The sequence below is a fragment of the Catenovulum agarivorans YM01 genome, assembly GCF_000281085.1.
Classification (GTDB): domain Bacteria; phylum Pseudomonadota; class Gammaproteobacteria; order Enterobacterales; family Alteromonadaceae; genus Catenovulum; species Catenovulum agarivorans.
The window spans coordinates 96,049-211,391 of record NZ_JH767527.1 but is presented as its reverse complement, the minus strand read 5'-3'; the positions used below and the strand labels follow the sequence as shown (position 1 = coordinate 211,391).

103 protein-coding genes and 2 pseudogenes (2 of these 105 only partly in view) are annotated in these 115,343 nt (G+C 38.6%); 49 read left to right on the top strand and 56 right to left on the bottom strand.

Translation table 11 applies throughout. The features are described from left to right. The 5 genes and pseudogenes from WSC_RS0111075 to WSC_RS25550 form a co-directional block, all read right to left on the bottom strand. Positions 1-1,755: the 5' portion of a GldG family protein gene (locus WSC_RS0111075; RefSeq protein WP_016955994.1), read on the bottom strand. Its footprint begins 84 nt before the window's first position; the window shows 1,755 of its 1,839 coding nt (coding positions 1-1,755); its start codon is at positions 1,753-1,755; its stop codon lies beyond the left edge, outside the window. 16 nt (positions 1,756-1,771) lie between these two features. Further along, positions 1,772-2,506, bottom strand: a complete 735-nt coding sequence (locus tag WSC_RS0111070) for an ABC transporter permease subunit (RefSeq protein ID WP_026016801.1) — start codon at positions 2,504-2,506, stop codon at positions 1,772-1,774. Beyond that, complete coding sequence (locus WSC_RS0111065; RefSeq protein WP_016955992.1) at positions 2,503-3,429, bottom strand: ABC transporter ATP-binding protein; 927 nt, start codon at positions 3,427-3,429, stop codon at positions 2,503-2,505. The genes WSC_RS0111070 and WSC_RS0111065 overlap by 4 nt, the downstream gene beginning before the upstream one ends. Positions 3,430-3,599: 170 nt before the next feature. Next, positions 3,600-4,565 carry a sensor domain-containing diguanylate cyclase gene (locus tag WSC_RS0111060; RefSeq protein WP_016955991.1) on the bottom strand — a complete coding sequence of 322 codons (966 nt, stop codon included), beginning with the start codon at positions 4,563-4,565 and terminating at the stop codon, positions 3,600-3,602. After that, positions 4,565-5,573 (bottom strand): annotated as a pseudogene (locus WSC_RS25550) (response regulator). Before WSC_RS25550 ends, WSC_RS0111060 begins: the two are co-directional and overlap by 1 nt. Positions 5,574-5,790: 217 nt before the next feature. On the opposite strand from WSC_RS25550, the gene WSC_RS0111045 reads away from it, so the two are divergent. From WSC_RS0111045 to WSC_RS22535, 3 genes are all read left to right on the top strand, one after another. Continuing rightward, complete coding sequence (locus tag WSC_RS0111045) at positions 5,791-6,741, top strand: acetylxylan esterase (protein ID WP_016955988.1); 951 nt, start codon at positions 5,791-5,793, stop codon at positions 6,739-6,741. 18 nt (positions 6,742-6,759) lie between these two features. Next, the gene (locus WSC_RS0111040; RefSeq protein ID WP_016955987.1) at positions 6,760-7,488 is read left to right on the top strand and encodes an esterase family protein; all 729 of its coding nucleotides are present in this window, start codon (positions 6,760-6,762) and stop codon (positions 7,486-7,488) included. A 69-nt stretch (positions 7,489-7,557) separates the two neighbouring features. Next, positions 7,558-8,433, top strand: coding sequence for a DUF3014 domain-containing protein (locus WSC_RS22535; protein WP_016955986.1), 876 nt, complete (start codon positions 7,558-7,560; stop codon positions 8,431-8,433). 13 nt (positions 8,434-8,446) lie between these two features. On the opposite strand, the gene WSC_RS0111030 is transcribed toward WSC_RS22535, so the two are convergent. Beyond that, positions 8,447-9,244, bottom strand: coding sequence for a general secretion pathway protein GspB (locus tag WSC_RS0111030; protein ID WP_016955985.1), 798 nt, complete (start codon positions 9,242-9,244; stop codon positions 8,447-8,449). 8 nt (positions 9,245-9,252) lie between these two features. Beyond that, the gene (locus tag WSC_RS22530; protein ID WP_016955984.1) at positions 9,253-10,884 is read right to left on the bottom strand and encodes an ExeA family protein; all 1,632 of its coding nucleotides are present in this window, start codon (positions 10,882-10,884) and stop codon (positions 9,253-9,255) included. 71 nt (positions 10,885-10,955) lie between these two features. On the opposite strand from WSC_RS22530, the gene WSC_RS0111020 reads away from it, so the two are divergent. The 10 genes from WSC_RS0111020 (at position 10,956) to hisIE (ending at position 21,300) form a co-directional block, all read left to right on the top strand. Beyond that, positions 10,956-12,179, top strand: coding sequence for a multifunctional CCA addition/repair protein (locus WSC_RS0111020; RefSeq protein ID WP_026016800.1), 1,224 nt, complete (start codon positions 10,956-10,958; stop codon positions 12,177-12,179). Between the two features lie 74 nt (positions 12,180-12,253). Further along, positions 12,254-13,612, top strand: a complete 1,359-nt coding sequence (locus tag WSC_RS22525) for a PAS domain-containing sensor histidine kinase (protein ID WP_016955982.1) — start codon at positions 12,254-12,256, stop codon at positions 13,610-13,612. Between the two features lie 296 nt (positions 13,613-13,908). Beyond that, positions 13,909-15,096: a hypothetical protein gene (locus WSC_RS0111010; protein WP_016955981.1), complete on the top strand. Its 1,188-nt coding sequence runs from the start codon at positions 13,909-13,911 to the stop codon at positions 15,094-15,096. A 28-nt stretch (positions 15,097-15,124) separates the two neighbouring features. Further along, complete coding sequence (hisD, locus tag WSC_RS0111005; protein WP_016955980.1) at positions 15,125-16,426, top strand: histidinol dehydrogenase; 1,302 nt, start codon at positions 15,125-15,127, stop codon at positions 16,424-16,426. A 39-nt stretch (positions 16,427-16,465) separates the two neighbouring features. Then, entirely contained in the window at positions 16,466-17,527 is a 1,062-nt protein-coding gene (gene hisC, locus WSC_RS0111000; RefSeq protein ID WP_016955979.1) for a histidinol-phosphate transaminase, read from the top strand. A gap of 3 nt (positions 17,528-17,530) precedes the next feature. Continuing rightward, complete coding sequence (hisB, locus tag WSC_RS0110995; RefSeq protein ID WP_016955978.1) at positions 17,531-18,601, top strand: bifunctional histidinol-phosphatase/imidazoleglycerol-phosphate dehydratase HisB; 1,071 nt, start codon at positions 17,531-17,533, stop codon at positions 18,599-18,601. After that, on the top strand, positions 18,601-19,194 hold the full coding sequence (gene hisH / locus WSC_RS0110990; protein WP_016955977.1) for an imidazole glycerol phosphate synthase subunit HisH: 594 nt from the start codon (positions 18,601-18,603) through the stop codon (positions 19,192-19,194). The genes hisB and hisH overlap by 1 nt, the downstream gene beginning before the upstream one ends. After that, positions 19,191-19,928 (top strand): 1-(5-phosphoribosyl)-5-[(5-phosphoribosylamino)methylideneamino]imidazole-4-carboxamide isomerase, encoded by a 738-nt coding sequence (gene hisA, locus WSC_RS0110985; RefSeq protein WP_016955976.1) that lies wholly within the window; start codon positions 19,191-19,193, stop codon positions 19,926-19,928. Before hisH ends, hisA begins: the two co-directional genes overlap by 4 nt. Beyond that, positions 19,910-20,686 (top strand): imidazole glycerol phosphate synthase subunit HisF, encoded by a 777-nt coding sequence (hisF, locus tag WSC_RS0110980; protein WP_016955975.1) that lies wholly within the window; start codon positions 19,910-19,912, stop codon positions 20,684-20,686. The genes hisA and hisF overlap by 19 nt, the downstream gene beginning before the upstream one ends. Continuing rightward, a complete protein-coding gene (gene hisIE / locus WSC_RS0110975; RefSeq protein WP_016955974.1) occupies positions 20,680-21,300 on the top strand; it encodes a bifunctional phosphoribosyl-AMP cyclohydrolase/phosphoribosyl-ATP diphosphatase HisIE in 621 nt (206 codons plus the stop codon). The genes hisF and hisIE overlap by 7 nt, the downstream gene beginning before the upstream one ends. Positions 21,301-21,446: 146 nt before the next feature. Here the strand turns inward: hisIE and WSC_RS0110970 are convergent, their stop codons facing one another. The 3 genes from WSC_RS0110970 to WSC_RS0110960 all read right to left on the bottom strand — a co-directional run bounded on the left by WSC_RS0110970 (position 21,447) and on the right by WSC_RS0110960 (position 26,951). After that, on the bottom strand, positions 21,447-24,566 hold the full coding sequence (locus WSC_RS0110970) for a TonB-dependent receptor (RefSeq protein ID WP_016955973.1): 3,120 nt from the start codon (positions 24,564-24,566) through the stop codon (positions 21,447-21,449). A gap of 342 nt (positions 24,567-24,908) precedes the next feature. Then, a complete protein-coding gene (locus tag WSC_RS0110965; protein ID WP_016955972.1) occupies positions 24,909-26,264 on the bottom strand; it encodes a sensor histidine kinase in 1,356 nt (451 codons plus the stop codon). Further along, positions 26,265-26,951 (bottom strand): response regulator transcription factor, encoded by a 687-nt coding sequence (locus tag WSC_RS0110960; protein WP_016955971.1) that lies wholly within the window; start codon positions 26,949-26,951, stop codon positions 26,265-26,267. It abuts the gene before it with no gap. Between the two features lie 253 nt (positions 26,952-27,204). On the opposite strand from WSC_RS0110960, the gene WSC_RS0110955 reads away from it, so the two are divergent. After that, on the top strand, positions 27,205-27,750 hold the full coding sequence (locus WSC_RS0110955; protein WP_016955970.1) for a hypothetical protein: 546 nt from the start codon (positions 27,205-27,207) through the stop codon (positions 27,748-27,750). Positions 27,751-27,875: 125 nt separating this feature from the next. Then, entirely contained in the window at positions 27,876-28,880 is a 1,005-nt protein-coding gene (locus WSC_RS0110950) for a hypothetical protein (protein ID WP_016955969.1), read from the top strand. 352 nt (positions 28,881-29,232) lie between these two features. Here WSC_RS0110950 and WSC_RS24150 read toward each other — a convergent pair whose 3' ends face one another. The 13 genes from WSC_RS24150 to WSC_RS0110880 form a co-directional block, all read right to left on the bottom strand. Continuing rightward, positions 29,233-29,991 carry a tRNA1(Val) (adenine(37)-N6)-methyltransferase gene (locus WSC_RS24150; protein WP_016955967.1) on the bottom strand — a complete coding sequence of 253 codons (759 nt, stop codon included), beginning with the start codon at positions 29,989-29,991 and terminating at the stop codon, positions 29,233-29,235. Further along, positions 29,978-33,589 carry a hydantoinase B/oxoprolinase family protein gene (locus WSC_RS0110935; protein ID WP_016955966.1) on the bottom strand — a complete coding sequence of 1,204 codons (3,612 nt, stop codon included), beginning with the start codon at positions 33,587-33,589 and terminating at the stop codon, positions 29,978-29,980. The genes WSC_RS24150 and WSC_RS0110935 overlap by 14 nt, the downstream gene beginning before the upstream one ends. A 61-nt stretch (positions 33,590-33,650) precedes the next feature. Next, on the bottom strand, positions 33,651-33,860 hold the full coding sequence (locus WSC_RS0110930) for a DUF3820 family protein (protein WP_016955965.1): 210 nt from the start codon (positions 33,858-33,860) through the stop codon (positions 33,651-33,653). Further along, positions 33,861-34,757 (bottom strand): alpha/beta hydrolase, encoded by an 897-nt coding sequence (locus tag WSC_RS0110925; protein WP_082196157.1) that lies wholly within the window; start codon positions 34,755-34,757, stop codon positions 33,861-33,863. Positions 34,758-34,774: 17 nt separating this feature from the next. Further along, entirely contained in the window at positions 34,775-35,386 is a 612-nt protein-coding gene (locus WSC_RS0110920) for a Slp family lipoprotein (RefSeq protein WP_016955963.1), read from the bottom strand. Positions 35,387-35,432: 46 nt separating this feature from the next. Then, positions 35,433-37,487: an EAL domain-containing protein gene (locus WSC_RS0110915; protein ID WP_016955962.1), complete on the bottom strand. Its 2,055-nt coding sequence runs from the start codon at positions 37,485-37,487 to the stop codon at positions 35,433-35,435. Positions 37,488-37,630: 143 nt separating this feature from the next. Next, the gene (locus tag WSC_RS24145) at positions 37,631-40,369 is read right to left on the bottom strand and encodes a hybrid sensor histidine kinase/response regulator (protein WP_016955961.1); all 2,739 of its coding nucleotides are present in this window, start codon (positions 40,367-40,369) and stop codon (positions 37,631-37,633) included. A gap of 2 nt (positions 40,370-40,371) precedes the next feature. Then, a complete protein-coding gene (locus tag WSC_RS22510; protein ID WP_016955960.1) occupies positions 40,372-40,947 on the bottom strand; it encodes a chemotaxis protein CheB in 576 nt (191 codons plus the stop codon). After that, entirely contained in the window at positions 40,931-41,761 is an 831-nt protein-coding gene (locus tag WSC_RS22505; protein ID WP_016955959.1) for a CheR family methyltransferase, read from the bottom strand. Before WSC_RS22505 ends, WSC_RS22510 begins: the two co-directional genes overlap by 17 nt. Before the next feature lie 11 nt (positions 41,762-41,772). Next, positions 41,773-45,966 carry a response regulator gene (locus WSC_RS0110895; protein WP_016955958.1) on the bottom strand — a complete coding sequence of 1,398 codons (4,194 nt, stop codon included), beginning with the start codon at positions 45,964-45,966 and terminating at the stop codon, positions 41,773-41,775. 24 nt (positions 45,967-45,990) lie between these two features. Next, positions 45,991-48,051, bottom strand: coding sequence for an EAL domain-containing response regulator (locus WSC_RS0110890; RefSeq protein ID WP_016955957.1), 2,061 nt, complete (start codon positions 48,049-48,051; stop codon positions 45,991-45,993). 111 nt (positions 48,052-48,162) lie between these two features. Then, positions 48,163-48,879: a tRNA (adenosine(37)-N6)-threonylcarbamoyltransferase complex dimerization subunit type 1 TsaB gene (tsaB, locus tag WSC_RS0110885; RefSeq protein ID WP_016955956.1), complete on the bottom strand. Its 717-nt coding sequence runs from the start codon at positions 48,877-48,879 to the stop codon at positions 48,163-48,165. 53 nt (positions 48,880-48,932) lie between these two features. Next, positions 48,933-50,843, bottom strand: a complete 1,911-nt coding sequence (locus WSC_RS0110880) for a DNA repair helicase YoaA (protein WP_026016798.1) — start codon at positions 50,841-50,843, stop codon at positions 48,933-48,935. A 146-nt stretch (positions 50,844-50,989) separates the two neighbouring features. On the opposite strand from WSC_RS0110880, the gene WSC_RS0110875 reads away from it, so the two are divergent. Continuing rightward, complete coding sequence (locus WSC_RS0110875; RefSeq protein ID WP_016955954.1) at positions 50,990-51,778, top strand: substrate-binding periplasmic protein; 789 nt, start codon at positions 50,990-50,992, stop codon at positions 51,776-51,778. 32 nt (positions 51,779-51,810) lie between these two features. On the opposite strand, the gene WSC_RS0110870 is transcribed toward WSC_RS0110875, so the two are convergent. Together WSC_RS0110870 and WSC_RS22500 are read right to left on the bottom strand one after the other, a co-directional pair. Beyond that, positions 51,811-52,095, bottom strand: a complete 285-nt coding sequence (locus WSC_RS0110870) for a hypothetical protein (RefSeq protein ID WP_016955953.1) — start codon at positions 52,093-52,095, stop codon at positions 51,811-51,813. Positions 52,096-52,163: 68 nt separating this feature from the next. Next, positions 52,164-52,403, bottom strand: coding sequence for a sulfurtransferase TusA family protein (locus WSC_RS22500; RefSeq protein WP_016955952.1), 240 nt, complete (start codon positions 52,401-52,403; stop codon positions 52,164-52,166). 65 nt (positions 52,404-52,468) lie between these two features. Here WSC_RS22500 and WSC_RS0110860 point away from each other — a divergent pair, with 65 nt between their 5' ends. The 11 genes and pseudogenes from WSC_RS0110860 to WSC_RS25025 all read left to right on the top strand — a co-directional run. Further along, positions 52,469-53,131, top strand: a complete 663-nt coding sequence (locus WSC_RS0110860) for a hypothetical protein (RefSeq protein ID WP_016955951.1) — start codon at positions 52,469-52,471, stop codon at positions 53,129-53,131. Between the two features lie 30 nt (positions 53,132-53,161). Then, positions 53,162-54,625, top strand: a complete 1,464-nt coding sequence (gene bepA / locus WSC_RS0110855) for a beta-barrel assembly-enhancing protease (RefSeq protein WP_016955950.1) — start codon at positions 53,162-53,164, stop codon at positions 54,623-54,625. Between the two features lie 2 nt (positions 54,626-54,627). Further along, a complete protein-coding gene (gene arsC / locus WSC_RS0110850; RefSeq protein WP_016955949.1) occupies positions 54,628-54,984 on the top strand; it encodes an arsenate reductase (glutaredoxin) in 357 nt (118 codons plus the stop codon). Then, complete coding sequence (wrbA, locus tag WSC_RS0110845) at positions 54,977-55,561, top strand: NAD(P)H:quinone oxidoreductase (RefSeq protein WP_016955948.1); 585 nt, start codon at positions 54,977-54,979, stop codon at positions 55,559-55,561. The genes arsC and wrbA overlap by 8 nt, the downstream gene beginning before the upstream one ends. A gap of 35 nt (positions 55,562-55,596) precedes the next feature. Beyond that, positions 55,597-56,031, top strand: coding sequence for a DUF2069 domain-containing protein (locus WSC_RS0110840; RefSeq protein WP_016955947.1), 435 nt, complete (start codon positions 55,597-55,599; stop codon positions 56,029-56,031). Between the two features lie 15 nt (positions 56,032-56,046). Continuing rightward, a complete protein-coding gene (locus WSC_RS0110835) occupies positions 56,047-56,718 on the top strand; it encodes a pseudouridine synthase (protein ID WP_016955946.1) in 672 nt (223 codons plus the stop codon). Between the two features lie 27 nt (positions 56,719-56,745). Beyond that, positions 56,746-57,273: a cyclic nucleotide-binding domain-containing protein gene (locus tag WSC_RS0110830; RefSeq protein WP_082196154.1), complete on the top strand. Its 528-nt coding sequence runs from the start codon at positions 56,746-56,748 to the stop codon at positions 57,271-57,273. A 275-nt stretch (positions 57,274-57,548) separates the two neighbouring features. Beyond that, positions 57,549-59,111 carry a cellulose binding domain-containing protein gene (locus tag WSC_RS24140; protein WP_016955944.1) on the top strand — a complete coding sequence of 521 codons (1,563 nt, stop codon included), beginning with the start codon at positions 57,549-57,551 and terminating at the stop codon, positions 59,109-59,111. 4 nt (positions 59,112-59,115) lie between these two features. Beyond that, positions 59,116-62,331, top strand: coding sequence for a DUF1592 domain-containing protein (locus WSC_RS24135; RefSeq protein ID WP_016955943.1), 3,216 nt, complete (start codon positions 59,116-59,118; stop codon positions 62,329-62,331). Positions 62,332-62,356: 25 nt separating this feature from the next. Further along, entirely contained in the window at positions 62,357-63,583 is a 1,227-nt protein-coding gene (locus tag WSC_RS0110815) for a DUF1552 domain-containing protein (protein WP_016955942.1), read from the top strand. Between the two features lie 72 nt (positions 63,584-63,655). Next, positions 63,656-63,836, top strand: a pseudogene (locus WSC_RS25025) (hypothetical protein); the annotation flags it as partial. A 91-nt stretch (positions 63,837-63,927) separates the two neighbouring features. Here WSC_RS25025 and WSC_RS0110810 read toward each other — a convergent pair. The 3 genes from WSC_RS0110810 to WSC_RS0110800 are packed head-to-tail and all read right to left on the bottom strand — an operon-like array spanning position 63,928 to position 66,336. Further along, positions 63,928-65,235: a DUF6575 domain-containing protein gene (locus WSC_RS0110810; RefSeq protein ID WP_016955941.1), complete on the bottom strand. Its 1,308-nt coding sequence runs from the start codon at positions 65,233-65,235 to the stop codon at positions 63,928-63,930. After that, a complete protein-coding gene (locus tag WSC_RS0110805; protein WP_016955940.1) occupies positions 65,235-65,639 on the bottom strand; it encodes a hypothetical protein in 405 nt (134 codons plus the stop codon). Before WSC_RS0110805 ends, WSC_RS0110810 begins: the two co-directional genes overlap by 1 nt. A gap of 7 nt (positions 65,640-65,646) precedes the next feature. Then, positions 65,647-66,336 (bottom strand): DNA-methyltransferase, encoded by a 690-nt coding sequence (locus WSC_RS0110800; RefSeq protein WP_016955939.1) that lies wholly within the window; start codon positions 66,334-66,336, stop codon positions 65,647-65,649. A gap of 155 nt (positions 66,337-66,491) precedes the next feature. On the opposite strand from WSC_RS0110800, the gene WSC_RS0110795 reads away from it, so the two are divergent. Further along, positions 66,492-67,022 (top strand): hypothetical protein, encoded by a 531-nt coding sequence (locus WSC_RS0110795; protein ID WP_016955938.1) that lies wholly within the window; start codon positions 66,492-66,494, stop codon positions 67,020-67,022. A gap of 277 nt (positions 67,023-67,299) precedes the next feature. Here the strand turns inward: WSC_RS0110795 and WSC_RS0110790 are convergent, their stop codons facing one another. Continuing rightward, a complete protein-coding gene (locus tag WSC_RS0110790) occupies positions 67,300-68,556 on the bottom strand; it encodes a phospholipase effector Tle1 domain-containing protein (protein WP_016955937.1) in 1,257 nt (418 codons plus the stop codon). Between the two features lie 535 nt (positions 68,557-69,091). Between WSC_RS0110790 and sbcB the strand changes: the two genes are divergently transcribed. From sbcB to WSC_RS0110770, 4 genes are all read left to right on the top strand, one after another. Further along, positions 69,092-70,558 carry an exodeoxyribonuclease I gene (sbcB, locus tag WSC_RS0110785; RefSeq protein WP_016955936.1) on the top strand — a complete coding sequence of 489 codons (1,467 nt, stop codon included), beginning with the start codon at positions 69,092-69,094 and terminating at the stop codon, positions 70,556-70,558. Positions 70,559-70,827: 269 nt separating this feature from the next. Further along, entirely contained in the window at positions 70,828-71,319 is a 492-nt protein-coding gene (locus tag WSC_RS0110780) for a hypothetical protein (protein WP_016955935.1), read from the top strand. Between the two features lie 76 nt (positions 71,320-71,395). Beyond that, positions 71,396-71,890: a glutathione peroxidase gene (locus WSC_RS0110775; protein WP_016955934.1), complete on the top strand. Its 495-nt coding sequence runs from the start codon at positions 71,396-71,398 to the stop codon at positions 71,888-71,890. Further along, the gene (locus tag WSC_RS0110770) at positions 71,865-72,857 is read left to right on the top strand and encodes a 2-hydroxyacid dehydrogenase (protein ID WP_016955933.1); all 993 of its coding nucleotides are present in this window, start codon (positions 71,865-71,867) and stop codon (positions 72,855-72,857) included. Before WSC_RS0110775 ends, WSC_RS0110770 begins: the two co-directional genes overlap by 26 nt. Before the next feature lie 3 nt (positions 72,858-72,860). Here WSC_RS0110770 and pyrF read toward each other — a convergent pair whose 3' ends face one another. From pyrF to gyrA, 8 genes are all read right to left on the bottom strand, one after another. Then, on the bottom strand, positions 72,861-73,565 hold the full coding sequence (gene pyrF, locus WSC_RS0110765) for an orotidine-5'-phosphate decarboxylase (protein WP_016955932.1): 705 nt from the start codon (positions 73,563-73,565) through the stop codon (positions 72,861-72,863). 5 nt (positions 73,566-73,570) lie between these two features. Then, positions 73,571-74,719, bottom strand: coding sequence for a hypothetical protein (locus WSC_RS0110760; RefSeq protein ID WP_016955931.1), 1,149 nt, complete (start codon positions 74,717-74,719; stop codon positions 73,571-73,573). Next, positions 74,720-74,950, bottom strand: a complete 231-nt coding sequence (locus WSC_RS25270) for a LapA family protein (protein WP_272942544.1) — start codon at positions 74,948-74,950, stop codon at positions 74,720-74,722. It abuts the gene before it with no gap. Between the two features lie 74 nt (positions 74,951-75,024). Next, entirely contained in the window at positions 75,025-75,315 is a 291-nt protein-coding gene (gene ihfB / locus WSC_RS0110750; protein ID WP_016955929.1) for an integration host factor subunit beta, read from the bottom strand. A gap of 91 nt (positions 75,316-75,406) precedes the next feature. After that, on the bottom strand, positions 75,407-77,083 hold the full coding sequence (gene rpsA, locus WSC_RS0110745) for a 30S ribosomal protein S1 (RefSeq protein ID WP_016955928.1): 1,677 nt from the start codon (positions 77,081-77,083) through the stop codon (positions 75,407-75,409). A gap of 105 nt (positions 77,084-77,188) precedes the next feature. Continuing rightward, entirely contained in the window at positions 77,189-77,875 is a 687-nt protein-coding gene (gene cmk, locus WSC_RS0110740) for a (d)CMP kinase (RefSeq protein ID WP_016955927.1), read from the bottom strand. 21 nt (positions 77,876-77,896) lie between these two features. Then, positions 77,897-78,985: a 3-phosphoserine/phosphohydroxythreonine transaminase gene (gene serC, locus WSC_RS0110735; RefSeq protein ID WP_016955926.1), complete on the bottom strand. Its 1,089-nt coding sequence runs from the start codon at positions 78,983-78,985 to the stop codon at positions 77,897-77,899. A 21-nt stretch (positions 78,986-79,006) separates the two neighbouring features. Then, positions 79,007-81,649, bottom strand: coding sequence for a DNA topoisomerase (ATP-hydrolyzing) subunit A (gene gyrA / locus WSC_RS0110730; RefSeq protein WP_016955925.1), 2,643 nt, complete (start codon positions 81,647-81,649; stop codon positions 79,007-79,009). A gap of 184 nt (positions 81,650-81,833) precedes the next feature. Here gyrA and ubiG point away from each other — a divergent pair, with 184 nt between their 5' ends. From ubiG to rdgC, 6 genes are all read left to right on the top strand, one after another. After that, a complete protein-coding gene (ubiG, locus tag WSC_RS0110725) occupies positions 81,834-82,532 on the top strand; it encodes a bifunctional 2-polyprenyl-6-hydroxyphenol methylase/3-demethylubiquinol 3-O-methyltransferase UbiG (protein WP_016955924.1) in 699 nt (232 codons plus the stop codon). Further along, complete coding sequence (locus tag WSC_RS0110720; protein WP_016955923.1) at positions 82,514-83,185, top strand: HAD family hydrolase; 672 nt, start codon at positions 82,514-82,516, stop codon at positions 83,183-83,185. Before ubiG ends, WSC_RS0110720 begins: the two co-directional genes overlap by 19 nt. Before the next feature lie 391 nt (positions 83,186-83,576). After that, positions 83,577-85,856: a class 1a ribonucleoside-diphosphate reductase subunit alpha gene (gene nrdA, locus WSC_RS0110715; protein WP_016955922.1), complete on the top strand. Its 2,280-nt coding sequence runs from the start codon at positions 83,577-83,579 to the stop codon at positions 85,854-85,856. A gap of 79 nt (positions 85,857-85,935) precedes the next feature. Next, on the top strand, positions 85,936-87,066 hold the full coding sequence (nrdB, locus tag WSC_RS0110710) for a class Ia ribonucleoside-diphosphate reductase subunit beta (RefSeq protein WP_016955921.1): 1,131 nt from the start codon (positions 85,936-85,938) through the stop codon (positions 87,064-87,066). A 15-nt stretch (positions 87,067-87,081) separates the two neighbouring features. Then, on the top strand, positions 87,082-87,345 hold the full coding sequence (yfaE, locus tag WSC_RS0110705; RefSeq protein ID WP_016955920.1) for a class I ribonucleotide reductase maintenance protein YfaE: 264 nt from the start codon (positions 87,082-87,084) through the stop codon (positions 87,343-87,345). Positions 87,346-87,357: 12 nt separating this feature from the next. After that, on the top strand, positions 87,358-88,263 hold the full coding sequence (gene rdgC / locus WSC_RS0110700; RefSeq protein ID WP_016955919.1) for a recombination-associated protein RdgC: 906 nt from the start codon (positions 87,358-87,360) through the stop codon (positions 88,261-88,263). 95 nt (positions 88,264-88,358) lie between these two features. Here rdgC and WSC_RS0110695 read toward each other — a convergent pair whose 3' ends face one another. After that, positions 88,359-89,204 (bottom strand): HDOD domain-containing protein, encoded by an 846-nt coding sequence (locus WSC_RS0110695; RefSeq protein WP_016955918.1) that lies wholly within the window; start codon positions 89,202-89,204, stop codon positions 88,359-88,361. Positions 89,205-89,499: 295 nt separating this feature from the next. Beyond that, positions 89,500-90,423, bottom strand: coding sequence for an oxygen-dependent tRNA uridine(34) hydroxylase TrhO (gene trhO, locus WSC_RS0110690; RefSeq protein WP_016955917.1), 924 nt, complete (start codon positions 90,421-90,423; stop codon positions 89,500-89,502). A gap of 200 nt (positions 90,424-90,623) precedes the next feature. Here trhO and WSC_RS0110685 point away from each other — a divergent pair, with 200 nt between their 5' ends. The 3 genes from WSC_RS0110685 to WSC_RS0110675 are packed head-to-tail and all read left to right on the top strand — an operon-like array spanning position 90,624 to position 92,588. Beyond that, on the top strand, positions 90,624-91,154 hold the full coding sequence (locus WSC_RS0110685; protein WP_016955916.1) for an elongation factor P hydroxylase: 531 nt from the start codon (positions 90,624-90,626) through the stop codon (positions 91,152-91,154). Beyond that, positions 91,147-92,313, top strand: coding sequence for an ATP-NAD kinase family protein (locus tag WSC_RS0110680; protein ID WP_016955915.1), 1,167 nt, complete (start codon positions 91,147-91,149; stop codon positions 92,311-92,313). Before WSC_RS0110685 ends, WSC_RS0110680 begins: the two co-directional genes overlap by 8 nt. Positions 92,314-92,315: 2 nt before the next feature. Continuing rightward, positions 92,316-92,588 carry a YfcL family protein gene (locus WSC_RS0110675; protein ID WP_016955914.1) on the top strand — a complete coding sequence of 91 codons (273 nt, stop codon included), beginning with the start codon at positions 92,316-92,318 and terminating at the stop codon, positions 92,586-92,588. 24 nt (positions 92,589-92,612) lie between these two features. Here WSC_RS0110675 and WSC_RS0110670 read toward each other — a convergent pair whose 3' ends face one another. The 3 genes from WSC_RS0110670 to WSC_RS0110660 all read right to left on the bottom strand — a co-directional run bounded on the left by WSC_RS0110670 (position 92,613) and on the right by WSC_RS0110660 (position 97,792). Then, the gene (locus WSC_RS0110670; protein WP_016955913.1) at positions 92,613-93,212 is read right to left on the bottom strand and encodes a Uma2 family endonuclease; all 600 of its coding nucleotides are present in this window, start codon (positions 93,210-93,212) and stop codon (positions 92,613-92,615) included. A gap of 83 nt (positions 93,213-93,295) precedes the next feature. Then, on the bottom strand, positions 93,296-94,306 hold the full coding sequence (zipA, locus tag WSC_RS0110665; protein ID WP_016955912.1) for a cell division protein ZipA: 1,011 nt from the start codon (positions 94,304-94,306) through the stop codon (positions 93,296-93,298). 15 nt (positions 94,307-94,321) lie between these two features. Further along, a complete protein-coding gene (locus WSC_RS0110660) occupies positions 94,322-97,792 on the bottom strand; it encodes an AAA family ATPase (protein ID WP_016955911.1) in 3,471 nt (1,156 codons plus the stop codon). A gap of 102 nt (positions 97,793-97,894) precedes the next feature. Here WSC_RS0110660 and cysZ point away from each other — a divergent pair, with 102 nt between their 5' ends. Both cysZ and WSC_RS0110650 read left to right on the top strand, forming a co-directional pair. Continuing rightward, positions 97,895-98,617, top strand: coding sequence for a sulfate transporter CysZ (gene cysZ, locus WSC_RS0110655; RefSeq protein WP_016955910.1), 723 nt, complete (start codon positions 97,895-97,897; stop codon positions 98,615-98,617). A 52-nt stretch (positions 98,618-98,669) separates the two neighbouring features. Further along, positions 98,670-99,107, top strand: a complete 438-nt coding sequence (locus tag WSC_RS0110650) for an RrF2 family transcriptional regulator (protein ID WP_016955909.1) — start codon at positions 98,670-98,672, stop codon at positions 99,105-99,107. A 274-nt stretch (positions 99,108-99,381) separates the two neighbouring features. On the opposite strand, the gene tadA is transcribed toward WSC_RS0110650, so the two are convergent. The 4 genes from tadA to dsbC form a co-directional block, all read right to left on the bottom strand. Continuing rightward, positions 99,382-99,918 carry a tRNA adenosine(34) deaminase TadA gene (gene tadA / locus WSC_RS0110645; RefSeq protein WP_016955908.1) on the bottom strand — a complete coding sequence of 179 codons (537 nt, stop codon included), beginning with the start codon at positions 99,916-99,918 and terminating at the stop codon, positions 99,382-99,384. Then, positions 99,905-100,930 (bottom strand): LacI family DNA-binding transcriptional regulator, encoded by a 1,026-nt coding sequence (locus WSC_RS0110640; protein WP_016955907.1) that lies wholly within the window; start codon positions 100,928-100,930, stop codon positions 99,905-99,907. Before WSC_RS0110640 ends, tadA begins: the two co-directional genes overlap by 14 nt. 194 nt (positions 100,931-101,124) lie before the next feature. Beyond that, a complete protein-coding gene (gene recJ, locus WSC_RS0110635; RefSeq protein WP_016955906.1) occupies positions 101,125-102,834 on the bottom strand; it encodes a single-stranded-DNA-specific exonuclease RecJ in 1,710 nt (569 codons plus the stop codon). Next, on the bottom strand, positions 102,834-103,556 hold the full coding sequence (gene dsbC, locus WSC_RS0110630; protein WP_016955905.1) for a bifunctional protein-disulfide isomerase/oxidoreductase DsbC: 723 nt from the start codon (positions 103,554-103,556) through the stop codon (positions 102,834-102,836). The genes recJ and dsbC overlap by 1 nt, the downstream gene beginning before the upstream one ends. A 215-nt stretch (positions 103,557-103,771) precedes the next feature. On the opposite strand from dsbC, the gene WSC_RS0110625 reads away from it, so the two are divergent. Next, positions 103,772-104,116, top strand: a complete 345-nt coding sequence (locus tag WSC_RS0110625) for a hypothetical protein (protein ID WP_016955904.1) — start codon at positions 103,772-103,774, stop codon at positions 104,114-104,116. A 322-nt stretch (positions 104,117-104,438) separates the two neighbouring features. Here WSC_RS0110625 and WSC_RS0110615 read toward each other — a convergent pair whose 3' ends face one another. Genes WSC_RS0110615 through WSC_RS0110605 form a run of 3 tightly spaced genes read right to left on the bottom strand, consistent with a single transcriptional unit; the run spans position 104,439 to position 107,055 of the window. Continuing rightward, the gene (locus WSC_RS0110615) at positions 104,439-104,837 is read right to left on the bottom strand and encodes an MmcQ/YjbR family DNA-binding protein (protein WP_016955902.1); all 399 of its coding nucleotides are present in this window, start codon (positions 104,835-104,837) and stop codon (positions 104,439-104,441) included. A gap of 29 nt (positions 104,838-104,866) precedes the next feature. After that, positions 104,867-106,696 (bottom strand): ABC transporter ATP-binding protein, encoded by a 1,830-nt coding sequence (locus WSC_RS0110610; RefSeq protein ID WP_026016795.1) that lies wholly within the window; start codon positions 106,694-106,696, stop codon positions 104,867-104,869. 5 nt (positions 106,697-106,701) lie between these two features. Continuing rightward, positions 106,702-107,055: a HopJ type III effector protein gene (locus WSC_RS0110605; protein WP_016955900.1), complete on the bottom strand. Its 354-nt coding sequence runs from the start codon at positions 107,053-107,055 to the stop codon at positions 106,702-106,704. 125 nt (positions 107,056-107,180) lie between these two features. Here WSC_RS0110605 and WSC_RS0110600 point away from each other — a divergent pair, with 125 nt between their 5' ends. Next, on the top strand, positions 107,181-107,759 hold the full coding sequence (locus WSC_RS0110600; RefSeq protein ID WP_016955899.1) for a hypothetical protein: 579 nt from the start codon (positions 107,181-107,183) through the stop codon (positions 107,757-107,759). Between the two features lie 32 nt (positions 107,760-107,791). Here the strand turns inward: WSC_RS0110600 and WSC_RS0110595 are convergent, their stop codons facing one another. The 5 genes from WSC_RS0110595 to WSC_RS0110575 form a co-directional block, all read right to left on the bottom strand. After that, positions 107,792-108,409 (bottom strand): GNAT family N-acetyltransferase, encoded by a 618-nt coding sequence (locus tag WSC_RS0110595; RefSeq protein ID WP_157447258.1) that lies wholly within the window; start codon positions 108,407-108,409, stop codon positions 107,792-107,794. Positions 108,410-108,487: 78 nt separating this feature from the next. Further along, positions 108,488-108,931 (bottom strand): DMT family transporter, encoded by a 444-nt coding sequence (locus WSC_RS0110590; RefSeq protein ID WP_016955897.1) that lies wholly within the window; start codon positions 108,929-108,931, stop codon positions 108,488-108,490. 87 nt (positions 108,932-109,018) lie between these two features. Continuing rightward, the gene (locus tag WSC_RS0110585; RefSeq protein ID WP_016955896.1) at positions 109,019-109,600 is read right to left on the bottom strand and encodes a Crp/Fnr family transcriptional regulator; all 582 of its coding nucleotides are present in this window, start codon (positions 109,598-109,600) and stop codon (positions 109,019-109,021) included. Then, a complete protein-coding gene (locus WSC_RS0110580; protein WP_016955895.1) occupies positions 109,593-109,901 on the bottom strand; it encodes a hypothetical protein in 309 nt (102 codons plus the stop codon). Before WSC_RS0110580 ends, WSC_RS0110585 begins: the two co-directional genes overlap by 8 nt. Positions 109,902-109,952: 51 nt before the next feature. After that, positions 109,953-111,137 (bottom strand): BaiN/RdsA family NAD(P)/FAD-dependent oxidoreductase, encoded by a 1,185-nt coding sequence (locus tag WSC_RS0110575; RefSeq protein WP_016955894.1) that lies wholly within the window; start codon positions 111,135-111,137, stop codon positions 109,953-109,955. Positions 111,138-111,267: 130 nt separating this feature from the next. Here WSC_RS0110575 and panB point away from each other — a divergent pair, with 130 nt between their 5' ends. The 4 genes from panB (at position 111,268) to WSC_RS0110555 (ending at position 114,172) form a co-directional block, all read left to right on the top strand. After that, positions 111,268-112,017 (top strand): 3-methyl-2-oxobutanoate hydroxymethyltransferase, encoded by a 750-nt coding sequence (panB, locus tag WSC_RS0110570; protein ID WP_016955893.1) that lies wholly within the window; start codon positions 111,268-111,270, stop codon positions 112,015-112,017. A gap of 26 nt (positions 112,018-112,043) precedes the next feature. Continuing rightward, positions 112,044-112,805 carry a YciK family oxidoreductase gene (locus WSC_RS0110565; RefSeq protein ID WP_016955892.1) on the top strand — a complete coding sequence of 254 codons (762 nt, stop codon included), beginning with the start codon at positions 112,044-112,046 and terminating at the stop codon, positions 112,803-112,805. Between the two features lie 294 nt (positions 112,806-113,099). Next, the gene (locus WSC_RS0110560) at positions 113,100-113,576 is read left to right on the top strand and encodes a sigma-70 family RNA polymerase sigma factor (RefSeq protein ID WP_016955891.1); all 477 of its coding nucleotides are present in this window, start codon (positions 113,100-113,102) and stop codon (positions 113,574-113,576) included. Positions 113,577-113,578: 2 nt separating this feature from the next. After that, the gene (locus WSC_RS0110555) at positions 113,579-114,172 is read left to right on the top strand and encodes a hypothetical protein (protein WP_016955890.1); all 594 of its coding nucleotides are present in this window, start codon (positions 113,579-113,581) and stop codon (positions 114,170-114,172) included. Here WSC_RS0110555 and WSC_RS24130 read toward each other — a convergent pair. Together WSC_RS24130 and ligA are read right to left on the bottom strand one after the other, a co-directional pair. Then, positions 114,169-115,182: a GGDEF domain-containing protein gene (locus tag WSC_RS24130; protein ID WP_016955889.1), complete on the bottom strand. Its 1,014-nt coding sequence runs from the start codon at positions 115,180-115,182 to the stop codon at positions 114,169-114,171. The genes WSC_RS0110555 and WSC_RS24130 overlap by 4 nt on opposite strands. Positions 115,183-115,265: 83 nt before the next feature. Then, positions 115,266-115,343, bottom strand: partial view of an NAD-dependent DNA ligase LigA gene (ligA, locus tag WSC_RS0110545; protein WP_016955888.1) — the 3' end only. It continues 1,956 nt past the right edge of the window; the window shows 78 of its 2,034 coding nt (coding positions 1,957-2,034); its start codon lies beyond the right edge, outside the window; it ends in the stop codon at positions 115,266-115,268.

Genomic DNA, 115,343 nt, shown 5'->3' with positions numbered 1-115,343 from the left:
AAACTTGATTTGTGAACCAAGCAATTCAATATCTTGATTAAGCTGGTGCTGTACATCGCGTAAGGCTTTGCGAATAGATAACTTCTCTTTGATAAAATTATTAATCGCTTGCTCTTGCTCTGCAGTGATCACTAAAGCGCCGCCCTCGCCTTGTTGGCTTTGCAATTGAGTTAACTGAGCTTCAGTTTCTTGCAAACGCGCTTGCAACTGCTGTTCTTTTGATCTGAACTTAGCTTCTGCGGCTACTTCGATTTCTTTAACTTTGATAAACGGACGGGTGAATTTACCACGAGCTCGAATGCTGATTAAATCGTGACTTCCGCCTAAGTTTTCGACCGCATTGGCAACTAAATCACCATTATTGGCAAAAGCTGAAGCAATTGTTTGGCCGAAGAAATTACTTTTTTGCACCCAAAATCTATCTGCTAATAAATCAGTATCAGCAATTACAATTATGTTTGCTTTGCTACTGCGCGACTTATAGCCATTTTGTTGTTTGCTCTCATCATCTTTAAAACGCGAATTAACTTCACCGGTTAAGCGCAGGGCTAAATTGTATTCTTCACCACTTGCTTGGTAATTTTTAAATAGCGCTTTGGGATCTTGCAAACTCGCGTAAATAGCAGCTGTTGTTAAGCCTGCTTCGCTGGTTGACGACATTAATGTTTGAACGTCAGCAGTTGCTTGTTGGTTAACTTTTAACACACCAAAAGATGCACCATTAATGCTTTCTAACTGGTTGGTTACCGCATCGGTTTTATCTATTGTTTGGCTGGATAAACCTAAATAAGCTAAATGTTTACCAACGCCACCTGATGGCATTCTAATTTCAAGTGCTGACATTGCATCTAACACAACGTCTTGCACATTAAATTCGATACCCCAAGCCGTTAAAAACTCAGTTAAAGCTACACCAGAAGCTGCGGCCATTGGGTTTGCTGGTTGTTCTGCATGTGGGTCAACAAAAGCAAGTACACTACCATCGTTTACGACATATTGGTCAATGGCGTAAGCAAGTTTGTCAGAAAGCTCTGCAGGGTTAATTAACATTAATACGTCAGTATCTGTAGGCAAACTGGTTGCATCTGCATTGACCATTTCAACTTGATACATTTGTTGCAACTGCTCATAGAATACCCAAGGCTGCGGCTGTTGTTGCTGCATCATCATAGGGTTCATTGGCATTTGTGGTTCGCCAGCAATTGGCAAATCAGTGACTATGCTGATTTTAATTGAGTTAGGTTCAATTAAATTTTGCAGTAACTTACTGATGTCGTACTCTAAAAACTCTTCTTTATTTGGATCAAAAAAGGCAATAATTTCTTGTGCATCTAATGAATTTCGGCCACCTAAGCCAAAATATAAACTCTCGCCTAATCCACCGACAGGCGCTGCGGTTAAACCAAACTCAGCGGCTTTATCTTCATCTTCTGAAAATGGCTCTGGATCGATGATATGTAGCTTAAGTTTGCCTTTACTATAGAGTTGATATTCTTCTAACAGATTTTTCACCCGCTCTGCATAACTGCGAATTTGGGTTAATCCTTCGGAGGTTTTGTCTGAGAAAAAGAAATATAAATGCACGGGTTCGTCAATTTTATCTAAGATATTTTTTGAACCTTGCGATAAGCTATAAACCTTATTTTCGGTTAAATCTAACCGATAAGGGTTTAAAAAGGTGTTGTTTAAATAGGTAACCGCCACAAATAAAACTAAGATAGCGGTTAAACCAACAGATAAACTCATTTTTTTCATTGGTATTTATCCTTTATTAGTCCGCTTTTTTATATTCAACAATTAAAAAACACGCCGTTAGCCAAGCAAACATGCTAACAACAAAATAAACGATATCAGTTAAGCTCAATACACCTTTGCTGATAGCTTCAAAGTGCAACATAAAGCTAAAAGACGCCACAGTATCCAACACCAAACTAGGTACAAAACCTTTGAGAGCGTTAAGTACAATAGGTGTGCCGCTTAGTACAAATGCGAAACAAACCACTACGGTTAAGATAAAGGCGATAATTTGGTTTTTACTCAGTGCCGACATACAGTGACCAACAGCCAAAAATGCACCTGCTAATAACCAGCCACCCAGATATGCGGCTAATATCGTCCCATTGTCCGGTTGGCCTAAATAATTAACTGTTAGCCATAGTGGAAAGGTTAACAACAGAGCTAAACCTAAGACTAACCATGAAGCTAAAAATTTACCGACAACAGCTTGGCCTGTGGTAATTGGCAGAGTCATCAGCAATTCAATTGAGCCGGATTTACGTTCTTCCGCCCAACTTTTCATCGCCATAGCCGGTACTAAAAACAAATACAACCAAGGTAAAAAATTAAAAAATGGCTGTAAGTCGGCTTGGCCGCGTTCAAATAAGTTACCAAAAAAGAAGGTAAACACACCGCTGAGCATTAAAAACATAAAAATAAATACGTATGCAACTGGTGTTGCAAAAAAGCTTGAAAACTCGCGTTTAAAAATAACACCAACCATAGTTATGCAGCCTCCTCTGTAGTTAAGCTTCTAAATACATCATCTAATTGGCCAACTTCGTTATACATAGCTTTAATGTGCCAACCTTGTAGATGAACCAAATCCATTATTTGTGGGAATAAACTTTCATATGATTCATGACCAATAACTGAAATTGTATGTTGGTCACGTTCAACTATATCTGTCACACCAGGTGCTAGTTTAAGTTGTGAAATATCTGGTTTATCACCTTCAAACTCTATAGTCACTGCATTGTGGAATTTAGAGTTTTCTTGTAATTCTTTTGGCGTACCATCAAATACTTTTTTGCCACTTGCGATAATCACAGCTCTATTACAAACAGCAGTCACCTCTTCTAGGATATGCGTTGAGATGATAACAATTTTATCTTTAGATAAGTTTTGAATAAGTTTGCGAACTTGATGTTTTTGATTTGGATCTAAACCATCGGTTGGTTCGTCTAAAATCAAAATAAGTGGATCATGAATAATAGCTTGGGCTAAGCCAACTCGGCGTTTAAAACCTTTTGATAAGTTTTCAATTGGGCGATTGAGTACATCTTGCAGTTCTACTTTGTCAACCACGTCTTTAATGCGTTGTTTTTTATCCTTACCTTTAAAACCGCGAACTTGGGCAATAAAGTGTAAAAACTGCAGTACTGTCATATCGGCATAAGCTGGCGCACCTTCAGGTAAATAGCCGATTTTCCTTTTAATTTTCAATGGTGCTTTACTTAACGTGTCGCCGTCAATAACGATTTCACCGCTGGTTGGTGGCAAAAAGCCAGTGAGCATTTTCATAGTAGTTGATTTACCCGCACCATTGGGCCCGAGAAACCCGACTATGTCGCCCGGTTTGACTTCCAGCTGTAAGCCGTCCACAGCTACAAAGTCACCAAAACGTTTTATTAGATTTTTAATTTGGATCATAAGCGCTTGCTCTCCATTATGTTTAGAGTTTATTAAACTCAAACAAGATATGAACTCACAAGGCTAATATCAAGGGATTATGTAGAAAAATAACGCGGATATTCAGACATATACCAAAGCGACTTGAATATAACCCAGCTAACTGGGTTATATTCGTGGTTTAGTGGGCGCTAAGATTTTTTGTAAATAGTTACAGTATTGCGGCCACCTTCTTTAGATTCATATAAAGCATGGTCTGCAGCATCAATCCATTCATCGACACTTTTAATATCATCATTTAATTCAGCAATGCCCATACTAACGGTATATTGAAAACTCACATCTTGGTAATGCACTGTTGAAGCAGCTATATGCTCTCGTAATCTATCGGCAAATATTTTGGCGTTTTCCGCCGTGGTGTCTACTAGCAACATAGCATATTCTTCACCACCATAACGCCCTGCTACATCGGTTTCCCGCATATTCATAACAAGTTGGTCAGCGGTGTTTTTAATGGCAGCATCACCTGCAGGGTGACCATATGTATCGTTGACATGTTTAAAGTGATCAATATCAAACATAAGTAACGAGGTTACTCGACCTGTACGTTGTCCTCGTTTAAATTCGCGCTCAGCGCATTCTTGCCAATAACCACGGTTGTACAAACCTGTTAACCTATCAGTACGAGATAATCGTTTTAACTCGTCATTTACTGCTTTTAATTCAATGCGATTAACTGCAACATCGGTTACGTCATAAACGATAATACCAATGCGTTCGACAATACCGACAGATGAATCGAGTGGGATTATCGTAATGTTTTGATACATAAATTCAGCCGACCCCGTAATGGGTCGATAATTTTTGAATTTAAATAAAAAAGGACGTTGTTCCCAAGTGGTAAAGGCTCGAGTATTCAGTTGAAATACACATTCGGCTTTGTGTCTAAACCACTCTTCATTAATTTCTGGAAAAGTTTCAAACAATTGTTTGTCACGAACTTCATATGGATGTAAGCCACTATGGCTTTCCATAAAGTTATTCCACAATTGAATGCGATATTCACGATCGAGTACAACTAGCCCTACGTCTAAGTTTTGTAGCATCGCCATGTAAGAATGGAATTCTTTGAAATTGTCAGACGAATTATCAGCCATCAATCTTCCAGTAAGTAGTTAACTTTTCTATTCAATACTTCTATTGCGTCTTCGGCAAACAAAAGCAACAAATCACAATTAATGTTGTAACCTTCAATTTTATAGTTGATTTCAATCGCCAATGTTTTAGTCCATCGGTAATTATTAGCAGCAACTAAATCATTTAAGTTTACATGCTGCCCCAACACAACCGGGTGTCCTTGGCTAAATCCAACATCGAGTTGTTCACCAACGCCGCGCAAACAAGCGCCGATTAAAATGTTGGCTACATCCATCAATAACTCTAATTCCAGCGATTTATCCGCAACGCCCCCATATTTTAGTAGGTCAGAAATATCATTAAAGCTGGTATCGTTAAATATTAATAAGGCTTCGCCCGATATTCCATTACCTATAAATCCCTGACAAACACCTGAAACCGTTTCTGAATTCTCGATACCACTTAATGCCATACGCAGTTCGTTAACCTCAATCAGGTTAACCACAGGTATAGGTAAAATAACTTTGACACCTAAAAGCCGAGCCAATAAATCAGCAGCTTGCCCCATGGCAACATTGCTAATTTCTTGGTAACAATCTCTTTGGTCTTCTGTTATGGATACATTCGCGGTTTGAGTCACAAATACTTTCTCTATTTTGGGGTTAAATCACACCGAATCGTTTCAGTACTTCTAATACTTTTTCTTTGGAAGCAGGCTTTTTTATAAACTCCATTGCTCCTAATCCCATAACTTCGGTATGCGCTTCTGGTTGAATATCACCAGATACAACAATCACCATAGCATTTAAGTCTTGCTGCTTTATTTGTGCCAGCGTGCCAAAGCCATCAAGTACAGGCATGGTTAAGTCTAAAAAAACTATTTCACCTTTGCCTTCTTTTATTGCTTGGATTGCCTCTTCACCATTACATGCAAAGCTGACTTCTACTTCCCAGCCTTCAGGCAAGGCTCGTGCCATCTGCTTTCGAGCAAAACTTGAGTCATCGCAAATTAAAACCGGTATAGCCATACTTTTGTTTCTTATTTAACTGATGAAAAATGGAAATTTATACAAATAGTGTTGGACACAAACGGCAATTAAGCAACTAAATTTTTACAACTTTTTGTTTAAGCGTATAAAAACTAGGCAAAATCATTATTGCTCCTAGGTTTAAAGTGCAATTGGTGTTTTTTATCCCCTCATAGTGTGTTAGTTTTATTGAATAGTTGCGTTGCGGGAAAGTTTAATGCCACATTTCGATTTTGACCCTTCATATGGTTACACACTTGACCAACTGCTTAGGGTTAAATCACCAGAAACACCGGATGATTACGAATCATTCTGGCGGCACAAACTGAGTGAATCATTAAGTGTCGCGCCTCACCCTGAGTTAATTGACACTGGCATCACAAGAGACAATTTAAGAGTTTTTAAAATTGCTTTTCGTTCAACCGACAATGCAACTGTAAAAGGTTGGTTATGCTTACCAGCGTCAGGGGAAATTAAACGCGGTTTTGTTATTGGCCATGGTTATGGCGGACGCAGCGAGCCAGATTTTCATCTGCCCTTTAATCATGACAGTGCGTTGCTGTTTATATGTCATAGAGGCTTAAGTTTAAGTCATTATCCCGGCGTTTCTTCCCAACCACATTGGCACGTCTTGCATGATATAGATAAACCCAAACAATATATATTTCGAGGTTGTGTTGAAGATATTTGGACCTCAGTAAGTTGTTTACTTAGATTGTTTCCTCATCTTTCTGGCCATATAGGTTTATTAGGTATTAGTTTTTCCGGTGGAATTGGTGCGATGGCATTGGCGTGGGATTCACGCATCAAAAAAGCGCATTTTAACGTACCGAGTTTTGGTAATCACTTACTCAGACTGGCACTCAAAACAACAGGTAGTGGTGCAGCAGTGCAACTATATTGCCGCAAACATCCAGAAGCAGTTTTAACGACTTTGTCATATTACGATGCTGCAATAGCGGCGAGATACATAAATGTGCCTGTACATATTGCCGCCGCTCGTTTTGATCCTATGGTTGCGCCGCCTGGGCAGTTTGCGGTTTACAACGCACTAAATTGTGAAAAACAGCTATATGTTTTGACTGCGGGCCACTATGAGTATCCAGAACAACAGCAAGAATCTAGGCTGCTATTAAACGAGTTAAGTGAATTTTTTGCCGACATCTAGGCTTTAAAGGTAAGGGAAATGAATCGAGAGTACCATAAATGGTGGAGTAAAAACCTTGAGCGAGAAATGGAGTTGCTCGTGTTTGGTCACTCCGGCGAAAAGGTATTGGTATTCCCGACCCGAGGTGGACGTTTTTTTGAATATGAAGATTTGCGCATGCCCGCACAAATCGAAGACAGAATTAATGCAGGTGAGTTACAGTTGTATTGTGTCGACGGTATTGACGGAGAATCTTTTTATTGTTTTTGGGCACATCCATCAGGGCGCATACAACGTTACCTTGCATATGAGCAATACATTCTAAAAGAAGTATTGCCTTTTATGAAAAAGAAAAATAAAAATCCGGTAACTATCTCACATGGTTGCAGCCTTGGTGCTTTTCACGCTGCAAATATTGCATTTAGGCATCCAAATAAGTTTAAAAAATTAGTTGCGTTCAGCGGTCGCTTCGATTTAACGTTAAATGTTGAATATTTTAAAGATTTGTTCGACGGTTATTATAGTGAAGAGGTTTATTTCAACACCCCCACTCACTTTCTACCGAATTTACAATGTAACAAAATTCTCAAGCAACTTAGGTCGATGGATATTACACTGGTAATAGGTGAAGAAGACCCGTTTTATCAAAACAACCGAGATTTAAGTGACATCTTGCGCAATCAAAATATTGAGCATAAGTTGTATGTGTGGGAAGAACGAGCGCATCGAGGGTATTACTGGCGCCGCATGGCGCCGCTTTATTTATAATTAAATTTGAACTTATACTGGTCTGTATTGTTCTTAATTAATTGGAATCTGCATTTTAAGGAGGCAGTTATGTCTGAAGAAGCCAATACGAATTCGTCAAAACCATTTATTTTAATTGGTGTCGGGGTTGCAGTGCTAGCTGTTGGCGTCGGTTACCTGTTGTTTTCAGGTGATGACGCAGAGCCTGTGAAGCCTGAGCCTATAGCTGTTGAAGCGCCTAAACCAACTTATACGCCTCCACCACAGATTGAAACGCCCAAAAATATTGAACCAATAGTACAAAAGCCAGCTGTCAAAGCTCCAGAATCAATGGACATACCTGAACCTGAACCAGCTAAGCCACCTAAACCAGAATTGCCGAGCTTAAATCAAAGTGACACTGTGGTTAAAGCTGATTTATCTTCGGTGTATTCAGGTACTTCCGCGTCGCCTTTGTTTGTTAATCAAGATTTAATCCGCAAATTTGTTGTGTTTGTTGATAACGCTGCTAAAGGCGACTTGATGCAAAAACATGCTCCAGTCACCGCGCCTTCAGAGCCGATGAAAGTTGTTGCTAGTGCAGACAATACCTATACGCTAGATGCAAGTTCGTTTAAACGTTACGACCCCTATGTATCGCTGTTAAGTATGGTTAGTACAGATACCTTGGTCGATAATTTGAAAAAATATCAACCTTTGATGGACGACGCCTACCAAGAGATTGGTTACAACGATCAAGCATTTGTCGACAAACTTATTGACGCAATTGATGTTGCGCTAGCAACACCAGTTATTGAAAAAGAAATTAAGTTAGTTGCACCTTCAGCTATGTATAAATATGCAGATCCTGAATTAGAAGCTTTATCAGATATTCAAAAGCTGTTGATTCGTATGGGACCTAAAAATCAGATGAAAGTGCAAGCACGTTTGGAGCAAATTCGCGCCGAATTGGTTAAAAACTACTGATTGATTTATCCAATTAGAAACGCCAGCTCGTAAGAGCTGGCAAACTAAAATTTTTGCCCTTGTAGGCTAAAATAACTTGCTGCGGTTTTATCTCTTTAACCACTAACCCAGTGGCCACCTCTTGTTCTTCCTTAACAATTTTACCATTGACCTTAACCCAGCGCTGTTTCGCTTCAGACGAATAAATATGTGTTTGAAAATCTAGCTCGGGAATACTTGCTTGAAATGATTCTGGGTAATTCACCAAAGGTTTAGTTTCAGCTGTAGCTTGCGGTATTACTAACTCTCCATCAGTGTTTTGTTCTTCACTCATGGTTTGTGCAACTGCTGCATTAAATTTAGCAAGTAACTTGGGGTCTATATCTAACGCTTGTGCTTGCGCATTTTCAATCGGCCTAATGCGTTTATCAATTTCTTGTGAAGGCGCGGCTGAAATGACTTGTTGCACTTGCTCGGTCTGCTCAACTTGTTCGACTCGGCTCGTTTCCTCAGCAACTTTTTCTGTTTGTTTCTGGCTGTTGGCTAAATTTATGTCACCCAATAAAACTGTATGTTCAACATCTTTTACTGGTAATTTTTTCTGTGCAATTGGTTGAGCGCTAACTTGTTGGGGGTTTTCTGGTTGTTTGTTTGTAGATAATCCCCAAGTTACAAGTGCAAAAGCGACTGAAGCTGCAACCAATACTGACGCATAACCAAGTTTAGTGCGATTTTGCATCGCCATTTCAGAGCTATCTTCATCCGCGTAAACTTGTGTATCGTCTTGTCCTTGAGCTTGTTGTCGCTTCTGTGCTGCTAATAGTATCGACATCTTAGTTCCTAATAAATTCGAGCGACTCGGTTGAGCGTGTTTTGTTGAATTAAAGTTTGCAAGCTAATATCCGCTTTGCTTTTAATGGCTAAACCACTATTGATTTGCATCGCTTTTAGGTTGTTGACTAAAACCTCATCGAAAGATTCAGTTAAACGTCTAGGTTTATTTAGCAGTGCATTGAGTTGGCTGTCCAACCACTGAATTTGTTTCAGTTCACTATCAGCGCTAATTACATCAACTTGGTCAATAAAGGGTGGCTGCCATATATACAAAGCTTGACCACGCCACATATTCTTTAACTCCGCAAAGCTCAGTTCAATACTCTGATTGTCAATTGTCAAAGTTAGCTGACTAGCTTGCCAATCACCTGCGTTTTTATTTGCAGCTGACAACACAGCGTAACGGATACTCTGGTTTGGTAAATAAAGTTCAATAACAGCAGGAATATTCAAGCTTAATAATTGCGCAAACGAGCCTTGCCAGTTTTGACAAGCGAGTTCAAATTTAGCAAAGCTTTGACAGGCATTGGATATTTGCGCGGCGCCTTGGTTTTTACCTGTAACTAGCGCATCTGTTGGCAATTGCCATAAGTTTGCCAGGTAGCTAAATTGCTCTGGTAAAGTGCCTTGCAAACTGGCTAGTTTGTCGACTGCAGTTGGTTTAACTTGTTCAATCATTTGACTAGTCGATTGCTCATTTGGCTGTGCAGCTACCCCATCATTGCTTAATTGTTGAAAAGTGAAAAATGCGGTGACTAAAACAACAATCGCAGCAATATACGCATAATCTCGTTTTAACCAAGTTAATCCAGTAGCGGTTTTAACTTGCTCAAAATCTACAACCTCTTTAGCTGCAGATAAGACTATTGGTTTATCGACCTTTAACTTATTTGCAGCATACGCACCCATCAACGCCCTATCACACAATAAATTTATGACACGCGGAATGCCTTTACTTACTTGGTAAATAGCCGCGACGGCCGCTTTGGTAAACACCGCACTGTCACAACCAGCAACTTTCATTCTATGATTTATGTAATAGGCAATTTGTGATTCGGTTAATGGTAATAAATGATATCTAGCGGTAATACGTTGGGCTAATTGACGCAGTTCTTGGCGTTTTAATAAAGCTTGTAATTCAGGTTGGCCAATTAAGATCACTTGCAGCAATTTTTTGGTATTTGTTTCTAAGTTGGTTAATAACCTTAACTGCTCTAATACTTCAGCTCTTAAGTGTTGCGCTTCATCAATAATTAACAAACACTTGTTATTTAATTCATGTTGCTGTTGTAAAAACAGCTTGATTGCATCTGTTAGTGTTTTGATGCTGGCTTTGTCTGCATCATAACCTATCTTAAATTCATCACAAACAGTGGCCAATAACTCCCACTCTGTTAATGTTGGGTTTAGGATAAAAGCAATTTGGGTATTATCCGGGATTTGTGCTAACAAACAGCGGGAAACTGTAGTTTTGCCAGTTCCTACTTCACCAGTTAATAATACAAACCCGCCTGTTTCATTTAATCCAAATAATAAATGAGCTAACGCCTCTTTATGCCGTTCACTCATGTACAAGTATTCTGGATTAGGTGCAATTGAAAACGGAATTTCCTTGAGCCCAAAAAAAGCTTTATACATAATATCCCAATTAGTTTTAACGCAAGACGCGTTATAGTAGTGGTTGAATGGAAAAATTCCAAGAGGTGTTAATGCAAGTCTATTTAGTTGGTGGTGCAGTCAGAGACAAACTATTGTCTATTCCAGTCAAAGATAAAGACTGGGTAGTGGTTGGTGCAACGCCAGAGCAAATGCTTGAATTAGGTTACCAACAAGTTGGTAAAGATTTTCCGGTATTTCTCCACCCTAAAACAAAACAAGAATATGCATTAGCACGCACCGAACGAAAAACCTCTGCCGGTCATACAGGCTTTGAATGTAAGTTTGATTCAAGCATTACGTTAGAACAAGATCTTATTCGCCGTGATTTAACCATAAATGCGTTAGCTGAAGATGTAAACGGCCAAATCATAGATCCTTATGGCGGTCAACAAGACCTTAACAACAAAACCTTGCGGCATGTCTCTGCTGCTTTTAGTGAAGATCCTTTACGAGTTTTACGTGTAGCCCGTTTTGCTACACGTTACCATAACTTAGGTTTTTCGATTGCAGCTGAAACTTTAACGCTTATGCAATCTATGGTCGAAAACGGCGAAATTAATCACTTACAAGCAGAGCGTGTTTGGTTAGAGACAGAAAAAGCGTTAACAACAAAAGCGCCACAAGTTTATTTTCAAACATTACGTGATATAGGTGCACTCGAAGTATTATTTCCAGAGTTAGATTGTTTATGGGGCGTCCCTAATCCAGAAAAATGGCACCCAGAAATAGATACAGGTGTACATTGCATGATGGTTTTGCAGCAAGCGGCTAAATTGAGTGACTTAGCAGAAGTCAGATTTGCCGCGCTATGCCATGATTTAGGCAAAGGATTAACTCCACAAGAGTTATGGCCTCGGCATCACGGCCATGAAAAAGCAGGGGTCAAACTGGTCGAAGATATGTGTAAAAGACTACGTATCCCCAACCACTATCGCGATCTAGCAAGCATTACTAGCGAGTTTCATTGCCATACGCATAAAGCGTTTGAGTTAAAACCAGTGACTTATTTAAAAATGTTTGACCGAACAGACTTGTGGCGAAAACCCGAGCGATTCAAACAGTTTTTATTATGCTGCTTGGCCGATTTTAAAGGACGCAAAGACTTTGAAACTAGGCAATATCCGCAGTTTGAATTTGTCCAAAAAGTTGCCGATGCTTGCTTACAAGTAACAGCAAAAGAGTTTATTGAGCAAGGTTTTAGCGGGTTAGGGATTAAACAACAGATATACGACAAACGTATAAATGTAATAAAAGCACTCAAAGCACAAATTTAGCTTACAGAAACTTGCGAGATCGCATAGACACTGTCTACACTGTAACATTATGTTAACTTATTAAGACAGCCTCTATGCCTTCATCAACGGTACTGATTTATTCGTTGATCATTGTATTTTTTCTGCTAATTAATTGGCTGTATTGGCTTGTGCGTATAAAACCGTACAAACAGTTTCGAAACCTGACCAAAGGCCTACTTAACACCCTCAAACAAAACCATGAACAAATTTGGTTGCTAAATCTGCAAAACCAGTGGTTGTATTATTATGACCACAATACGTTAAAACTGAAGAAGGTCAGCCAGCTCGATTGGGACAACGACAAACATCTTCGAATGTGGTTGCATATTGATGATATACAGGAAGTAAAACAAAAGTTTAAACACTTCCTCGATGACAAATCACTCGGTTTTTGCGCTGAATTTCGTTTAATGATAGGTCAAGGAAAGTTCCGTTGGGTACAGTTAAGAGGCCAGTGCCTTACAGAAGACGCTGACGATATATACATGTATGGGCTACTGCAAAATATCGAAAAATTAGTAGACACGGAAACCCAACTTAAAAACAGTCAACATGAATTAGCCAAAACTCAATGTGAATTGGACCAAACGGCTAATCTCACCTACGATGCGTTAACCGAAATGGCTCACTACCAAGAAGAACTGTTGCAACACAGACAAATGTCCGATATCGCCGAGCGCGTGCCTGAATTTGCCCACGAGATAAATACACCAATAGGTATTTGTGTCACTGCAACAAGTCATTTAAAAGAAGCGATTGCAACACTCAATGATAAAATTGCCAACAACAAACTATCAAAACAAGCTTTAGAAAAATATCAAAGTGAAATGGATAATACCTTGTCATTAATCGCCAGCAATATTGAGCGAGCAGCTGATTTAATTCAAAGCTTTAAACAAATTACAACAGATCAAACAAGTGAACAACTTAGGTCTTTTAAGTTAGCGACCCTTGTTAAAGATACACTGAATACGCTGCACCCAAAACTAAAGAAAACCCAACACTCTATAGAGGTTGATATTCCAGAACAAGTTGAAATGTTTTCCTACCCAGGTCCATTAAGCCAGGTCTTTATCAACTTGATAAATAACAGTCTTACTCATGGGTTTAAGGCGAAAACTGACGGTAACATTAAAATTAGCGTGTTTGACTATAGGGTAACAGACAAGCACGTCTTAATTGTTTATGCCGACAATGGTTCTGGGGTTGAACAACAAGACTTAGACAAGATATTTACCCCCTATTACACAACAAATAGAGACAATGGCAACACTGGCCTTGGTATGTCTATTTGCAAAAGTATAATATGCGACAAATTAGCCGGAGAAATTGTCGCCAATTCAGACAAAGGATGTGGATTTGAAATGTATATACGCATACCCACTGAATTAAAGAACAATTCTTCAACTTGATTTAACCGAGTTAATCAGTTACTTTAATCGCTATTATCAATTGCACTTTTTTAAGGCTAACATGTTATTTTTTAACCATTCATTACATGGACATCATCATTTAACTTAGCCTTTGGTGTAACCGAAGGCGCGAATTTGCCTTTCGGAACGGAAATATTACCCCCGGAAGGACACTTTCGGGGGTTTTTGCTTTTATAAGCCCGTAGAAATACCTTATAATTAGCCGCCCCAAAATGAGCGCTTAAAATTAAGAGCAATTGCAAGTTTAATAAATTTACCCAAAAGGATACGCGCAGATGTCAATTTACGACGCTGTTATGGCTATACCAAGAAGTGGTCGTACTTTTGAAAATTTTATAAAAAAAATCGGTACTCAAGCGACCGGTTTAGTCGCCCCAAACGAATTGATTAGTGCGGTTAAAGGCGGCAAAAAGCGCAAAGATCCGAACTACGCGCAAGCAAAAACATATTTAGACGAGTTACAAGGTCAACAAATAGCCAATCACTTAGGTTTGTTTATTGACCGTAAACGTGAAGAAAGACCTTACCGTGTTGGTTTTTTAGGCGCAGACATTCAAATGAGTGGTCTAAATGTACGAATTGAAGGTGATGAACCACACAACTGTTCTTCTCTTGTTGGTTTAGGTGAAGCTGATATTGCGGTAGCGGGTTTAGATGAGTTGTTGGCAGTTACACACAATTCACTTAACGCATCGGCCACTAAGTGGGGAATGTATAATTACAACCTTAAGAAAGAACATAAAGTGCGTATAGCAGGTTCGGCGATGCTGACCCGTTATAACGATGTTGTTTCGCGCGACGTGCAAGATATGGTTGGCTTTTTCTTAATTGCCAAACAAAGACCAAAAGACGACCTTGGCACAGGATATCCAAAAGACTATTTACAGCACTTAGAACATCACAAAAACCGCGTGTTTGTAAAAGGTCGTTACGCTGAAAAAGTACATAAGTCTTATCCAAAATTAAATATTGAACCTGTACATGACGTTGAAGATGCAGTAAACGACAGCAACACAGGTGATGTAGGTTTAGAAATAGTACAAACAGGCTCAACCCTGCGTAGAAAAAATTTAGTTTTATTAGGTGCGCCACTGTTTTTGTCGGAAAGTTTGTATGTGGTTGACTACTACAAATACAACAAAAAAAGTGATGAAGGTTTAATTCAACTTCTCGATGAATTAAATCCGGTTGGCTACTTTGAGCAGGAACGTTTATTACAATTTGCTTATTGGTATCACGCACTGCAAGAAAATTTGGGTGATAACTGGATAAACAAACCAGATATTTTAGATATTTTCTGTAGCCAACAAGATGCATTACGCGGTTTACGTCCATACAGTTTAAAAACTCGATATTGGACACCGTCAGACAGCTATAAGCGTGATGATGCATTTAGATTTGTAGAAAATTCACTGGCTGAATTGCAAGAAGTTTACAATCAAGTATTAAATGGCCGCGTATAAGACGCGGTTATATTTTCGGAGTTAGAGCATGAAAACCTTAGTTTGGAACGAATTAAGCCCACAAGAGCAACAACAAGTGTTAGCACGCCCTGCATTGGGTGACAGTGCAAAATTAAAAACACTTGTACATGATATTATTGCTCAGGTTCGTGAACATGGTGATCAAGCTCTATTTGATTTAACCGAAAAATTTGATGGTTTAAAGCTAACTTCATTACGTGTGTCGCAAACGGATATTGATGCATCTGAAAATGAATTATCAGCAGAAGTAAAAACTGCTATTGAATTGGCTCATCAACAAATACACAAATTTCACGTTGCGCAAAAAGCTGAAGTTATCAAAGTTGAAACCACTCCAGGTGTTGTATGTGAACTACATACACAACCTATTGAAGCGGTTGGTTTATATATTCCTGGTGGCACAGCGCCCTTACCTTCTACCGTTTTAATGTTGGCAACACCTGCACGTATTGCTGGTTGTAAACGTTTGGTATTAGCAACCCCACCGGGTAAAGACGGCACTGTTAAAGCTGAAATTCGTTATGCAGCAAAAATCTGTGGAGTTGATGAGTTATATTTAGCGGGTGGCGCACAAGCAATTGCAGCTCTTGCCTATGGCACAGAAAGCATCAAAAAAGTGAACAAAATATTTGGCCCTGGCAATAGTTTTGTGACTGAAGCAAAACAGCAAGTTAGCCAAGATCACTTAGGCGCAGCAATTGATATGCCGGCTGGCCCTAGTGAAGTTTTAGTTATTGCCGATGGCAGCGCCAACCCAGAATTTGTCGCTGCTGATTTATTATCGCAAGCAGAGCATGGTAAAGACTCTCAAGTTATTTTAGTGACTAACTGTGAAAACATGGCCAAAGCTTGTGAAAAAGCTGTATTTAAGCAGCTAGCTGTTTTACCGCGTGAAGAAATTGCAGCTGCAGCGTTATCACACAGCCGCACTATAGTGACAGATTCACTTGAGCAATCTATTCAAGTAAGCAATGAATACGCGCCAGAGCATTTAATTGTGCAAACAAAAGATCCAAGAGGAATTTTGGTTCAATTAGAGAATGCTGGTTCAATTTTCTTAGGTGCGTTTTCACCTGAATCTGCAGGCGATTATGCTAGTGGCACCAACCATGTATTACCAACTTATGGTTATACAAAAACATACAGCAGTTTAAGTTTGGCTGATTTTAGTAAACGCTACACAGTGCAAGAATTAACAGCACAAGGTATTCAAGCAATAGGTCCAGCCATTATGGCACTCGCCGAAGCGGAAAGCCTTGATGCGCATAAAAACGCAGTGGCGGTTCGACTAGAAGCATTAAAACAATAAGCCAAACAAGACAAAATTAATTGATAAGTGAATAAATAAATGAGCTTAGCGGAAAAACTTACAAGACAAAATATTCAAAAGTTGGTGCCTTATGCATCAGCACGTCGCAGTATGTCAGGTGGTAATATTTGGTTAAATGCCAACGAATCTCCATATGCAAACGAGTATGAAATAGACTGTTCGGTATTAAATAGATACCCAGATTTTCAACCAAAAAGTTTAATTAACGCTTATGCAAGCTATGCTGGGGTAAAACCGACACAAGTATTAGCTAGCCGCGGCGCTGATGAAGGCATAGAGTTGTTAATTCGTACTTTTTGTGAAGATAATGAACAAATCTTAATTTGCCCTCCAACTTATGGCATGTATTCAATTAGCGCACAAACTTGCAATATTGATTGCAAAAAAGTGCCTACTAAAGCGGACTTTTCGCTAGATATAGAAGCTATAAAAGCCGCGAAAGATAATGTAAAAGTAGTGTTTATTTGTTCACCAAATAATCCAACGGGCACATTAGTTTCGCATCAGCAAATTGAACAAGTATTAGAAATATTTAAAGACCAAGCCATAGTTGCAGTTGACGAAGCTTATATTGAATATGCGATGGAAACGTCAGTTGTATCTTGGATTGAAAAATACGACAACCTAGCCATATTACGCACCATGTCTAAAGCATTTGGTTTAGCAGGTTTGCGCTGTGGTTATACTCTAGCCAATGAAAATATCATTCAAGCTATGAGTAAAGTAATTGCGCCTTACCCAGTGAGCTGGCCAGTTGCACAAATTGCCACACAAGCATTATCTGAAGCTGGCCTTGCGCGTATGCAGCAACAAAAAGCAGATGTGCTGGTACAAAAGCAGCGAATTATAGAGGCATTGGCAAGCTATGAGTATGTGTACGAGCAAATAGAGAGCCACTCTAATTTTATTATGTTCCGTACTGAGCATAAAAAAGCATTATTTGATACCCTAGTACAAGCAGGTATTTTAATTCGCGATTATTCAAGTCAAATTTTATTAGATAACAGCTTACGTATTTCTGTTGGTTCTAAAGAAGAAACCGACGCACTATTAGCAGTTATGGATGAATTTAAAGGTTAAACAATGAGCAAACAACGTATTTTATTTATCGACCGTGACGGTACTTTAGTCACTGAGCCACCAGTAGATTATCAATTAGACTCATTGGAAAAACTCGTTTTTGAAAAAAATGTAGTACCAGCCTTATTAACCTTACAAGCACATGGTTACCGTTTAGTTATGGTGACTAATCAAGATGGTTTAGGCACTGACAGCTTCCCGCAAGCTGACTTTGATGCGCCACATGAAAAAATGATGCAAGTGTTTACCTCACAAGGTATTAAATTTGACGACGTTTTAATTTGTCCTCACTTCCCGGGTGATGACTGTAGCTGCCGCAAACCAAAATTAGGTTTGGTTGCTGATTACCTACAGCAAGGTAAAGTTGATTTCACTGATTCGTATGTAATTGGTGATCGCGAAACAGATATGCAATTAGCAGCAAACATGGGTATTCGTGGTTTCCAATACGGTCAACCTGGCATTGATTGGGATCACATAGTTGAAACCCTGACGGTTAAAGCCCGCACTGCAACGATTGAGCGCAACACCAGTGAAACTCAAATTAAAGTTAGTGTTAATTTAGACAAACAACAAAAAGCAGACATTCAAACTGGTGTTGGCTTTTTTGACCACATGTTAGATCAAATCTCAACACATGGTGGTTTTTACATGAATATTGCTGTGAATGGTGATTTACATATAGATGACCATCACTCGGTTGAAGACACAGCGCTTGCACTTGGTTTAGCGTTAAAAGAAGCATTAGGTACAAAACGTGGTATCGGTCGCTTTGGTTTTAGCCTACCAATGGATGAATGTTTAGCTCAATGTGTATTAGATATTTCTGGCCGTCCTTTCTGTAAGTTTGATGCAGAATTCACTCACGCCAAAGTTGGCGAGCTAGGTACAGAAATGGTGCCGCACTTCTTTCGTTCATTAGCCGATAGTATGGGCATCACTTTACACTTATCAACTGATGGCGATAACGATCACCACAAAGTGGAAAGCCTATTTAAAGTATTTGGCCGCGCGCTTCGCCAAGCTATTCGTATTGAAGGTACAGAATTACCAAGCAGTAAAGGTGTGTTGTAATGAATGTAGTAATCATAGATACTTCATGTGCAAACCTTTCATCTCTTAAATTTGGTGTTGAAAGATTAGGTTATAAAGTTGCAGTAACCGACAACGCAGAACAAATTAAAAACGCTGATAAAGTATTTTTACCTGGTGTTGGAGCAGCTGGCGCTGCAATGCGAATTATTAAAGAAAAAGGCATACCTGAAATAGTACAAGGTTTACAACAACCTGTTTTAGGTATTTGTTTAGGTATGCAATTAATGACTGAACATTCAGCCGAAGGCAACGTGGATTGCTTAGGATTAATCCCAGGAAATGTTAGACCGATCAAAGCCGATGGTCTACGCTTACCTCACATGGGTTGGAACACCCTAACGGAAATAAAAGATTCCCCATTATTTGAAGGCATTAGTCAGCAAGATTACTTTTATTTTGTGCATAGTTTATGTGTGGCACCTTCAGAATACACGCTGGCGACCTGTGATTATGGTCAAACCTTTTCAGCCAGCATTCACCACAAGAATTTTTACGGCGTGCAATTTCACCCTGAACGCTCAGGCAAATCAGGCGCTCGCGTAATACAAAACTTTTTGGAGATGAAAGCATGATCATCCCTGCAATAGACTTAATCGACGGTAAAGTCGTTCGCTTATATCAAGGCGATTACAATCAAAAAACTGAATATAAATTAGACCCAATTGAAGTATTAACCACTTACGCTAAAGGTGGCGCAAAATGGTTACACATAGTTGATTTAACTGGCGCAAAAGATACAGATAAACGCCAAATTGAATTAATTAAAGCTATGGTTGATACAGGTTTAATGCGTTTCCAAGCTGGTGGCGGCATTCGTCGTAAACGCGATGTTGAACAATTATTAGAAGCTGGCGTAGAGCGTGTCGTTATCGGTTCGCTTGCGGTTAAACAACCAGAGCTAGTTAAAAGCTGGATCGACACTTATGGCCCTAACGCCATAGTATTAGCTTTAGACATCAACATTGACGAAGATGGCAACAAATGTATCGCAACTCATGGCTGGCAAGAAAACTCAGGCGTAAAACTTGAAGATTTATTAGCTGATTACAAATCTGTTGGTGTTAAACACGTATTGTGTACTGACATCAGTAAAGACGGCACATTAGCTGGTTCAAACGTTGACCTATATGCAGAAGTTGTAAAACAGTTCCCGCATATTCATTGGCAAGCATCTGGCGGCATTGGTCAGTTAGACGACATTAAAGCATTAAAACCAACTAAAGTAAGCGGTGTTATTTTAGGTCGTTCTTTATTAGAAGGTAAATTCACCATCGAGGAGGCAATCCAATGCTGGCAAGGCGCATAATCCCTTGTTTGGATGTTCGTGATGGCAAAGTGGTTAAAGGGGTTAAATTCCGTAACCACGAAATTATTGGCGACATAGTCCCATTAGCGGAAAAATACGCTGAAATGGGCGCTGATGAATTAGTGTTTTACGATATTACAGCCTCTAGCGATAGCCGCGTAGTTGATAAAGCTTGGGTTTCGCGCATCGCGGAACAAATTGATATTCCATTTTGTGTCGCGGGTGGCATTAAAACGGTTGAAGATGCACGCATTATTTTAGAAATGGGTGCAGACAAAATTTCAATTAACTCCCCTGCTCTAGCAAACCCACAATTGATCACTGAATTAAATGAAAGATTTGGTCAACAATGTGTCGTGGTTGGTATCGACTCTTATTACAACAAAGAGCATAACCAATACGAAGTTTATCAATTTACCGGTGATGAAAAACGTACTCAAAAAACCAGCTGGACAACATTCGACTGGATTAAAAAAGTGCAAGAAATGGGCGCTGGCGAAATTGTTTTAAATTGTATGAACCAAGACGGCGTTCGCCAAGGTTATGATATTGAACAATTAAAACTTGCACGTGAAGTATGCAATGTACCTTTAATTGCATCTGGTGGTGCAGGCGCAATTGAACACTTTACTGATGTGTTTAAATTGGCCGACGTAGATGGTGCATTAGCTGCAAGTGTATTCCACAAAGCAGTTATCGCAATGGACGAATTAAAACAAACCCTAATCAATGAAAAAGTGGAGATAAGACCTTGTTAGTAACGGCAGACAATATTCAACAACTCGCTTGGGACAAAGCCGAAAGCGGTTTATTGCCGTTAATTGTACAAAATGCTTACTCTGGCAAAATTTTAATGCAAGGTTTTGTAAATCAAGATGCATTAAATAAAACGTTTGAGACAGGCTTTGTCACTTTATATAGTCGTAGCAAGCAGCGTTTATGGACCAAAGGTGAAGTTTCTGGCCACACGTTAAACTTAGTTGAGTTGTCAGTTGATTGCGACAACGACAGTTTAATTGCCTTAGCTAAGCCAAATGGACCAACTTGCCACACAGGTACAGAAACTTGCTGGGATGACAAAGCCCAACCACAAATCGCATTTTTAGCAGATTTAGAGCAAGTGATTGCTAGCCGTAAAGGTGCTGAGCCTGATTCAAGTTACACTGCCCGCTTGTATGCAAAAGGCGTAAAACGCATTGCGCAGAAAGTTGGTGAAGAAGGTGTTGAATGTGCTTTAGCAGCAACTGCTGGTGATAAAGAAGAATTAATTTGTGAATCGGCGGATTTGTTATATCACTTAACCGTGTTACTTCAGTCGATGGATTTAGAAATGAATGACGTAATTAATAAACTTAAAGAACGTCATAAGTAATAAAAACAGATTGGTTTATTAGAATATAAAGCCTTGGGTTTAAAACCTAAGGCTTTTTTATTTGTGACAGGTAACATTTAAGTTATCAAAAAAAGCGGATTACCTAAGTAACCCGCTTCTGATATACAAATAACAAGTGTTAAGTTTTAGAACTTATAACTTACACCCGCTGTAATACGACGATCAGCTAAACCTTGGAAACACAATAATGCGCCTTCATTAACACAAGATTGTTGAATTTCAGATTTAGTTAAGTTTACAGCTTCGATACCTAGGTTTAGATTTTCATTCACGTCGTAAGACACACTCGCGTTAACCTGACCACGATCATGCGTGTATACAGGGAAACCTAAAGTTGAATTACGCGATGCACCTGCTGCAGTATCATCGGTACGGAAAGCTTCACGCCATGTATAACGGACACGAGCAGACAAACCATGTTTCTCATAATATGCGGTAAGGTTATAAGCATTTTCCGAGAAATCTAACAGGCCTTGAACAGCTGTAACTTTAGTAAATTGTTCTTGATCATATACTCCGTTAATTGCATTGAATATGTCAGTACCGCGAGTAGCAGATTCATTTTCAACAGAGCCTCCTTTATACTCTTGAATTGTATAGTTAGCTTGAATACCAAAACCTGATGCCCAACCTAACTCACTTTCAAAGGCAGATAAATCATATTGGAACGCCATTTCAAAACCAGTTTGTGTAACAGTTGCTGGGTCATTTAATGAAGTCTCTATGTCTACACACAAACCAACCGTGTTTGGGTCACCTAAAATATTAGGTTGTACTAGTGGATTGTATACACCACCACTTGGACAGTTTGGATCATTTTCACGCCAGTCTTGGCCATTACCATTTGGGAAGGTTGGTGCACTTTCAGTTCCAGTTACCCATAAATTACTAATGTCCTTTGTAAAGTACCCTAAACTTACTACAGCAGCTTCAGCAAAATACCACTCCACAGAGATATCTTTCGTCGTAGCTTCTTGCGGCAACAAGCCTGGATTACCTATAGCAACAGATGCGTTTTCGTTGGTACCAAATGATGTAGATGTGTTCATGTTACCAAAATCTGGACGAGCAATATCTTTGCCCCATGCAGCACGCACTATTAGGTCGTCGGTCACTTCTGCAATTAAGTTAAGTCTTGGTAAAGTAAAGCTATAGTCGTCGCTAAATACTAACGCAACGGTTTCACCATCAATTTCAGTATAACCAGTTGAAGTTATATCACTTTTAATATGACGAACACCAAAATTACCTCTTAACATCTCATATGAGAAGTTTGCTTGCGCATATAAAGCAGTCGTTTTTTCTTCAACAGAGAAGCCTGTGACGCTTTCAAAATCATCATTTAAATAGTCAAGATCATTTGAGAATGTTATACCCAGAGCTTCCATGTCTTCGCGATGCGTTTCCATGGCGCTATAAAGCTTATCCATTACTTCACCAGGATTATTAAACGCTAACTCTGGATCGACAATTAAATAATTGCGAACTGCTAGCTCACGTCCATCTGCATCACCAAAGTTATCAGGTCCAGCAACCAAGATATCACTGAATAAATTGCCACTTGGACTATCCATCATCTTGCTAAATCCGCCGACACGATCTGATAAGCCAACTGATTCATGTTTAGCAATGTTATAACGCAAACCTGCTTCAATAGAGCTGACAAAACCACTGTCTAAATAGTAGGTTGTATCAACACGGAATGCATCGTCTGAATTTTTTGTATATCCCAAACTATAATCAACTTGGTCTAGAACGACATTTGCAGGGTCTAGTAGTTGTTCTACTGTCGGTGCAAAAGCTGAATCAAAGTTAATACCCCAACTTAATTTATCGCCAGTCAGATCGTATGCAAATGGTACTGCATTATCATTACTACTATCCTTAGTATAGTTCCCATTAGCGTCTAATTTATCAACTGGTGTGTTAGGATTAGGGTTTATAAAATTCAATTGTGTATCTAATTTAGGTGTTGTAGTTTTTGAGCTAGCACTTGAAATTTCAGCTGTAACTTTAAAATTACTCGTAAGCTGCCACTGGCCACCTAATCTGAATAGATCTGTATCTGTTACACGTGCGCCAGTATCACTGTTAAAACGCAAGTTAGGATCATCGTCGTCTTTTGCTAAATCAGGTTCAATTACCCCTTTAGTCGCAACTTGAATACTGCCAAGTTCAGTTCCACCAAGCTTACCAAAATTAACTGTTTCAAAAGCCGATGGTACGCTTTGGTTAAGTAAAACACTTACGCCCGAAGCTTGTACTCGGGTGCTTTCTTGACGAACTTCTTGCCGAGTTAATACAGTATCGAAGAAAAATTTAAGGTCATCGTTTGGTGCGAACTCAAAAGAAGCGGCAACGTTTTTGGTGTCGTATTCAAAGTTTTCAGTTTCTTGATTTAAAAACTGTATACCGACAAAATCAAAGTCTTGAGCTGCTGGTCTATCAGTTGCTGGGTCTTGCCAGCCTGTCGCAACTTTACTCTCATTACCATTTGCATCAGTTACAGTTTCCCATTCGTTTGCAACTTGAGCGTTCTTATTTGCGACTAAGCCACCGTCACGGTCAACGCGTGGGCGGAACGAAGTTGCTTCTTGTTTTGAGTAGCTTGCACTAACAACAAAACCGAAACGACCCTGACTACTTTCCCAATTGTTACCAAAAGCACCAGAAATACGCGGCATGATACCGTCAGTGGTTAAACTACTGTCTTCACCTTGAACACGTACAGTTGCTAAAGTATCAGACAATTGTAACGGACGAATTGTCTTAAGGTTTACTGTGCCGCCTAGAGATCCCTCAGTGTGCTTAGCTGTAGGTGCTTTAACGACTTCAACGCCTGCAATAATGCCAGCTGCCAAATCTTCAAACTTCATACCGGTACGGCCATCACCTGTACCAACTGTCTGCATACCATTAACTTGCACCACATTGTGGGTATTACCACGAATTTGTACACCCGTACCAACACCTGCTGTACGAGTAATTTGAATCCCTGTTATATTTTCTAATACTTCTGCTAGATTTTGATCGGGCAATTTACCAATGTCTTCTGATTGAATAACTTCAATTAAAGCGTTTGAATCACGCTTTTGATTTAACGCACTGGTTAATGACGCTCGAATACCTTGAACTTGAATGACTTCTGTATCTTCAGTTTCTTGTGCTGCGTATGCATTAGCAACCATGCTTAATGCACCTGCGGAAATAACTGAACAAGCAACTTTTGATAATTTAAATTGCATTTGTATAACCCCTTGTTACATATCTTATGTTGGTTAGACCACATGTATGATTTTGTTTAACACCAAAACAACAGGTGTAATACAATACTTACATACAAATGTGTAATGATCAATAAATTTGTAAAACATAGGTTAATTAATTTGCATTTAAAGATAGAGTAATTGTAAGGCAATTAGCGTTAAAGCGAGATTTTATAGGGGGTTAGAGGCATTCGATCAAGAAATAACCATGGCTTTGGGATTTATTGAAATAGCTAATAACGAAATGAGTTTCTCAATACAAAGTGTAAAAAAAAACAATTGTCAGACAGTTATGCGTTAACAAAAGCGAGTCGGCGTAAACTAGCCTTTGTGCTGATCACGTAGCTCTACTACATTTGATTTTTCGTTCACTTGTTTTATATCTTGTTCTGCAAATGTAAGTGTGACCGAACGGCCATTTTCGAGGGTTTCAACCTTGTAGCTAAGATTGATTTTATTAACTATTTTTTCAATTAACACTAAACCTATACCAAAGCCAGGTTCTTTATTCTGTTGGACGAATTTATTTTCAACCGTATTTTGGTTCAAAATAGTAATGCCGTTACGCATAACCGCTATGTGTACTAAACCTTGCAAAGTGTTTTGAAATGCATTTCGCACTAGGTTGTTTAACACAATTTGTAACAATGTTGGATGGGTATAAACACTGAGTGCATCACCACTGACTATCACTCTAACGTTTTTACCTTTGATGATGCTTTGGTTGTCTTCTATCGACTTATCTAACATTTTTGCCGGATCGCACATAGTAAAACCTGTGTCGTTTTGCCCTTCTCGACTTATCCATAACAAGGCTTCGATTTGATATTTCATATCAGCGACAGCAATTTCCATGCGTTGTAATACTCGCCTTTCGTCGGGTGATAAATCTCGCATCATGGCTTCGAGTATTTCCATATTAGTTGATAACACTGCGACTTGTGTCCGCAGCTCATGACTGGTAAATCGAGCAAAAGAATGTTCTTTTTCTAACAATTCAGTGAATTTATTGATGCTGTTATTAACTGTATAAGCTAGAGAAGTTAAACCATCTACTTTCAGCTTAGGAGGGGGATCTACTTTTTTAGAAGCAGATAAGTTGTCTGCCCAATGGGCCAATTGCCTAACAGTTAAATTGACATGATTAATGTAATACAGCTGAACAATAAAGATAATGGCAATAATCACAACAGCGATAAACACCGCGGGTTGCATTCTGCCCGCTAACCTTGCATCTAACTGAGATTGATTTTGTGTGGTAACACGATAATAAGTATACAAAGTGTGCTGTTTAAACTGAATTGGGTACACCAAAATCAACTCTGCAACCGAAAAGACCCCTCGAAAGCTCGAAACTGCGATATTTATCTTGTTTACTTTAAGCTCATCTTGATTAGCAACATTAGGAATACTGTTTTTCAGACTTTCATACGAAGTGACTAGTTGAAGCTCATCACTACCAATTGGGTAATGTGGTGCGGTTAAATATTTATCCGGATTGGTTTTGATTCGAGAAATTGCCCGCTCGGTGTAATCAACAAGAAAATGACTTTGCTGAGTAGCATGCTCAATATGAAATTGAGCCGCAACATAGATCACATAAAACAGCACAAAAACCGCTATAAAAGCGGTTCCAACCAATGTGCTGCGAATTTGTAGAGCGGTATTTTTTATCATTTAGTCATGCAGTTTTTTCTTTAACTCAAAACCAAATCCATGAACTATGTGTAATAGGGGTACTGCATAAGTTTTGTCTAAACTTTGACGTAATCTATGAATATGCACTTTTAATGCGCTACTATCCGGCACATCTTCACCCCAAATGGCATATTCCAAATCTTGTTTGCTTACTGCATTTGGGTAGGCTTTAGCTAATGACTGTAAAATAGACCAACCAGAAGGCGTTAACTTCAACACCTCGCCATCTCGTTTGGCTGTTTTATTTTTCAATTCTAAATTCAAGCCTAATTCTTCAATATTCAAGCATTTAACCATACCACTTTTACGGGTGGACAAAGCTTTTATTCGGGCCAATAATTCACGTAGTTCAAACGGTTTAACTAAATAATCGTCAGCGCCGCTATCAAAACCTGCGAGTTTATCGTCAATATCGTCGAGTGCCGATACCATTAAGATAGGAATTTCTTTACCATCTTCACGTAAGGTATTACACATTTGCAACCCAGACATCATTGGCATGTTTACATCAGTTACCACAACATCATAGCTGTTTTGGCTAACAAGATTAACGCCGTGAATACCGTTACCACAGTGGTCACAATCAATTTGGTTGAGTTCCAAATAATGCATTACTGTAGCAGCCAAATTTTGATCATCTTCAATCAATAAAACACGATTACCCATGAAATCCCCCAATGCATAAATAATCTAACTAGAGTAACCTAAGCTCAATACAGCATCTGGCTGATTTGTAATCTAGAGTTTAGGTTAAGTATATTTAACCTATCAGCAATCAATTTGTTAAATATTTGTTTAATATATACCTAGTGTAATTAGTTGCAATATGCATTCGTATGCAAAGCAAATTTCTTGCTATAAAAAGCGAAAATTTCCACACTAGTGATAGTTAGTTTTTTACATTGGAACGCATTTGAACATGGGTCACATAAAAAAACCATTGATTTTATTATCTTTAACTTTATTTCTTTTCGGGTGTGATAGTTTTTATACATTGGATAAACACAGACCCAAAGTTTTTACCTTAAACGACTTTTATCAAGCGCAAGGTCACCAGCTTAGGTACGATTTATATTTACCCAACTCTTATTTAGGTTGGATACATAACAAACAAACAATTATGACTTTTGACCAACAAACAAATACATATTGGCTGAAAAATATCGATATTACTCAACCTCAAGTAGATGATGTTGGAGGGCGCTTCAAAGTTGCCAGCAATGATTGGCAAAATCAATTTGGGTTTGGGGAATATGATGTGTCACAAGATGAATCTAGTTTTGGGATACCTCAAGAAGGTGCGGTATTACATCTACATTACTCACATAATAGCCGAGACATGTTTATTGAATTTCCCAAAGCAATACATGGAAAGTATTTATCTGTCGGGATTAAAGTCACTGAAAATTCATTGCGCCCATCGGCAATAATGTACGCCCAATTAAGCCAACTACCAATTCCATGAGTGGTTAATGTATGGCAAAAATAATTTACATAGGAAAACATTTACCCTTTTATTTCGATTAAAAAGTGGTTAATCTTAAGCATCTGCGATCATCTTGTTAAAGAACAATAAAAAGGACGCTATTTATGAGCAAGCCTATCGCACTCTACGCGCTTGATGCTAATTTAGACATAGAAGAATGTTGCCAAAACGCTAACTACTGGGGAGCCAACACGCTCATACTGTCACCTGAGTTGTATAACGAGCCAGAACTCCCCTCATTGTTAGACAAATATAATTTATCACTCTGGCTGAATATATCTGTACTCAATAACCCAGAGTATTTGCAGCAAGAACCACAGCGTCAAGCCATAACCAATAGCAAGTTACCAGCTAAAACAGATTGGTGCCATTTTGTCTGCCCAACAGATAGGGTTTATCAAAACTATCTCGAAAATGAAATTCACCATTATTTAGAAGATATTTCGCCGGCAATTATTAGCTTAGACTTTTTGCGTCAGTTTATAAATTGGCAAGGCAAGGCATTTGAACAAATTCAGAATAGCGACTTAGAATACGGCTGCTTCTGTTCTAATTGTTTGCAAAATTTTAGTATTTCGCCTTTTTATACAGAAGCGGCACAAGCTCAAATTGAAGCTGGTGAATTTAGTGTCGATTATGCCAATTGGCGCAGCCAAAAAATTATTGATATAGCCCAGCATTTAACCCGTTTAATCCGAGAGCTATCACCTGATAGCAAACTTGTTTTAAATACCTTGCCTTGGTCTGATGAGGTATTAAATCAGGCGAGTACTTTGCTCGCAGGGCAAAATAAAACAGAATTAGCACTGCTATTTGATGCTATGTGTCCTGTAGCTTTTACCCATTTAATGCCACAAGGTATGGAAGAAAAAGCAGCGTTAATGCAAACCATAAGTGATGAAACACACTTACCGGTTTTTTATGGTTTACAGGTTTCACATTGGCGCGCACAGAACCAAATTTCAAATGGTCAATTTGAGGCTGAACTAAAACAGAACTTAGCTTTAAGTAAACATGGTTTGGTTATTTATAATTACCATGAGTTAACTCGTTCACCGGAAAAAGCGACAATTTTGAAGCGACATTTGAATCCGGAGATCCATTATTAATTGCGTATTAGGAATGGCAGCACATCGATAAAGGTGCGTGAAGATAGATAACTTGAAGCATAATTTTCTAAAAACGCTTTAAACTCAACCTGAGCCGCTCGCATAAAACATCCCTGTTTTACGAAGTTTTAGAAAATTAGCATTCAACTTATCTATCAATGATAGTTCACTGATTGAATTTCGCAGCGCTATCATCGAGTTAAAGTGGGAGAGCAATAATTTAGAGCAAAATTTCTTTTTCATGGATGAAAAAGCGAAGCGTACAGGGATTGTATTCACAGCGGTTTTGTGAAAATTATGTTCTATCGATTTAACGTCACATTAAGCACATCAGCTAAAGCAACTTCAACTACTAAAAATTCAAATAATAAGCCCGACACAAAGCACGATATTGCTCAGTATATTTACTCTGTTCATCATAAATAACCAACTTTTCTACATCGGGCTTCTGAAAATTTGAGCCACAGCTAGTAGATAGTTTAACCCGAATACACACTCGTTTAGCAACGTCATCAGACAATTTGGGGAAAATATGTAACTCAGCAATACAGTTTAAATTATATTCAGCAAAAATAGCTTTGACCTGCGCGAAATCGACAAACGGGAATACCAACTCAGCAATACCTTCTAAAGCCAAACGTTGGCTAATTTGTGTTGCTAGAATCGTCCAATCTAAATTTGTTTGCAAACGAGCAAGCGCTCGGCCTTGTTGAATTGTTTGCCCAGCGCCAAAATAAGGCGGATTACAAATTATGCGCTGATATTTTCTACCCATGGATAAATCTTGTATTGGTGATTTCACCAGTTGAATATTTGCAGCCCAGTTACATTGGCTAAAATTAAACTCAGCATCAATACAAGCACTTTGGTCCATTTCTACCGCAATGAACTTAACCTGATTTGACGATTGAAACTTTTGCGCCAGCATCAAAGTTAATAAGCCAGTGCCACAGCCTATATCTAGCACCCAATGTGAAGAATCAGCCGTTGCATCGGGCTGAATTTCAGCTAACGCCCAACTGCCTAAAATCAGACTATCAGTCCCCACTTTCATGGCACTGTGTTGCTGGCTTACCTCAAATTGTTTACAAACAAAATTACCGCTGGCCAAATCCACCGCCTCCAGGGGTTTCTATTGTCAGAATATCGCCAGCATCAACAGCTACATTTGCATTAAAACTTAGTTCGACTTTATCTTGGGTATCTAACCTAGTTAAATAATTACATCCAACTAACCCATTGCTTCCACCAGCCAAACCTTGTGGCGCATGTAACCTTGAATTTGCCAATATATTAATTTGCATAGGCTGTAAAAATTCGATTGAACGAATTAAACCATTACCACCATTAAATTGCCCTTTCCCACCCGAGTTTGCTCGAATGGCAAATTGCCTCAATTTAACAGGGTATCTTTGTTCGAGTATTTCAGGATCTGTTAAACGTGAATTAGTCATATGGCTATGTACAGCGTCTTGCCCTGCATAAACAACACCTTGAGGCGTAATACCAGCACCAGTCCCACCCGCTAAAGTTTCATAGTACTGATATTCAGCATTGCCAAATGACAGATTATTCATAGTGGTTTGAGAACATGCTTGTTTGCCTAACGCTAAAAACAAACTTGATACGACAGCTTGTGAAACCTCAACATTACCAGCAACCACAGCAGCGGGATATTCAGGGTTCAACATAGACTTTTCCGGTACTACAACAGTTAACGGTCGCATACAGCCAGCATTTAACGGAATGGCATTTTCAACTAAACATCTAAATACGTAAATAACAGCAGCATCTGTAATAGAGCGCGGCGCATTAAAATTCGAATTTTGTTGTTCGCTTGTCCCACTAAAGTCAATAATTGCACTATCACCCGATATTTTAATATCAACACAAATAGTCGCTCCACAATCCATGGTTAATTGTGCAGTTCCTGAGTTTAGGCTTTGTAGCGCGTTTCTAACAGCTAACTCACCGTTGGCTAAAATTGCATTTAAAATTTGATTACAAGCAACTAAACCTTGCGTTTCAACAAACTCAATTAAGGCTTTTTCACCGACTTTATTCGCAGCTAACTGAGCGGATAAATCGGCAATATTTTGTTTAATATTACGTGCCGGATATTCGCCTTGGGCAAAAGCTTGCTGTACATGATCAACTAATAATTTGCCCTGTTCAGCGATTTTTAAACCATCAAACAACAAACCTTCTTGTTGAATATGATTGCTGTCTGCGGGCATTGAACCTGGGGTAATGCCACCAACATCGGCATGATGTGCACGTGAGGCAACATATAAAACAGGGTTGGTAGATTGATAAAATATCGGTGTAACTAAAGTTAAATCAGGTAAATGTGTACCACCTAAAAATGGTGAATTAATTAAATAACTGTCACCTGCTTGCATTGTATACTTGTGCTGCTCTATAACACTTAACACACTATGTGACATAGAGCCTAAATGCACAGGTACATGCGGCGCGTTGGCAATAAGCTCACCGTTCTGATTAAAAATAGCACACGAGAAATCTAGCCTTTCTCTAATATTCACCGAATGAGCAGTTCTTGCCAGCACTTCACCCATTTGCTCAGCAAACGACATAAATAAGTTGTTATAAATTTCGAGTTTAATTGGGCTAATTTCAATTTGAGTGTCGACAGCTGGCGTTTGCGTGAAAGTAGCATTTTCTGTGGCTACCCGCTCTAACAATAATGATTTATCTGCTAGTTGTTTAGCCTGCCATCCGGCTTCAATTACATTACAACCTGTTTTTTCAACAATTAACGCCGGCCCTTGAATAACCTGCGCTGTGCTAAGTTTATCTCGTTGATAAACGTTAAATTCAGCAGATTCAAATAACTGAACTTGATTTGACAGAGGCTCAACTTGAATGTCAGTGTTATTTAAATCAACTTGCGATTGTAAGTGTACTTCCACGACATAAGCATCAATCAAAATGCCGGTGTTGGGCTGTACATAACCAAATTGGTTTTGGTGTTGCTCTGCAAACTTATCTTGGATGGTTTGTATATTATTGGCGTAATCAACTTCAAATCTAACTTCTGCGCCTTGGTACTTAACTAATAATTTAGCTTTAGTGACAAAACTATCATCGGCAATATTTTTAGCCGCTGTTTGTTGTTTTATTTGTTTAATAAATTGCGCCTGTTTAGCTTGGATTTGCCTAGCCAGTGCAATTAAATTTGATTCAGACAACTCTTGCTGTGCACTAAACTCAGCACCAACACCTTGGTCAGACAAACCAATACCAAACGCGGATAACACACCGGCATATGGATGAATAATCACTTTATTCATGCCTAACGCTTGAGCCATCAAACAAGCATGTTGCCCACCTGCACCACCAAAACAACTTAACGCATATTCGGTTAAGTCGTAGCCTCTTTTGGTGGAAATATGTCTAACTGCGTGCGCCATATTATCAACCGCAACTTCAATAAAACCTTGTGCAATTTCAACTAACGACAAGTTTATATTGTCAATTTGCAAAGCCTGCTGCACCTGCATAAGTTTGTTGATGGCCGCTTGTTTATCTAAGGGTAAATCACCATTAATACCAAATACCACAGGAAATAACTCCGCATTTAATTTCCCTAACACTAAATTACAGTCAGTGACTGTAAGCGGCCCACCTTTGCGATAACAGGCTGGCCCAGGGTTAGAGCCGGCTGATTCAGGCCCAACTTGAAAACGCCCGTCGGCGTATTGGCAAACAGACCCCCCACCGGCTGCTACTGTATGTATATTTAACATTGGGGTCGCCAAACGTACACCGGCAACTTCAGTGCAATAGCTAAACTCATATCTATCGGCATAATGCGAAACGTCTGTTGAAGTGCCGCCCATATCAAAACCAATAATTTGATTAAAACCGCTTTGCTGTGCTGTTTTAACTGCTCCAACAATACCACCAGCTGGACCAGATAAAATTGCGTCTTTACCTTTAAACAAATCAGCCTGTGTCAAAGCGCCATTTGATTGCATAAAATATAAATCAACACCATGTAATGCATCGGCAATTTGATTAACATAGTTTTGCATGACTGGCGTTAAATAAGCATCAGCAACGCAGGTATCGCCGCGTGGAATAAGTTTTATGGTTTGACTGGCTTTGTGCGAAAGCGAAATTTGTGTAAAACCGGCCTCTTTAGCCAACAATTCTAGCGCTTGTTCATGCTGAGGATTGATCCAACTGTGCATTAGCACAATCGCAATTGCATCGAAACCTCGTTGTTTTATCTGATTGAATAGTTGACGAGCTTGTTCAAGATTTAACGATTGCTCTATATTTCCCTGCACATCAATGCGTTCAGCTATTTCGAACGCGGCCGCAAACAAAGTATCCGCCAATATAATTTGTTGAGCAAAAATATCTGGGCGATGTTGATAAGCAATTTTTAAACTGTCTTTAAAACCTTTAGTTGTCACTAAGGCTGTTTTTTCACCTTTACGCTCAAGTAGCGCATTGGTAGCGACTGTTGTGCCAACTTTAACACTGTCGATAATTTTATTTGGAATGGCTTGTTCGTAACTTAAATCAAGTAAATCACGAATACCCTGCACTGCAGAGTTTGCATAACGTTCTGGATTTTCAGATAAGAGTTTATGGGTTATCAAAGTGCCATCTGGTTTAACAGCTACTATATCTGTAAATGTACCACCGCGATCTACCCAAAACTGCCAACCCGCCATAAACAATCCTCAAAACCCAGTAAAAATTTGAAGCGGAATTTTAACACATTTGTTTAGCGAATTAGCGTTTTAACGGTTTGATTAAATGAGATAAGTTTTCGATTTTTATCACCATAGTCATAGCCATTAATTCGCCTAGCTCACCTGGCGGAAATCCTTTATTTTGAAACCATAAAAAGTATTCTTCAGGAATGTTTATCAAGTCTATTCCTTTGTATTTACCAAATGGCATTTGTGTATTGGCTATTTTTATTAAAATTTGTGGTTCCATTTAGAACTCCGGTTCCTTTATAACCTGTGTTTTTATATATTCCGCAACTGCTTGGGCTTGTGGCATATGAAAATGATGTGAGCCTAAAAACTCTTTTACAAACGCTTTTTTTGCAAATTGAATATATTGCTCTACCGTTTTCCGAATAACTGTATAACCTTGTTTGGCCAAACACACATGGATTGGACAAAAGATACTGCTTAGTAGCTCTTGTGCTTGATTTGGTGTTAGCCGAATAGGTGATAGTGTTTGCAGCCTTTGGTCGCTGCGCCAACTAAAACAATTGTGTTCAAGGTATAAATTTCTCTCGATCAGTGCTTGGGCAAAATGCGCTTCAAGCTGATTTTTTTCCACTCGCATTTGTATTAATGCCGGAAGTAGATTTAACGGCTTTTTAATCGACGACTTAGTTCGTTTTTCCGCCATTTTTATCCGACTTTCAAAAGCTAAATGAATATTTGTGGCTAATTCACGCTCAGGTTGGGTAAAAGCACCAGGAGATTCCAATAAAACCAGCGACTTAACAAAATCACTCTCGCTCACGGCAAAAATAGTAGACACAGCCCCACCTAACGAATGCCCAATCAAATAAAACGGCGGCAAGTTCAGTTGTTGGCAAAACAACTTTAAATCATAAACCCAGTCTATTAAATGATAGTGCGCATCTAAACTTCTGTGATCACTATGCCCATGACCAATCAATTCAATAATAATCAGTTGATATTCACTAAAATACTCACTCATAGGTAAAAAGCTTTCAGCGTTATCTAACCAGCCATGAATGCACACTATTGTCGGTATATTAGAGTCTATATTTGCGAGATTAAAATTACTCAAATAACAAACAGACTTGCCATGATTTAGAAGGCAAGTCTGCTGGATAAGTGATGTGGGCATTTACCTACCTATACTCATTATTCGCGCGTCGACGATTTTTTCTTTGGCTGACGTTTTTTGTTATCCGTCGGTATGTAATAAGGGTGTAAATAATGATACCTACGCCAATACCAATGACTAGAATATGGCCAAAATGGATCTGCCCATAAATCTGCTCGGCTCTCTATTTCTTTGGCCTCAGGCCAAATATGCACCTCAGCATTATTGAGCACAGGATAGCTTATCTCGTATTCACCAACCTTACCTTGTTCGGGCGGTGCTACTGAACCCAAAGCGCTCACCATACGGCCAGATTTAAAAATGCCCGGTTCTAAAAACTGTTTTACATAAACGCGGAATCGACCTTTTGATTCATCGGTAACTTTTGGTTTACTGCTACTATAAGCTTCGTAATGAACAAGCTCTAACATTGTCTGTTGCTGTAAGTTTTTTACCGCAACAATAACACCGCCCCATCTAGCCTGTTCACCAACAACCTGATTGCCTTGTTTACTGGCATCGTCGAAACTCACTAATTTAACGTTGTCAGCCACTTGCAAATTTTTTGGTACAGTACTGCAAGCCGACAATCCCCATATTAAACCCAAACAAGATAAAACTTGTGCTAAGCGTCTGTTAAATATGTACATAATATTAAATCAACCATAACTACTCTGTTAAATTAAGTATAACAGCTTAGTTGATATATTCATGTGTTATCTGTTGTAACATTGCGTGTTCAAATTCTTTTGCTGGTAAAGGTTTATAAAAATAATAACCTTGAAAACAATTAATTTTTAAACTCTGCAAATAATTCAGTTGAGCTTTGGTCTCGACCCCTTCAGCTATGGTAGATAGGCCGAGTGCTTTAGCTATGTAAGCAATGGCCTCAACGATTGCGCAATCATTTTCGTTGTTTGGTAACTCTTTAATAAACGACATATCTATTTTTAACGTATTCAAAGGTAGCGATTTTAAATAGGCTAAAGATGAATAACCTGTACCAAAATCATCAATGGAGACTTTTATGCCGTTTCTATGGAAGGTATTTAATACAGGCAAAGCAGAATCGAGATTTTCAAGTAACAAAGTTTCTGTTACTTCTAATTCCAATAACTCATTCGGTATATGGCATTGGTGCAAAAGATTTAAGATATCATCTTGTAGGTTTTGATCTATCAGTTGGCGAGCAGATAAGTTAACCGCAACAGGTATTTTTGTTCCCTGCCTGTACCATTTTTGTAGCTGATTGCACACTTTGGTTAACACCAATTTGCCTATTTCAATTATTAACCCCGTTTCTTCGGCTATCGGAATAAAATCCGCTGGTGACACCAAGCCTCTAGTTGGATGGGGCCAGCGCACCAAAGCTTCAGCGCCAATTATTTGGCCGTTTGAGTCTACTTTCGCTTGGTAATAAACGTCAAAAGCCTGCAATTCAACTGCTTTGTGTAAGTCTTCCTCTAACTGAGCTTTATCTTTTAAGCTTGCTTGAAGCTTAGGCTGAAATATCGCAATTTGCTGATTACGTAATAGCCAAGCATCGTTTAAAGCAATGTCAGCATCACGTAAAATGTCGGCAGCGTTTAAGTAACTTTGTGTTTCCGCAACAATTGCGCTTGAAAAGGTTAAATGAATTTCTTTGTCATCAATAAGCAATGGCGTTTTTAGTGCTGGGTTAATTCTTTGTTCAATAATATCAACACAAGCATCTGCACTCGCGGTATTTTGTACTGTTAGCGCAAATTTCTCATCATCCACTCTGGCTAAACTTTCTTGCGGAGGGACGATAGCAGATAAAATACTTGCCACTTCGTATATCAAACGGTCACAAAAGTGATGACCGTAACAATCACGTATGAGTTTGTACCTGTTTAACGAAACCACGATTACATTAAAGTTTTGTATCTGCTCTTCCTTTAAAGCGATAAGCAATAACTCCATTCGGTCGATAAAAGCGGAGCGATTAAGTACATCTGCTATTGGGTCTATAATTTTTCTATTGGTAAAATCCGTCATAGATCCCGCCATTCGGTAGGCTTTACCATTTTTATGGCGGATGGCTGCGCCGCGGATCATCATCCAGCGATATGTCCCATCTGCATGTTGGATACGGCATTCTTGAGTAAAATGTTCTGATATTCCTTCTAAATGATGACGTAAACAGCGATTAAATTCGTATGTGTCATTCGGGTGAATACGCGCGACTAAAGATTCGAACTTATTTGGGAATTCAGTTTCTTCATATCCCAGCATTTTTTTCCAACGCACCGAAAAAAATGCTTCGTCTGAACTAATCAGCCAATCCCACAAACCATCATTAGCTCCCATAGCAGCTAAACTAAATCTTTCATTCGCCTTTTTACAATCGTCATCCAACTTTTTGGTTGTTAATAGGTTTTTTACCCGAGCATGTAAAATTTGTATATCGATTGGCTTAGCTACATAATCATTTGCGCCTAATTTAAAACAAGTGATGATTTGCCGGTTGATCCGGCTGGCGCTAACCATGATGACGGGTAAAGTGATTTGGTTATACTTACTTCTGACTAACTCCAATATACTGACGCCAGAACCATCGGGTAAATTAATATCCAATAAAATTAGATCAAATTCTTGTTGATTAATTTGTGTATAGGCAGCGGTTGCCGTTTCAGCAATCACCAATTTAATGTGCGGTTCTGCACGAAAAGTTTCTTTTACAATTTCCTGCGCGATAGGTTCATCTTCCACCAATAATATATTAGGCATAACATTACTCCCTGTTCGGTAGATGTAACTTAAAAGTTAGCAATAGATTTAAGGGGTAGCAAGGAAATAACGGACAGAATTTAACCTTTGAACACTCGGGCTAACCCAACCTCTTCATCTTTATATCAATTTTACTATAAGATTTATTCTTCCTCCTCGGCAGTCGTTGCTATTGCTGATTTTGCTTGGTCCAAAGTTTGCTGATAAACAGCATTAAGAAGCTTGATTGTGTCGCGGCTGACTGACTGTTGGTTTTCCCCACTCAATTGTAATTGATTTAATAGATGGGCGAGCTGCTCAAAACCTAAATTAGCTGATGATCCTTTAAGCTTATGCGCTATTTGTTTGAGTTGTTGCGAATTGTTAGTTTGAGCTGCACTTTCTAAAGTAGTTAAGCCTTCAATTGTCTGCTGCTCGAACATATCCATTAATTTTTTCCTTAAATCTAACGGAATACCGCTGAAACGTGTCATTTCAACCAATAACAAAGGTGACTCAAGATCATCGTTTAGATTGGTAGCTGTTTTTTGCTCTACATCTTTTGCAAGGTCATTTATTGGTTGTTGTTTTCTTTGCTGAACCTGCATTAATAGTTCAAACAAACGTTTTTCTTCAACTGGTTTGCTAATGTAATTATCCATACCCGCAGCTAAACATTTTTCTTTGTCGCCAGATAAAGCATTGGCTGTCACTGCAATAATGTAAGGAGCTTGCTGATTAAAAATTGATTTAATTTGTTTAGATGCTTGATAACCATCCATCACAGGCATCAGCACATCCATTAAGATTACGTCGAATTCTTTCTTACAGACAGCATCAATAGCCTGCTGCCCATTTGTAACAAAGTCGGCACTACAACCAATTTCCAACAACAAGTAGTTAAGATACTCGCGGTTCACTTCGTTATCTTCTGCAACCAATATACTTAAGGTTTTAAGAGGACTGTGATCAATAGCTGGTTGAGCAATTGTATCTTCTGCCTCTTCAGCTTTCCAACCTTGGTAAAAAAGCTCAATTAGTTGGTCATACAATACCGAAGCTTTAATCGGTTTTAACATCAATCCTGAAAACATCTCAGGAGCACAGTTAACTTCTTCGTTTGACGTACATAACAGTAAGTGCGGACAGCCATCAGCCAGACTTTCAATAAGATAATTGGCAACGTCAATGCCATCATATTGAGGCATACAATAATCCAAAATAATTACATCAATATCGTTTAAATTTATCTTGGCATGTTTTAAATCTTCAAACTTACTGTATTTGTATACTTCCATTCCCCATTCTAATAAATACTGCTCCAATACCATCAAATTCGTTAAGTTGTCGTCCAATACCACAACTTTTTTACCAACCAGTTCAGGCAGTTGTCCTTTGGCATAACGTTTGGGCGACGGCTGAATAGCGACAATTGGAATTTGCACTGTAAACACAGTGCCGACAGCAATTTGGCTTTCTAACGAAATTTTACCGCCCATTAACTCAACCAACTTTTTAGAAATGGCTAAACCTAACCCTGTTCCACCAAATTTTTTTGTTGTTGAGCTCTCAGCTTGAACAAAGGGCGCAAATAATAATATTTGTTTTTCCGCTTCAATCCCAACACCAGTATCCTGCACCTTTACGATTAGACTAGACGATTCGGTGTGATATTCACAATTGATGTGCACACCACCTTGTTCAGTAAACTTAATGGCATTACCGACTAAATTCACTAAAATTTGCCGAAAACGCATTTCGTCTAAAGAACAGGTTATTTTTGCTTGTTGGTTTAATAAGTAAGTGAGCTCTATTTTTTTCTCACTGGCTTTTGTGGCAAATAAACTAACAACGCCTTCAATTAACTCTGAGATGTCAACTTCACATTTATTCAGCAACATCTTACCTGCATTAATTTTTGAATAATCTAAAATGTCATTGATTATGGATAAGAGGTGCTCACCACTAAATTGAATGGTTTTGATAAATTCACGTTGTTTATCATCTAACATAGTGCGGGATAACAACGACGACATGCCTAAAATCCCGTTCAAAGGTGTTCTGATTTCATGACTCATGTTAGCTAAAAATGCACTTTTGGCGTGATTAGCTTCATCTGCCGCCTCTTTCGCTTCAATTATGCTTTGTTTAGCTTTTTGCTCGGCAGTAACATCATCAAAAACAAATAATTGTTTAAAGCCCGTCGGTGTTTCAATCATTTCTGTTGAGACCGAAAAAGTGTATACATTGTTATTCGCAGCAACCTTAACGTCATCACAAATAAAATGAGTACTGCTTTGAGTTTGATCATAGTCTGGATGTTGTTTTATTTTCTCAATCTGTCCATCGATTGAAGCAATATCACAAAAATACGACAAAGCCGCGTTGTTGGCTAAATCAACTTTAGAGGTTTGGTTGTCAACGACCACTATAGCGATAGGCACATTATTAAATATATAAGCAAAATAATCTTTCCAAGTGTCCAAGTGGGCGATTGCTTGTTGCAGTGAAATTTCCTTCTTTTTTAACTCAACAAATACATTCACTTTGCTTATCAAAATGGCTTGATTAATAGGTTTAAAAATAAAGTCTACTGCACCAAACTTGTATGCACGTTCAATATCAATCGAATCTTCATCTTCTGCAGTTAAAAAAATGATGGGAATATGTTTGGTTTGTTCATCTTCTCGCAAAAACTCCGCTACTTCATAGCCATTCATATCTGGCATATTTAAATCTAACAGTATCAAGGCTAAGTTATTATTATGCAGGGTAAATTTTAGCGCATCATTGCCTGACTGCACCGAGTGAATTTGCGCTTGAATCGAAGTTAATAACTTTTTTAACACGTGCAAATTTTCTGCTTTGTCATCAACCAATAAAATATCGATACGTTCGTCCATAATTATACTCCGGTTAAAAAGTTTGCTAACTCAGCTTTACTCATCACCATACTGACCGCCCTATGTTCAATACAGACGTTGATCATATATGGTTGAGAGGCTTCAGTTGCGGCAAGCGTAATTGTATTGCCTCCTTGGCGTAAAATTTCCTGCATACCTGCGCAGCCATCTTGATTAGCGCCAGACAAAATAATTCCGGTACACTTGTGTTTAAAGACAGCAGCAGCGGACGTAAACAATAAATCAATTGACGGACGACAATAATGCAGCAAAGGTGCAACACTTAAACAAAACATACTCTGGCTCTCAACTAAGGTGTGATAACCATCTGGTGCAAAATAAACGGTGTTTGGTTTAATTGTTTGGTTTTGGCCAATTAATACGAAATTCAAGTTGGTTGAAATTGTCCAATTGCAGTCTGTAACAATGGAATAAATCGGTTTGCCGTGAACGACAATAACAATTGATTTTCTTAGTGTGCCATTTAGATGTTTGAGTAAGTAGTAGATCTCTTCAGTAGACCCTGCGGAACCACCGATAACCACTAGACCTTTATTTGTGTTAGGCAATTCGCTCATAGATAGGCACTCCATGTTTCAATTTGCGTAAAGCTTTCACCTCATCCGGTATATATTCTTGTAATCCAATACACAAAAGCCCACCTTTAGGTAAAGCAGCGACTAATTTGTTAACAACCGCAAGATGTTGCTGCGGGGTAAAATACATCATTACATTCCGGCAAAATATAATATCAGCGCCTGTAAAAGCGGGTTCTGCCACAATATCATGTTGAGCAAATTTTACGTCGAAAACCAACTGAGGTAAAAAAACTGCTGAGTCATTTTCTACCACATAATACTTTGAAAATTCGTGACTTCCGCCACTCGCTAGGTAATTTTTAATATAGAGTTTTAAATTGGCTAATTGGTAACTTGAACGTTTGGCTTTTTCTAATGCCATTGGATTGAGATCAGTAGCGTACCTTTTACTTCCTCCCAGTAGATTGAGCTCCTGTAACAAAATAGAGAGTGATATAACTTCTTGACCACTAGAGCAGCCGATGTGCCAAATTTTGACATAGGGCTTAGTTTGATAATACTCAGGCAAATACTCTCGTAGAAACTGGTATAACACAGGATCGCGAAACATTTCAGTTACAGTGACGGTTAAATATGAGATAAGCTCTTTACTGATAGAAGGTGAATGCAGTAAAGGTTTGACAATATCAATAACAGAATCCACTTGATACTCTTTGCAAAAACTCAGTAACCGGCTTTTTAAAGGGGCACGGTTGTAACCACTAAAGTCGTATCCAAACATCTGTTTTAAAGTTGTCATGACAAGCTCAACCTCTAGGTCAACTTTGTCAATCTGCTCAAATGATTTGGTCATAACAACCTCTCTCAACTTAACCAGACTCGACATACACTCAACAATTTCTGAAAATCTATTGGTTTAGACAAATAATCACTTGCGCCGACTTCTATACATTTTTGTCTATCTTCAACCATAGCTTTGGCGGTTAGTGCTATGATAGGTAAGTTTTTATATTTTGCTTGTTGGCGGATTTTTTCAATCGCTTGATACCCATCCATCACAGGCATCATTATGTCCATCAGTACTAAATCAAAATCTTGTTTATCCAACAAATTTAATGCTGTTTGACCATTGTCTGCTTTAGTCACCTTTAAGCCTTTTTCGGTTAAAAGTTTTGCCAATGCAAAAGTGTTGCGCATATCGTCATCTACCAATAACACAGTCCTATTTTGCATGGGCTCTTGTAATAATTGCTCGCGTAATAAGTCTTCCCGAATTTTGACCGGTAAACTCGATTCGACTCTATGCAAAAATAGCAAAGATTCATTAATTACATCCGTATACGATTTTGCCGGTACCACCATCATATTCTGTTTAAAGCTTGTTAACAGAGTTTCTATCTCTTCAACTTCCTTGCTGCAATAAACCGAAATAGGTAAGTTATCCGGCAATTCTTCAACCTGCTTGAGTAACTCTGTTAATGATTCTAGGTCAATGTTATCCGCGTCTAAAATTAAATAATCGAATTTACGTTGTTGAATAAATTCAATCGCTTCACTGGTTAAATGTGTCACTTCTAGCTGAGTGTCACTGCCCTGCATAATAGTTTGCAGCTCAGTCAAAACAGATTCTGTTGGGCTAACAATTAATACGTGATAAGAAGATTTTTGCGCAATTAAACTTAACATCTTAATGCTTTGTTTAATTGCTTCTGCTTGAATTGGTTTTTGTGTAACCCCCAACGCACCTTTTAATTTGGCTGTGAGCTCTTCTGTGTCTTGACCTGTAATTATATGCACTGGAATATGCCTGAGCATGGGGTGTTGTTTTAATCTATCTAATACCTGCCAACCATCCATGTCGGGCAAACCTAAATCCAGCAAAATGCCAATAGGTTGATAAGCTATAGCTTTGGCAATGCACTCCATCCCGCTATACCCACAGATGGTTTTGAATCCAGCTGAACGCACTTGTTTTGCGATAACCTGACACAACTCTTGGTTGTCATCGATAATTAAAATACATTTATTGGTTTGGCCTATTTGACTGACGGATTGCAGATTTTTTTGCTGTGGTTTAACTTGATTGTTCAAAGTGTTTGTCACAACTATATCTGTGGGAGTATCCACTGATAATTCAGCTGTATTTTCAGCCAGATCAACGACTTGTGTTTCATCAACTGCTTTCTTGCCTTGAGGTGCCTCAAGCACTTTGACAACCTCAGCTTTTTTAGCAAATTTAGCCGGTAAAGTTAAAATAAACTCACTTCCCACTTCCTCTTCACTAGACAAAGAGATTTCACCACCTAAAAGCGCGGCAAGTTCTCTCGAAATAGTTAGGCCTAAACCTGTCCCCCCGTATAATCGATTAGTCGAGCCATTGGCTTGCTGGAAGGCTTCAAAGATAACGTTTTGTTTATCCAGTGCGATACCTATGCCTGTGTCTATTACTTTAAATTCGATTTTATCGGCGTCAGATTGCTCAACCTGCAATTTCACACTACCCGTTTGGGTAAATTTAAACGCGTTACTCAACAAGTTTTTAATGATTTGACTTAACCTTTTGATATCGGTTGAAAAATCAACATCTTTGGCATTTATTACAATGTCAAAATCTAATCCCTTATTTTTAGCTATCGCCGCAAAATTGCTGCGCCATTGTTCTGTTAACTCTGGCAAATCAACCGGCTCTATGACTACATCCAATTTACCGGCTTCAATTTTAGACAAATCGAGAATTTCATTTATCAGACTTAATAAGTCACTGCCGCTACGGTAAATAATGTCTGCACTCTCAACTTCTTCGTCATCTAAATGGCCGGTAGTGTTGTCTTTCAGTGATTTGGCTAATAATAATAAGCTGTTGAGTGGAGTGCGTAGTTCATGCGACATATTTGCTAAAAATTCAGATTTATAACGACTGGTTACTTCTAAATCTCGCGCTCGGCTTTCCAATTCGACTTTTAGATTATTTAGCGATACATTCCTTTGCTCAACGGCTATTTTTTGCTCTTCTAGCTCGGCCGTTTTTTGCTCTAAATCTACATTAATTGCTTGGAGTTCTTGTTGTTTTTGCTGCAAATCATTCTCTGAATCTTTTAAAGCATTGGTTTGTTCTTCTAACTCCCGATTGGCAACTTCAAGATCCGCTGACTGTTGCTGAGTAACCTTTAACAGCTCGTCAATTTTTGTCCGTTCATCCGCCATATGAATGGCGATTGCCAGATTTTCTGCAATTATATTTAGCAGTTCTTCAACATCTGCTGAAAACTCGCCAATTAAAGCAATTTCGAGTACAGCTATAGCTTTGTTTTTATAAAATAGCGGTACTATCACTAAGTTTTTTGGTGCTTGGTAGCCTGCCCCAGATTCAATCACTATGTAATCTTCCGCTATATTTTGTAAACAAACTAAATAACCATCGGCAACAGCTTTACCTAACATGCCTTCATTGAGATTAAAATTCGATTTGTGCTGTTTACGCGGACTAAAACCAAGAGTTTTAAATAGTTCGAGTTGCTGCTGTTGATTTACTAAATAAACAATTGCGACTTCACTGCTTATATAATTGCTCACAAATGCAAGTGCTGATTCGCACAAATCTGCCAGTGAGTCTTTTGTTCGAATCTGATCATTAAACTTATTAACACCCGTGCGGATCCAATTTTGTTTTTCTATGTTATTTTTGTATTCAAGCAATGATGCCAACATGCTTTTTAACGCAAAACCCAGCGAGTCTTTGTCACTTCTAGGGTGCACCTCAACCGCAAAATTGCCTTGTGCTATCTCTTTTGCCTGATTTTCAATTTCTTTTAAACTAACTAACAAATTTTTCAGCGCAACCGCCATTTCGTCTTCGTTGCTGCTTTGTAAAATTTCTATCGCTAAATCACCTTGGGACAATGCTTGGGCATTTTCGGCAATACGTTTAAATTTATTCAACATGTTATTGACCGAATGTTTTAGCTGGCCAATTTCATCATGTTCATTAATATCTAAAATTTCATTGTTGAGTCGACCTAAACTAATTTGTACTGCTTTCTCTTTGATTAAGTTGAGATTCCTTACGATATAACGTGACAAGAACAAAGCAACAACGGCAGATGCAACAATTGCAATTGAAATGCTGATAAGGATAGAATCTTTAATGACACTTTCCGCTTGTTCCAGTTGAAGGCGCTTTTTGTAGCGCGTGTCACTAATAGTTAATTGTAACTGCGCTATATTTGCAAAAATATCGTCCACTAATGGGATTGCCTCATTAGACAAAAGATAAACACTTTTATTCCAATCTCTTTGTGTTCTGAGCTCTATGATATGTTTTGCTTGGCTGATAACTTGATTGGATAAATCAACTAGCGAATTCATACGAATTGAATCCAACGCATTTATTTGTGTTAACAGTACTTGTTGTTTTTCGAAATTTTGATTTATCTTAAGCGGGATCAGCTGTTTGCCACCGTAAACAAAATCAACCAATAACAAACTTGTGTTAGCGGCTAACCAACGTAATTCCCCGAGCAAAGTTACTAATTTGGACGTTTGCTCGTCAGACTTTGACAGACTTGCAGCTTGCAGTTGATTAAGTTGTGTAAGATATTGTTGATAACTATCTTGATATGCTTGATCAAAATGAACACGGCTCGGAAAATTTGCTGACGTCCAAGCTAAAGCCTCAATTTCAGCCTGTATCGTTTCAAATTGCTCGAGTTGCTGTGAAACTTCATTAAGTGGTTGACTAAACTGACTATCTAAATCCATTGACTCTAGCCGAGCCATCACTCGTTTTATTGTCCGCCATGATTTCGCTCGATTGGCTAAAAAGTATTTTTGTTCTTCTTGATGATTACCTAATAACAAATAACCTCGTAACATGGCTAAACTGGTTTGCAACTCTTTATCTATCTCAAATAAATCTTGAGAAATTGGTAAAATATTCTCAGTTAACTCAACTCGGGTCTGTTGTAATTGATTACTTTTTTCCGTAATAACAACACCAGCGTAACCCACTACTACCAAAATAATAAAAAATCCTGCAAATAACTTAACCGCGATTTTCATGCGCTATTCCTTGTTTACACTAATTTAAACTGCATCTTTGGCGAATTGTTCTAATAACTTTTGTTCAAATGCACTAACAGGCATTGGTTTGGCAAAGTAGTATCCTTGGAATATTTCTACTCCGAGAGCTGACAGCAGCGAAACTTGAGCAATACTTTCAACCCCCTCAGCCACAATTTTCAGGTTTAGCGCGTTTGCAATATGCACTATAGCTTCAACGATAGCTTTATCGTCCTTGTCATCGGGCAAATTTTCGACAAATGACTTGTCTACCTTTAACGTGGTTATAGGTAAACTTTTTAAATAACCAAGTGACGAATAACCTGTACCAAAATCATCAACCGAAATAGCCATATTTTTTTGGCTAAATTCGGCAAGTATAGGTAAAGCTTGTTCTAAATTTTCCAACAACAAAGATTCGGTAATCTCTAGCTCAAATAAATTTGTCGGTAAATTATAGTTATTGAGTAGTTCAAAAATATCTTGAGGAAGGCTTGGATTAATAAACTGACGCGCTGATAAGTTAACAGCTATGGGAATAACAATTTTATCTTGCGTCCATTTTCCTAACAGTCGGCACACATCCTGAATAACTTGGTAACCGATAGCATTGATTAAACCAGTTTCTTCGGCTAAAGGAATAAACTCCATCGGAGAGACCAATCCACGTCTAGGATGATTCCAACGAACCAAAGCTTCAGCACCAATAATTTTACCTGCACGGTCTGATTTGGGCTGCAAATAAGTTTCAAATTGGCGTTGATCAATCGCGGTGTGCAAATCCTCTTCTAATTCAACTTTATCTTTTAATGATATTTGTAATGTAGATTGAAAAGTAACCACCTGCTGATTACCCATTGCCCAAACATTTTGTAAGGCGATGTCGGCATCACGCAATATGTCTTGAGAATTTAAGTATCCTTCAGTATCAAACACAATGGCGACAGACATGGTTATATGTAATTCTTTGTCATTTATAATAAGGGGTATTTTAAGTGGAGCGGCTAACTCTTGAGTGGCAAATTCTTGTATTTGATCTAAGTTGGGTGGGTTTTGGTAACTCATAGCGAATTTACTACTTTCCACCCGAGCTAAAAATTCAGCTGATGGGGTAACTTTTGACAGATAATTAGCCACTTCTTGAATTATGCGGTCGCCGATATGATGGCCATACGAATCACTAATTAATTTATACCTGTCAATTGAAATCAATAAAATTGCATAACTGTGAATCTGTTTAGCTCTTTTGCTATTTATCAGTAATTCAAGTTGATCTAAAAATGCGGAGCGATTTAGCAAACCGGTTAACGGATCCATCATTTTTCTATTATTGATGTCTGTCATTGAGCCTGCCATTCTATATGCTTTGCCATTTTCATAACGAATGGCGGCGCCGCGGATCATCATCCAACGATAATTGCCTTCCTTGTGTTTAACACGACATTCTTTGACAAAATGTCCAGCTAAGCCCTCTAAATGACTTCTTAATGCTCGATTAAACTCGTTTAGGTCATCTGGATGAATTCGTTCAATAAAAGCTTTAAATTCGTTTGGAAATTGCGACTCTTCATAACCGAGCATTTTTTTCCAGCGCTGAGAAAAATAAATCTCTCCTGTATGGATAAACCAGTCCCATAAACCATCATTTGCGCCATTGGCGGCAAGTGAAAAACGTTCGTTAGCTCGGGTGATATCTTCATCAAGGTGGCGAATAATTAAAAGGTTGCTGACTCTAGCCAACAGTATGTCTAAATCAATTGGTTTGGTAATGTATTCGTTTGCGCCTAATTTAAAACACTCTATGACTCTTTTATTCGTGCGATCACCACTAAGCATGACGATAGGTAACGAGATAGGCGTTTCATTTTCTCTAATTTTTTTTAGTAAGTCTGTCCCCGTGCCATCGGGCAGTCCGATATCTAGCAGAGCGATGTCATATCTAATACTTAAAATTGCTTTGTAAGCGTCTGCAAAATTTGAAAATGCATAAACCTGATAACCACCTGTTACTTTAAGGGTATGCGAAACTAACTCTCGAGTAACACTGTCATCTTCTACCAATAAGACTTTGGTCCGCGAGTTCATAATATATTCCCTTACCTGAGGTAATAATTCTAATCCCCTTAAACATAGTTAACGATTGTGACTAATAAAAGACTAAAACCTAATAACCCCAGATACTTTTAGAACATATAGTTATTTACCCGGCATTTTTTGCCATGTAACCTGGTCGCGAACGTACACAGGTGAAATATCTGATGCACTCTCTAATGTTTGAGTTTTTGCTTGCTCAGCCGCAATAAATGCAATATCTAGTGCGCTCGGAAATGGTTGTTGGTTATAAATATCAGCGACTAATTGGGTCGATAGCTCTTGTTGATACGTTTGCCAGCCAGTGCCAATAGCCGTCCATTTTTGTTGTTGATTTAATTGTTCAAGTGCGCTTTCTGGTGGGCATACTTGTTCGTTAACTAATGTTTCAACTATCCCTTTGCCTGTTACTTTATATGCGGCCATGTAAATTTCGTTCATGCGCGCATCTATTGCAGGTACAACAAAAATATCCCCGCTTAAATTAAATTGGTTGCGGTAAACCCCATGCGCCATCGCCGCTAAAGTAGATACACCCAATGCAGGTTTATTGGCACCAAGCGCTAATCCCTGCACTATACCGGTTGCAATGCGTACACCAGTAAAACTACCTGGACCTTTGCCATAGGCGATTAAATCGACCTCGTCTAAATTAATGCTGGCTTGCTGCAACACTGACTCTGTCATAGCTAAAATGCGTTTGTTATGTTCTCGCGGACATACATCAAATTCAACATATTCAGATGTTTGCCCATTGTCATTTACTAATAAAGCGGCAGAACAAGCTTCTGTTGAGGTGTCTAGGGCTAAAATGTACTTCATATCTATAACTCTATAATTCTTTAACTTATCAGACTTAACTTGAGCGTATCGCTCTAGCGCTGTTTTAAAAATTCACATGCTTTGTCGAGTGAACGACTGCGCTGCATATCCGGTAAACTTTGAATAAAAGTTTCACCATATGGGCGCGATACTAACCTTGGGTCGCAAATAATCAAGACGCCATGGTCAGTTACATCCCTAATCAGTCGCCCTGCACCTTGTTTTAGGGTGATAACAGCTTGTGGAATTTGAATTTTACTAAATGGGTCTTCACCTTTGCGTCGACAGTTTTCAATGCGCGCTTGCATCAAAGGATCATCCGGTGCGGCAAAAGGTAGTTTATCTATTACTACACATTTAAGTGCATCACCGCGCACATCAACCCCTTCCCAAAACGCACCTGTGGCTAACAATACAGGTTTGTCAGCAGCTAGGTATTGTTTTAGCAATTCGCGTTTAGGTACTTCACCTTGAATAAATAACGGATTGGCAATTTTATTTTTTAATCTATCAGCGACCAAATTCATCATGCGATAACTGGTAAACAATAAAAAACAGCTGCCTTGTGCCGCATCGACAATTTTAAGCGACAAATCCACTAACGCATTAAGCACAGCTCTGTCGTTTGGCTCAGGGAAATAGCGCGGAATACACAATAAAGACTGCTTTTTATAATCAAACGGACTATCAAGCTGAATAGAATTAAAATCCTCCAAGCCCAATAAATCAGTGAAATGATTAAAACCACCATCAACAGACAAAGTTGCCGAAGTCATTAACCAAGCTTGTTTTTTCTCTTGGCGTAAATTGGAAAATTTATCGGCGATAGAAAGTGGTGTTAAGTTTAAACTTGCGTGCCTTGGGGTGGTTTCGTACCACAAACTAACATCAGCTTGTTGCCACGTAGTTAATTTGGCAATTTTTTGTTTGGCTTCAAAGATACGCTCAAAACAATTATCCGCTGACTTTGAGCGGCCAACCTGTTCTTTTAACACCTCATAAGCAAAATCAATCGATTTAACTAACGCATCTAACTCACGCTGACACTGTTCGGTTTGACCTTTTTCACGCCAGTTGCCTTTTTCTGGTAACTCAGGGAAAGTTAAGCGGAATTGTCTTGCGTTAGTTATAAGCTTATTTGCAGCTTTGCCGAGTTGCTGTGCATCTTTTAAATCAGTGCGATAGGCAAGCTCCATATCTTTACCTAATTCGACTAATATGCGAGTTGAAATACGGTCGCCAAAATATTCGCACGCAATATCAGGGATCTGATGTGCTTCGTCAAACACCACAACTTGCGAGTCTGGCACTATTTCACCAAAACCCGTATCTTTAACCGCCATATCAGCAAAATATAAATGATGATTTATCACAACTAAATCAGCATCAGCTGCTTTTTTACGTGCTTTAACTAGATAACAATCATTGTAATCAGGGCATTCTTTGCCTAAACAATTGTCAATTGTACTAGTAACCAGTGGAATGGCTTTAGAGTCTTCAGTAATAGTAGTGACTTCACCTATATCACCTGATTCAGTTGAAATAAGCCATTTATCAATGTTTTTTAAGTCTTTTAGCAGCTTTTTATCTTCAAGCATTGGATGCGCTTTGTGTTGTTTGTGCCTGTGTAAACACAAGTAGTTAGCACGCCCTTTTAACAAAGCCGTTTTGCTGCGGCTTTTCAGTGCTTTTTTAACCAAAGGTAAATCGCGGTGAAATAACTGCTCTTGTAAATTTTTAGTACCGGTTGAAATAATTACTTTTTTGTCACTTAACAAAGCGGGAATTAAATAAGCAAAGGTTTTACCCGTGCCCGTGCCGGCCTCTGCGATTAATAAAGCTTTTTCTTGAATAGATTTTTCAAAAGCGAGTGCGAGTTTAACTTGCGGCACACGCGGCTGAAATCCATCAATCGCTTTTGCCAATGCCCCTTCTTTTGAAAAAACTTTCTCAACCTGACTCAAAACTTAACTCGGATAAATTATCTAGAAATAAATTGATGTGGGATTATGCGTGTTTTTACCTAGGATGACTAGCGTGTGTTGCGCTTTGTACTACATTTTATTAGGAGAATGTGGTTAACTATTTACGCTGTCCTAAGGGTAATTGCATGTATTATTGGAAGTTAAATTTGTCTTTAGTATGTAAAAAGTTGGCTTTAAGCTTGATCTTTATCGTGTTTACAATAGATAAAAGCTGTGCGGGAGAATATTTGACTATCGGCTATTTTGACGTACCAGTGCACACTGTATACAAAGATAAACTAGGCCCCAAAAGCGCTTTACTCTCGTATAGCAAACTAATCACCGACCAAATGAATGTGCAAGTCACGTTTAAAAAATACCCTCTGAGTCGCTTGTTTTATATGCTTGAGCAAGGACGTATCGATATGATTTTAATCATGCTAAAAACCCCTGAGCGTGAAAAAAAGTTTGTCTATTCTACGATACCAATTTTAACCATTCAGTCAGCGCTTGCGCTTGGCAATACAACCCCACTAGATACTTTTACCTCATACAGGGCATTAGCCGATCTCAGAATTGACATCTGGAAAGGGGCCATTTATCCTCAAGAATTGGTAGATGCAGGGGTTGCGATTACCAAACTATCAGGAACGAATGTGATAGAAAGAGGTTTTAAGCGGTTGTTGGCTAAGCGTAGTGATGGTTTTTATAGTCCAGATAAATTATCTCTAGAATACATGCAGGCTCAAGCTGAGTTTAATCAACAAATAAAAGTGATATTAATTCCAGATCCCCCAAAACAACTTTATACCGCATTTTCCAAAAGCAGTGCTAACAAATTTCTGTCTAAATATAATTCAGCGCTCCAACAGTTAAAAAAACACAAAAGCTATGAAAACTACTTACATGAGTACCTCACGTTAAGTGCCGATTAATCGGCTTGACTGTTTGGCTGTAATTCTGTGAATCATACCTCTATATCTACATGTTTTTGGCCTTTATCATCAATATATACACCAGATTCAGACTGCCCTTTATCCGTTGATTTTTCTTCGTCTGTCTCGACATCCTCATCTTGATGATAGCGAGTATCGGCAGCATGGTGTGCAAGTCTATTTTTAAGATATCTATCTTGCGGTGCATCCTCGTGCTGTTTAACTGACGCTCTGATCCCTTTGACATTTAACCTAGGCGGTTGCAGTTTGTTTTGTACAATACGTGGCATAAATGGAATTATTAGATCAGTGTTCATTTAATGCCTCCGATAAAATTGATGACGATATATCCTATATATCGGCAATTCGTCGATATAATTTAATTTTAGCTGATCTCGTCGCCATGACACTTGGTTACGCTTAATAAATAATCATTATCAGAAAGTTTAGATAATTTAAAGGGATAAGCTTTTAGTTTAAGCCAAGCTGGGATATCTTTTAAAGATGCGGCATCTTTCAACAAAAGTTGAATTTGGCCCCCCTGCTGAGCTTTTTTTAAGCTAAGCTTTAAAGTAAGTAATGGCATTGGACAACGCATGTCACGACAGTCGATTGGCTTTGGCATAATACAATCTGCTAATTATTGGCTTGTTAGTTTAACAAAACATCGGATAACTTGAGAACCATACAATGAATAGCTCTGGCTTACCGGAAAATCCAACTCTTAAAGATATTAACAAATTCAAGCGCCAACTGAATTGGGGCGACTTACCGCCGTTTTATCATATGATTGCATCATCAGTCAGCGAGCTTGAAAGTATTCAAACCATGGGCTTTGATAACGCGCTAAACAAAATCTGCAAACCAAACAATTGGAATCTGCAATTACTCGGTGGTTATTTTGACGAGCAAAACGTTGTGCATGTCGAAAGAAAACCACGTATCGCAATATACCAATTATTTACCGACCGTGGTTTTGAATTGCACTGTTTTCCGTATGCTAAAAATAAAGAGATAGATCAATATGTACGCGGACACAAACTCATGGAGTTTATAACTTGGGACCCAGGCACAATGAAAGTGTTATGCCGAGTGAATTCACTGCATAAATTTATTGATTATTATTTTCAACGTGGTGATGTTGCCGACCGAGCCATCATATTTTATGCAATGCAATGTGTAGACAAACTCATAAATTATATGAAATCGCACGTTGACGTTATTAAACTCGACGGTGTATCTATCGAGCAGTATTTTAAAGCTCAAGAAAAACGAATTGCGTCTGATGATTATGATGATTTGTTATTAGGTGATCTTAAAGGAAACGATTTGTCAGATTTTGGCTCTAAGTAACATAATTACAAATTTATAAAGGATAAATGTTTGTTCAATAAACTTAAATGTTTTGCGCTCGCAGCTGCTGTTAGCTTAAGCACTATACAGTCTTCAATAGGTTATGCGTCTATTTCGAATAACCATAAATTGCCAAACCTAGGAACAGTGGCGGCAGGCAGTTTAACCATAGAAAAAGAAAAAGTGCTCGGCAAAGTTATTCGTAGGCAATTAAGAGCGACCTCGCCGGTTATTTCTGATCCATTGTTAGACCAATATTTAAATGACTTGGGCAACAGGCTAGTGTCAAAAGCTGCGGATGTACGCTACCCGTTTGACTTTTACCTAATTAAAAATCCACAGATTAATGCGTTTGCTACCTTTGGTGGTGTTGTTGCAATTCATACCCGCACTTTACTGGAGTCAAAAACTGAAAGTGAACTCGCCTCGGTTATCGGCCATGAAATAGCCCACGTTACCCAAAGGCACATCGCCAGAACCATTGAAGAGAACGAACGAAATGCACCTTTAACTATAGCTTCATTGTTGGGTGCTATATTAATTGCCATGGCCGACCCGAGCGCAGGCGCAGCTGCCATTACCACAGCACAAGCGGGTAGCCAGCAAATGGCGTTAAATTATAATAGACAAAATGAAAAAGAAGCTGATCGTATAGGTTTACGTATTTTAATGGATGCGGGTTTTGACCCTAAAGGTGCACGTGACTTTTTTGTAAGGCTTGCCGAGCAAAGCCGTTACTCAAGTAAACTACCGGCTATGTTGTACTCGCATCCTTTGCCAGACAGCCGAGTCAGTGATATTCGCGCCCGCATTGACGGTTTACCACCAGTTTATGCCAAAGAAAGTATCTATTTTAATTTAGCGCAAATACGCACCGCAGTTTTTTATACTCAAGTACCCAGTTATCACGTTGAATATTACCAAACTCAACTCAACGGCATGATGCAAGCAAATAATCCGTTATTAAAATACGGCCTTGCTCTTGCACTAATGAAAGAGGAAAGATTCAGCGAAGCAGAACCCTTGATTAATCAACTACTCGAATTAGATGCCAACAATTTATTTTATTTAGATTTAAAAACCGACATTGCATTAGGCTTAAAACAATATGCGTCTATACTTGAATTGTTGAGCGGCAAACTTGAATTGATGCCAAAAAACCAAGTTTTGCTGCTTAATTACGCAAACGCACTGTTAACGGCAAATCAGGCTCAGAAAGCAGTTGAAATCTTAAAAGATTTTATTATTCTGCACCCCGAGCACTATCTGGCGTGGCAACTGATGGCGCAAGCATATAAACAGCTTGAAAATCGTTCGATGTATCATCAAGCGCAAGCAGAATTATATGCTCTGGTCTTAGCTTATCCTAAGGCGATAGACGAATTGCACACAGCGTTTAACTATATCGAACGGCAGTCTGAAACTGAAAAAAGACGAATTTCTGCCAGAATTAAACAATTGCGTGAAGAACAAGAGAGTATCAAAAGGCTTTAAATATGGCTGAATATATTATTTATCATAATCCACGTTGCAGTAAGAGCCGTGAAACATTAGCACTACTTCAAGAAAACGGTATAGAGCCTGAAGTGGTTGAATATTTAAATACCCCACCAACGGTAGAGCGTTTAGCACAAATTGTAGAAATGTTAGGTTTGGAATCAGCACACCAGTTGATTCGTGATAAAGAGTCTATCTACAAAGAGTTAGATTTAGACGAATTGATGCAAGACGAAGAACTACTTCCTTTAATGAATGAATATCCGAAATTAATTGAGCGCCCTATTGTGATTAAAGGCAATAAAGCAGTATTAGGTCGCCCACCAGAAAATGTATTAGACCTAATTAATGGCTAATATTCTGGTTTTATATTACAGCCGTCATGGAAGCACCAAAAACCTTGCGCATGAAATAGCGCAAGGTATTGAAAAAACTGGGGCTCAAGCAGTTGTAAGAACTGTACCTTCAGTGAGTACAGATACTCATGCAACTTCGACGAGTATTCCAAGCGACGGCGATATTTACGCCACTGAGCAAGATTTAATAAACTGTGATGGTTTAATTATCGGCTCGCCTACTCGCTTTGGTAATATGGCCGCGCCACTAAAATATTTTTTAGACGGTACCAGCAAACTTTGGTTAAAAGGCAGCTTGTCTGGTAAACCAGCCGCTGTGTTTTCATCAACCTCTAGTTTGCACGGCGGGCAAGAAAGCACTTTATTAACCATGATGTTGCCGCTACTGCATCACGGTATGCTAATTGTAGGTTTGCCTTATAGTGAAGCTGATTTGCACACAACCACCACAGGCGGTACGCCCTATGGCGCAACCCATTTAGCAGCAGAACAAAACACCAAACTTTCAGCAGAAGAAAAAAACTTAGCGCAAGCTTTAGGCTATCGAGTTGCTGATATTGCCCAAAGACTCAGGTAAACTATACGCCCTTCGAGTTATTCAGTAGTGGTGTTATGACCCAAGAACAAAAAATTACCCGTGCTAAACATATAGCATTATTCGGTTATTTAGGATTAATTGTATTAGTGCCAGTATGGCATTTATGGTTAGCGCCACCAATGGAAGGTCTGTCGGCGACCTTTTTAGTCACCTTATGGCTCACACCTTTGCTCATACCATTTAAAGGTTTAGTTACTGGTAAACCATATACTTACGCGTGGGCGAACTTTGTTGCTATGTTTTATTTTTTACATAGTTTAACCCTAGTGTGGGCATCTGATTCTGAACGTTATCTCGCCATTATTGAGTTTGTATTGGTCACCTTATGGTTTTGTGCAGGTAGTTATTATGCGCGCTGGCAAGGGCAATATTTAGGTATAGGTTTGAAAAAGCTCAAACAAGTTCAAGCTGAAGAAAAAGCCTTTTTTGAACCTGAAAGCAATAAATAACCGAGTGAAAACCGTTTGATTAATATTATTGCCACCGAAGCAGACTTTTATATTTGTGAAAAACCAGCTGGATTAGACTTTCATGATAGTGATGATCAAGCTGGTTTTTTTAGCTTAATCAAACAGCAAACTGGTGAAAATTTATACCCAGTACATAGACTCGATAAACAAACGTCTGGTCTGATAATTGTTGCGCGTAATCTCGCCGCTGAGCAAATCTTTAATCAACTTTTTAGCAGCCATCAAATTGAAAAGTATTATTGGGCCATCGCGGGCAATAAACCAAAACAAAAACAAGGCCGCATTGTTGGTGATATGGTTAAAAGCCGTAATCGCGCATGGAAATTAACTAAAGCCACAAGCAACCCAGCAAAAACCTTTTTTTATTCTTTTGGTTTAGGTACTGGTCAGCGTTTATATCTACTTCGTCCCTACTCAGGTAAAACCCATCAATTGCGTGTTGCACTTAAATCTATTGGTGTGGCTATTTTAGGCGATGATATATATAAAGGTGACGCTGCCGAGCGTTTATATTTACATGCCTATGCGCTGAAGTTTAGCTATCAAGGACGAGACTTCTGTTGGCAAGTAGCGCCAACTGGTGATTCTTTTCAACAAATTCCACAAGAAATTATTCAACAAAACCAATTAAATCAACCATGGTGTCTAAATTGGCCTAAACTATAAAGAAATCCCTAGCTTGGTAGACCAACAATGAAAAGAATTGACCATATCGACAAGCTGAAAGAGATGGAAATTTTAAGTCGTATTCCACTATTCAAAGGTCTGTCAGCGCAAGAGCGCAGTAGTTTAATAACCGACGAACTAGAATTCTACATAGCTGAAGAAGGCGATTATGTAATTAAACAAAACGAAAATGATCACTTCTTTTATATTTTGTTGAGCGGCAAATTAGAAATCACTAAAAATGCCAATCACTCAGTAATCGCTGAAGTTCAACCTGGTGATTTTGTTGGCGAAATAGCCTTTATTACCAACCAACCTCGAACCGCTTATGTGCAAGCAATTGAACAATCTATGGTGATCCGCGTTGACCAAACCATAATGCACCATTTGCCAGAAAAAGTTCGCGAAAAAATCAAAGACACTATGATCAATGGCTTGGTCAACTTAATTAATCACATGAATGATGAAATCATTATGCTACATGACAGAATCGACGATTATGAAAAACAACAGGCTAATGGCTCTGTGCAATTAGCTGAGAATTGGCAGAAATAACCCTTGTTATTGAGCTAAACCAAATAAATACGCCCCATCCATTACGGATTATCCTGTTGAAATATATGATATTTTTACAGGTGAATATAGTTAACAGCCTGCTAATCATTTAGCGGTTAACCACTGGTTATTCAATAATCTGCCGAAGCTATAGAATATTTATTTTATAAAAAGCATCAACTACTCAAGTCCCCCATAATTTCTCCACAATTTCTGCACAATGTACGACTATAATTTTTTGAACTTGTTAAATACATCTAAATAAGGATATATGTATGAGCAATTACCCTCCCACCCGTTTTAAAAAATCGAAAATATTTTTGCTTATCACAGTCCCTTTGTGGGCTTATCAAACCCAAGCTGCACAATGTGAGTTTAGTGTTGTGAATGAATGGCAAAATGGCTATACCGGCAATTTGGAGATCACCAATAACAGCAATGAGGTTATCAATGGCTGGCAAGTTGAATTAGCCTTCAATCAAAATGAAACCATTGGCAGTGCTTGGGGTTCTAATTTAACTGGCAGTAATCCATATTTTTTTACCAACAAAGGTTGGAATGGCCAAATTAACCCTGGCGAATCCAAATCCTTTGGATTCAATGGAACAAAACCCAATGGATCACTTGTATCGCAGCCTACTTTAGCTGGAGTGTGTGATGGGTCTCAAATGACGATAGAAGTTGAAGAGCCTCAACCTGAATCCGCCCAGTGTCAGCTAACCATTGAATATGAGTGGAACTCTGGTTTTAGAGCACGAGTTGATATTAGCAATACCGCCAATCAAGCAATCCAAGGCTGGCAAGTGTTAATGCAGTTCGAAGATGCAACTAAAATTACCGGCGTTTGGCATGGTAATCATACAGGCAGTAACCCATATACAATAGTAAATGAACAGTACAACCCCCGCATTGCAGCAGGTCAAACCATTAATTTCGGTTTTAATGCAGAGAAAGCTGTTGCTGACACAGCGCCAACGATTCCAGCATTGGGCGGGTTATGTTCGTTTGACGGAAGCATTAATCATGCACCGACCGCAGTCGCGACCGCTTCAGTGACATCAGGCGAAGGACCATTAAGTGTGACCTTCAATGCTGCTCAGTCAGCAGATATAGATGGTGATGCATTGACTTATCTGTGGGATTTTGGCGATGGAAGCTCATCAACCGAGGTTCAACCTAGCCACATTTACCAACAACAAGGTAATTATACTGTTAGCTTAACGGTTAGTGATGGTGCTGTCAGTTCAAGCTCTGAGCCGCTCACTATCTCTGTAGCAGAGCCACAAATAAGTTTACCTTATGTATTAGACAGCAATAACTCATCACTGTATTTCGTTTCAACCAAAAAAGAACACACGGTTGAAACTCATACATTCCAAACTTTATCTGGTGGCATTTCACTTGACGGTGAGGCGAACTTACAAATTGACTTAAGCAGCGTTGACACTGGGGTAGATACCCGTGATGGGCGTATGACTGAACATTTATTTGTTGTTGATACTTATCCGTTTGCGCAAGTTAGCTTGTCGTTAGATTACGATACGGTTAAAGCTGTGCCGACAGGAGCAGCAGAGGGAATGGACATTAATGCAACGTTAAATTTGTATGGCGTTGATATCCAAATCAATACCCAAGTACAGGTAAGCCGTTTGTCTTCATCGCGTATTTTGGTTCAGAACAGTCACCCTATCCTACTAGATGCAACTGACTTTGGACTTGAAATGGGCATAGAAACCTTAAGAAAGTTAGCAAATTTAACGTCTATAAGTTACGCCGTGCCAGTGAACTTTAATTTAGTGTTCCATACACAACAACCAGCACAAGCAGATGAGGAGTAGAACAATGAGATTAACTAACTTTCAACACTTGTTTTCCCCTGATGCAAACCCTGATGCAAACCCTGATGCAAACAGTACGTCTAAAATGCAGCATACTCGTTTACCTGCTTTATTGTTTTTGGGAATGGGATTGTTATCGCACAACGCCTTTGCTGCAACCTGTGAGTTTTCCATACCGGATAATTGGAACAGCGGATTTAAAACCGAAATTATCATTCAGAATGATGAAATTGCCAAAGACGACTGGACACTCAACCTTACTTGGCCACAAGGTGTATCCATAAATAATGGTTGGAATGCAACATATAGTTGTAGCGATACTGGATGTACCATCCAAAATACCAATTCGATCCTCAATCCAAATGAAAGATTAGGGCTTGGTTTTGTCGCCAGTAAAAATGGTTACGACGGTGAAATTGAGCTGACGCTAACTGGTGATATTTGCGATGGCCTTGTTGATCCATCACCTAATGATAGCGTCGGTAATAACGACAATCAAAGCGACACTGGCTTGTGGCAGTTAATTGGCGACACTTCGTCATTAAGCTATGTATCGGTGAAAAAATTACACACGGCAGAAATCAATCAGTTCCAAGGGAATGATATTAACGGTCATGCATTATCCGGTAGCATTGATTTTGATGGTAATGTGGTGTTAGCGGTTGACTTAAACAAGATTGAAACCGGCGTTGATATTCGTAACAGTCGTGTCGTCGATTTATTATTCGCCACCGAGCTTTTACCTACAGCCTATTTCACTACACAAATAGACACATCTGAAATATCTGCTATACCAACAGGCGATATTGCAACTCAGACAGTTAGCGGTGAGCTAACTATCCACGGTGTAAGCCAACAAATTTCGTTGGACTTATTGGTAACTAAACTTGGGGTTGGCACAGTTAAGGTTTCAACCTTACGACCGCTGATAGTCGACAGCAATAGTTTTGATATGGCTTATGGTATTGAAGCTTTGCGTGTGGTCGCCGGGTTGTCGGGAATTGGCGAAGCCGTACCGGTTTATTTCGACTTGCAGTTTACCTCTGTCAGTACGAATAATTTTGTTAAAACTGAAAAAGCTGACGAGCCTATCGCCCCAGACAGTCTGATGGTGCAGTATCAACCGTCAGACAATCAGGCGCACTTAAATTGGCGCGATAACAGTAATAATGAAACGTCTTACCTTGTGCGGCGTCAAGCCATAGGCGGTGATTGGCATACAGTTGCTGAGCTTGCAGCCAGTGCCACTTTAATGTCCGAAGGCTTGCCTGATACCGGCGAATTTAACTATAAAGTTATTGCGCTTAACCAAGGTGTACCTTCTTTACCAACAGATGCAGTTTCGGTAACAGTAACTGAAACCAATGCGATAGCCAGGGGGATGGAACAATTCAACGCCAATTGTGCCGGCTGTCATGGTTCCGAAGGTGGCGGTTTAGGCAGTTTCCCTGCGCTAAACACAGAACGAAATGTCGAGGCTATGATTGAAACCATAGTTAGCACTATGCCGTATAGTAATCCTGCGTCTTGTGATCAGCAATGTGCTGAAGACATTGCAGCTTATATTCAAACATTATGGCCGAGTACATTAACTTGTGATGTCGGTGTTACGCCTGTTGCTTATGGTGCAAGGCAACTCAAGCTGCTGACTCAACGTGAATACCAAAATACAGTTGAAGATTTGTTGAAAGTGGATTATCAGGTCGCAGATGGTCTATCACCTGACAGCCAAGTAGGATTTTTCACCAACAATACTCACGCCAGTGTATTGTCGACCACATATAACAACTATTTATTGGTCGCTGAAGAACTCGCTCAATGGTCTGCGGATAGGAATTTCTCCAACCTCTTAGCATGTGCTGCAATTGATGAAACTTGTGCTGCAGCACTCATCACAGATGTCGCGCCTAAGATATTTAGAAGGCCATTAACAGCGGATGAACAAAGTGCTTATGAAGCTATTGCGTTAGGCACATTCAATGGTGGTGATATTGCCGCAGGTATGCAATTGGCGTTAGAAGGTTTGTTATCTTCTCCACAGTTTATTTATCGTCATGAGTTGGGTGAAGCTAACCCGGATAATCCAGAATTGGATTACGATGCCTTTGAATTAACGTCGTACGAAATGGCGACCTTCTTAGCTTATACCTTCACAGGCTCAACGCCCGATGATGAATTGCTAGCAGCGGCTGCCAATGATGAACTGCGAGATGAAGACAAAATAATGCAACACGCAGCTCGATTAGCCGCAAGTGCAGAAGGTGTGTTGGCTGATTTTATTGGCAGTTGGCTAGGTACAGCGGACTTAGAAGTGGCAGCGAAAGATCAAACTTTATATCCAAACTACCAAGATTTAGTGCCACATATGAAAGAAGAGTTAAATAAAACCTTCGCTTGGATCATGATGCAGCAGGATGAAGGTTTCGCATCGCTCTACACGGCTAATTTCACATTCTTAAATGAAACATTGGCGAATCACTATGGTATCTCTGGTGTAACAGGACAAGAAATGCAAAAAGTCGCGACAGCAAACCGTGGTGGTATTTTAGCCAACGGGGCGTTTATGGCGCGCTGGGCAGAGCCGGCTGAATCCCACCCTGTGATCCGTTCTGTTCGTGTTCGACGCCGTATGTTGTGTCAAGATCAGCCTGATCCGCCAGCTGGTACCTTTGAAGCTCGCGAAGAAAAACTTGCGGCGTTGTCTGAATTTCTGCAAGACCCAACAACCACTAATCGCGACAAGTATCACGCATTAACTGCAGAGACTCCTTGTAGCAGTTGTCATTCACAGTACATAAATCCACTAGGATTTGGTATGGAAGACTTTGACGCTGTCGGTAATGTGCGTAGTAGCGACCTTAAAGGTAACCTGATTGACGCATCAGGCACTCTGTACGCGCCAGAAAGCTATGCAGATCTTGATTCAGAACTGAGCTTTTATGGAACTCAGGGTTTAGCAAACCTAATGGCAGGATTAGACTCAGCGCAAAATTGTTTAACACAACAAATGTTCCGTTACACAATGGGCGTTGGACATGATGAGATTGATCCGAATAATCCAGAAGATGCAAGTTTGCCACAAACAGAACAAGCTGGTTATTTATGTGAAATCGACACGCTAAAAGACAGGATGATAAACGAAAGTCCAAGAGCCATGTTAGAGAACTTTGGTTATCTAAAATCAGTTAGATATCGCAAAGCTTGGTCAAGAGATGAATAGCCGTTGAGCTGCAAAGGAAATTATCATGAATAAATATCAATTAGATAAACTAGCAATGTCACGTCGCAGCTTGTTAAAAATGGTTGCAGCCTCTGGCATATCAAGTTCGTTAATTCGCACTTCTCCTCTTGTTGCCGGGATCTTGTTCTCACGACATGCCGACGCTCAAGAGTCTGGATTACCGAATAAAACCATTTGCATTTTCACGCCGGGTGGCGCTATTGCCAACCTGTGGAATCCTACAGGAACGGGCGATGATATGGTAATGGGCGTGATGTCACAGGGCTACGATTCGGTAAAAAACGAATGTAACTTTTTGGTGAACATGGCACACGGTAATGCTGGTCACGGACGAATGCCAATCATTTTGGCAAAAGAATGGAACAGTGACAGTTACGACGTCATGATGGGCAATGCACTAGGGCCAGACATGCCATTTCGTTACATCAACTTAGGTGTTCACAGTAACGGTGCTAACTATATGACTAAAGACAACAACAACCGAATACCATTTCAGGATAACCCATTTACTGTGTTCGATTTAGTTTTTGGTTCTAGTCAAGGCAGCAGTGTAAAAACGCCTATCATGAATGCTCATGTGTCTGCAGCGAATGCCATTCGTAGCAAATTGGCAGGTTATGAAGTGCAAAGAATGGATGACCATTTAGATGCTATTGCTGATACTCAACGTCGCTTGGATGAATTATCCGGTGGTACGAGTTGTGCTATCGCACCTGATAATTCAGAATTTGCACTCACCCACGAAACTTTCTCCCAGCAAGCTCGACTGCAAGCAGATATTGCAGTAGCAGCATTACAATGCGGATTAACCCGTTCAGTTTCTTTAGCGTACGGCAATAGTCAATGCAACTTTAGAATTCCTGAACTAAATTATCAAGGTGTATATCATCAGTCGATCCACGGAGGCAGTGGTGGTCAGGCGAATTACCCCTATTACACAGAAATGCGCAGCCATATGGCAAGTTATAACGCGTATTTAATCCAAAAGCTAAAAACCGCAGGTATTTTGGATAGCACTGTCGTGTTGGAAACAACAGACATGGGCCACGCGGATATCCATTCTGCAAGCCCAGTGGCATACACAATCGCCGGTGGTGGTACAAGGGTTAACCGTGGCGTAGTTACAAACGCAGGTACTGCTTATGATCATCACGATGTGCTTTATACCGCTGCGCAAGCATGTGGTGTCGATATTGGCTTTGGTAAAGAAATACCGGGCGTAATAGCTTAAATCAATACCAATATAGAGGGCTAAAAAGCCCTTTATATTGGTAGGCTATAACAAGCGGTTCATCGCTAGTCCAGAGCGTTGACTAAATCCAAAGGTGTTTTTCCAAACGAGAACAGTTTGCTTAAATTGCTCTATGCTGGCATATTGAGCGCGACTGAAAAATGGGCAATGCCAGTGAATAATCGGAGTTTGGTATTTTCGCAATTTACAATTCATTTTGAATGGGCGATTGGACAGTAAGCCTGACATTTAAATTTAAACTAGGCTGACACAGATTTTTGAACGCCCACAAATGAAATTACACCAACAAAGTAAAACCTATTAGCATAATTTCAATTTATAGCTTATTCCTCTGCATTATCCATATCGTGATAAGCTCTCCGATATCCTTGCAATAAAGATAACCAACTTATTAACGTTGTAGCACGCCTTTTCTTTGTATCTTTACTTAATCCTTTTACCGAATCTTCCATAAACTGATAAGCTGTTGAAGGCTCTAATTCTGTAATATTTCTAACTTTAGCCCATTTAAGCCAAGCCCAACCAAAATCACTAGATTCAAAACGGTCAGCTAAATATTCATACTTAGCCTCTTTAGTTTCTTTAGACACCAAACAACGACCTGCTGAAGTAATTGTCCTATTTTTATTTAATAACCCTAAACAATACGCAGCGTCAGTGTGATAAGTTACTTGTCTTTTGTTATTTATGCCTTCGATATTTTCATGTTTTAATATTTCGCCTCTTTGTCTCCTCTCAACAATTTCAATAACTCGATTTAAGTTGTTCGCTTGAGGAATTTTAGACGAATCGACTAGAACAGTAGTACTTTCTTCTAATTTTTTGATTGCGGGTGACAAATCCTTTGTACCTACGTTTATTGGTTCTTTTAAATAACTCTTAGTTTTTGATTTTAAGGTTAAAATCAAATTATCTTGGTTAACTATATCCAATAAATCTTTCAACTTATAAGGATCTAATTCCAATTCTTTTAACTTTTCATCAAACAACTCTTCATCTGAAAGAATTGCATTTAATTGTTCAATAGCAACAGAAGCTTTTTCGTTATTATTCGTTCCAAGTTTCAAAATAAATGATCCAGGAACAGCACTAACAGGAAACAATTTTGGTATTTCTCTCGAATCATCCATCATCAAGGACTCAATAATTTCACTTAGAGAATCCATAATTTTAGTAACCATTCCCCTGTCAGGAGACTTATGAGATTTTTTTGCAATTCTTAATTCAAAGTTCCAATTAGCCTCTTCATCCACTACCTGTATTTCATCTGGTACAACAAAAAATGAGTCTGGCGGTAGGTTGTAATTAGATACATCTTCGCTCTTTACGAACTCATACTCATCAGCTCTTTCATTTGTAAATGTACTAATATAATAAATAATTTGTTCTGGATTTATAAAAACTTCACGAATCGAAAATTCCTCTCGGCGAAGGTTATCCAACCTTTTATGTGAAATTGGAGTGTATAACCATGTTGATTTAAATTCATCATGATAATCACCACACCAATAAACGAGATAAATTTGCCCTAATCTATCTTTAGCAGAGAAACATTTAGGCCCCTCAAAATCATCATATATTTCATAAAATTTTAAGTAACCTAATATTGTATTTTTAGGTAGGATATTCATTAAGTTATCTCCTCACATATGTGTAAGTGAGGTTTAGCTCCCTCTTGACTCCATAGAGTAACATGCCCTTCATTAACTGTACATATATACATAACACCCAGTTCTTCTGTAAGTTCTCCGCCTACAATTTTTTTATTTCCAAACTGTTCTGGTTTTGGGTACCTCTCCTTTTGCCTTATAATTTTAGATAAAGTAGTCCAAAGAGATGTGCCATAAGAAAACGGTATTTGAGCTTTAGAAAATCTTACCTCTGGTCGATCAGTACGATACATTTGAAAATCAGATGCCGTTGGTGGAATATTTTCAACCAACCTATAAACTTTGCCACTAGCTGGAATTGCTCCTTCTAAGGGCACACCTTCGGGAAAAGTATCAGGCCATTTATAACTAACATTTTTAGTCACTAGCTAGTCACTCCTTTGAATCATATTCTTTTTCAAGATTTTTTAATGCTAATTTATATGCATCCAAAGACTGGTCACACCCTAAAAAAATTCGGTTATTTTTAATTGCTGCACGACCAACAGACGCTGACCCCATAAAAGGATCGCATATTACATCACCAACCTTTGAACTCTGATTAATCAATATCTCAGATAATTCAACGGGCTTTTCAGTCGGATATCCCCGATGAACACGTTTTACTTCTAATATGTCTGGTACAGAAAGATCATTTAATTTTTTTTTGCCTTTCTCAAAAAACAAAATAAATTCATATCTAGCCCTATAATGGTAGCCCATACCAATATTGACTTTATCCCAAATTAAAGGTTTCCAAAACTTAAAACCCAAAGATTCGGCTAATGGTTTAATTACAAATGCTGTTTCTTGATCACAGAACAAATAAAAATGGGTATTATCTTTTAAAACTCTATAAATTTCGATTAATAGCTCTTCAAACCTTGAGTTAGGAAAAATATTAAACCATTCGTTACTTGAAGATTTACTATTTTTTAATCTAGTAGTAGTACCAATAGCTCTATATTTCTCTAGCGACTCATAAGGAGGATCTGTAATAACTAAATCTATACTATTCTTAGGTATTTTTTTTAGCCATTCAACAGCATCTAAATTACTGATTTCAAATCTAGATAATGGCAAAATGTCCTCAATAAATGATCATTAACTTTAAAATCATTAGTAGCATAAATTATTCATATAATGTTAACATCTCTAGAAGTTAATAGTCTAGGATTTTGGTGTATAGACAACTACATAACCTATGTGTATTTCAATAACAAAATAAGAGACATTGCGTGCCAATAGAGAATAATAGTAACGTTTTAAAAGGTATTGAAAAGTTAGCCTATTCAAGTTTTATACTGATCTATATTCTGTCATACAGTGTTCTTAGCATCTGGTTATTATTTGATGGTTGGATAAATAAATTTTCTTCAATACATTGGTTATGGGGGATTGAGAGTTCAGATGGCTTTTCTAATGGTGTTTTGCTGACTATCTTTTCTCTATTAGGAGCAATATTAGGCGGTGCAATATTGAGTATTACATCATTCCATAAATATATAGCGATTGAAAAAAAATTCGACCGTGACCATTTATGGGGATTTATATTCATTCCCATTTTATCGGTTATAGTTGGAATAATAGTATTTACTTTAGTTCAAAGTGGTTTATTAGTTTTAAGTGGATCTTTTGCTGATGGAGAACAATCAATTACTACTACAATGGGATTTACTGCTATAGGCTGTATTTCTGGTTACAATTGGGACGTAATAGCCGCTAAACTTCAAGAATTGTCTAAAAATATATTTAAGAAAGACGAATAAATTCTCCATAACGCAAACAATATGAGCTTTATATATTAAACACCCTAAACATTTAAATTGTTCAGTCAGCTAAACTATTCCTGAATATTAGAACGTTATAAATAGGTAGGCAATCATTGTGGCGATGGAGAAAAAATAAAGCCTTTCCAAACCCAATAAGCCCTGCCAAACGCTAAACCCTTTTGGATATTGTCCGATATTGAAAATTTGGAAAGTAATAATGCAAATTGTAGAAAAGCCGTTTATTACGGCTTTTGTAAATTCTCATAGCTAAACATTAATTTTTACTTGAGCGTTTCTCTATAAAAAAACAACTTTGATCTAGCAATGTTAATGTATATAAAGAGTTATCTTTATCAACAACTTTGTCAAAGCAATCAGGGAAATTACGGGTGTATTTTTCTGAACCTTCAGCTATCCAGTCAAATTCTTGCCATTGTTTTGGAACAACCTTAAGACGCTCAAATACACTTTCATGAATTTTTATCTTTCCTTTATTATAACCCGTATGTTTAATGTAATGCGGCAAATTTCTGTTTCTATTTTCATAAATAAGCCCAAAAAAACCAGTGCTAGGATTGTGAGATTTTCCTAACGGGTCTTCTAATACCCTAACACCTTCAGGAATAATTCCAGAGCTATCTAATTGTTCTATCATCCAGTTTAATGATACACCGGAAAGTTCAGTATCTTCGTAGCCCCCACCAACATCAGCGTGAGCACCTGCAAACCAAACTTCATTTACCAAACTATCTATAGAAACGGTGTTACAATGCTTAACTAAGTCTTTTGATGTCAGTGAGATTGGGGTAAATATTTTAGCTCGATTATCGTCAACAGATAATGCATGAGCAGCTTTGTCAATATTACATAATTGATCTATGTATCTAGAATTAACATTTTCGATTTTTTCTGAGCGGTTAGGTAGACCAAGAGCTTCAACTGTATCCCATATTCCCATAAATTTAATTCGTGGTTGTGACACTACTAAATTCATTCTGGCTATCGAATCTTGTCTCTCTTTTAGCGGTCTATCTCCTTTATACTCGTCATAAATTTTTTCAATAAGTTTTATTTGTTCGTCTTTATTTTTAAGGTTATTAATGTCAACTAAGCCAGCCGTAAAAATCATACCTGCTAATATACGTGCAGAATATGCACCTCTACTAAAACCAAATAAATATATCTCGTCATTAGGTGAATAAACCGAGCTTAAATAATGATAAGCTTGTCTTACATCCTCACCAATACCATAACCAGTGGCCATTCCTACAACCTGTTTAAAACCGCCTCCTTCAGTTCCAACTCCTTTAATATAAATAGAATGAATGTCAGCTCTCGGTTGCAATGTTACCAAATTGTATAATTTTACAACGTTTGTGGCACTGTTGGCAGTATTAGAGGTTCCATCGAAAAAAACAGCAATTTTTTTCGGCTGAATATTTTTTGCATTAGTTTTATGAGGGTGGTAAACAAATTCACTACTGGAGCAACCAGATAGTAAAAGTAAAAACAATATAGAATGCAATTTCATAATTTTTCCTTAAAGTTTTAGACGTGAATAATTTATTGTCTATGCTTCCTGCAAGCGGTCTATATTTATTAATGCATCAAATTGACCAGCCTAAGGCTGCAAAAATAAAAGAGTTATTTAAAAACTAACTTAATCAATGATATTTTTCAACTGTACAAATTACAAACAGAAAATTTAGTAGTAAGCTCGAAATATTTCCCTAAAGTAAACCTTTTAGATCATTGGTTATATCGATAATGAAATTTGGCCAGACTTAAATACTCTCACCCCAAACCAGAATGACTACTAACATCAGTTCCCTTTTTATATTTTTTATTTCTATATGCGTCTAAAGTTTTAATATGTAAAATACTAGGTTTATCGCTTGGCGGGTCAGGTATACTTCTTTTGTCTTCCTTAACCCTATAAAAATTAAAAAATGTATACGCTCAAAAATCAGGGGCACACAAGGTGACGCATAACATCAGATAAGAAACGTAATTTTCAAAATCAGGTGTTACAAAAAAAGCTTAAGTTACTTATATTATTGTATATTATGAAAAAAACAGAAGATAACAAAACCCAAAGTTACAACAAAAACCAACCATCCATACTTTGGCACGATTTCGAAACTTTCGGGACTAATCCTAAACTAGATCACCCATCGCAATTTGCTGCTATCCGCACTGATTTAGAATTAAACGAAATTGATGAGCCAAAAGAATATTTCTGTAAACTGCCAATGGATTATTTGCCTAACCCTGAAGCTTGTTTAATTACAAAAATCACGCCGCAAATAGTCGAGCGTAAAGGTGTGTGTGAACATCAGTTTATGCAAAAAGTGTTAGCCGAAATGTCTAAACCAAATACTTGTAGCGCTGGATACAATACCATTCGCTTTGATGATGAAGTGACACGTTATAGCGCTTACCGTAATTTTTTTAACCCGTATGAGCGCGAATGGAAAAACGGTAACAGCCGCTGGGATATTATAGATTTAGTTAGAACCTGTTATGCGCTTCGTCCCGAAGGGATTAATTGGCCGAAAAAAGAAGATGGCTCACCTAGCTTTAAACTAGAAGACTTAACCGTAGCTAATGGCTTAGCCCACGAAAATGCGCATGATGCAGTTTCAGATGTGCGGGCAACCATTGCTATGGCACGATTAATTAAAGAAAAACAACCCAAGCTGTACCAATATATTTTTGACATGCGCAATAAACGCAAACTGGCAGAGTTAATAGATATTAATAATTTAACGCCACTTATGCATGTATCTTCAAAAATAAAAGCAGAGCATGGTTGTTGCACTTGGATTTGCCCTATTGCTTGGCATCCAACCAACAATAATGCAGTGATAGTGCTAAACCTTGCATTAGATCCAAAACCTTTGGTCAGTTTATCGGTTGATGAAATCAAACAAAATATGTTTAAGCCGAGCAGCGAATTTGCAGAAGGTGAATCGCGTTTGCCTATTAAGCTTATTCATCTAAATAAATGCCCTGTACTCGCCACTGCAAAAACCTTGTTACCCGAAAATGCAGAGCGATTAAAAATAGACAGACAGCGGTGTTTAGATAACTTGGCATTTATTAAACAAAATCCAGTAATTCGCGAAAAGCTCACACAAGTGTATGAGTCTATGGAATTTGATGCTCCGGTTGATGCTGATTTTGCTCTATACGATGGTTTTGCTTCTGATGCAGACCAAGCTGTGATGGAACAAATTCAGCAAAAAAGAGTAGATGCGTTAGCTGAATTTCAGCCTCATTTTGAAAATGAACGTTACTCAACTTTATGGTTTCGTTTTAAAGGACGTAACTACCCTCACCTACTTTCAGTAGAAGAACAGGCTAAATGGCGGGCACATTGTCAGCAAAGGTTAACCGATGACAGTGGCACTTTTGGCCTGAGTATTAATAGCTTTGCAGCTCAAATTCAGCAATTAGCTGAACAACACTCAGCCGATCCGCAGAAAATGGCGGTATTAAGGTCACTTTATCAATATTTAAACGAAATTTAAGGATAAATTATTAGACACAATGGGGATCTTTTGTCTAAAATTTTAGATAAATGTGACAGCATGTAAAATTCGTGCAGTTTTCATTTTCTGATTTGCTAAACATTTTGAAATTGACTTGTCATTTTTTAATGTTTTTAAGCGGTAAACAAAAATTGACAATTAGATGAGTATGCATTGTGCCTGTACCTGACTATATTCCAGATCACCTGAAAGTGATACTGAATGAAGACGCGCACGGAATCAGTTTCCCATGTAACTCAGGATGCCAGATGCGGTTTATACGCAATAAAAAAGACCTAGGTGGTTTTTATTCGTATAAACAATGGGGTGGAATTGAAAAAGCTTTAAAAGCTGCGATTAATCGCAATAAACAACTTAAAGCTTTGTACCCAACCCATATGATTAAGCGTAAGCATAAACCAAATCCAAACACGAGTTGTGGTTACAATGGAGTTGGTTATCGAGAAAAATTGGACAAAAGACGTGGTGAAATAGAACGCTTTTATTGGGTAAGCTATCGAAAAAATGGCAAACCTGCAGTTAAAACATTTTCTTTGGGTTATACGGATTTTTCACCAGAGTTGCAATTACATGCCTATCGCACTGCCGTGCAGTTTCGCGCAGAGTGGGATGAACTTGGGCATGATATGAACGAAGGCAAATATAAAGATTGGAAAAAACAACGTTTATATAATTTCGGCTACCCCGCTTTTGAACATACAAAAGCGCGCAGAAAACGTACGTTAAAGAAAACGGCATGATGCTGTTTTCTTTGATTGCTTTCTAGCCCCTTAATAGCGTAGTATACCGATAGATTAAGGCTTCAAGGAGTGAACAATGTCAAATATCTATCAATTTTCTGTTGAAAAAGCTAATGGCCACCAAACATCATTGAATCATTACCAAGGTAAATGGTTGTTGATTGTTAATACAGCTAGCCATTGTGGTTTTACCCCGCAATATGAAGGTTTAGAAAAACTCCAACAAGATCATGGTGGTAACTTACAAGTTTTAGCCTTTCCCTGTAACCAATTTGGAGAGCAAGAGCCTGGCAGAAACGACGAAATCCAAAGTTTCTGTAGCCTTATGTATAAAGTCAGCTTTCCTGTGTTTGCTAAAATTGAAGTTAATGGTGAAAACGCCCACCCACTTTTTAAATATCTTAAGAAGCAAAAAAAGGGATTATTAGGCAGCGAATCAATTAAATGGAATTTTACTAAATTTTTAGTATCTCCAGACGGCGAAGTTGTTAAGCGTTATGGTTCAACAACAACACCTGAAAAAATTGCTAGCGAGGTTGCCCAATATGTCCATCAAGATTGCCCTGTTTAGTGCTAAACCTTACGACAAAATTTATTTTGAACAATTTAAAGCTGAGTTTAATTGCCAAATAGATTATTTTGAAGTTGCGCTAACTGAGCATAGTGTTCAATTATGTCAAACGGGTTTTGATGCTGTCTGTGTGTTTGTAAATGATTCAGTTAATGAAGCCGTATTAACGCAACTAGCAGAGTTTAACTGCAAAATAATTGCATTAAGGTGTGCTGGTTTTAACAATGTAGATTTAGTCACAGCTAATAAATTAGGCCTATCTATATGCCGCGTACCTAGTTATAGCCCACAAGCAGTCGCCGAACATACTGTCGGTTTAATGCTAACTTTAAGCCGCAAGTTCCACAAAGCCTACAATAGAGTTAAAGAAGATAACTTTTCACTCAATGGTTTATTAGGATTCAACTTATTCAGCAAAACGGTTGGGATAATTGGCACTGGACAAATCGGCCAAGCAACTATAAATATTTTGCATGGATTTGGCTGTAGAATTTTAGCCTTTGATCCGACACAAACTGAGATAGATGGTGTTAACTACGTCAGTTTAGATGAACTTTATAAAAATTCAGATATTATCAGCTTACATTGCCCTTTAACTCCTCAAACACATCATTTAATTAACCAGCAAAGCTTAGAACAAATGCGCGATGGTGTAATGATTATCAACACAAGTCGTGGTGGTTTAATTGACACAGACGCTATGATTAAAGGATTAAAAGCGCGAAAAATTGCTTACCTTGGGTTAGATGTATACGAGCAAGAAGCGAATTTATTTTTTGAAGATTTAAGCAATGAGATTATTGATGATGATGTATTTCAGCGCTTATTAACTTTTCCGAATGTACTGATCACAGGCCATCAAGGCTTTTTCACTCAAGAAGCGTTAGCAGCGATAGCAAGCACAACCTTGAACAATATAAGCCAATTGCTTAATGAACAAGGTTGCGATAATCAAATAAAGCTCTGATTTTTAACCTAACAAGGACTGATTGATTTCAGTTAATACTTGTTTTGGATTTGCCGCTTGAGTAACTGGGCGGCCAATAACTAAATAATCTGAGCCTGATTGAATAGCTTGTACTGGCGTCATAATGCGCTTTTGGTCGCCAACTGCACTACCTGCCGGACGAATACCCGGAGTTACGAGTTTAAAGTCGCTACCATAAGTTGATTTTAACACTGAAGCTTCTTGCGCTGAGCAAACAACCCCATCTAAACCAGCTTGTTGAGCAAGCCCTGCCAATGCAATCACTTGCTCACCTGCATTGCGCTGAATGCCAATTTGCTGAATATCATTATCATCCATACTAGTTAACACAGTCACCCCTATCAATAAAGGTGGCACAGCGCAGTTGTCGTTAAGCATTTCACGCGCAGTACGCATCATAGTCGTACCACCACTACAATGCACATTAACCATCCAAACCCCTAGCTGTGCGGCCGCTAAACAAGCTTTTGCTGTAGTAGCTGGAATATCGTGAAATTTTAAGTCTAGAAAAATGTCAAAACCTTTATTTACAAGTGTTTTAACAAATTCAGGACCAAAATAGGTAAACATTTCTTTACCTACTTTCAAACGACAATCTTCTGGAGAAATTTGCTCTACAAATGATAAAGCCTTATGTGCATCATCAAAATCTAAAGCGACAACTACGGGTGAATCTGTCATATTCATTAAGTTTAATCTCCAGTTAGTCCAATAATAGGTTTAACACTGCCCCAATGTTTGCAGCGCGGGCATTGCCAAAATAATAAGCTACCTTGATAACCACATTGATCACATTCAAACTTAGGTAACTGTTTTAATTTGTTTCTCACCATACCTTCTAAATTCAGCATCATTTGTTGTGCTTCAGGTGAGTCAATTTTTTTAGCGTTTAAATGTAATAGATGGGCAAATCCGTTGATGGTTGCATGTTTTTCTAAAAGTTGTAGCACTTTTTTGCGTGCTTCAGAGTTTTTACTTTGATTTTGGTAAATATCAGCTATTTGCGCAACCACAGCCGTACTACTGGTGATTTGGCCAATTTGTTCTAAAAACGCTAATTTACTCTGTTCATCTTGAATAAAAGTATCAATTTTATCCATTAACAACACGGCGAATTCAGGACACTGTTTAGCCAATTCTAACGCACAGTCGTGCGCCTGATTAAAAGCTTTGTTCGCAGCGTAGTGTTCAACCAGCTCTAAATACGCCCGTGCACAATTAGTTTGCAAAGCAATGGCTTTAATAAGCATCTGCGCTTTGGTTTCGCCTTGTTGCAACGAAGCGAGTTCACACAATAAGTATGCTTTGGTATTAGAAAAGTTTTCACCTTCCAAAACTTCAACAGGTTCAATCATGTCATAAGCTTTTTGCCAGTCTTTAAATACTTGGTAAACACGCGACAACATAACTCGCGCTTCTCTAGCACATTGTTTATCGTCTAATAAAGGTAACAACAAGGCTTCAGCTCTGTCGTATAAAGCACAATCTATATAGTCGCGCGCCAATTGCATAATGGAAGTGCGACGTTGCTCTGGACTTAAAACGTCTTGTTTAGCTAAAAACTGATGGATTTTTATCGCGCGGTCGTTTTCGCCTTTCGCTCTAAAGAGTTTGCCTAGGGCGATGTGAGTGGTAAAAGTTTCGTTATTAACTTCAAGGTTTTCAATTAAAACATTAATGGCTTTGTCGCGCTGATTATTTAAGAAAAGATTCAAACCAGATAAGAAGTCTTGGTTAATTTTTTCATGCTGTTTTAATTGCTCTTTGCGAAAGCTATTACGTCCCATAATATAGCCGTACCAAGCGACTACAGGTAGGAGCAAAAATAAAATTTCAGGCATTTATTGATCTTTAATTTGCAATCTGAGCATTTCGATTTCTCGATTAAGCTTATTTATTTTCCAATTGCGTTTTTGTAATTGATATCTCAGTTTAAAAGCATAAATAGCCCAAACAATGGACGATAGCATTACACCAATAAACAGGAATAGCGCTAGAGCTACAGCTAGCGGCATTGATTTTACAGCTAATAAGTAGTTGAGCTCGATCTGGCTGGTATTATAACTGGACAACAATAATAAAATACCAGCTAGAACAATAGCTACTAATAAATAAAGCGCTGTTTTCAAAATCAGTCCTTTTGAAATTAAGCGTCTAAACTCGCATTAACGCGTTCACGTAATTCTTTACCTGGTTTAAAGTAAGGAACGTGTTTGCCTTCTAACTCTACCGATTCACCGGTTTTAGGATTACGACCTGTTCTTGGTGCACGGAAGTGTAAAGAGAAACTACCAAAACCACGGATTTCGATTCGGTCGCCGTCTGCAAGAGATTGAGCCATATATTCAAGCAATTCTTTAACACCAGACTCCACATCTTTTAATTGTAAAGAAGGTTGTTTTGATGCCATTAATTCTATTAGTTCAGACTTGGTCATTTTGATACTCCGGTCTAATTTAAGGGGTCACTACCAAAGTATAACAAAGGAAGGGAAAAAGAGAGTAGAAATTCTACTCTCTTATTTGATTTTATTCGCCTTTTTGAGCGTTTTTAAATGCTTCAGCCATAGCGTTGCTGAAATTACCTGAATCTTGTTGTTTATTTACAGATTCAACGGCAGCTTTTTCTTCAGCTTCGTCTTTAGCTTTGATTGATAAGCTAACAACACGGTTTTTGCGATCTACGCCCATGAATTTAGCTTCAACAGCATCACCAACGTTCAATTCAGCAGAAGCGTCTTCTACGCGCTCACGAGAAATATCGCTTACACGTACATAACCTTCAACACTGTCAGCTAATTCGATAGTTGCGCCTTTAGCGTCAACTGCAGTAACAGTACCAGTTACAACAGCACCTTTCTTATTAGCATTTAGGTAGTTAGTGAATGGGTCTTCGTCAATTTGCTTGATACCAAGAGAGATACGCTCACGCTCTGCATCTACTTGTAATACTACAGCAGTTAACTCTTCACCTTTCTTGTAGCTACGAACTGCTTCTTCACCTGCAACATTCCAAGAAATGTCAGATAAGTGAACAAGACCATCGATGCCACCGTCTAAACCAATGAAGATACCAAAGTCAGTGATTGACTTGATCTTACCAGACACTTGGTCGCCTTTAGCGAAGTTCTTAGCGAACTCTTCCCAAGGGTTAGCTTTACATTGCTTAAGACCTAATGAAATACGACGACGTTCTTCATCGATTTCAAGTACCATAACTTGAACATTGTCACCCAAGTTAACAACTTTAGATGGGTGGATGTTTTTGTTAGTCCAATCCATTTCAGAAACGTGAACAAGACCTTCAACGCCTTCTTGGATTTCAACGAAACAACCGTAGTCAGTTAAGTTAGTTACACGGCCTTCTAGTTTAGAACCTTCAGGGAAACGTGCTGCTAATTCAGACCAAGGATCGCTACCTAATTGTTTCAAGCCTAATGATACGCGAGACTTATCTTTGTCGAATTTCAATACTTTAACTGTGATTTCATCACCAACGTTAACGATTTCGCTTGGGTGTTTAACACGTTTCCAAGCCATATCAGTGATATGTAATAGACCGTCTAAACCGCCTAAATCTACGAATGCACCGTAGTCAGTTAAGTTCTTAACGATACCAGTTACTTCTTGGCCTTCTTCTAAGTTAGCCAACAATTCGCTACGCTCTGCGCTAGTTTCTTGTTCGATAACTGCACGGCGAGAAACAACTACGTTGTTGCGTTTTTGATCTAACTTGATAACTTTGAATTCTAATTCAGCATTCTCTAAGTAAGTAGTATCACGTACTGGACGTACATCTACTAAAGAACCTGGTAAGAAAGCGCGGATGCCTTCAACTTCAACTGTGAAGCCACCTTTAACTTTACCACTGATTAAACCAACAACAGTTTCGCTGTCTTCACAAGCTTTTTCCAAACGGATCCAAGCTTCGTGACGCTTAGCTTTTTCACGAGAAAGAATAGTTTCACCGAAACCGTCTTCAACTGCATCTAATGCAACATCAATTTCGTCACCAACGCTAACTTCTACTTCACCTTGAGCATTGTAAAATTGCTCAACAGGGATAGCTGCTTCTGATTTTAAGCCAGCATCAACTAAGATAACGTCTTTTTGGATTGCTACGATAGTACCTTTAACGATGGCACCAGGACGGGTTTCGATTTCGTTTAAGCTTTCTAGAAAAAGCTGTTCAAAACTTTCAGTCATATATAAAGTTTTCTTGAATGGTAATCCGAGTTAAATCCAAATAACTCAGGGTTGTTAATATTAATTGGCAATCCTTAGCCAATTTCCTGACTCAACTACAAAAGTTTATTGACCGAGCTTTTCTTGCATATAGCGAAAAACAGTGTCAACAACCTCGTCGATAGACATTGAAGTTGAATCAATTTCTAATGCATCTTTAGCTGCAACCAAAGGCGAAACGCTGCGATTTGAGTCGCGCTCGTCTCTTGCCTGAATGTCGGCTAAAAGATGTTCAATTTTAACTGTAGGATCGTTATCTTTCAACTGTAGATAACGTCTTTTTGCCCTTTCTTGTGCACTTGCAGTCAAAAATATCTTAACTTCTGCACTTGGAAAGACAACTGTGCCCATATCGCGGCCATCAGCGACCAATCCAGGTGCTTCTTTAAAAGCACGTTGGCGTCGTAATAAAGCTTCGCGAACACGTGGCAACGACGCAACTTTTGAAGCAACCGCGCCTACTTTTTCGTTGCGAATAGAGCCGGTCACATCTTCGCCTTCTAAAATGACACGTGTTTCATTGCCATCAGCAGACGATTTAAAATGTACATCCAATACGGACGCAAGTGGCGCAACTGAGTCTTCATCTGTTGGATCTATATCATGGTGAATAGTCGCCAACGCCAAAACTCGATAAATTGCGCCGCTATCTAAAAAGTGCCAGCCTAATTTATCTGCGATATATTTGCTAATGGTGCCTTTACCCGCACCACTTGGGCCATCTATGGTAATGACCGGTACTTGATCCGTCATCCCTATCCTCTTCTTTTTGTATTAGCCGTTCTTTTGGGCAAAATCCTGCATAAAGTTAACAAGTGTTTCGACACCTTCTAGAGGCATAGCATTATAAATACTTGCTCGCATGCCGCCGACTGATCTATGGCCTTTAAGGGCTAATAAACCAGCTTGCTCAGATTCTGCCAAAAACTTAGCATTTAATGCTTCGTCTTGTAACATAAAGGGTACGTTCATTTTTGAACGATACTGCTTTGCGACTTGGTTAGAATAAAATTCACTGCTATCAATAAAATTATATAAATGAGCAGCTTTTTGTTCGTTTATTTTTTGTACGGCTGCTACGCCGCCTTGTTCTTTTAACCACTTAAATACCAAACCTGCTAAATACCAGGCATAAGTTGGTGGTGTATTAAACATTGAATCGTTTTGTGCTTGAACTGCATAATCGTAAATAGATGGTGTAAAGCCATTTGCTCGGCCAATTAAATCTTTACGAACAATCGCGATAGCTAAACCTGAAGGACCAATATTTTTCTGCGCACCAGCGTAGATTATGCCAAATTTCGATACATCAATTTCTTGCGATAAAATGCACGAAGACATATCGGCAACTAAAGGTTTATCAACCTCTGGTATGTAATTAAATTCAACGCCATCGACTGTTTCATTTGGACAATAATGGACATATTGCGCTTTGTCGCTTAATTGCCATTGCTCAAACGGTAGTACAGATCGTTCGCCAGCATCATTTACATAAGTATCAGCAGCTAGGTTAATTTGACCGTATTTTTGGCCTTCAGTAAAAGCCGATTTAGACCAAGAACCTGTTAATACATAATCAGCTTCTTGACCCGAACCTAAAAGGTTCATAGGCACAGCTGCAAACTGCCCACGGCCACCACCGTGCATAAACAACACTGAGTAGTCATCAGAAATACCCATTAAATCACGCAGATCTTTTTCTGCTTGCTCAGCTACAGCAATATAATCTTTGCTGCGATGGCTTATTTCCATGACTGAAACGCCCATGTCGTTCCAATTTACCAGTTGTTGTTGTGCAAGTTGCATAACAGGCTGCGGCAACATAGCCGGGCCTGCACAAAAGTTAAAAACTTTTTTGGTCATTTATCTTAAATCTCTAACAATCTATTCTTGAGAATCTGTATCTTGGTCGCTGTCTGTATCTGTGGCTGCTGGCGCTTGTGCTTCAGCTTCTTCAGAACCTTCAACAATTTCAGCATCGTCAATTAAAGTTTCATCTTCTTCAACTTCATCAATGCGCTGTAAACCAACTACTAATTCACTTTCTGCGGTTCTAATTAAGCGAACACCTTGAGTGTTACGGCCAATAATAGAAACTTCACCAACACGAGTACGGACTAGCGTACCTTTATTGGTGATCATCATAATTTCGTCACCGTCGTTAACTTGAACAGCACCAATAACCGCACCATTACGTTCGCTAACTTTGATAGAAACAACACCTAAAGTTGCGCGGCTCTTAGCCGGATATTCATCTAATGGGGTACGTTTACCATAACCATTTTCTGTCACTGTTAATACAGCCCCATCACTGTGCGGTACTATCATTGAAACAACAGTTTGGCTATCGTCTAACTTAATACCACGAACACCAGTCGCAGTACGACCCATAGGACGAACTTGCTGCTCGTTAAAGCGTACAACTTTACCTGCGTCTGAGAATAATAAGATGTCACTGTCACCATGAGTGATATCAACACCAATTACATGGTCACCATCATTTAAGTTAAGTGCGATAATACCGTTAGCACGTGGGCGAGAATATTCAGTTAACGCTGTTTTCTTAACTGTACCATTGGCAGTTGCCATAATGATGTATTTGTCTTCTTCGTATTCACGTACAGGTAAAATAGCACTGATACGCTCACCTTCTTCTAAAGGTAATAAGTTGACGATTGGTTTACCACGCGCGGTTCGAGTCGCTAGAGGTAACTGATAAACTTTCAACCAATATAAGCGACCACGATCAGAGAAACATAAAATGGTGTCATGCGTATTGGCAATCAATAATTTCTCGATGAAATCTTCATCTTTCATGCGAGTTGCAGCTTTACCTTTACCACCACGACGTTGAGCTTCGTATTCAGTTAATGGTTGATATTTACAATAACCCTCATGCGATAGGGTCACAACCACGTTTTCTTCTGCAATTAAATCTTCCATATTGATGTCGTGAGCCGCAGCAGTAATTTCTGTACGACGCTCGTCACCAAACTCTTCTTTAACCGCTAATAATTCGTCACGAATCACTTCCATCAAACGAACTGAGCTAGATAAGATATATAACAACTCGGCAATTTCATCTAATAAGGCTTTGTATTCGTCTAAGATTTTTTCGTGTTCTAAACCTGTTAATTTATGTAAACGTAAGTCTAGAATTGCTTGAGCTTGTTGCTCAGTTAAGTGGTACATGCCATCACGAATACCATAATGATCTTCTAACCATTCTGGACGCGCTGCATGTGTACCTGCACGCTCTAGCATTTCAGCAACATCACCTAACGCCCAAGGTGTATCTACTAAACCTTTTTTCGCTTCAGCTGGTGATGGTGAACGTTTAATTAATTCGATAATTGGATCGATATTAGCAAGGGCAATTGCTAAACCTTCTAATACATGGGCACGCTCACGCGCTTTGCGTAATTCGAAGATAGTACGACGAGTTACAACTTCCCTTCTGTGATTAAGGAAAGCTTTAAGCATATCAACTAGGTTGAATATTTTTGGTTGGTTGTTTTCAAGCGCAACCATGTTAATGCCAAAAACAACCTGCATTTGGGTTAATGAATATAAGTGGTTAAGTAAGACTTCGCCTGACTCACCACGTTTAACTTCAATAACAATACGCATACCGTCTTTGTCAGATTCATCACGTAACGCTGAAATTGAATCGATGCGCTTTTCTTTAACAAGCTCTGCCATTTTTTCAATAAGGCGAGCTTTGTTCACTTGATATGGAATTTCGTGAACAACAATGGTTTCACGACCATTGTCTGCTACTTCAATTTCGGCGCGAGCACGAATATAAATTTTACCGCGACCGGTACGATAAGCTTGTTCAATACCTGAACGACCGCTAATAATTGCTGCTGTAGGGAAATCAGGACCAGGGATAATTTCAATTAATTCTTCAATTGAAATGTCTGGGTTTTCAATCATGGCTAAACAGCCACCTATTACTTCATTTAAGTTGTGCGGTGGAATATTGGTCGCCATACCAACAGCTATACCTGAAGAACCATTCACCAATAAATTAGGTAAACGAGTTGGTAAAACTTCAGGAATGTGTTCTGTACCGTCATAGTTAGGTACAAAATCCACTGTTTCTTTTTCGAGATCAGCAAGTAATGAATGAGCGATTTTAGCCATTCTAACTTCGGTATAACGCATAGCAGCTGGAGAGTCACCGTCTACAGAACCAAAGTTACCTTGACCATCAACTAACATATAACGCAATGAGAATGGCTGAGCCATACGAACGATTGTGTCGTAAACTGCACTATCACCATGCGGGTGATATTTACCAATTACGTCACCAACAATACGCGCAGATTTTTTATACGGTTTGTTGAAGTCGTTTTTGAGTTCGTTCATCGCAAATAATACACGACGGTGAACTGGTTTTAATCCATCTCGAACGTCAGGCAAAGCACGCCCAACGATTACACTCATTGCGTAGTCTAAGTATGAGTTTTTTAGCTCATCTTCAATATTGACTGGAAGTATTTCTTTCGCCAAATCGTTCATAAATAGGATATTTCCCTAGTTGTTATACTTGCTTTTTTCGCATTCGGTTTTTTGAGTCACCGTTTTTTAGCGGGCAATTCTACCACAAACCACGGCGCATACCATTGAAAAAATACGCTTTAACTTGTCGCCACCCTGTAAATTTTTATAATGGGCATATTAAACCTCAGCTAGAGCAACAAAATTGAGCAATATAGACCCAACAGAAATAGAAAAATTTAACGCCATTGCGGATAAATGGTGGGATCTTGATGGTGAATTTGCACCTTTGCATAAAATGAACCCATATCGAGTGCAGTACATTGAAGATTGTGCCAGCGGTTTATTTGGCAAAAAGATATTGGATGTTGGCAGCGGCGGTGGCATTTTAGCTGAAGCGCTAGCACAACGAGGTGGCCAAGTTACCGGACTAGAGCCAGCACCTCAATCGGTTGAAGTCGCAAAACATCATGCACAAGAATCTGCTTTATCGATAAATTATCATCAAGGATTGATTGAAGACTTCGCCCCAGAACACCTCGAAACCTTTGACATTGTCACCAGTTTAGAAATGCTCGAACATGTACCCGACCCGGCAAGTATTTTACAAGCGGCAATAAGTACATTAAAACCTGGTGGCTACTTATTTGTATCAACATTAAATCGTACCTTACGCAGCTATTTATTGGGTATAGTTGCGGCTGAATATGTGCTCAATCTTGTACCTAAAGGCACACACGAACACGACAAATTTTTAAAGCCTTCAGAAGTAATAGGTATGATTGAACAAAATAACTGTAAAGTTAAAAAAGCTAACGGTATTCATTTCAATCCGCTTACCCAAAAATTTTCAATTAATAATGATTTGGCAGTGAACTATATTTTATGCGCGCAAAAACTTTAACTAAACCTCAGGGTATTTTATTTGATTTAGATGGCACATTATTAGACACGGCTAAAGATTTAGGTGAAACGCTAAACTATGTGTTATCAACGCTTGATATGCCAAGTGTTTCATATGAACAATACAGACCGGTCGCCTCGCACGGTGCCTTGGGGTTACTCAAATTAGGCCTAGGTGAAAACTGGCAGTCTTATGAAGTTGAAAAACTACGTGGGATTTTTTTGGATTATTACCTGAATAATATCAGTACCCATACAGATTTTTTTGCAGGTATGGCAGACACATTGGAAATGCTCAATCAACAAAATATATTATGGGGCGTTGTCACCAATAAACCGGCTTTTTTGACTGACGTATTATTAACTAAATATCCAGAGTTTAAACATTCAAAAATTAATGTTTCTGGCGATACCTTAAAAGTTAGAAAGCCAGATCCACAACCACTATTTCACGCATGTAAACACATGCAAATTGACCCACAACAAACTTGGTATGTTGGTGATGCATTTCGTGATATTGAAGCTGGTAACCGCGCAGGCATGCAAACATTTATAGCCAACTGGGGTTATACTCAAGACGAATTACCAGTAGAAGAATGGCAAGCTGATTTTATAATTGAACAGCCTTCAGATCTTGTCTCAATCATTAAATAATCGCCATTGTTGATATTATTTAAGCGGTTTGTATAAGCAGTAAACAAACCGCCAAATGCAAACTCTTTCATATAACAAATCTTAATAAAACAGCGCAAACTAAAATAAACAAGATATTGGTCAATTAAAAAGCTGGTTTTTTTATTCAAAAACACTTGACCTACTAGTCTACTTTTAATGAAAAGTTAGCAACTACTAACGCGCAAAATATACGCCAAAAAAAATGTAAATTTAAACTAAAATCAAATCTTGCTTTCAGAGCAAAACCTCATTATCTTGTGTTGATTCCGCTAACTAGCCCCACATCTTGTGGCTGAGTTTTAACCAAGCTCTAGTCGCACTGTGAAATATTGGCTAAATAAAAAATATAATATCAGGATTGACGACTCAAATGACTGACCAGCTCTTCGTAACTAAGCGCGACGGTAATAAAGAACCTTTAGATCTAGAGAAGTTACATAAAGTTGTAACTTGGGCGGCTAAGGGTTTAAACAATGTTTCTGTATCTCAAGTAGAAATGAAATCACACATTCAGTTCTACGACGGTATTAAAACAGAAGACATTCACGAAACCATTATCAAATCAGCAGCTGATTTGATCAGTGAAGAAACGCCTGATTATCAATATTTAGCAGCGCGTTTATCTATCTTCCATTTGCGTAAAAAAGCTTACGGTCAGTTTGAACCACCACATTTATATGATCACGTAGTTAAGTTATGTGAAGCAGGCAAATACGATCAACATTTGTTAGCCGATTATTCTCGCGAAGAATTCGACCAGATGAATGATTTTGTTGAGCACATGCGCGACTTAAACTTTTCATACGGTGCAGTTAAACAATTAGAAGGTAAATATCTTGTTCAAAACCGTGTAACAGGTGATATTTACGAGAGCCCGCAATATTTATACGTATTAGTGTCTGCATGTTTATTTGCTAACTATCCGAAAGACACGCGTATGGATTATGTGCGTCGTTTCTACGATGCAATTTCTCAGTTTAAGATTTCTCTACCTACACCTATTATGTCGGGTGTACGTACGCCGACTCGCCAATTCAGTTCTTGTGTATTAATTGAATGTGGTGATAGCTTAGATTCAATCAATGCAACTTCTAGTGCAATTGTAAAATACGTCAGCCAACGTGCTGGTATTGGTGTTAATGCAGGTCGAATCCGTGCATTAGGTAGCCCAATTCGCGGTGGTGAAGCATTCCATACTGGTTGTATTCCATTCTACAAACATTTCCAAACAGCGGTAAAAAGCTGTTCACAAGGTGGTGTGCGTGGTGGTGCAGCAACCCTATTCTTCCCTTTATGGCACTTAGAAGTTGAGTCATTAGTTGTACTTAAAAACAACCGTGGTGTAGATGACAACCGTGTTCGTCACTTAGACTATGGCGTACAATTTAACCGCTTAATGTATCAACGTTTAATTAAAAACGAGAACATCACCTTATTTAGCCCAAGTGATGTGCCTGGTTTGTATGATGCATTTTTTGCTGACCAAAACTTGTTTGAAGAGTTATACGTTAAATACGAAAACGATCCGTCAATTCGTAAAAAATCACTGAAAGCAACCGAGCTATTTGGTTTGTTTGCTCAAGAGCGTGCAAGCACAGGTCGTATCTATTTACAGAATGTTGACCACTGTAATACCCATAGCCCGTTTGATCCTAAAGTTGCGCCAATTAAACAAAGTAACTTATGTTTAGAAATTGCACTGCCAACTAAGCCACTAAACAATATTAGTGATGAAGAAGCAGAAATCGCGCTTTGTACCTTATCGGCATTCAACTTAGGTGCAATTGAAAACTTAGATGAGTTAGATGGTTTAGCAGAACTTGCAGTACGTGCATTAGACTGTTTGTTAGATTATCAAGACTACCCTGTGCCAGCTGCATTTAACTCAAGTATTAACCGCAGAACATTAGGTATTGGTGTAATCAACTACGCCTACTACTTAGCTAAAAACGGTGTGAAATACTCAGATGGTAGTGCCAACGGCTTAACACATAAAACTTTTGAAGCCATTCAATATTACTTGTTAAAAGCTTCAAATGAGTTAGCCAAAGAAAAAGGCGCGTGTCCTAAATTTAATGAGACGACTTACTCACAAGGTATTTTACCTATCGACACTTACAAAAAAGATGTTGATAGCATTTGTGACGAGCCATTACACTTAGATTGGGAAGCATTACGTAGCAGCATTAAAGAGCATGGTTTACGTAACTCAACTTTATCAGCGCTAATGCCTTCAGAAACGTCGTCACAAATTTCAAATGCAACTAATGGTATTGAACCACCGCGTGGTTTTGTCAGTATAAAAGCAAGTAAAGATGGTATTTTGCGTCAAGTTGTACCTGAATACGAAAAACTTAAAAACCAGTATGAGTTGTTGTGGTCTATTCCAAACAACCAAGGTTACTTAGGGTTAGTTGCTATTATGCAGAAGTTTATTGATCAAACTATCTCTGCTAATACTAACTACGATCCAACTAAGTTCCCAAGTGGTAAAGTACCAATGCAACAATTATTAAAAGACTTGTTGTACGCGTATAAGCTTGGTGTGAAAACTCTGTACTACCATAACACACGTGATGGTGCAGAAGATCCGCAAAAAGAAGCTAAAGCACAAGATGATGACTGTGCTGGCGGCGCTTGTAAAATATAAAACAATTTTGTAGTTAATTATAAAGGCCGTGTGTATTGCCCACGGCTTTTTTGTCTTTAAAAGAGAATTTGTACGGCCTATGAGTTACACAACATTTAATAAAAACAATACAGATTATCTAAATGAGCCAATGTTTTTTGGTAATTTAGTGAATGTTGCACGCTACGACAAACAAAAGCACCCTATTTTTGAGCGCCTAATTGAAAAGCAGTTAAGCTTTTTCTGGCGACCAGAAGAAGTTGATGTCAGCCGCGACCGTTCAGATTTTCAAAAGCTTTCTGATCATGAAAGACATGTATTTTTAAGTAACCTAAAATACCAAACCTTATTAGACAGTATTCAAGGCCGCTCACCTAACGTCGCATTATTACCAATAGTGTCGTTACCTGAATTGGAAACTTGGATCGAAACTTGGGCTTTCAGTGAAACTATTCATAGCCGCTCATACACACATATTATTCGTAATATTGTTAATGAGCCGGGATTAGTGTTTGATGACATAGTGGTAAACGAACATATCTTAAAACGTGCTAAAGATATTTCAGTTTATTACGATCAATTAATTCTCGCTTGCCAACTTTATCACACACGTGGTGAAGGCCAATATGAAGTTGATGACCAAATTATCAACGTGTCAGTACGTGAACTGAAGAAACTAACTTACTTATGTATTGCTGCGGTTAACGTATTAGAAGCCATTCGCTTTTATGTTAGCTTTGCCTGTAGTTTTGCTTTTGCTGAACGTGAATTGATGGAAGGTAATGCTAAAATCATCAAGCTAATCGCACGTGATGAAGCTCTGCACTTAACTGGTACACAGCACATGTTAAACATTATGGCGGATGGCCAAGATGATAACGACATGGCAGAAATAGCTTTAGAATGCCGCGAAGAAGTCATTGGTATTTTTAGAGCTGCCGCTGAGCAAGAAAAAGAATGGGCTGAGTACTTATTTAAAGATGGTTCAATGATCGGCTTAAACAAAGAAATTTTATGCCAATACGTTGAATACATTACCAATACCCGTATGACAGCAATCGGCTTGCCAGCGATATTTGGTCAAACGCAAAACCCAATCCCTTGGATTAATGCTTGGTTGGTCAGTGACAATGTTCAAGTTGCTCCACAAGAAGCTGAAATTAGCTCATATTTAGTAGGTCAAATTGACAGCGAGTTAAATACTGACGACTTCGGGGATTTCGAACTGTAATAAACAGTTCGCATTATGTCCGAAAAAATTCAATGCCGGGTTGATTACAGCAATTACAAATCATCCGGCTGCCAATCCCTGCTTGAATATATCGAATCTCAAGATTTAGAAGTTCACTACCATTGTCGTGATGGCTATTGTGGTGCTTGCCGAACTGTTTTAGTTGAAGGCGAAGTTAATTACCCAAAAGAGCCATTGGCATTTGTTCGCCGTGGTGAATTTTTACCTTGCTGTAGTGAACCGTTAACTGATCTGCTGATTGAAGCAGAAAAATTATAACAGGATTAAATTATGTGGTTTAAAAACGCCCTACTATATCGCTTTACCTCTCCGTTTGAATTTTCCGCAGAACAACTAGAAGATAAACTACAAGAATTTAAATTTACCCCTTGCTTAAAAAGCGAAATGAGCTCAATTGGTTGGACAAAAGCACTTCACCCCAAAGCACATACTTTGGTGCATAGTGTTGGCCAGTTTCATTTGGTGTCACTTAAAAAACAAGAAAAAGTATTACCCGCTTCTGTTGTAAAAGAATTACTTGAAGAAAAACTTGAAGAGATAGAACAAGCGGAAGGCCGCAAAGTTAAAGGCAAAGAAAAACAAAACCTAAAAGAAGAATTAATTCATACATTATTGCCACAAGCTTTTTCTAAATCGACTTTCACTCGCGCTGCGATATTCGCTGAATCAGGCTGGATTTTAGTTGAAGCTGGCAGCCCAGGTAAAGCTGAAGAAATGTTAGCTTACCTACGTAAATGTTTAGGTACTTTACCAGTTGTGCCACCGGAAACAGACGGCGCAACTATGCTAACCTTTGATGAGTGGATGAAAGGCAATCACCCAAGTGACTTCACTTTAGGAACTGAAGTTGAATTAAAAGACTTTGCTGAAGATGAAGGTGTATTACGCTGTAAAAACTTATCACTAGATTCAGAAGATTTATTAAACCATTTAAACAATGGCAAACACGTCACTAAAATTGCTGTGGACTGGCAAGAAACTCTTTCATGTATTTTATGTGATGACATGGCTATAAAACGTATCAAGTTTAGTGATGTAGTTAAAGAACAAAACGAAGATGTGACTGACGAAGATAAGTTTGCCCGTTTAGATGCTGACTTTGCATTAATGTGTGGAGAGTTAGATAAGTTCATAGCGCGTTTAGCCGAAGTTTTGGAGTTTACTGAGGTTGAATAAACTGTGGTTTAAACCATATTTACTCACTCAAATATAAAAAATGCGATGTATCAATATATCAATACATCGCGTTTTTCATTTAACAGCACTACAAATTAATCAGCAAAAATAGCTTTGGCAATTGCAACTTGCTCTTTGAATTCGTCAGACTCAATGTAAGCTAAATCTGTCAGAACGCCTTTATCAATATATTGAGCATATGCTAGAGCTTTATCGCCATCGACAGGCAAAACATCTGAATATATTGCCGCTACACGGACAAAGTCTATATAACTTATATCTTCTGGCTCATAACGTTTATCGTTCCAACGCTCTGCAACATTGACAAACTCAGGGCCGAACTCCCAAGCACGCATAATCGAACCACCTACTCGACCAGCTAAACGTGCAATCGCACCTTCAATAAATTCAGGATTCGCAAATACATCAGGATGGCGCTCCGCTTCAGTTAAAATTGGCAGCACACCTATGTTATGTACCATAGCAGCTAATGTAATTGTGTCTAGATTGAGTGATGTATGTTTATTACGGCTAATGTAATGCTTCAACAAAGCCATAGCAACAGCTGACACAGAAACAGTTAGCGACCAAACTTTGTCTAATGCGGCTTTAACTACGTCATTTTTGGAAACAAATAATTGTTCCATAGCAAGTGCAGTAGCGATGTTTTTAATCTGACGTAAACCAATTCGAGTAACCGCTTGGTTAATGGTCGTTACTTTAACAGAACGTCCCATATATGCACTGTTAGCAATTTTAAGCATACGAGCTGATAATGCAGGATCGTGTGAAATAACATCAGCCATCTGATGCAAATTCACATCTTGATCATCTGCGGCTTCGCGCACTTTAATCGCTATTTCTGGTAAAGTCGGCAATACCAGTGAATCATTTTTAATTTTTTCGGCGAGTATAGTGAGTAATGCATTTTCTGTAGACATAATATTCCTTACATCCGTATCAAGTTTCTGGTGGCTATCTACTATCAAATTTAGTCTGCTCTCAAGATTTGGCAAGGCAAATTCACAACAAAATCAGCCAACTGGACATTTTTTATCCGATCTATAGTTTGCCATAATAAAAGGCATGAAAAGTCTGCGTATTTGAGTATATCGCGAAAAAATATAATCGCGAGCATTTATTCGCCAATTTAGCTATAAGGTAGGTAACAGAAGTTGAGATATACGGCGTCCTATAGGAGCGGACGCCAGATTTACCTAAAAAGAACTTGGTGCTTTATAAACCCACAGTCTCTTTATCACCAATATGCGCTTTGCCGCGTTGTTCAGCTAACTGTAATTGTTTTTCACGCTCGGCAAATCTTGCTTTGTCTTCTTCTGAAGTTTTGTCAAAACAATGTGGGCAGCTTACGCCTTTTTGATAATGCTCCGATTGTTTTTCTTCTTCGGTAATTGGCATACGGCAAGCGTAACATTGGTCGTATTCACCTTGCTCTAAATCGTGGTTAACCGTTACACGTTGGTCAAAGACGAAGCAATCACCTTTCCATTTAGTTTGTTCTTTTGGCACTTCTTCTAAGTATTTAAGAATACCGCCTTTAAGGTGGTAAACCTCTTCAAAACCCTGCTCTTTTAAATACGCGGTAGATTTTTCACAGCGAATACCACCAGTACAGAACATGGCGACTTTTTTATGCTTAGATTTGTCAAGGTTCTTAGCAACATACTCTGGAAATTCACGGAAAGTTTTAGTATTTGGGTCAAGCGCATTTTCAAACGTACCAATAGCGACTTCGTAATCATTACGTGTATCTACTAATACAACTTCAGGATCAGAAATTAAATCGTTCCAATCTTTAGGCTCAACGTAGGTGCCAACCACTTTATTTGGATCTATCCCTTCAACACCCATAGTTACAATTTCTTTTTTTAATTTAACTTTGGTGCGGTAAAAAGCTTGTTCGTCAGCTAGAGATTCTTTGTGTTCGATATCTGTTAAACGAGGATCTGATTTTAACCAAGCTAATACAGCATCTATCCCTTCGCGTGGACCACTAACAGTACCATTAATGCCTTCGTTAGCTAATAACAAGGTTCCTTTAACTTTGTTATCTACCATCACGTTATGTAATGGCTCTCGTAATTCTTCAAAGTTTTCTAAACGAACAAATTTATATAAAGCGGCTACTACGTATTGCATATTATTACCTTTTGTTTGGTCTCAAACGTAAATTGAGTACAAAAATAAAATGAGCTCAAAAATAGAGGTCGCGAATTATATACCCAAGCAATAACAAGATCCAAATTTAAAGCGCTTTAGCTATTTATCGACTCAAGACAAGTAAGGTTTAAACTGATAAAATTCGCCCTTTGACAAAATGCCAAATTTGCTTATTTTTGATGCACGACATTCAAGACATTATTCAATTATTTAATCAAACCTTTTTACCAAGCTACAACACTGAACTGGTAAAAGGTGACGACGAACCCATTTATTACCCAGCTACAGCTAACACCCCAGCGCAAGTCGTTTTTGCCCATGGCTATTACGCCAGTGCATTACACGAAATCGCACATTGGTGCTTGGCAGGCAGCGAACGTCGAAAACAAGTTGATTATGGTTATTGGTATAATCCAGATGGCCGTAACGAGCAGCAACAAAAAGCATTTGAACAAGTTGAGATTAAACCTCAAGCAATAGAATGGATTTTATCGGTTGCCGCTGGTTTTAACTTTAAAGTAAGCTGCGACAATTTAAACGGCAGTTATCAACCAGACCGACATGAGTTTAGAAGCAAAATTCGACAACAAGTAGAAAGCTACTTAACTCAAGGTATGCCAGAGCGACTTAATACTTTCGCCCTATCCCTCAGCCAGTTCTACCAAATTCACAATCCTTTTTGTTTGGAGAAATTTGTTGCGCATGACTAAGCTTACACTCAATCAATTAACAATAGGCTTAATTATTAACCCTGTTGCAGGGATAGGCGGTGCAGCAGGATTTAAAGGCAGCGATGGTATAGAAATACAGAAACAAGCAGAATCTATGGGTTTTCAGTCGTTCGCACAAGACAAAACCAAACAAGCGTTAGAAGCGTTAATCCCGTTTAAAAATCAGCTTAAATTCGTTACCTGTAACGGTTTAATGGGCGAAGACGTGTGTAAACAGCTAGGCTTCAACTATAGAGTTGACTATAACTACCATGTCCAATCCACTGCTGACGATACAATTAACGCTGCAATAAAAATAGCTCAAGTCGGTGTTGATCTCATCTTATTTGCAGGGGGAGACGGAACTGCTCGCAATATCTGTCAAGCACTTATAGATAATGTAGGTGAAGATGAAAACCGCGTTCCTGTAATAGGAATACCTGCAGGCTGCAAAATTCATTCAGGTGTTTATTCTGTCACGCCTAGTGCCGCAGGAAAATTGGTTGCTGACCTAGTAAACGGCAATATGATGACCTTTGTTGAAGCTGATGTAATGGACATTGACGAAAGTTTATTTAGGCAAGGACAAGTTAAAGCTAAACGTTATGGTGAACTTAGAATTCCTCACGACTTGCGTTACATTCAAGCGGTTAAACAAGGTGGTAAAGAAGTTGATGAATTGGTGATAGCCGACATAGCCGCTGATATAGAAGCCAATATGGAAGATGACGTGCTGTATTTATTTGGTTCAGGCAGCACCACACAAGGTATATTAGCTGAACTCGGTATAGAGGGTACATTACTTGGTGTTGATGCTGTGGTAAACCATGAACTAATACAAGCTGATTTAAACGCCAAACAAATACTAGAGCTGTTACAAGAATACAAAGAGTGCAAATTGGTTATCACACCCATTGGTGGTCAAGGGCATTTATTTGGCCGTGGCAACCAACAACTAACCACAGAAGTTATAACTAAGATAGGCAAAAACAATATTTTAGTGGTTGCGACTAAAAATAAGATCAATACACTTAACCACCGTCCACTGATTATCGACAATTTATCTATTGAACTTGGCAAACAGCTGTCTGGTTTAATAAAAATTACCACAGGTTACAAAGACACTGTCTTGTATCCAATAACTAACTTTATGGAATAACTATGGCTGACGCTCAAGCTTATTTAGACAAAATTGAAAGCAAATTAGACCAACTTAACGAAACGTGTAGCGATGACATGTTATTCGTAATTGGTTATTTGCGCGGCCACATTATGCTCTCTGCTGGTTATTTAGAAATGGACGGCAAATTTGAAATTGATCAAATTAACCAAGCAACTGAAGCATCACTCAACAAAGCAATTGAAGCGGGTGAACTAGAAGAACAAGACCAGAAATACGTATGGGATTTATGGGCAGAATTAACGCAGCTTTAGAAGCTGCGTTAGTTTTAAATACAATTATTGCTCGTTAGCGTTATCTGCTAAAGATTCCAGATAAGCTGTTACATCTTCGTTTTGCACGCGACGATAAATCTCAGCAACTTCAATGGTAAAGTCAATAGATTCAAAATAAATGCTTTCACCTAAAAAGTAATGGGTTGAACGCCAATCATCACTTTTACGATATACACACACATCCGCGACATCTTGCTCAACTACAACATATTCTTGCAAAGTGTCTATATTCAAATAATCTACCAGTTTTATTTTTTCATCCATTTTACGCGTCGAACGTGAAATCACCTCGACGATAATAACTGGTGTTTGTGTAAAATAAGGTTGTGACTCATCAAAATTGCAATCAACCATTACGTCAGGGTAATAAAAATTATCTCGAACGCGCACTTTCATATCAGAGCCAAAAGGCTCACAAGGAGAGCCATCTAAATGATTGCCCAATTTTCTTGCGATGTTCTGACAAATACGCTCATGACTGACACTAGCTCCAGCCATTGCATAAACATGCCCTTCAATCAGCTCATGTTTTACGTCCGCAGCTGATTCTCCTTCAAGGTATTCAGCTACAGTTAACAAATCAACATTTTTTGCTAGTGACATTTATAACCTCACCCTACTTGGTACTTGTACTGAGTGTAACATGATCAATCAGCCAAACGAATTACAATACCCTTAGGGAAATTTTAAGACTTCAATAATTGCCTTCTTTCAAACTCACGAATACGTTCGACATAATGTTGCACTGTTTGGCGAGTTAACACGCTGCGTTGTCCATCTAATACTTGGCCTGAAAACTCAGCGGCAATTTTTTTCGCGGCGTTGTGCATCATATTAAAGGCTTGTTGTGCATCGCCTTTTACCGGCAAGCTTAAAAATAAACTAACACCTTGGGTGGTGAATTGTTCGATATTGTCAATATCAAAAGTGCCAGGGTTAAACATATTGGCAAGGCTGAATAACACCTCACCTGTACCTGACGCTTCTTCATGGCGATGGAAGATATTAAATTCGCCAAATTTAAATCCTAGCGTTAACAAACTTGGTAATAACACAGCGCCAGACATGCTTTGGCCTTCTGGTGCAACTACGTTTAATATTAAAACTTCTTCCGGTTGTGCTTCTTTGGTTGGTTGGTCTTCAGCAGCAGTTTTTGCAGTTGTAGTTGCTTGGGTTTGAACTTGTTCACCCGACTCTGCAGTTTCGCGCGCACTTATTTGATCAAACAAATCGTCACCAAAGTCATGGTGATCATCTTCAGTTTCAGGTAAAGACATCTGCAATTGCTCACCTGACAAATCAGGCTCAATGCGCTCTGGTCTGGCTTTTGGCTTTTCAACCGTACGAATGCTTTGTAACTTTTCACTAAAAGATTTAGGTGCTGGTTTTTCTGCTACCTTTTCTTGGGCAGGCTTTACTTTTGTTTGTACAGGCTCTGGCTGAAAATTAGCTTCAATATCTTGCTGTGGTTTAGGTGATGAAACGACACGTGCCGGTGATACTATACCGTCATCAAATGCATCATCCGTTTGCTGCTCTAGCTCACTAGTATCGCTGTTTGAGCCATGTTTGTGAGGCGCATATTGTTCACTGCGGATTTGTTTGTTTTTTCTAGTTGTATATAAGCCATGCACAATTAAAGCAACAATAGCCAAAATACCTAAAACTATCAGTACGATTCTTAATTCTGATTCCATTATAAACCCGTAATATTATTGTAATTCTGCCAATTCTATCGCTTTTTCAATGTCTACCGCGACCATTCTTGAGACACCAGGCTCTTGCATGGTCACGCCCACTAAATGGGACGCCATTTCCATCGCGATTTTATTATGCGAAATATAGATAAACTGTACTGTCGAAGACATTTCTTCAACTAAACGACAAAAACGCCCTACGTTTGCATCGTCTAATGGTGCATCAACCTCATCCAACATACAAAACGGCGCTGGATTTAGCCTAAATATTGCAAACACCAATGATAAAGCGGTTAGCGCTTTTTCGCCACCGGATAATAGATGAATTGTGCTATTTCGTTTACCTGGTGGCCTAGCCATTATGGTAACACCTGTATCGAGTAAATCATCATCGGTTAATTCAAGCCAAGCAGCACCACCACCAAAAACTTTAGGAAATAACATTTTTAAATCAGCATTGACGTTTTCAAAAGTATCGCGAAAACGAGACTTAGTTTCGCGATCAATTTTACGAATGGCATCTTCTAAAGTTTCTAACGCGGATACTAGATCGTGATGTTGTGCATCTAAGTAGGTTTTGCGTTCAGCTTGATGTTCATACTCTTCAATTGCAGCTAAGTTAATTGCGCCCAGTCTATTTATGGAAGTGGTAGTTTTTTCGAGATCGCTCTCCCATTCGGCTTCAGCTGCCTCAGTCGGCATATCTTCGGATACTTGTTTAAACGACACATCTAAGTCGGCTAAAACTTCGAGAACGGATTTAGCACGAACACGATAACCTTCCTGCTCTATTTTAAGTTGGCCAATATCTTCTTTAAGCTTATTGGCTTTATCCATAATGCCATGCTGGCCTTTTTCCAAATCCGCGAGTTTGGCTTCTACTTCATCTAGCTCTATTTGTGTTTGTTGTTTTAACTCAGTTTGCTGCGCTTTTTCTTCTAACAACATCTGTAATTCAGCAGCCATTTCTTCAATTGGATCTGAACTTTCTAGGGCTTGTTCTTGAATTAATTCTAGTTTTAGTTTTACTTGTGCAAGCGCTGTTTGACTGCTCGCAAGCATTTGTTTGCCGTTTTGCTCGGCACTTTTTGCTTGTTCTAGTTTTAATTGTAATTGATGTTTTTGATTATTTAAGCTGTCTTTTTTACTGCGTGCATCGGCCAATGCTTGTTGTAGCTGATGTTTTTGTTGCTCAGCGTGGGCATTGGCGCTTTGGTTGTCTTGAAGATTATCGGTTAACTCTTCAATTTCCATCAATACATCTTCTAAGCGCAATTGCTCTACTTCAACTTGTTCTGCAAGTGATTGCTGCTCGTTTTCTAGCTTAACTTGCTGTTGTTGATAAAAAGCGAGTTGAGACTCTGCTTGTTTTAATTCAACTGAGTATTGATGCAACTCTTGTTTGAGTTCAGCGATTGTATTTTGTTCACCTTGGAGTTTTGCTTGGGTCTGATGAATTTTACTCTCGTTCTGTTCAAGTAAAGTTTGTGCTTCTTCAAGTTCTAATTGTTTAAGCTCTAGCTCTTGATTACATTCTTGCAGTTGGTTATCTAATTCAAAAACACTTTGTTTGTTATCGTCAAATCTAAATTGCCAACCCAAACCACGCCAATCGCCTTGTTGGTTAATTACAGATTGATTTGCATTGGGTTCGCTTCCGTCAATTTTAACCTTAGCCAAAATATTTAAAACGAAATCGGGTGCGGTGACTTGACTTGCCAGCGAGCGTTTAAATTCACCTGTATCAATCGGGTAACCCAGCTTTGAGCTTGTAAGCATAAAACCAGCGGGATATTCATTTGTCATTTCTGGCAAACTTGCGTCAATAAACAAAGCTTTTTGCCATTGGCTCATCACCAATTCAACCGCTTTTTCCCAACCTGAGTTAACTTTTATTTTGGAGCTAAGTTCAGATGCTTTTTCAGCCAGCCCGGTTTGTTTTAACCAGTTTTCAACTTGTTGGTTATTAATCTTGTTTTGGTGATTAATTAAGGTTTCTAAAGAGGCAATTCTTCCTCTAATTTGGTTGATGCTTTGATTGCACTGACTGATTGTGGATTCAACAAACTTACATTGCTGACGATCAATCTGTAATTGATCTTGCGTCTGTGTATTCTGTTCCTGTAGCGTTTCGAGGCGACTTTCCGTGATATGCGCTGCTTCGGTAATTTGTTCAAGGTTAATATCTTGCGGTTGAGTTAATTCTGCAAGTGCTTGCTCTAATTGCTGCAAACGCTGCAATGAAGTGCTAATTATATGCCTAATAGTGTCACTCTGCGATTTTTTTGCAGCTATTTCACTTTCAAGCTTAAAATAAGCTTTAGATTTTTCAGCCCATTGGTTAGAAAAACTTTCATATTTCGTGTTTTTTTCTTCTAGATCTAATTCGGCTTCAAACATTTGTTCAATCAGCATTTCTAGCTCGGGTTCAAGCTCACTGATAGTAAAGGTGTGGTTTGCAACATCTTCTTGCTCTTGTTCAATGCGCTCTTCAATGCGAATAATGTCATCTTGCAACTGGCGCTTTTCTAATTCGAAGTGTTGCTTTTTCTCTTTCAGATGCACAATACTTTGTTCATTTTTACTGATAGTTTGTGCAGTTTTAAATATATCATTGGTAATATGTTCAAGCTTTTGCCTAAACATAAATTGCGACTGTTTAAGTTCAATTAGTTGGGCTTCATCACCACGCTGCTCTGAAGTTAAAGACTCTAATTCTAATTGTTTTTGCTGAATATCTTGTTGCAGTACATCAGCTTGGCCGTTTAAACGCATCCATTTTAGGACGGCGAGTTCTGCTTTGAGTTTGCGCTCTTTCGCTTTGAGTTCTTTGTAACGTTTAGCGGCGCTTGCTTGTCTTTGTAGTTTTTCTAATTGCGCTTGTAGTTCAGATAATACGTCTTCTAAGCGCTCTAAATTATCGCGGGTATGGCGAATACGCGTTTCGGTTTCGCGCCGCCTTTCTTTATATTTCGAAATACCAGCGGCTTCTTCAATAAATAAACGTAAATCTTGCGGTTTTGATTCAATTAACCTTGAGATCATGCCTTGTTCAATAATGGCATATGATCTTGGGCCTAAACCAGTTCCTAAAAATAAATCAGTAATGTCTTTTTTACGGCACTTAGTGCCATTTAAAAAATAAGCTGCGGTTGGATCGCGGTTAACTGTGCGTTTTACTGATATTTCGTTGTATTTGGCATATTCGCCTTGTAAACGCCCTTCACTATTATCAAATACTAATTCTATGCTAGCTTGTGAAACAGGTTTACGAGCACTGGAACCATTGAAGATTACATCAGTCATATTATCGCCGCGCAGGTTTTTCGCTGAGCTTTCACCTAATACCCAGCGTACTGCATCGATAATATTTGACTTGCCACAACCGTTTGGCCCTACAATAGCCGACATCTGCGCTGGAAATGGCACAGTTGTTGGGTCAACAAATGACTTAAAACCCGCAAGTTTTATTTGTTTAAGTCTCATGTACGGCTTATTTGGACAAAACAGGTTGAAAAGTTAAGGGCTGCAACATATCAAAAGCTGTAGACAGAAACAAATTTTTATCATTTAAGGTTTAATAAAAATATGAGTTTAGGATTTAGTGCACTAATTGATGGATTTAGGCTGATTAATCAAAAAGGTATTCGACGATTTGTCTACTTACCAATTTTGCTAAATTTATTTTTGTTCGGCGGCGCCTTTTATTGGATGTGGCAACAAATAGATAAAATCAACCAATTTGTTGTCGACTTGGTGCCCGATTGGCTTTCTTGGTTAAACTTTTTAGTTATTCCTTTTATGCTTATATGCTTTTTCGCGCTATTTATCTTTTTATTTACCGCCATAGCCAATTTTATTGCAGCACCATTTCATGGGCTATTAGCTGCAAAAGTGGAAGAAAAGTTAAATCCACACATTGCTAGTCAAGCGCCGAGCCAATTTAAGTTAAGCAGCGAAATTTCACGCACACTTAAACGTGAATGGACTAAACAGCTTTATTTTATCCCAAGAGCCATTGGCTTTTTTATTCTGTTTTTGTTTATTCCTGTTGTCGGCCAATTGATATGGTTTTTATTTATTGCCTGGATGATGGCAATTCAGTATTGCGATTTTTGTTTTGATAATCACCAAATTGATTTTCACCGTATGCGCTCAACCTTAAGTAAGAGTAAATTAACCACTTTTAGTTTTGGTGGTTTTGTTAGCTTATTGTCAATGTTGCCACTGGTTAATTTAATTATTATGCCTGCAGCCGTGTGCGGTGCAACTAAGCTTTGGGTAGAAAGATATTTTAATGATTTAGATTAAAAAATAGCTGTGGTAGGCTGTCATAAAAGATTAATAACAGTAACTTAAGTATATGCAACTAACCCGTTTTACTGATTATGCTTTACGAACGCTCATTTTTTTAGCAGAAAAACCGGCAGGTTTCAAAATGTCATTAGGACAATTGGCCAGCTTTTTTGATATGAATTTAAATCATTTACAAAAAGTCAGCCAAAAACTGGTTCAGCTTGGTTACATTGAATCATCGCGCGGTAAACAAGGGGGAATATCCTTGGCGGTTGATAGCACTAAATTAACCATAGCCGACGTAGTACGTAATATAGAGCCTGAATTGTATGCTGTAGATTGCGAAGGTACTGAATGTCCAATCCGTACTTCGTGTAACTTACGTGGTGTATTTGCTACGGCAACAAACGCATTTATGGCCGAACTAGAAGCTAAAACATTAGCGGATGTTGCGTATAAAGGACCGGGCAAATTTGACGATTTATTATTGATGGAGCCACTTTAATATTTCTGTCATTTTGCTCTGTTTCAATGGACGGGATTTAAAAATGAAAATAGATAACCAGAAAACTGGATAAATAGGAAAAATGATGAAGAAAAGAAAATTATCAACGTCTAGCCGACGTAAAACTTTATTAAAGAAAACACATACCAAGGTGCTTTCTCGTCGTAAAAGCTTTGCCTCTATGCATATGGAAGAAACTAGTTTTTAACTTAGTCTCTTCCAACCTCTCACCTCTCCAGCTTACTTAAACATACCCACTAGCAACAAATTTAAATTAACTACCCAAGTCTAATTTACGCTTTAACTGTTTCTGTTTTTTAATTTCTGCACGGCGCTGTCTAAAAAAGTCCGACAATTTATTACCACATAATTCAGCTAATACACCACCACGAATGTTTAATTGATGATTAAGCTTTTCATGCTGCGCTAAGTTCATAACTGATCCACAAGCACCGGTTTTAAGATCTGATGCACCAAAAATAATTTCATCGAGCCGACTATGCACCAATAAACCAGCACACATAGGGCAAGGTTCTAAGGTTACATAGAGTTTGCAACCTATCAGTCGATAGTTATTCAATACCTTGCCTGCTTGGCGAATAGCCAACATTTCTGCATGTGCGGAAGGATCATTGGCTAAAATGGACTGGTTGAAACCAGAGGCTATCAATTGATTGTCTTTTACGACAACGGCACCAACAGGTATTTCATTGATGCTTTTGGCTTGGTCTGCGAGCTCTAATGCTCGCATCATCCAATATTCATCGTAGTTGTTTTGACTCGTCTCACTCACAACTTTAGGAGCATCCACATGATTTGCGCACTATCAGTTTAGCCGGCGTTAAACTCGCTTTGACTTCAATATCGTGGATTAAGTTAACTAGGGCTTCAACTAACATTTCACCAGCAAGTTTAGTGTTTTGCTGAATGGTGGTTAACGGCGGATTGGTAAAATGTGCAATTGGAATATCATCAAAGCCAACTACAGCAACTTGCTCTGGCACTTTTAGACCTTGCTCTTGGAAAGCGCGCATACCACCTATTGCTATCATATCAGATGCGCCCATCACAGCATCAAACTCTACATCTAACGCCATAAGTGTTTTTGCAGCATTGAAGCCAGATTCCTCGGTGGAAATTGCATTACGCTGGCATTCAGGTTTTATTGGCAAACCAGCCTCTTCTAACGCTTTGCAATGGCCTTGATAGCGCGACCAAAATTCTGGGCATGAATCGTCTGCACCACCTAAAAACGCAAACTTTTTCCGGCCTAATTCAATTAAGTGTTTGGTCGCTAAATATCCACCATGAAAGTTGTCGCAACCAAAAGAAACACCCGGCTGGCCCTCAGCCACAGCACCATAACGGACAAAATGTGTGCCTTGTTCGTGTAATTTAATCAGTTTTTCTTCGTAGTCAGTGTAATCGCCGTAACCCAATAAGATAATACCGTCAGCTTTAGACGCATCTTCGTAATCTGCATGCCAGTCTTCACTGAGTTGTTGGAACGAAACTAGCAAATCGTAGCCTTTTTTCGCAGCAGCCCGAGTTATACTACCAAGCATAGATAAGAAAAATGGATTGATTAACGAGTCATCCATGGTCGGATCTTCAAACAATAATAAGGCTAAAGTTCCAGTATGTTGGGAACGCAAATTACTGGCATTTTTGTCTACTTTGTAGTTTAGCTCTTTGGCAATAGCTTGGACTTTTTTGCGGGTTTCTTCGTTTACCAAAGGGCTATTGCGTAATGCCCTAGAAACAGTTGACTGCGAAACGCCTGCTTTATAAGCGATGTCAAATGACGTAGCTTTTTGTTTCATACAACCTCTTTAAGTGTCGCGGCCAGCTTCATTGCTCTCCTGATACTTTAAATCACTGCAATTCATCCCTGACTACAACTCATTAATGCATATATTCAAGAGTTTATATCAATATTTCAAAATTGCGCGAGATTTATTGCATAAATTTTAAATTTTATGCAATAAATCTCGAACTAAAGTGAAGATAATTTACTTTAAGCAACTAAGTTGGCCGTTTTAACCATAAGTTGAATGTTCCTTTGCCCTCTAAATTCATTTATATCTAAACTAAAAGCTAAATGGACTTTTTGCTGGCTGTTGACAGTCCAATGTTCTGGGTTGTAGTTGAACCAAATTGCATCGACGGCTAAACCACTTTGATGCTGCAATACAAACTTAATATGTTTATCTTGCAACAATCGCTCTTGTGCTATCACAAATACATCATCAAAAATGGGTGGTTCAAAACATTGTCCCCAAGGCAAGGCAGCTCGTAACAGTTCCGCAACCTCAAGAGTAAGCTCATTGTCAGCTAGTGCGCCATCGGTTAAACAAACATTGGTTAAAATATCTTGATTAACTAAAGATTTAACTGTGTCATCGAAAATTTGCTTAAACAGTGCAAAATTGGCTTTTTTGATACTCAAACCTGCAGCCATTGCATGGCCACCAAACTTAATGATTAAGTCTGGGTGCAAAGTATGCATTCGCTCTAATACATCACGAATATGCAAACCCGGAATTGAGCGACAGGAGCCTTTTAAAACATCATCATTGTCTTCAGCAAAAATGATTACAGGCCTGTGATAACGCTCTTTTATCCGCCCTGCAAGAATTCCAATAACACCTTGATGCCAATCGTCTTGATATAAACAAATCCCATAAGGCAGTTCATCTAACTTAATTTTACTTAAGGTATTAATTGCTTCGACTTGCATGCTAGATTCAATTGCTCGACGCTCTTGGTTGAGTTCATCTAACCGGCTGGCAATATGCATGGCTTGGGTATAATCGTCAGCTAACAAGCAGCTGATCCCCAAAGTCATATCATCTAAACGTCCTGCAGCATTGAGCCTTGGGCCGATTGCGAATCCAAAATCACTAGAAACAAGTTGTTTAAAGTCTCGGTTGGCAATATCTAATAATGCTTTGATACCTGGGCGTGCGAAGCCTTTTTTAATCCGATTAATACCTTGCTGTACCAAAATACGATTAACATCATCAAGCGGCACTACATCAGCAACAGTGCCAAGCGCAACTAAATCTAACAAGTTAGCAAAATTAGGCTCTTTAATTGCCAGTTGCGAGAAATAGCCAACTTCACGCATATAACTGCGTAGTGCCAACATCAAATAAAACGCAACGCCAACACCTGCGATATTTTTCGATGGAAATGGGCAGTCGTCTTGATTTGGGTTAACAATAGCGTCTGCATTTGGTAGTTGATTACCGGGTAAATGGTGATCAGTTACCACCACCTGCATGCCAAGATCTTTTGCACGTTTAACCCCAGCAACACAGGAAATACCATTATCAACGGTCATTAATACTTGCGCGCCCATTTGATGCGCAATATCAACAATTTGTTCAGACAATCCATAACCAAAGTCAAACCTGTTTGGCACTAAAAAGTCGACTTTAGTTGCACCTAGTTGCTTTAATGCCGAGACGCTAAGTGCAGTACTCGTAGCACCATCAGCATCAAAATCGCCGATAATAAATATAGATAAATTTTGTTGAATTGCTTGATATAAAACAGCAACCGCTTGTTCAACACCTTTTAAATTAGGTTTGTGTAAACGCGACAAAGAGAGTTCCAGCTCGTCAGCTGAAATCTCTCTATTTGCTAATATGCGTTGCAGTACAGGATGTAAACTTGCAGGTAAAGCTGAGGTATCAGGCGTTGAACGTCTGACTATTTTCATTAAGAGCCTTGTAATAGTTGCAACATATCTTCAGGTGGACGATACCCTGGCACTAAGGTGCCATCTTGCAAAATGATTGCTGGTGTACCAGAAACACCAATTTGTGCACCAAAGTTATAATGGTCTACAACCGGGTTGGCACATGATTTGGCAACAATTTGACCTTTCACTTTAGCGTCCGTCATTGCTTGTGCGGGATCTTGTGCGCACCAAACACTGACCATATCTCGGTATGATTGACTTGCTACACCACCACGAGGAAATGCTAGATAACGAATAGTAATGCCTAAATCATTGTATTCAGCAATTTGTTGGTGAAGTTTACGGCAGTAACCACAGGTTATGTCAGTAAATACATTAATTGCATACTTTTCGTTTTTCGCTTTGTATTCGATTAATTCTGCTTCAAATTTACCTAATTGGCTAACACGAACTTTAGATAAAATGGCTTCACTTTCGTTCTTCATACCTTCTTTTAAATTAAACAAGGTACCGTGTAATAACATAGAGCCGTCTTCACTCACGTAAAACAAACCTTTGTCAGTTAATACACCTTTCATTCCAGCTAATGGCACATCAACAACATCTTGAACTTGTAAACCAAGTTTAGCCACTGCTGTATTAATAGCTGGGTAGTTTTTTTCAACAGCGAATGAAATACTTGCCGTGCTCGCAATTACAGCAACGGCTGCAATTAATTTTGAAATTTTGTTGTTAAACATAAAACTCTCTTTTTACCACGGGATCAGTCTTTTGTGTGTGATATATATGACCGAACGTTGACGTGAAAAGTTACAGAGGTTAGCGCTTTTTTGCAAATGATATTTCACCAGTTGAACATAGTGTTGGCGGAAATATCGCACAAAACACCAAGTTTGCTATAGCTAACTCTAATTGACGCTATATACTGAAAACAAAGATTTTTAGGAGAAGATTTATGAAACACTCGTCTTTAATGGCTATTGGTTTAACCACTTTATTAGTTACGTCTCCTGTACTGGCTAGCGACGACGAAAGTTGGTGGGATAGTTTCACTACATATGTTAGTGATATTTGGTCTGATACTGAAGATGAACGAGAAACTGTTGCTGACACCTCAAAAGAATTGGCTGAAAAAACCAAAGAATTAGGTGCAGATATTGCCGAAGAAACGGCCGATGTTAGCAAAAAAGTTTATGAAGATGGTAAAGAAGTTGGTTCGGAACTTTGGGAAAAGAGCAAAAAAACAGGCTCTGATTTATGGGAAAAAACCAAAGAAACAGTCGATGAAATGAAAGATTAACTTTGGAAAAGATTTACCCCCAGCAAAGTGAATATATTTCACTTTGCTTTAACGCTGGATCTGCTCTTGATAAAATAATATACAGCTTGAAATATTCCGCCCCAGCATATAAATGCCACAACAGCACATGGTAGACCTAAGATTATAAGATCTACCTTAAAGCCAATAATTGCGAAAATAGTACTAATTGTACCCATTGCAATTTCTAACATCAATGTGTCAAATGAAATACCACTTACGGAATCAATTGGCTTTGCATAGTGTTTAATTTCCATCGAAGTAACACCCTGTAAAATATTTCTTAAAGCAACAACAGTCCCTATCAATTTAGCTCAAAATTATCAGGATACGCAGTATAAAAATAGTTTTTCTTACTTTTAGGTAAACCGGAAATAACCAAAGCATAAGACATATCCATCATGCGCTTCATTTCACCTTCGGGAATTGTTCCGTCTAAAATAATGCTATTCCAATGCTTTTTGTTCATATGATAACCAGCGATAACAGCGTTAAATACATCACGTAATTCAACTGCTTGCTCAGGTACACATTTCAAATTCATGTTGTCGCATGCCGGAAAATCTGGGTGGATTTTGCCATAAGACAAGGTAGCAAACATCTTGCCTGCTACCTTATAAACAGCAACATCAGCGCCGAATGGATAATCTAATTCAGCTTCGGGTTTAGATAATAAATATTGATTACATTCGTCCTTGTTCATAAGTCACCTCTATTTATTAGTTGATATGCCTATAAATCGTTGGCAATAAAGCCACCAGTTTGATGCGCCCACAATTGCGCATAAATGCCACCACTGGCAATCAGCTCTTTATGTGTACCCTGCTCGGCAATTTTGCCGCCGTCTAATACAATTAATCTATCCATAGCAGCAATAGTCGAAAGTCTATGTGCAATAGCAATAACTGTTTTACCTTGCATTAGCTTGTATAAACTATCTTGTATCGCAGCTTCTACTTCAGAGTCTAATGCAGAAGTTGCTTCGTCCAATACAAGTATAGGTGCATCTTTTAATAACACACGAGCAATGGCAATACGCTGACGCTGACCACCACTTAATTTAACACCACGCTCACCCACTTGAGCATCGTAACCAGTACGACCTTGTAGGTCAGTTAAGCTTTGAATAAAGTCATGCGCTTCAGCTTGTTTAGATGCTGCAATTAATTGCTCATCAGTTGCCTTGTTGCGACCATACAAAATATTTTCACGAACGCTACGGTGTAATAACGAAGTGTCTTGCGTGACCATACCAATTTGTGCACGTAAACTTTCTTGCTGAATGCTTGATACATCTTGGCCATCAATTTTAATTGTGCCGCTGTCTATATCGTAAAAACGCAATAACAAATTAACTAGGGTAGATTTACCGGCACCAGAGCGGCCAACAATACCGACTTTTTCACCCGGTTTAATATGTAAATCTAAGTTGTCAAAAACCTTAACGTTTCCATAAGAGAAGTTAACTTGATTAAACTCAATTGAACCTTGGTTTACAGTTAGTTCTGCCGCTTGCTCTTTATCTTGCACATCACGAGGTTGCGACAAAGTGCGCATACCGTCAGTGGCTGTGCCTATGTTTTCAAACAAAGCGCTGACTTCCCACATAATCCATTGTGACATACCGTTTAAACGCAAAGATAAACTAACAGCTACAGCAATAGCACCTACGGTAATAGAGCTATCTAACCAAAGTGAAATAGACAAATAGGCAACAGCAAATAACAACAAATAGTTACTCACTTGCACGCTAGTGATCATGCCTGTTGCTAAACGCATTTGTACATATACGGTTTTTAAAAAGCCATTCATGCCAGATTTAGCATAATCCGCTTCTTGTTTAGTATGGGCAAACAACTTAACTGTGCTGATATTGGTGTAACTATCAACAATACGCCCTGTCATATCCGCGCGCGCATCAGCTTGTAACATAGAAGCTTGTTTTAAACGTGGAATAAAAAAGCTTTGCAATAATATATAAACCACCAGCCATGCAAACATAGGTAAAGCTAATCGCCAATCGGCTTGGGCAATTAATACCAACATACTGGCAAAATAAACTGTTACATATACAAATACGTCCAACAGTTTCATCACACTTTCGCGCACAGCCAGTGAGGTTTGCATTACTTTAGTTGATATACGACCCGCAAAATCATTTTGAAAAAACGAGATACTTTGCCCCAATAAATATCTATGCGCTTGCCAGCGAATACCCATAGGATAATTGCCAAGCAAAGTTTGATGCACCACAGTTGCATGCAGCCAAATAGTCACAGGTGCGGCAATTAATACCAAAAAGCTCAACCAAAGTAATTGGCCTTGGTATTGCTGCAGGAAAGTTTCAGGCGTCGAGTTGGCTAACATATCAACTAAACGGCCCAAATAAGACATTAAATAGGCTTCAATAATCGCAAGTGTGGCAGTTAATAATGACATTAACACTAAATACCCACCAACCCCTTTGCTGTAATGACGGCAAAATGCAAATAAAGTATTTGGTGGTGTAGTCGGCTCTTCTGGCGGAAAGGGCTTTAACAACCCCTCAAAAAACTTCATCATAAAAATTAAGCTTCTTTTGCAGTTAAGGCTTCACCTTTAAATTGAATACCACCCCAACCAAATTGAATAAAGTTGCGGATATTTTGATGATCAGTCCCTTGTGGGTTTTCTAAGACATCTTTACGGTAGTAGTCACCAAACAAATGTAAAGTTTGTTCAGGCGTTAATTGATTTAATTTTGCGAATGCAAAAATTTTGCATGAACCGTTATTTTGCCCAGCTAAATTAACGGTTTCCCCATTATTAAATTCTGTTTCAACGAAATCATAATTTTCTTCAATTGCCTGAATAACTTCAGAAAAAACAACAGTGGTAGGAGAGGTTTGAATTTTGTTTAAAAGTAATTTTTGTGAACTCATGACTTATCTTCGCAATTAAAAAGGGTTATTGTAGCCTAAGTTGACTAAGCGGATAAGTGCTAGTTAACAAATACATTGTTGCGTTTATTACAACACGCATTAATTACATTAAAAGGAATCAATCAATGTTAAAAAATTTAACCTTAGCAGTAACTTTGTTAGCATCAGCAAGCTCGGCTCACGCGTTTAATTTCCCAAACATGTGCCCAAACGGTCAGTACCACAAAGTTTCAGGTCAAATTTCAACAAAAAACATCAGCGAACACGAGCAACAAGGTGAAGTGTCTTTCAACTTGTATAAGGTGAAAGGGTTTAGACGTAAGTTAGTCGCGTCAGCTTCTGGCGATATTTACGGTACTATCGTCAACCAAGATAATTTTGCCATCACTCTTAATCATCAAATAAATCTAAATGATGGTTTAGGTGATATATACACATACAACGACAAAGCTTACGTAACTGGTGTGACAGAGTTTGCTAAAGATCAAAACGGCCAGCTCATTTTAGATGAAACAACTAAACTACCTACCCCATGCGGTTTTACTGTTATTGAACAAGTGACCGATTTACAAGGTGTAAACGGTGCATTTGATGGTGCGACAGGCAAATTAACTGCGTTTGGTAGCATTAATATGTGCCCACAAAATGCAGATAAACCAGTGCACAATCAGTTCAGTGTTTCAGGCTACGTTTGTCTTCAATAGTGTGATCACTTAATCATAGAGACTCGGCAGGTTTAGGCGAGTCTCTTATTTAAGCAAATTAACTTTTCAAAACCAAGTTTCTGGTACATAGGCATGCCCAAACGAGATGCTTGTAAACTTACCTCGGTACAGCCCAACTGAGCTGCATGCGCTATTAAAAACAACATAAAATTCCTCGCTATGCCCTGCCCACGATAATTAGGATGTACCCCGACTTGATGTGTGCCCAAAGTATTATTTGATTTAAAACTGATTGCTGTTGCGACAATTTCTTGATCTATTTTGTACGCCCATATTTGAGCGTTTTTATTGTGAAATAACTGCGCAGTAGAATTTTTCTCGATTTGGTATGAAAATGCCGTTTCGCAGCACTTAACCCAGTTGCTTAATTCATTAGGTTTTATTTGAACGATCTTATCGAAAACATCTGCAGCATTTTGTTCTAACGTAATAGTTGTATCTATCACTTTACTCATTAACATCAGCTTGCTCTTAGTAGTTTGAGCATTTTCTTCGTTATCAAGATAAGCTGTTACCTTGCCTTCAAAGCTATGATGCCCTTGTGTCAGGATAGTTGTCGGCTGAAAATTCTCAGCCCAGATATGATTTGGCCAGGCTTGCTGAACAAAAAGGTTTTGGTTATTTACCATCTGCCCACCCAAAGCCAACCAATAACAATGCAAGTTATGTAAATTGTTGTGTATCAAATCCTGTTTAGTTCGTAACATTTAATTTGTCCTATTAATTAAATACAACCCTAGCAACATACATATAAGCCCAGGCACCTTAGTTAAGGTTAAATACTTAACTGGACTTGCAAACCAACCAAAATGACTAATGAGTAAAGCAAAAATAACTTGACCACATAAGGCTATGGTAATGGCATTGCCAGCCCCTAATTTAGGTATTAAAAAATACATGCTGGCAACACCAACCACACTGAGGATAAAGGAAAACCACAAATACCAAGGGGTACTAACCAAAGCTTTATTTGGCAATGGTGTCGAAAGTGTTGCAGCCAAAATACTGGTTAAAACGAAACTGGCAAAAAACGCATAACTTGTGGCTTTTAAAACACTCTGTAATTGAATTGCAAGTTGGGAATTCATAGCAGCTTGTATCGCAATACAAGCACCACAAATAAATGCGAGTAAACTGTAGTAAGTCGTCATTAACTGATGTCCATTAATCTTCAGAAAAACACCAGCATAATGTCATTATTAGCTCAGTTCATTTACATATGTTGAGAACAAATAATTTTATAATTGTTTACGTATACGGCTTAATTGTGTGGGTGTAATCCCCAGATAACCGGCGATATGATATTGAGGTAGACGATTAACTATTTGGGCATGTTCGTTTAAAAAATTGAGATATCTTTCTCTAGCCTCAAACTGCAAATAACCAATTTCTTTAGGCTCTTTTTCTAACAACCAATGCCTTTCTAAATAAAGAATATGCATTTTCATCAAATTGGCATCGTCAAACAAAAGTGTACGGTAGCGCTTAAAATCTATTTCTATAATTTCACAGGCTTCTATCGCTTCAACCGCCATAGCATTGGCCTGATTAGTTAACAACGCACTCATACTGCCAGGGAAACGCCCCTCAGCAAAAAAGTTTTTGTTAAATTCATTACCGTTTTTGTCGGTAACATAAGCGCGCGCCAAACCTTTGTGCAGAAAACAAAAACTTGTCGGCACCTTATTAAGCGGATAAATCAACTGCCCTTTTGCAAAGGATTTACCATTACAACAGGCGACAAAATCTTGCCAACTAGCCGCTGGCAAGGGCGAATAGTCAGCAAGTGTTGCTCTTAGGTGAGCAAATGCTTCAGTCATCAGGGCTTAAAACTGTAAACACTAAATGGTTACGCATATTTTTAATTAATATGCCTTTTTTCAGTAATAACCCAGCTAGGCGTTTTTGCCAAAGTAAAAGATTATCTTGCGCCTCATCGACCGCTTGCTGGGTTTTAAATTGCACTCTAACTAATAAAGAGCCCGGAAATGCATCGTGTTCCATGCTAAACCAACATTGTTCAACATCTGTAAGCTCTGCAAATGCTTTTTCTTCTAGTTCTTCGACAGCAGCCATAACAGCCGCTTGTTGTTTAATTTGTACTTTTGAGAGTTTTTTCATTATTGTTTCTTGCTATAAAGTTACTATTTCTTTGTTTTTACTTTGACTTTGCTAAACAGCCAATCCACAAGCGACACCACAACTCCACGCATATTGGAAATTGTAACCGCCTAACCAACCTGTAACATCTGTTACTTCACCGATAAAATATAAACCAGCAGATTTTTTGGCTTCAAATGTTTTTGAGCTAAGTTCGTCGGTATCAACCCCGCCTAATGTGACTTCGGCGGTTCTGTAGCCTTCAGTACCGTTCGGTTTGATTGTCCAATTATGTAAATAGTCGTGAATATGTTTAATTTCAGTATGCGATAGCTGATTAACAGGCTTATCAGGTAGCGCTTTATCATTAATTAAAATTTCGATAAAACGTGATGGCAATAATTGAGTTAAACAATTTTTTAGTGATTTTTTCGGGCTGTCTTTACGCCAGCTTTCTAGTTGCACTGTTAAGTTACACTCTGGCAACAGATTAATTGTGACAGCTTGCCCTGCTTGCCAATATGAAGATATTTGTAAAATAGCTGGGCCTGATAAACCTCTGTGGGTGAATAAGATATTTTCTCTAAACTGTTTGCCGCTTTGACTAGTTACTAAACAATCGATACTAATGCCCGATAAACCGTCAAACCTTTGTTTGTCGTGATCATGTAAAGTAAAAGGCACTAGTGCAGCGGTAGTTGGTACGACCTTTAAACCAAACTGCTCTGCAATTTTATAACCTAATGGGCTACCACCCAGTTTAGGCATAGTTAACCCACCCGATGCAATAACAAGTGATTGACACAAATATTCATCTTGATTAGTGGTGACTAGATAACCTGGCTCATTTTTAACAACAGACAAGACTTCATTACGCAGCTTAATTTCAACGCCTGCCCAATCACACTCAGTTAATAAAATATCTACTAAGTCTTGTGCGCTGTTATCGCAAAATAACTGGCCGTGCAAACGCTCGTGATAACTCAAACCATGACGCTCAACCAATTCGATAAAATCATTCGAGCTATAGCGGCTTAAACAAGATTTTACAAAATGGGGATTTTGGCAAAGGTAGTTTTCAGCGGTTGCAACTCTGTTGGTAAAGTTTGAACGCCCACCACCACTAATGAGGATTTTACGCCCAGCCTTTTTACCCATGTCTAATACCGCGACCGACTTACCGCGATAACCAGCCGTAGCTGCACACATTAACCCTGCTGCACCCGCACCAATAATTACAACGTCAAACTTTTGCACACAAAACCTATTTATACAACGTTTATGGAAACGCGCGCATTGTAACACAAGAATACATTAAGCCATTTTTTTACCCGCCAAAATGCAGTATCCTACGGCGATTGCAATTAACCCAAATGGTTGATTAAAAATGAAACAAACACTTAAACAATTACAAAATTTAAAGGGCAATACCCGTATTAGCATGTTAACTGCGTATAACTGCCCTGTTGCGCGTAGTATTGAACAAGCGGGAGTGCCTATTATTTTAGTTGGCGATTCCGTTGGCATGGTTGAAATGGGCTTTTCAAGTACACGTGATGTGACTATGGAACACATGGTTTACCATGTTGGTGCTGTGCGTCGTGGCGCGCCTAATACCCATATTATTGGCGATTTACCTCACCTTTCGTATGAAAGTGTTGAAGATGCCGTTGCTAATGCCAAAAAATTAGTTGCCGCTGGTGCTGATAGCGTAAAACTTGAAGGCCCGTATTTTGATGCGGTAAAAGCTATAGTTGCAGAAGGCATTGAAGTTGTCGCGCATACAGGATTAACCCCACAAAAAGCCACTAGCTTTAAAAAAGTCGGTAAAGAAGCAGCCGAAGCTGAGCAGATTTTACAAGACTCAGTTGATCTACAACAAGCTGGTGCGGGCATGATAGTGTTAGAACATATACCTGCTGAGCTTGGCGTTAAAATCACTCACGCTTTGACCATTCCAACAATCGGAATTGGCGCAGGTGGCGATACTGACGGGCAAGTTTTAGTAATAAACGATGCACTGGGTATAGGTGATTATTGGCCGCCATTTTCAAAACAATATGCCCATGTAACTGAAACTATTTCACAAGTGTGTGCTCAGTACAGACAAGAAGTTGAAAATAAACAATTTCCTTAACGGTTATAAACTTAAGATTTAAATAGATGAATATTCCTGCTGATTTTCAAGCAACAACAACTGAGTTAAAAGACAAAGTTATCTTAATTACTGGCGCAGGCGCAGGTATAGGCAAAGCTGCCGCTTTGTGTTTTGCCAAACATGGCGCTGAAGTTATTTTATTAGGCAAAACCACTAAAAAGTTAGAAGCTGTTTACGATGAAATAATGGCTTTATCCTCTGAGTTCGAGATAAAAGAACCAGCTATAATCCCGTTAGATATGAAAGGCGCAAGCAAACAAAACTACATTGATATGGCAACAACCATAGAACAAACTTTTGGTCGTTTAGATGGTTTGTTACATAATGCCAGCGCGCTTGGTAGCATTATGTCTTTTGAGCAATTTCCTGAAGACATGTACCAAGAAGTGATGCAAGTTAATGTAAATGCTCAGTTTATAATGACGCAAGCCTTGTTGCCTGTGTTAAAAAAATCGCCGAGCGCATCTATTGTATTTACCAGCTCAAGTGTTGGTCGCAAAGGCCGTGCTTTTTGGGCACCGTATGCAATTAGTAAATTTGCAACTGAAGGCATGATGCAAGTATTAGCGGATGAATACGACAATACTAAAATGCGTTTTAACAGCTTAAATCCTGGTGCAACGGCAACTAATATGCGCCGTAAAGCTTACCCAGCTGAAGATCCAACTACACTTAAACAGCCGCATGAAATTATGCCAACCTATTTATATTTGATGTCTGATCAAAGTAAAGATGTTAGCGGCCAAGCTTTAACAATTAGCCGCTAAAGGCACTCATCTAAGCAAATAGTTGGTACAAATGGAGTCAAAACAATTTTTTGGCTCCATTATTATCAACCAATAATAAACCTCAAATAGTTTAATTTCCCCTCTCAATCACACTCATTATAACCGTCTTAAATTCAGTGCGTTAGCTAACCTGTTATCCAGAGTTCAGGTTAATAACGCCCGTTAAATAATCATAAACTAGCAAAAAATTTAAAATTATTTTATAACCAAGTGACACAAATTTGGTTTTGATTCGACCAATATAGGAAAGCGACAAAACAAATAGGGAATCACATGTCACCCCACTTTTTAAATCTGATAAAACAGCAAGAGCAAAAGCTGACTTTTATTGCACGCAGGTATAGCGCAAAAAATGAAAGCGATGATCTATATCAAGAAATTGTTTTGCAATTATGGCGTAGCTTTCAAAGCTTTAGTGCTGAATCAACTTTTGAAACTTGGATGTACAGAGTTGCGCTTAACACAGCCTATAGCTATGTACGCAAAGATAAAACAAGAGTTTCAACAGTATCAGATGTGTTAGTGGAAACAGAAGCTTCAGATTTAGCTTCATCCCTTGCTTGCCAAGCTGACTTGCTGCTGCAGTTTGCCCAAACGTTAGCAGAAACTGATTCAGCAATTTTGATTATGTACTTAGACAACTTTACCTCAGAACAAACAGGCGATGTTCTAGGTATAAGTGCAAATGCAGTTCGCCAACGTTTAAACCGAATCAAAACCTCTTTTGAACAAAGCACATTAGGAGCTTAACCATGAAACTTGAAGATGCAAAAACCGCAAATATTTTCACCGAGGATTCAGCTGTACCTAGTATCGACTTTAAACAAATTAAGCAGCAGGCTACAAAGTTTGAAAAAACGCTTAAACGCCGTGATTTTACCGAAACAGCTTTGGCATTCTTGCTCATTCCTGTTTGGTTGATAGCACTCAATTTTTCCGTAAGTAATATTCAAAGTATCGGCCTAATCTTGGCTACTTTAAGTTGTTTATATATACCATGGAGAATGTATCAGGCGCGTAAAGTACAAATAACACCTGATGCTGCCGACAATATTAAAGTATTCCTAAACAGACAAATTGACAAAATAGATCGCCAAATTAAATTACTCAGCAATGTGGTTAAATGGTACATATCGCCAATTGCAGTTAGCGTTTCTTTAATTCACTTGGGTTCACAAGTAACAGAAACTGGAATGCCCGTATTTAATGCTTTTCAAATTGGTTATTTGCTTGTAGTTGTGTTGGTCGCTATCGGAGTCTACCTACTAAACAAACATGCGATTAAAACACAGTTATTGCCAGAGAAACAACGCGTGCAAAAGCAACTTGAAGAGCTGACTAACTAAAACAGCTCAATATCGTTATCAAATCTTGGTTCAGCGACTTTACCGTGCTGAACCAAGTCTTGATAATAAGAAACACAATTTCTGCCATGATGCTTGGAAAAATACAAAGCTTTATCAGCCTGTCCGACAAGAGTCGTCGCAGGACATGCCAAGTCAACCTTAGTAATACCTGCGCTAACGGTAACTTGTCCTATGGTTGGAAAGTTAAACTGTGCAACACTTTGGCGGAATCGATTTAACACCATAAGAGCGGTATCTTCAGTGGTCGCATCTATTATCGCAATAAACTCTTCACCACCGTAACGAAATAACAAATCTTCTTTACGAAAATTCTGCTGCATAATTTTCGCTATTGTTATGATAACCTCGTCACCATACGCATGACCATAAGCATCGTTTACCCTTTTAAAGTGGTCTATGTCGACCAGTGCAATCCAATAATATTGCTGATTTTCATTTCTACCTTGTTGTACAGTAGCTTGTTTTAACGTGAAAGCCTGTCCAAGCAACTGCGTTAAATGACTATCAAGTGTCTTACGATTGAATAAGCCGGTTAAAGTGTCTTTTTCAGCTTCATTTATTAGGTAGGATAAATTGCAATATATAGCAACCATACTTTCAACAAGTGACTGCTGAACCTTGCAGGCTGGCAAACCATTAACTTCGATAAAACCGTAGTGAATACCGAGTTTTGCTAAATACCAAATACTACGATTGTCATCCTGTTGCGTTTGTTTAGTTGAATAGCACTTGGTTATTAGTCTGTCTTGATGAACCTGATGAAAGCTTTGAGTTATGAGCTCTTGGTTGTCAGTTGGCAAACTATCCGACAACTTAGATACAACATAATAAAAACTGTCAACGTGAGGTATAGCTCGATAAATGATAACGTTGGCACTTTTTAATAGGTTGTCGATAGCGAATAGCATTATTTGGTCTAGGCTCAACCTATCTTTGACGTTTGTTACATCAACCAGTTTATTGATAAATTGAGTTGAGTCAGCACTCATAACACCTGCCTCATTACGTTTTATGTTATGAGTTATCAGTATAGCTGACTCTAAAATGTTTGGTTAATTAATACACCTAAAGCTTAATTTGCAATCAGGGCTATCATCTCGTCTTCAGTCAATACTTTAATACCAAGATCTTGCGCTTTGGTTAGCTTCGA

Coding starts and splice junctions, on each gene's coding strand:
- WSC_RS0111065 (WP_016955992.1), bottom strand. CDS start 3,429: ATGATCCAAATTAAAAATCTAATAAAACGTTTTGGTGACTTTGTAGCT.
- WSC_RS0111060 (WP_016955991.1), bottom strand. CDS start 4,565: ATGGCTGATAATTCGTCTGACAATTTCAAAGAATTCCATTCTTACATG.
- WSC_RS0111045 (WP_016955988.1), top strand. CDS start 5,791: ATGCCACATTTCGATTTTGACCCTTCATATGGTTACACACTTGACCAA.
- WSC_RS0111040 (WP_016955987.1), top strand. CDS start 6,760: ATGAATCGAGAGTACCATAAATGGTGGAGTAAAAACCTTGAGCGAGAA.
- WSC_RS22535 (WP_016955986.1), top strand. CDS start 7,558: ATGTCTGAAGAAGCCAATACGAATTCGTCAAAACCATTTATTTTAATT.
- WSC_RS0111030 (WP_016955985.1), bottom strand. CDS start 9,244: ATGTCGATACTATTAGCAGCACAGAAGCGACAACAAGCTCAAGGACAA.
- WSC_RS22530 (WP_016955984.1), bottom strand. CDS start 10,884: ATGTATAAAGCTTTTTTTGGGCTCAAGGAAATTCCGTTTTCAATTGCA.
- WSC_RS0111020 (WP_026016800.1), top strand. CDS start 10,956: ATGCAAGTCTATTTAGTTGGTGGTGCAGTCAGAGACAAACTATTGTCT.
- WSC_RS22525 (WP_016955982.1), top strand. CDS start 12,254: ATGCCTTCATCAACGGTACTGATTTATTCGTTGATCATTGTATTTTTT.
- WSC_RS0111010 (WP_016955981.1), top strand. CDS start 13,909: ATGTCAATTTACGACGCTGTTATGGCTATACCAAGAAGTGGTCGTACT.
- hisD (WP_016955980.1), top strand. CDS start 15,125: ATGAAAACCTTAGTTTGGAACGAATTAAGCCCACAAGAGCAACAACAA.
- hisC (WP_016955979.1), top strand. CDS start 16,466: ATGAGCTTAGCGGAAAAACTTACAAGACAAAATATTCAAAAGTTGGTG.
- hisB (WP_016955978.1), top strand. CDS start 17,531: ATGAGCAAACAACGTATTTTATTTATCGACCGTGACGGTACTTTAGTC.
- hisH (WP_016955977.1), top strand. CDS start 18,601: ATGAATGTAGTAATCATAGATACTTCATGTGCAAACCTTTCATCTCTT.
- hisA (WP_016955976.1), top strand. CDS start 19,191: ATGATCATCCCTGCAATAGACTTAATCGACGGTAAAGTCGTTCGCTTA.
- hisF (WP_016955975.1), top strand. CDS start 19,910: ATGCTGGCAAGGCGCATAATCCCTTGTTTGGATGTTCGTGATGGCAAA.
- WSC_RS0110970 (WP_016955973.1), bottom strand. CDS start 24,566: ATGCAATTTAAATTATCAAAAGTTGCTTGTTCAGTTATTTCCGCAGGT.
- WSC_RS0110965 (WP_016955972.1), bottom strand. CDS start 26,264: ATGATAAAAAATACCGCTCTACAAATTCGCAGCACATTGGTTGGAACC.
- WSC_RS0110960 (WP_016955971.1), bottom strand. CDS start 26,951: ATGGGTAATCGTGTTTTATTGATTGAAGATGATCAAAATTTGGCTGCT.
- WSC_RS0110955 (WP_016955970.1), top strand. CDS start 27,205: ATGGGTCACATAAAAAAACCATTGATTTTATTATCTTTAACTTTATTT.
- WSC_RS0110950 (WP_016955969.1), top strand. CDS start 27,876: ATGAGCAAGCCTATCGCACTCTACGCGCTTGATGCTAATTTAGACATA.
- WSC_RS0110935 (WP_016955966.1), bottom strand. CDS start 33,589: ATGGCGGGTTGGCAGTTTTGGGTAGATCGCGGTGGTACATTTACAGAT.
- WSC_RS0110930 (WP_016955965.1), bottom strand. CDS start 33,860: ATGGAACCACAAATTTTAATAAAAATAGCCAATACACAAATGCCATTT.
- WSC_RS0110925 (WP_082196157.1), bottom strand. CDS start 34,757: ATGCCCACATCACTTATCCAGCAGACTTGCCTTCTAAATCATGGCAAG.
- WSC_RS0110920 (WP_016955963.1), bottom strand. CDS start 35,386: ATGTACATATTTAACAGACGCTTAGCACAAGTTTTATCTTGTTTGGGT.
- WSC_RS0110915 (WP_016955962.1), bottom strand. CDS start 37,487: ATGCCTAATATATTATTGGTGGAAGATGAACCTATCGCGCAGGAAATT.
- WSC_RS24145 (WP_016955961.1), bottom strand. CDS start 40,369: ATGGACGAACGTATCGATATTTTATTGGTTGATGACAAAGCAGAAAAT.
- WSC_RS22510 (WP_016955960.1), bottom strand. CDS start 40,947: ATGAGCGAATTGCCTAACACAAATAAAGGTCTAGTGGTTATCGGTGGT.
- WSC_RS22505 (WP_016955959.1), bottom strand. CDS start 41,761: ATGACCAAATCATTTGAGCAGATTGACAAAGTTGACCTAGAGGTTGAG.
- WSC_RS0110895 (WP_016955958.1), bottom strand. CDS start 45,966: ATGAAAATCGCGGTTAAGTTATTTGCAGGATTTTTTATTATTTTGGTA.
- WSC_RS0110890 (WP_016955957.1), bottom strand. CDS start 48,051: ATGAACTCGCGGACCAAAGTCTTATTGGTAGAAGATGACAGTGTTACT.
- tsaB (WP_016955956.1), bottom strand. CDS start 48,879: ATGAAGTACATTTTAGCCCTAGACACCTCAACAGAAGCTTGTTCTGCC.
- WSC_RS0110875 (WP_016955954.1), top strand. CDS start 50,990: ATGTATTATTGGAAGTTAAATTTGTCTTTAGTATGTAAAAAGTTGGCT.
- WSC_RS0110870 (WP_016955953.1), bottom strand. CDS start 52,095: ATGAACACTGATCTAATAATTCCATTTATGCCACGTATTGTACAAAAC.
- WSC_RS22500 (WP_016955952.1), bottom strand. CDS start 52,403: ATGCCAAAGCCAATCGACTGTCGTGACATGCGTTGTCCAATGCCATTA.
- WSC_RS0110860 (WP_016955951.1), top strand. CDS start 52,469: ATGAATAGCTCTGGCTTACCGGAAAATCCAACTCTTAAAGATATTAAC.
- arsC (WP_016955949.1), top strand. CDS start 54,628: ATGGCTGAATATATTATTTATCATAATCCACGTTGCAGTAAGAGCCGT.
- wrbA (WP_016955948.1), top strand. CDS start 54,977: ATGGCTAATATTCTGGTTTTATATTACAGCCGTCATGGAAGCACCAAA.
- WSC_RS0110840 (WP_016955947.1), top strand. CDS start 55,597: ATGACCCAAGAACAAAAAATTACCCGTGCTAAACATATAGCATTATTC.
- WSC_RS0110830 (WP_082196154.1), top strand. CDS start 56,746: ATGAAAAGAATTGACCATATCGACAAGCTGAAAGAGATGGAAATTTTA.
- WSC_RS24140 (WP_016955944.1), top strand. CDS start 57,549: ATGAGCAATTACCCTCCCACCCGTTTTAAAAAATCGAAAATATTTTTG.
- WSC_RS24135 (WP_016955943.1), top strand. CDS start 59,116: ATGAGATTAACTAACTTTCAACACTTGTTTTCCCCTGATGCAAACCCT.
- WSC_RS0110815 (WP_016955942.1), top strand. CDS start 62,357: ATGAATAAATATCAATTAGATAAACTAGCAATGTCACGTCGCAGCTTG.
- WSC_RS0110810 (WP_016955941.1), bottom strand. CDS start 65,235: ATGAATATCCTACCTAAAAATACAATATTAGGTTACTTAAAATTTTAT.
- WSC_RS0110790 (WP_016955937.1), bottom strand. CDS start 68,556: ATGAAATTGCATTCTATATTGTTTTTACTTTTACTATCTGGTTGCTCC.
- sbcB (WP_016955936.1), top strand. CDS start 69,092: ATGAAAAAAACAGAAGATAACAAAACCCAAAGTTACAACAAAAACCAA.
- WSC_RS0110780 (WP_016955935.1), top strand. CDS start 70,828: ATGCGGTTTATACGCAATAAAAAAGACCTAGGTGGTTTTTATTCGTAT.
- WSC_RS0110775 (WP_016955934.1), top strand. CDS start 71,396: ATGTCAAATATCTATCAATTTTCTGTTGAAAAAGCTAATGGCCACCAA.
- WSC_RS0110770 (WP_016955933.1), top strand. CDS start 71,865: ATGTCCATCAAGATTGCCCTGTTTAGTGCTAAACCTTACGACAAAATT.
- pyrF (WP_016955932.1), bottom strand. CDS start 73,565: ATGAATATGACAGATTCACCCGTAGTTGTCGCTTTAGATTTTGATGAT.
- WSC_RS0110760 (WP_016955931.1), bottom strand. CDS start 74,719: ATGCCTGAAATTTTATTTTTGCTCCTACCTGTAGTCGCTTGGTACGGC.
- ihfB (WP_016955929.1), bottom strand. CDS start 75,315: ATGACCAAGTCTGAACTAATAGAATTAATGGCATCAAAACAACCTTCT.
- rpsA (WP_016955928.1), bottom strand. CDS start 77,083: ATGACTGAAAGTTTTGAACAGCTTTTTCTAGAAAGCTTAAACGAAATC.
- cmk (WP_016955927.1), bottom strand. CDS start 77,875: ATGACGGATCAAGTACCGGTCATTACCATAGATGGCCCAAGTGGTGCG.
- serC (WP_016955926.1), bottom strand. CDS start 78,985: ATGACCAAAAAAGTTTTTAACTTTTGTGCAGGCCCGGCTATGTTGCCG.
- gyrA (WP_016955925.1), bottom strand. CDS start 81,649: ATGAACGATTTGGCGAAAGAAATACTTCCAGTCAATATTGAAGATGAG.
- WSC_RS0110720 (WP_016955923.1), top strand. CDS start 82,514: ATGCGCGCAAAAACTTTAACTAAACCTCAGGGTATTTTATTTGATTTA.
- nrdA (WP_016955922.1), top strand. CDS start 83,577: ATGACTGACCAGCTCTTCGTAACTAAGCGCGACGGTAATAAAGAACCT.
- nrdB (WP_016955921.1), top strand. CDS start 85,936: ATGAGTTACACAACATTTAATAAAAACAATACAGATTATCTAAATGAG.
- yfaE (WP_016955920.1), top strand. CDS start 87,082: ATGTCCGAAAAAATTCAATGCCGGGTTGATTACAGCAATTACAAATCA.
- rdgC (WP_016955919.1), top strand. CDS start 87,358: ATGTGGTTTAAAAACGCCCTACTATATCGCTTTACCTCTCCGTTTGAA.
- WSC_RS0110695 (WP_016955918.1), bottom strand. CDS start 89,204: ATGTCTACAGAAAATGCATTACTCACTATACTCGCCGAAAAAATTAAA.
- trhO (WP_016955917.1), bottom strand. CDS start 90,423: ATGCAATACGTAGTAGCCGCTTTATATAAATTTGTTCGTTTAGAAAAC.
- WSC_RS0110685 (WP_016955916.1), top strand. CDS start 90,624: ATGCACGACATTCAAGACATTATTCAATTATTTAATCAAACCTTTTTA.
- WSC_RS0110680 (WP_016955915.1), top strand. CDS start 91,147: ATGACTAAGCTTACACTCAATCAATTAACAATAGGCTTAATTATTAAC.
- WSC_RS0110675 (WP_016955914.1), top strand. CDS start 92,316: ATGGCTGACGCTCAAGCTTATTTAGACAAAATTGAAAGCAAATTAGAC.
- WSC_RS0110670 (WP_016955913.1), bottom strand. CDS start 93,212: ATGTCACTAGCAAAAAATGTTGATTTGTTAACTGTAGCTGAATACCTT.
- zipA (WP_016955912.1), bottom strand. CDS start 94,306: ATGGAATCAGAATTAAGAATCGTACTGATAGTTTTAGGTATTTTGGCT.
- WSC_RS0110660 (WP_016955911.1), bottom strand. CDS start 97,792: ATGAGACTTAAACAAATAAAACTTGCGGGTTTTAAGTCATTTGTTGAC.
- cysZ (WP_016955910.1), top strand. CDS start 97,895: ATGAGTTTAGGATTTAGTGCACTAATTGATGGATTTAGGCTGATTAAT.
- WSC_RS0110650 (WP_016955909.1), top strand. CDS start 98,670: ATGCAACTAACCCGTTTTACTGATTATGCTTTACGAACGCTCATTTTT.
- WSC_RS0110640 (WP_016955907.1), bottom strand. CDS start 100,930: ATGAAACAAAAAGCTACGTCATTTGACATCGCTTATAAAGCAGGCGTT.
- recJ (WP_016955906.1), bottom strand. CDS start 102,834: ATGAAAATAGTCAGACGTTCAACGCCTGATACCTCAGCTTTACCTGCA.
- dsbC (WP_016955905.1), bottom strand. CDS start 103,556: ATGTTTAACAACAAAATTTCAAAATTAATTGCAGCCGTTGCTGTAATT.
- WSC_RS0110625 (WP_016955904.1), top strand. CDS start 103,772: ATGAAACACTCGTCTTTAATGGCTATTGGTTTAACCACTTTATTAGTT.
- WSC_RS0110615 (WP_016955902.1), bottom strand. CDS start 104,837: ATGAACAAGGACGAATGTAATCAATATTTATTATCTAAACCCGAAGCT.
- WSC_RS0110610 (WP_026016795.1), bottom strand. CDS start 106,696: ATGATGAAGTTTTTTGAGGGGTTGTTAAAGCCCTTTCCGCCAGAAGAG.
- WSC_RS0110605 (WP_016955900.1), bottom strand. CDS start 107,055: ATGAGTTCACAAAAATTACTTTTAAACAAAATTCAAACCTCTCCTACC.
- WSC_RS0110600 (WP_016955899.1), top strand. CDS start 107,181: ATGTTAAAAAATTTAACCTTAGCAGTAACTTTGTTAGCATCAGCAAGC.
- WSC_RS0110595 (WP_157447258.1), bottom strand. CDS start 108,409: ATGGTAAATAACCAAAACCTTTTTGTTCAGCAAGCCTGGCCAAATCAT.
- WSC_RS0110590 (WP_016955897.1), bottom strand. CDS start 108,931: ATGACGACTTACTACAGTTTACTCGCATTTATTTGTGGTGCTTGTATT.
- WSC_RS0110585 (WP_016955896.1), bottom strand. CDS start 109,600: ATGACTGAAGCATTTGCTCACCTAAGAGCAACACTTGCTGACTATTCG.
- WSC_RS0110580 (WP_016955895.1), bottom strand. CDS start 109,901: ATGAAAAAACTCTCAAAAGTACAAATTAAACAACAAGCGGCTGTTATG.
- panB (WP_016955893.1), top strand. CDS start 111,268: ATGAAACAAACACTTAAACAATTACAAAATTTAAAGGGCAATACCCGT.
- WSC_RS0110565 (WP_016955892.1), top strand. CDS start 112,044: ATGAATATTCCTGCTGATTTTCAAGCAACAACAACTGAGTTAAAAGAC.
- WSC_RS0110560 (WP_016955891.1), top strand. CDS start 113,100: ATGTCACCCCACTTTTTAAATCTGATAAAACAGCAAGAGCAAAAGCTG.
- WSC_RS0110555 (WP_016955890.1), top strand. CDS start 113,579: ATGAAACTTGAAGATGCAAAAACCGCAAATATTTTCACCGAGGATTCA.
- WSC_RS24130 (WP_016955889.1), bottom strand. CDS start 115,182: ATGAGTGCTGACTCAACTCAATTTATCAATAAACTGGTTGATGTAACA.